Genomic DNA, 113501 nt, shown 5'->3' with positions numbered 1-113501 from the left:
CCGGCTACCCATTCGGTGACCTCATCTACGTCGCGAGCTGCACGCAGCTGCACTGCAGAAGAGCCGTAGAGCTCGCCAAAGACGCCACACCAGAACCATTGGTTGATGCGGTTCCAGGACTGCTCGGTAGAAAGCGCTCCCCCGCGCTTGGCCAGGCGGGCGATAATGACTGCCAGGGGAACAATCTGCTCATTAAACGGAACCTGATCCATGCTGAGGATGCACCGCTCCGCCAAGAACTCTGATACCTCACGGAAGGTAATGCGCAGATCATTGGCTGCCGACTTGTACTCCGCCAATGACAACTTCAAAATATCCTCGCGCTGGCCACCTGCACAGCCCTTTTCACCGGAGACCAGAAGCGATACTGCAGAGAGGAACTCGGTGCGCCCAATTCCATCCAAGGCTGGGGACTTACGCAGATCCTTTTCCACTTCTTGCCAATCAGCGGCCAAGTGAAAGCTGGGATCCTCAGAGGCAAAGACGGCAGTGAGCAGATCGAACACGTCCATCTGCAAGCCGGCCGAGTTCGCTTGGGCAAAAATCGAGCCGATGCCGGCTCGCTCCGTCTCGCGGGAAAGTCGAATCATTGGCAGGTCATAACCGGACAATGGTCGAACGATGCGATTATTAAAGGCCGCCAATTCCGCGCTGTATTCCTGCTTGGTCGCCGCAAGTTCAAAAAGCATGCCGACGCCGTCTTCACTTAGCAGAGAAGCCACGGGAATGCACATATTCTCTAGCGCATCTTCGCGCGTTAGGATATCGCTCTCAATTGCCGGTGCGAAGTGCGAGCAAATCTTGCCGTTTTGATTGACCGCGAAGATGGCATCATCCGGCATAAGATTGCCGCGTACGGCTGCGCGAATATCGATAAAGAAGCGGCGGTGAATCTTCTTCTTGCGGAAGTCAGTGGTATCTACGAAGCCCTCGCCGGTGAAGCAGTGATACAGGGTAGTCAGGCGCTGCTGCCCGTCTAAAAGGAGCAAGCCGGGGTCGACGCCAGTGTCAGGTGCGCCTGCAAGGGCACGGGGACGAAAGCGCATCTTTTCGTTTCGGGTGTCAAGAGCCATGAGCGCGCCGATGGGATAGCCGCGCAGCACGGAAACAATAAGAGATCGAATACGATCTTCATCCCAGGCATAGCTGCGCTGGAAGTCAGGTAACTGGATATCCCCGCGATCAATTCGTGCAAAGAGGTCTTTGAGATCGTAGCTTGGCGTCGTAAAACCCATGGCCCTCATCCTACTCCCCGCACCGGAGTTTTACCTGACACAAATAAGGCAAAACCCACGGTAAACATGCCTGTTCACCGTGGGTGTGCGCTACAGATGCCGCCTTTTATTCCTAGGCAGTAGCATCCAGCGGATTCTTGACCCAGCTCATCAAATCGCGCAGCTTGGTGCCAGTCTTTTCAATCTCGTGCTGCGCATATTCCTCACGCAGACTCTCCAGCTCCTTGTTGCCGCCCTCAATATTGGCCAGCAGGCGCTTGGTGAAGGTGCCATCCTGGATATCGGACAAGATATCCTTCATGCGCTGCTTCGCATCGGCATCGATAACGCGAGGGCCAGAAATGTAGCCGCCAAACTCGGCGGTATCAGATACCGAGTAGTTCATGTTGGCGATGCCGCCCTCAAACATCAGGTCCACGATGAGCTTCATCTCGTGCAGCACTTCAAAGTAGGCCAATTCTGGCTCGTATCCAGCCTCCGTCAGAACCTCGAAGCCGGTGCGAATCAGGAACTCTACGCCACCGCACAGGACAGCCTGCTCGCCGAAGAGGTCAGTAACCGTCTCTGCTTCGAAGGTCGTCGGGATAACGCCGGCACGCGCACCGCCGATGGCTGCAGCATAAGACAGAGTCAGATCATGGCCTTCGCCTTTAGGATCCTGTTCGGTAGCGATGAGGCAGGGAACGCCCTTTCCATCGACGAACTGGCGGCGAACCAGATGTCCAGGGCCCGTAGGGGCAACCATGCCGACGGTGACATTGGCCTGTGGTTCAATCAGCTTAAAGTGGATATTCAAGCCGTGCCCAAACAGCAGCGCATTGCCGTCTTCCAAGTTGGGGGCAATTTCATCTTCAAAGATCTGCTTCTGAGAGGTATCTGGTGCCAGCAGCATGATTACGTCTGCCCACTTGGCAGCTTCTGCTACGGTCTTGACTTCAAAGCCGGCTTCCTCGGCCTTGGCTGCCGACTTGGAGCCTTCACGCAGACCAATAACAACCTCGACGCCGGAATCGCGCAGGTTCTGCGAGTGCGCGTGCCCCTGGGAGCCGTAGCCAATAACGGCTACCTTGCGGCCTTGAATGATAGACAGATCCGCATCATCGTCGTAGAAGGTTTCAATAGCCATGTTGTAGTCCTCAATTCTGTAGTGATTGTAAGTTTAATGAATCAACGTCCCACCTAGCACTATACCACTACATGAGACGGAGTGACCATATAGTGAGATTTAATTTCGCGGGGGCGCCATCGCCTTGGGTCCACGCCCCAAGGCCACGTCACCAGACTGCACCAGCTCGAGCACACCGAATGGCTCCAGGACTTCGAGAAGCGCCGCCAGCTTTCCTGGGGTACCGGTAGCCTCCACCACCACTGATTCTTGCGCCACGTCTACCACGCGGGCACGGAAGATATTAACGGCATCGACCACCTGCGGCCGGTTGGCATTATTCGCAGCCACCTTGACCAGCATCAGGGCTCGCGCCACGGTCGAGTCCGCTTCGAGCTCCACCACCTTGATGACCGGCACAATCTTGTTGAGCTGCTTGGTCACCTGTTCCATAATCCTTTCGGAAGCATCGACCACGATGGTTAGTCGGTTAATCCCTGGATTTTCCGTTTGCGCAGAAACCAGCGAAATGATGCTGTACCCACGCCGGGAAAACATGCCGGTCACGCGCGACAAGATTCCCTCTACGTCTTCTACTAGGACCGACAGGGTATGCCGGGAAACGTCACTGGGGGCCATGCCTATCCCTCCTGGATAGTCTCGTCGATATCGACAGGAGCTTCTGCCGCCGATTCATTTTCATCAAACAGCGGGCGCAAGCCGCGGGCATATTGAATTTCTTCGTTAGACGCCCCACCGCCAATCATTGGCCAGACTTGAGCGTCCTCACCAACGACGAAGTCAATGACCACGGGGCGGTCATTGATTGCGCGGGCCCGTTCTATGGCCGGCACCACTTCTTCCTCACAGGTGACGCGGATAGCCTCGCATCCCAGCGCCTCTGCTAGGCGTACGAAGTCCGGGGTATAGACATCTCGTTCTCGCAGCTTGGTATTGGAGTAGTTCTCATTAAAGAACAGTGTCTGCCACTGACGGACCATGCCGAGGTTGCCGTTATTAATGACGGCAACCTTAAACGGAAAGCCCTCCAATGCCGCGGTGGTGAGCTCCTGGTTGGTCATTTGGAAGCAACCGTCACCGTCAATCGCCCACACCTCCTTATCCGGGCATGCTGCCTTGGCACCAAGGGCCGCCGGGACGGCATAGCCCATAGTTCCGGCACCACCGGAGTTGATCCAGGAGCGTGGGTGTTCAAAGTCAATGAACTGTGCCGACCACATCTGGTGCTGACCCACACCGGCACAGTAGATAGCCTCAGGACCTACGGTTTCACTGAGCTTTTCCAACACAAATTGGGGATTGAGCTGCCCATCCGGAGTGGGATCATAGCCACGGGGGAACCGTTCCTTGAGCCCATCGAGGTAATCCCGCCATGGGCCTAATTCCGGAGATTTCACCGCGGAGTTCTTGCGGTACTCCTTTAAGAGACCTGCCAACACGTTGCGCGCATCGCCCACGATTGGCACAGCAACGTCGCGGATTTTCCCAATTTCAGCCGGGTCAATATCAGCATGAATTACCTGGGCCTCAGGGGCAAAGGTGGAGGTATCGCCGGTTACTCGATCATCGAATCGCGCGCCGATAGTAATCAACAGGTCAGCTCGCTGCATGGCCGCAACTGCAGGGACGGTGCCATGCATGCCCGGCATTCCCATGTGCAGCGGATGAGACTCTGGAAAAGCGCCTAAGGCCATGAGCGTAGTCACGACAGGGATTCCGGAAAATTCCGCAAACTCGCGCAGCTCCTTGGCCGCCTCGGCCTTGATGACACCGCCACCGGCATAAATGACCGGCTTTTCTGCCTGCGAAATGAGCTCAACCGCTTGCGCGATCTGGCGATGGTGCGGCTTGGCCGTCGGTTTATATCCAGGCAGATCAAACGTAGCCGGGAAGGAATAGTCCAATTCACCGTTTTGCACGTCCTTTGGGATGTCCACCAAGACCGGCCCCGGACGGCCCGTAGCAGCCAGATGGAATGCGGCTGCAATGGCAGCTGGAATCTGGCTCGGTTCCGTCACGATGTAATTGTGCTTGGTAATCGGCATCGTCACGCCGCGGATATCGGCCTCTTGGAAGGCATCGGTTCCCAAGAGGTTGCTGCCCACCTGGCCGGTGATGGCGACGATGGGAACGGAGTCCAGGTTGGCGTCGGCAAGCGCTGTCACCAAGTTGGTCGCACCCGGTCCGGAGGTGGCAATACATACGCCTACCTTGCCGGAAGCTTGGGCGTAGCCTTCGGCTGCATGGCCGGCACCCTGTTCATGGCGGGTGAGCACATGGCGCAGCTTGGTCGAGGTGTGCAAGGCATCGTAGAGAGGAAGCACGGCACCGCCAGGAATACCGAAGACGAGATCGGTTCCCAAGTCTTCGAGAGTGCGGACAATGGCGTGGGCACCACTCATCCGCTCCGGAGCGTGGGCGCGTGAGGCTGCAGCCACCGAAGCGGGCGTGGGCGAAGTTGTCGTAACCACGGTTAATGTGCTCCTTGGAATGGTCTATTACAGGTCCTGATCATCATCGGTACCGGCCCCAGATATGAACAAAGCCCCCGCGGGCTTGTCTGTCTGCGGGGGCGAAAAGCGTCGACGTCATGAGGCGCCGCGGTCACCACCGCGTTGGTACTACCTGAAGTCGAATAATGATCATGGACATGACTATACCTTGATAGGTATTACCCTCGTGGACATTACCCCCTTTTGGGATCGCATTCCCACCTGGTGGGACACGCCTGAAAATAGGTTCGCCCTTGCCCGCCTTAGTGAATTAGGCTTGCACACTATGACTCCACCACCTAAGGACAACAAACCTCGTCAGTCCACCACCCAGGCAGAGGTTTTCAAGCCATCCCGCGACCACATCTTGGGCATCCTCATCCTGTCCGCCATTGCTCTGCTAAGCATCGGATGGGCCCCCAAATACCTCGCCTGGCTGTTCATTATCCCCATCCTCGGATTGTGGTGGGTCATAAAATCCCGCACCAAAGTCTCCGAATCTGGAATCGCTATCTCTTACGCATTCCGGAAAAATATCCAGATCGCATGGGACGATTTTGCCGGAATCGGCTTCCAACGCGCCCGCGCCTTCGCCCGCACCAAGGCCGGCGCGGAGCACAGCCTGCCCGGCGTGACCTTTAACTCGCTCCCGCGACTTTCGGAGGCCTCCCGCGGCCGCATCCCTGACGCCCTTACCCAGGGCCGTGAAGCGGCAGATGACAAGGTGGTCATTGTCCACCGTGACGGCCAACAAGTCCTCCTCAGCAAAGAAGAGTATGCGGACTACCTCGAGCGCCACCCCGAGCTCAAGCCTTCGGCCGAAAACTAAATACGCCGCCTACACTCTCCCCCACATCCTTTGAAGGAATGGTGACTGAAAACCATGTTCCCGCTGCGCTCAAAAGTAACTACCGTCGGCCGCCAAGCCTCTGGCGCCCGTGCCCTCTGGCGGGCCACCGGCACCAAGGAAAATGACTTTGGCAAACCGATTGTCGCCATCGCCAACTCCTACACCCAATTTGTCCCCGGCCACGTACACCTCAAAAACGTTGGCGATATCGTCGCCGACGCCGTGCGCGCGGCCGGCGGCGTACCCAAGGAATTCAATACCATCGCCGTCGATGATGGCATCGCCATGGGTCATAGCGGCATGCTCTACTCGCTGCCTTCACGCGAAATCATCTCCGATTCCATCGAGTACATGGCCAATGCCCACACTGCCGACGCCCTGGTATGCATCTCCAATTGCGATAAAATCACCCCGGGCATGCTCAATGCGGCGCTGCGCCTGAACATTCCCACCATTTTCGTCTCGGGCGGACCGATGGAGGCCGGCAAAGCCGTCGTGGTTGATGGCGTAGCCCACGCCCCCACCGACCTCATCACCGCCATTACCGCCTCTGCAAACGACGCGGTATCTGATGAAGGCTTGTCCCAGGTAGAGGAATCTGCCTGCCCCACCTGCGGCTCCTGTTCGGGCATGTTTACCGCCAATTCCATGAACTGCCTGACCGAGGCACTCGGCCTGGCGCTGCCCGGCAACGGCACCACCCTGGCCACCCACACGGCTCGCCGCAGCCTATTTGAAAAGGCCGGCTCCACCATCGTCGATATGTGCCGCCGCTATTACGGCGAGGAGGACAAATCCGTTCTCCCCCGCAATATCGCCACCAAGGAAGCCTTCACCAACGCCATGGCGCTTGACATGGCCATGGGCGGATCCACCAACACCATCCTGCACACGCTCGCAGCCGCACAGGAGGGCGAGGTGGATTTCACCCTCGATGACATTAATGACATCTCCTACCGCGTGCCCTGCCTGTCCAAGGTCGCACCCAATGGCACCTACCACATTGAGGATGTCCACCGCGCCGGCGGTATCCCCGCTATCTTGGGAGAGCTTCGCCGCGCCGGGCACTTGAACCTGAAGGTACATACGGCGCTCTATGACAACGCCGAGCAGTGGCTCGATGACTGGGATATCCGCAACCCCCACGCCACCGATGAGGCCCGCGAACTGTACTACGCCGCGCCGGGCGGCGTGCGCACTACCGAACCATTTTCCCAATCCAACCGCTGGGACGAGCTCGACACTGACGCCGCCAATGGCTGCATTCACGACGCCGATCACGCCTTTTCTTCCGACGGCGGCCTAGTTGTCCTGCGCGGAAACCTGGCTCCAGACGGGGCCATCGTCAAGGCAGCGGGCGTTGAAGAAGAGCTGTGGACATTCTCTGGACCTGCCCGTGTGGTCGAATCCCAGGAAGAGGCCGTATCGATAATCCTGAACAAGGAAGTTCAGCCGGGCGACGTGGTGGTCATTCGCTATGAAGGCCCGTCCGGCGGCCCGGGTATGCAGGAGATGCTCCACCCCACCTCCTTCCTGAAAGGCGCCGGTTTGGGAAAGGCATGCGCCTTGATTACCGACGGCCGCTTTTCCGGCGGCACCTCAGGCCTTTCCATCGGCCATATCTCCCCGGAGGCAGCCCACCAGGGCCTTATCGGGCTCATCGAAAATGGCGACACCATCACAATCAATATCCACGAACGCGAACTAACCCTGGATGTGGACGAGGACGTGCTGGAGCGCCGCCGCGCTGCCCAAGAACAGCGCGAGCGCCCCTGGACCCCAGTGAGCCGCAACCGACCGTTCACTAAGGCGCTGCGTGCGTATGCAGCCATGGCCACCTCTGCCGATCGCGGCGCGGTGCGCGCGGTCGATGGCCATGTGAATTAGCCAGTATTAACTGCTAAATCCCTATGAGCCTCGGTGGGGTGCACGCCCGTTTGCCTGCAGATCGCATAAAGTGTACTGCGATGAAACTCGCGCGCACCCCACTTTTTCGTTATGCCTTAGCTCTGCTGGGCCTCATTTTTGGCGCCTGCAAGATTATTCAAGACACCCGCATCACGGACTTTCCCATTGACATGGTGGTCTACCGCGAGGGCGTCAAGGCCTTCCTTGAGCATCGCTCCGTCTATAGCGAGCCCATGCTGGCCGGGGACATTGAACTTCCCTTCATTTATCCGCCCTTTGGCGCGCTCGTCATGGTTCCGATCACGGCCTTTGACGGCATTGACCACGATATGGCAGGCGACATCGTGGTCGTCCTGTCTGACCTTCTCGTGCTCCTATGCCTCTACTTTGTATTCAAGGCAGTCCTGAAAAAGCCAGAGTTCCTCCTGCCCGTCACCGCCATTACTTGGGCCATTGCCTTGCGCTTCGAACCAGTTGACCTCAACAATGGTTTTGCGCAGATCAATATCGTGGTGATGGCGCTGGTTATCCTCGACCTCGTTCCGCGCAAGCGCTTCTTGCCCCAAGGTATCTTGATTGGCTTGGCCGCCGCAATCAAAATTACCCCACTGGCTATGTTGCTGTATTTCCTCGTGCGCAAGGAGTGGAAGCAGATTGCCACAGCGCTCCTTTCCGCTGTTGCGGCCACCCTCCTTGCCGCAGCCTTCCGCTGGGACGCGTTCGTGGAGTTCTTCAGTTCCAAATTGCTCGATATGGGCTCTGGCGGCGACTTCGGCGTGGGGACTGATTACCAGTCCAATAGCTCTATCAAGGGCGCCATTCAGCGCATGTATTCTTCTTCCGAGGCCATGGACGCCAATGGGCTGGCCATCAACATCGCGTGGATCGCCGCCTCCCTCGTGGTAATTGCATTCGCCGCGTGGCTTATCAAGCGGCTGTGCGAGGAGCACCTGCTTGTCGACGCCCAATTGGTCACCGCCCTCACCCTCCTGCTCATCTCCCCGGTTTCCTGGTCGCACCACTGGGTCTGGCTCACGCTCATCATCCCGGTCTTTGTCTACCGCGCCTGGACCTGGCTGCCATCTGGATGGGCCGCGGGCAGCCTGCTGACCGTCCTCGTCGCCTGGTCAGCCATGCTGCTGACCGTCCCGCCCAAGTGGTGGTGGGGCGATCAAGTCGATGTCCACGCCATGGAGCGCTACCAGAAGTTCTGGGTGGATGACTTCGTGTGGCTAACCATACTGACCGTCGCACTTTTCGCAGCCGCTTTCTATGCCTCCCAGCGCAATAACCGGAACGCGAATACCGCTACTCCTGCCCCGCTAGCGTCTTAAGCGCTGCAAGGTGCGAATCGAATGCGGCTTTACCTTTAGCCGTGAGCATCACCCATACCGTGTCCTTGCCTCGCGAGGATCCATACTCACGAAAGCGACTGACATACCCCTCTTTTTCCAGTGCGCTTAGCTGCTTAGACAGCGTGGCATCGGATTGATTCACCTTGTCTCGAATCGCGGGAAATCGCATCTCTTTGTTGATGGCGCCTTCCACTGCCCCAGCCGCGTTGAGCACCGCACAAATCTTAAATCGGTTGAGCGGGTGGATTACTGGATCAAGCTCACTCATCGCCGCTTGCCCGCTTATTACTCTCGTGGTCTCGCGTGGACAGATCCATCGCACCGGAATTGAAAACCCAGAAGACAGCGAGTCCCCACAGCGTGGATGCTACGGCCGCAATTACCATGTGTCCTTCGAAAAAGGTCTGGAAAAACGTAGGGATAAAAATCAGAATGATTCCGAAATAGTATTTCTTATCCGGCTGGGGCTGTTCAAAAGGATTTTGTCTATAGCCTGCACGTACGTCACTCTTTTTAGCGCCAACCCAGAGTCCTACTCCCGCGCAGACCACCACTAAACCAAGGGACAACCACCACGGCATGCCATTCCCCCATTGGATCAAGACAAACCAAAGTACTGCCAGCGCTGCAGCAAACAAGGCATTAAGCGCAGTCCGCCGTCTGTCGCTTTGTTCCTTCTCCACTTCCTCGTTGAAGGCCAGTGCCTCGTGTACGCTTTCGTCCATGGTCGCCGTTCCTTTCGCCTTCGACTTTTCGTTGTTTTCCACTTTAGAAAGTATCATACTTTCCACCCAGGAAAGCAAGAGGGGAAAGAAAATCCGCCGCTATTGCGACGGACAATCTATTAGCGCCTAACTCAGCGGATTAACCCCTGCGCCGAAGAACCAGAGTGCGGCGAGAATGGCGATGCCGATGAGAACAAAGGCCCAGGAAGTACCCAGTGGGCGGCGTGCCCACGAGCGCTTGAAGTCTAGGGAGATAAAGCCTGGGCCAGTAAACTGCAGGCCCACTGCGATGACAAAGAGGACCAAGGAAAGCCATACGGATTCCGGCCAGCTAAAGACGTCCAGGCCGGCATCGGTCTGGGCTAGCTCGTGGACGGCGGTAAAGCCGGTCACTACCAAGCCAATCATGGCCGCCAGCGGCGTGATGAGGCCGAGCAGCAAGAACACACCAGCGATAAGCTGCATGGTCGGCACCGCAATGGACAGTGCGGTATCCCAGGCATAGTTAGCAAAGTCGCTCTCTAGACCGGACAAGCCCTGGCTATCACCCAGCTCGAAAAAGGTTTTTGCACCGGCAATGATCAGGTAGGCGCTCAGTGCGATGCGAATGAATAGCAGACCAAAATCGATAGTACCGCGGCGCCCGTAGCGTTGATAGCCTTCCTTTTCTTCTTGTTCCGCCTGTAGGCGCGCCTCGCGCTCCTCTGCGGTTTCGGTGCTGAGGGTGCTGTCCACGGGGGCGTCGGCAGTAGCAAGTGCCGTTTCTTGCTCTACGCTAGCCGGCGTGGTGGACTCCGGTTGCGCGAAGGCTACGGTCTCTTCGCCGGCGCCACTGTCCTGACGTGCGGCTTCATTGGCACTGGAATAGGACAGCACCTCGGTTTCAGGGTGGTCCTGCTGCGCCTGGGAAGGCTTGATCTCCTGCGGCTCAGCGCGGCCGGCGCGCTCGAAAAGGCCGGGCCTCGACTTTTTCTGGCCGGAGACAGAATCCTTACTAGCGGGCTTCGCGTTGTAGGTAGGCACGTCCATATCCTCATCAAACGGGCTGGCTTTATCCGGTTGCTGCTTATCGCTCATAGCTCCAACTTAGGGCACGTGCCTGCACTTTTGTGGTACCCACCACGGCGCGCCGCACGAGCTTGCGCGCTATGTGGCCACCAAGTCGCTCGCAGCCTCGAGAACCGAACGCGTTAGTTCGCTCAAGACCTCCGATTCCAAGCGCCAACGCTGCCAGTAGAGGTCGATATCGAGCGGGGAGTCGTCGAGAAGCACCAGCTCTTTTGCCGCCAATAGGGGCAGCGCTTGGGCCTGGGGCAGCAATCCCCACCCCAGGCCAACGCGAACGGCCTCGAGGTAGCCCTCGGACGAGGGAATCTGTGACACTCGGGCACGCACCACGGCCGAATCAATGAAGCGCTCGCGCATCGCATCATCCAGTACTTGATCGTTGGGACCATAGCCTACAAGGGGCATAGTTTCCCAAGTCAGATGGCCGCTATGGAAGCTTTCTGCAATATGTGCTGCCGCGACTGGGAAGTACCGCATCGTCCCCAAAAAGCTAGACTCGCAGCCCGAGACCGGCGTGGCTTCCCTCGTTACCGCGCCAAGCACATCGCCCCGCCGCAGCATGGCCAGAGTGCGCGCCTCATCCTCAATCCGGATGCGCAGGGCGACATCACCCCGCCGCGCGGTATCGCTAAGGACCCTACGAAACCATGTCGCTAGGGAATCCGAGTTCACAGCGACAGAGAGCGGGACCCGGGCCAAGCGGTGGCCTAGGCGGGCATCCGTCTCCGCCTGTACCAACGCCATGCGGCGTGCGGATTGAACCAGGATCTCCCCCGCTTCCGTGGCGGTTACCGGGGCAGCACGGCGAAGGAGCACGCGACCGGTGCTCGATTCTAGGGCCTTAATTCGTTGGCTTACCGCAGACGGCGATATTCCGAGTACAGCAGCGGCGACATCGAAGCTGCCTTCGTCCACGATGGCGAGCAATGTTTCTAAGTGCACCGGGTTCATGAAGCTATTCTAAACCAACTGTAGATTCATTAACTGGACTAATTCAGGGCGGGAATTCACACTGGAAGGCATGTCCATCGTGCTTGCTGGTTTCTTCCTGGGATTATCGCTCATCGTGGCCGTCGGCCCGCAAAACGCCATGCTGCTCAAGTACGGCATCCGCCGCGACCACATTGGCCTCATCATTGCCGTCTGCGCGCTTTCCGACGTCATCCTGATTACCGCAGGCACGGCCGGCGTGGGCTACTTGGTAGAAAAATTCCCCAACGCCCTGCAGGTTCTGAAATATGTTGGCGCCGCTTACCTGGCGTATTTCACCTTTACCTGCTTCCGCGATGCGCTCAAGACCAAAGGCGAGGCCATCGAGGTAGAATCCACGCAGCCAAAGGTCCCGCAGGAAGTCGCTTCCTTCGATGGCTCTCGGGCACGCAACACGACCAAGACCGCAACTCGCGTCGAGATCAAGCGATCCCCCTCCTGGGTCAAGCCACTGCTGACCGCCCTAGCCTTAACATGGCTCAACCCAGGCGCTTATGTAGATGTCGTGGTGATGCTCGGCAGCATTGCTAATCAATATGGCGAATCGGGGCGCTGGCTTTTCGCCGTGGGCGCAATCTGCGCCAGCTTCACATGGTTCCCCTTCATCGGCTTTGGCGCGGCGCGCTTTTCCCACGTGCTGTCCCGGCCCACAGTGTGGCGCTGGATTAACTTCGGCATCGGCGTCATCATGATTGGCCTAACGCTCAAGTTACTCCTGCTCTAGGGCCGGGATTCTGCCCGCCTAGTTGCCGCGCACGCGCGACGCAGTGGCGCCTGCCCAGCGGTTGATGCCGGCGTCATGGGCGGCGTCGTCAATCGCAGCCAGCTCGTCTGCGCTGAAGTCAAGGTGATCCAGCGCGCCCAGATTGTGCTCGAGCTGCTCCACGGAAGAAGCACCCAACAGCGCCGAGGTAAGCGTGCGATCCCCCTGGTCACGCAGCACCCACGAGATGGCCATCTGCGCCAGCGACTGGCCGCGCTTACCTGCAATATCGTTGAGCGAGCGGATCATGGAAAGGTTTTCCTCATTGAGCCAGTCCTTTTCCAGGGTCTTATTCTTCGCCGCACGCGAATCTGCGGGGATGCCGTCGATATAGCGGTCCGTCAGCATGCCCTGCGCTAGTGGACCAAAGCCGATGACACCCAGGCCAGTGCGCGCCGTAACATCAAGCAGCGACTCGCCGTCTTCGCCCGGGCGCTCAATCCAGCGATTCAGAATAGAATAGCTCGGCTGATGAATCAGCAACGGGCAGCCTTCATCTTCCATAAACTCCACGGCCTCTGCGGTGAGCTCCGGGCCATAGGAAGAAATGCCCACATACAGCGCCTTGCCGGAAGCTACGATATCGCGCAGCGCGTACAAGGTCTCCTCCAGCGGGGTATCCGGGTCCGGGCGGTGGTGGTAGAAGATGTCCACATAATCTAAGCCCATGCGCTTCAGGGAAGCGTCCAAGGAGCTCACCAAGTACTTGCGGGAGCCACCAAAGCCGTAGGGCGAATCATTCATCACCCAGCCGGCCTTGGAGGAAATGATCATTTCATCGCGGAAGGGGCGGAAATCGCGGGCGAAGATGCGTCCGAAGTTGTCCTCGGCGGCACCTGGTTCAGGGCCATAGTTATTGGCCAAATCGAAATGAGTAATCCCCCGGTCATACGCCGCGCGCAGGATGTCGCGCTGCGTGGCCAGGGGACGGTCGTCACCGAAGTTCTGCCATAGGCCAAGGGAAATGGCCGGCAGCTTCAGCCCAGAGTTGCCTACTCGGCGGTACTCCATCGAATCATAACGGTCAGATGCGGGTGCATAGATACTCATAGCACTCCATTGTCCGCTTAATTCTTGGAATTGTCAGCCTTTGGTAGCTCCTCATCTTCCTCAGGGTCGCCGGATGCGCCGGTTTCTTCGACCCACTTTTCAATTTCTTCCGGGGTGCGGTCAGTTTCTACCGCATCACGCTCGGTGTAGTAAGAGTGGTCGTGGCGATTTTCTTCGTACTTTTCCTTGTCAAAGTCCACGTCGTCGTCACCATCGAGCTCTTCGGTGACTTCCTCCACCAGCTCATCGTAGAGGGCCTCATTGTCCATATTGGAGTCCTCGATGTGCTGGCCAATCTCATCGTCGTAGCGCTCGGCGTCGTAGTCCTTGTCTGGGTGCAGCTTCAGGTGCATGAGGGCACGCACGCGCTCACGGCGCACGGCCTCATCCTGGATCTGGGACTGGCTGCGGAACCAAGCAAAGACCAAGATGGCCACCATCAGAATGCCCATGTAGCCGATGACTGGGTAGATGTAGTTCATCAGGGTCTTAAAGCCGGCGAAGGACACGGCGAAACCGGCCAAGCAGCCAACGATAAAGATAACCGGGAAGCGCTTCTCATGGCCGGCAGATAGGCGCTTGCCCAGCGCGTAGAACATGCCGATAGCGGTATTGAAGATCATCATGTAAATGATGACCGCCATGATGGCGCCCAGCGTCGGGTTAACGTCATCTACCAAGGACAGCATCGGAATATCGGAACCTTGTGCCTTATCCGAGTTCATCAGCAAGGAGAATCCGGCAAGGCCCATCATGATGGAGTAGATGACGCCGCCTACAACGCCGCCCCAGCCGGCCTCGCGCGGGCTGATATTGTCGCCGCCGATGACCAGGGACATGGACACGGCGAGCATCAGGGCAAGGCCGTTGTAGTTGAGTGCGGAAATGAGCCAGTTACCAATCGGGGTGTCGATCTGGCTGGAGGCATCCATAGCGGCGCCGATGTCATCCGGCATATTGAGGCCGGTGTAGATGGCCACGCCGATGACCGCAATGATGATGGTCGGCGTTACGGCACCAATAACCTTGGATACCTTGTCCACGTCGAGCATGCCGACAATCAAAACCAAGACCAGCATGAGCGTGGAGCCGATCCAAGTCTTCCAGCCAAATTGCTGCTCCATATTGGAACCCGCGCCAGCCAACATCACAAAGCCAATAGCAAAGAGGGTGATGATGACCGCGATGTCCAGCAACTTGGAGACGATCGGGTGGGTGACATTGCGGAAAACGGTGTTGTGCTCAGAAGCGTGGAAGTAACTGCCCAGCTGCAAGAACACGGTACCGGCAAGGGTCATGATGAGTGCGGCGATAATGATGCCGGGAATACCCCAGGAACCAAAGGCAGTGAAGTACTGCACCACCTCTTGGCCCGTGGCAAAGCCGGCGCCCACCAACAAGCCCACGAAGGACATGGCAATGGCGATAATGTTTTTAGAAGACACGGTTGCCTAACTTTTTGTAGCGAATATCTTTCGCATACTGGTGCGCGCGGCCCCTTGTCCCCCACTCCCCAGCACGTGGGTCACACAACACCGATATGCGTTCCTTAAGGAATGGTACGTAAGTGACCCGTTAAACACCTACTGACACATACCGATGTTGTGATAAATCACATTTGGTGATTAGGCGAAATCAACCTAACGCTTTAGTCATCGAAGGTCGCGGTATCAATCACGAAGCGGAACTTTACATCGCCTGCCACCACGCGCTCATAGGCGTCATCAACATCGTTGACGCCGATCTTTTCAATGACGGCGCCGATACCGTGCTCGGCGCAGAAGTCCAGCATCTCCTGGGTCTCTGCAATGCCGCCGATGTTATTACCCGTAAGCACCTTGCCGCCGCCAACGAGGCTACTCATATGAATCCCCAGCTCCTCCGGCGGAAGTCCCACAACGGACATGATGCCGCGCGGCTTGAGCAGCTGCAGGTAGTCATTGAGGGAGTACTGGGCAGAAATGGTGGACAAAATGACGTCGAATTCACCACGGTGGTTGGCAAAGAAGTCTTCGTCCTCACCGGTGGCCAGAATGTTCTTCGCACCCAGCTCATAGGCTTCCTTTTCTTTGCGCAGGGAGCGGGAAATTACGGTTACTTCCGCGCCCTTTGCCGCAGCGATCTGCACACCCATGTGACCCAAGCCGCCTAGGCCCACTACGGCAACCTTGTCGCCTTCCTTGACCTGCCAGCGAGCCAGCGGCGAATAGGTGGTGATTCCGGCGCACAGCAGCGGGGCTGCGACATCAAAGTCGATACCCTCCGGAATGGTGCACACAAAGTTTTCGTTGACGACTACCTTCTGGGCGTAGCCGCCTTGGGTAATGGTGCCATCTACGTCTTCGGAGTTATAGGTGCCCACATTGCCATTCAGGCAGTTCTGCTCCTGTCCGTTGCGACACTGTTCGCACTCGCCACAGGAGTTGACCAGGCAGCCAACGCCAACGCGGTCGCCGACTTTAAACTTCGTGACCTTATCGCCCACGGCTTCCACGACGCCGGCAATCTCGTGGCCCACCGTCAGCGGGAAGTGGGCTTGACCCCATTCGTTGCGGATGGTGTGAATATCGGAGTGGCAGATGCCCGCAGCCTTGATATCAATGACCACGTCGTCTTCGCGCGGATCGCGGCGCTCAATTTCTACGACCTTGAATGGAGCTTCAGGGCTTTCCTTTTGCAATACTTTGCTCTTAATTGTCATGCCCACGACCCTACGCTTAACCCCACTGACCTCGCCTAACGAAAATTATCACCAGTTCCGGCAGGGAAGGAAAACCAAAAAGCCAGCCACGTCCCTTCGGTTGAAGAGGGATAAACGCGGCTGGCTATGTGGGGGTCTTAGTTCAGCTTCTCTGCGATGAGCTTATTGACCTGGCCCGGATCGGCCTTGCCCTGGGTGGCCTTCATGACCGCACCCACGATGGCACCGGTGACCTTCTTATTGCCGGCACGGTACTTTTCCACGATGTCCGGGTTGGCGGCCAGCGCGTCATCTACGGCCTTCTCGATGGCGCCGTCATCGCGCACAACCTCCAAGCCGCGCTTCTCGACGACCTCGTCGACGTCACCCTCGCCCGCCAACACACCATCAACGGCCTTGCGTGCGAGCTTGGTGGTCAGCTTGCCCTCATTGACGAGCGCGATAACGCGCGCCACGTGCTGCGGGGTAATGGACAGACCAGCAAGATCGGTCTCCTGCTCGTTGGCCTTGCCGGCCAGGTAGGAAACCCACCAGGAGCGCGCCTCGTCCGGCTTCGCGCCGGCCTCAACGGTATCCACGATGAGGTCGAGGGCGCCGGCGTTGACCAAGTCGCGCATCTCCTCATCCTTGATGCCCCACTCTTCCTGGATGCGCGCACGGCGAACCCATGGCAGCTCCGGAAGGGTCTGGCGCAGCTCTTCTACCCACTCGCGCGGTGCGATGACCGGCGGCAGGTCCGGATCGTTGAAGTAACGGTAGTCCTCCGCCGTCTCCTTTGGACGACCCTTGGAGGTGGTGCCGTCGGTCTCTTGATAGTGGCGGGTTTCCTGATCAATGGTGCCGCCATCTTCGAGCACCTGCGCCTGGCGCTGCATTTCGAAGCGAACCGCCTGCTCCACGGAACGCAGGGAGTTAATGTTCTTGGTCTCGGTGCGGGTACCAAACTCTTCCTGGCCCACCGGGCGCAGGGATAGGTTGGAGTCCACACGCATGGAGCCTTGATCCATGCGGGCGTCGGAAACGCCCAAGGCTGCAACGAGCTCACGCAGCGCGGAAACGTAGGCCTTAGCCACCTCGGGCGCGCGCTCACCGGCGCCAATGATCGGCTTGGTAACGATCTCAATGAGAGGAATGCCCGCACGGTTGCAATCCACCAGGGACGCCGTGGCGCCGTGAATACGGCCGTCTGCACCACCGAGGTGGGTCAGCTTGCCGGTGTCTTCCTCCATGTGGGCACGCTCGATTTCCACGCGCCACTCGGTGCCGTCTTCCAGCACTACGTCCAGGTAGCCGTCATAGGCAATCGGCTCGTCGTACTGGGAAATCTGATAGTTCTTCGGCTGGTCCGGGTAAAAGTAATTCTTGCGGGCAAAGCGAGAGGACTCCGCAATGGAGCAATTAAGCGCCAGGCCAATCTTGATGGCGCCCTCCACGCCCTTGGAGTTAACTACCGGCAGCGCACCGGGCAGGCCCAGGGAGACCGGGTCAACGTTGGAGTTAGGCGCTGCGTTGAAGTTCGTAGGAGAGGTAGAAAACATCTTGGTTTCCGTATCCAGCTCTACGTGGACTTCCATGCCCATTACCGGTTCGAACTTTTCTAGGACCTCATCGAAGTCCATCAGGTCATACATCGCAGCAGTCATGCGTGCCATCTTAATACGTCGATGCGCCCGCGCGCTCACGCCCCTAAGCTGAATATTATGACTACACCACATAGCGTTGATGCCGCGCTTATCGATGCCCCTTTGATCAACATCGCAGTCTTCCGCACTGCCCCTACCCCTGAGGAGGTAAGCGAACGCCTGACCACCACTTTTGGCGATCGCCTGGGAGATATCATGCCGGGCAAGAATCCGGGAAGCATCATGGTCGAGCTTGATGATTCCTTCCTATTGCACTACCAAGCCGTCGATACCCCTCCCACTCGCGATAGCTATGGCCTCCACCCCATTTTGAGCGCGGATTCCCGCGGCCTCGATTCCGCCACCGCACAAATCCTCGTATCCGTGCTTCCCCAAGAGACCGAAGATGATCGCGCGAAGCAATTCCGCGAGGCCCGCCGCGAACACCTTGAACTGCTCTCCAAGGCCACCGCGGTGGTAGCCGAGCACCCCGACTGCCTGATAGTCCACAACCCCCGCGGAAACGTATCCATTGCGCCGAATACTTTCCTCGAGGCCGTTCGGGATAACCTTGCTCCAATGCACATCGCTCCGGTGTGGCTTACCCAAAAAGAAAACAAGATCTTGGGTTATACCGTTGGGCTGGTCCAAGCCGGACACCCCGAAATCCAGGCGGCCACCGAATCCATGGATCCCACCGATCTCTATTACAAGCTGGCCAATATCGCAGACCACGTGCTCCAAGGCGCCACCGTCAAAGACGGCGACACCCTATCTTTCGAGCAAGGCCAGCCCCCACTCACCGTGCAAAAAGAGCCCTGGTATGTAGACGAGTCCTACCCTGCGGTCACGATTAATTTTTAGCAGGTCCTCCGCCCTACTTCCGGGAATCCGAATAGCGGCAGATGGCTGCCAGCACCGCACCAGAGAGGTTGTGCCACACCGAAAAGACGGCACCTGGCAGGGCGGCCAATGGGTTCATATAGGTCGATGCCAGGGAGGTGGCCAGGCCGGAGTTTTGCATGCCCACCTCGACGGCCATGGTGCGCCGCGCGGCGATCGGCTGCCTGGTCAGCATTCCGGCCAGGTAGCCCAAGCCGTAGCCGCAGCCGTTATGGATTACCACTGCGGCAAAGACGAGTACGCCGGCGGTAGCGATGGTGTCGTGCGCGCCGCCGACCACGATGCACACAATGGCCGAAATGGCCACAACCGAGATCCACGGCAATGCCGCGTTAATCCTTGTCACCACTCGGGGAACCAGCATGCCGATGAGAATGCCGGCGATAACCGGAATGAGCACGACCTTCACAATGGACCACGCCATGGCCGAGGCGGAGACCGGCATATACTCCCCTGCCAGCAACAGTGTCAGCAACGGCGTGAGGACCGGCGCCAACAGGGTGGAAATGGACGTCATGGTCACCGACAAAGCCACATCACCGCGCGCAAGGTAAGACACCACGTTGGAACTCGTGCCGCCGGGCGCGCAGCCCACCAGGATGACACCGGCAGCTACAGCATCGGGAAGATCCATCACCGCGACCACCAGCAGCGCCACCAGCGGCATGATGACGAACTGCGCCAACACTCCGATGAGAACGGGCAGCGGACGGCGAGCCACCAAGGCAAAATCCACCGGCTTGAGGGTTAGGCCCATACCGAACATGACAATACCCAGCAGCGGGGTGACCTGCGGGGCGAAGGAAGCTGCGGTCTCTGGCGCGAGGTATCCCACCACGCCACCGATAATCACGAGCACGGGAAAGCCTAGCGCTGCAATAAGTGCTTGACGGTCTTGTGCTGAGGAGGGCGCAGCGTTCGCCTCCACCCGATTATCTGTCATACTATCGATACTCATAGGCAAAAGAATACGCTCCCACCCAGTGGGAGCGCTATCTTAATATTCGGAACGCGGAATGCCTCTAGCCAAAGAGCGCCTGGGCGTTGCGATAACGCGATTCCGGCACCGTCTTGAGCGTACCCACTGCTTCTTCCAGCGGGACGAGGTCAATATCCTCGCCATGGAGAGCAACGCACATGCCGGACTTGCCCTCGTGGATTGCGCGCGCTGCGTGCACGCCGTAGCGAGTAGCAAGTACGCGGTCATAGGCCGTCGGCGTGCCGCCGCGCTGGATATGCCCCAGCACGGTCGTACGCACGTCATACCCGGTGCGTGCCTTGATTTCATCGCCGATTACCTGGCCGATGCCGTTAAAGGTCTGGTGCCCGAACTGATCGACGCCGCCGGCCTCGAAGTCCATCGTCCCCTCCTTTGGGAGGGCGCCTTCTGCCACGCAGATAATGCCGTACTTCTCGCCCATCTGGAAGCGGCGTTCCATCGCCTTCGTAATCTCCGCGATATCGAAAGGCTCTTCCGGTACCACGGTGTAGTGCGCACCGCCGGCCATGCCCGCATGCAGGGCAATCCATCCCACGTGGCGGCCCATAACCTCCACGATCAGGATGCGATTATGGGACTCCGCGGTGGTGTGCAAACGGTCGATAGCATCGGTGGCCACAGAAACCGCGGTATCGAAACCAAAGGTGTAGTCGGTGGCATTGACGTCATTATCGATTGTCTTTGGCACACCCACTACCGGCACTCCGTTATCAGAAAGCCACTTTGCGCCCTTAAGGGTACCTTCACCACCGATGGCGACTAGAGCATCTACCCCGGCATCCGCCATGTTGGACTTAATCTGGTCGAGGCCGGCCTTGAACTTATCTGGATGCAAGCGGCCGGTGCCCAGGATGGTGCCGCCGCGCAACAGAATACGGTCGATTTCCGCATCGTCATAAAGATCGCGGCGGCGGTCTTCCATCAGGCCCACCCAGCCGTCTTCATAACCTACAACGGTATCTCCAAATTCATTGGACGCGGTACGCACTACCGCACGGATTACAGCATTGAGGCCGGGGCAATCGCCGCCGGACGTTAAAACACCTAGACGCATATCTACCAATCTAGCGCGCGATTTTTAGGCCTGCAGAGTGTCCCTAAAACCTAGGGCAGAAACCAGGCCAACCACCAGCGCAGCCACGATGACGAGCAGCGAATTAATAATTGCCGTCTCTGGGCTACCCGTTTGCATAACTGCGGATACCAGGGCAACTCCCACCACGGAACCCACCTGGCGGGAGGTGTTGTACACACCGGAGGCAGCGCCCATGAGCTCCGGCGAGATATCGCGCAAGGTGGTAGCTGCGTTGGAACCCCAAATGAAGGACTGTCCCACGCCGAGCCCGGCAATGGGTAGACCGAGGCCCCACGGAAGGGCGTCGACCTGCATGACCCACCATGCCGCAAGGAGCGAAAGTATCAGGATGGAAAATCCCAGCACCCCCAGGATCCGCGGGTTAACATAATCCGCCATGATGCCAGCGAGCGGAGATATCAGGAGAGACACCAGCGCCATAGGAGCCACGATGATGCCGGCTTCGCCCGCAGGCACCCCCTGCATGGTCTGCAGCCACAACATGATGGGCAGCATCACCGCGGCCGCCATAAACCCCATTGCGATGATGCCTACCGAGCCCGCCAGGTAATTGCGGTCACTAAATAGCGCCAGCGGCACCAGCGGACTCGACCCGCGGGCCTGGGCAGTTGCCTGCAATCGAATAAACCAGACGCTAGCGGCAACTCCGGCGAGTAAGATCAGCCAAATGGCCCATCCCCATCCAAGCACCGGGCCCTGCTGAATACCAAAGACGATTGCCGCCAAGGCGATGAGCGAAACGATGGCCGAGGGCGCATCGATAGACTGCGCGGTCGTGGGTAGCTCAGGCACCCACAGCAGCGCGAAGACAATGGCTAGCACCACGAAAGGAACGTGCACCCAAAAGGCGGCCTGCCACCCAAAGTTCCCGACTAGAAAGCCACCGGCGAGTGGACCGGCAAGTGCAGCTACCGAGCCAATGACGCCCCACACACCCAGTGCGCGCCCACGGCGCTCACGCGCAAAGATCCGATTGATAACGGACATGGTCTGTGGCATCTGGAGGGACGCACCCACGCCCTGCACCGCACGCGCCGCGATAAGCACTTCCACAGTGGGCGCCACGGCACACGCCACCGCACCGAGTCCGAAAATTCCCACACCCAAACAGAACATCCGGCGCTGGCCCAAAACATCACCCAAGCGGCCGGCAAAGAGCAGCGGCACCACCACAGCCAACAAATAGGCCGCGGATACCCACATGGTGTGGTTTACCCCCGCGTTCAGCTCGCGTTGCAGGTCAGGCAGCGCCACCGCCACCATGGATTGGTCCAGCAGGGATACAAAGAATCCGAGGGACAATGCAAACATGGCGCGCCATGCTTGGCGCTCGGGCGGCAGATGCGTCTCCACAGTCATGGCCTTAGAGTCTAGCGGTCCGAGAAATGTCGACCTAGACTGGCTGCATGTCCATGATCGATATTAAAAAGCCCCAAGACGTTTCTACCGCCACCACTGTCACCCTCGGCCTCATCGGTGGCTGGGTGACTGCCCGCGAGACCGGCATTCGCCCGCTGGGCGGCGTAATCCTCGCCGCCGCCGGTGTATGGGCGGGTCGCTCTTGGGCCAAGAAAACCACCCCGGCTACCACCGCCGGCCTGTGCGCACTCTACGTGGGCGCATTCGGCGCCTCCCACCCGCTGGCTAAGAAGATCGGTGCGTGGCCGGCGGTACTGAGCGTCACTGCAGCCTCGGCGGGCGCGGCATATGCGCTTTCCGACGCCAAATAGTCCCCACCCACACAAATGCGCACCACGTCCCTAGACATGGTGCGCATTCTTTTATCCTGTGTGCCGCTAGTTTCTACTTGGCTACCGTGAACTCAACCGCAGCATTCTCGCTACCCAAGGCGACGGTGCCGCCGGGGAGGTTATAGAAGGAGGGGTTGGATTCGAGGAGGCCCCGGAGGGCGTCGGAAAGCTGCTGCGTATGCTCGTCGCAGGCCGCGCGGGTGGAGTTGAACTCGCCCACGCTGATAGTGCCGTCCTTAGCCACCTCGTAGGTAGTGGTGTAGATATTGCAGCCATCATTGACTACCAAGGTGCGGTCCTTGGCAAAGGTGACGCTCAGCTTGCCATCTTCCTTAACGGAGTGGAGCTCGCCGGTGATGGTCTGTCCTTCAATGTGAGGCTCCAGCTTCTCTACGCCCTCCGGGAGCGGAGAAATCAGATCAGACTGAGTCGGCGCGGTCATGCTAAACCCCGGATCGATGTCGGGGACCTGCGCGGCGTTGGCGGCACCAGCGCCCATCAGTGCAGCGGCGGACAACGAAAATAGTGCGGTCTTTTTGAAATGCATGCCCAAGAATTTACCCCCGCCGAATATAAATTCAACGGGGGTAAAGAAATCCTTATGGAATCGTCAGGGACTCCACAGGCGGCGTTTTACTTATCGCGGCCGGCCTCGTAGGCAGCGCCCACCTTGTAGAGGCGGTCATCCTCGAAAGCCGGAGCCATGGTCTGCAAACCGGTGGGCAGGTTGGTATCGCTGGCCAAACCGGAGGGCACAGACATGCCACACAGGCCGGCCAGGTTCAGCGGCAGGGTGCACAGGTCAAAGTTATACATTGCCATCGGATCCTCGGCCTTCTCCCCCAGCTTGAATGCGGTAGTCGGGGTGGTCGGGGAAACGAGCACGTCAACCTGCTCGAAGGCACGGGCAAAGTCCTGCGCAATGAGGGTACGCACGCGCTGCGCCTGCAAATAGTAAGCGTCGTAGTAGCCAACGGACAGCGCATAGGTACCCAGCATGATGCGGCGCTTGACCTCGGGGCCAAAGCCCTCCGCACGGGACTGGGACATGACCTGCTCCGCGGAGTGGGAGCCGTCATCGCCGGCACGCAGGCCGTAGCGCATGCCATCGAAACGTGCCAGGTTGGACGAGACCTCACACGGCATAATCAGGTAGTACGCCGCCAGGGCGTCGTCGAAGTGCGGGCAATCAACCTCAACGATTTCGGCACCCTGCTCGCGCAGCTGCTCGACGGCGGCGTGGTAATTCTCCATTACACCTTCCTGCCAGCCATCGCGTTCAAACTGCTTGATGAGGCCCACCTTGACGCCAGAGAGGTCACCCTTGGCGCCTTCGCGTGCGGCAGCGACAACCGGTGCTACCGGCTTATCCACGGAGGTCGCATCGAAGGCATCGTGGCCGGCGATGACCTCGTGCAAGAGCGCGGTATCCAGGACCGTGCGGCCACAGGGGCCGGCCTGATCCAGGGAAGATGCCGCAGCAATAAGGCCATAGCGAGACACGGTGCCGTAGGTTGGCTTTACACCCACAGTATTGGTCAGCGCGGCCGGCTGGCGGATGGAGCCGCCGGTATCGGTACCAATACCGAGTGGCGCTTGGCCGGAAGCGAGTGCAGCTGCGGTACCGCCGCCCGAGCCGCCCGGGGTGCGCTCGGTGTCATAAGGGTTATGAGCCGGACCAAAGGCAGAGTTCTCATTAGAAGAACCCATAGCAAACTCATCCAGGTTGGTCTTGCCCAGGATGGGAATTCCGGCCTCGCGCAGACGCTTGGTCACGGTGGCGTCGTAGGGAGAAACGTAGCCTTCCAGCATCTTGGACGCTGCGGTGGTCGGCGCATCGGTGGTAACGAGCAAATCCTTCAGCGCCAGGGGCACGCCTGCCAGACCAGAAGCAGGCTCTTCGCCGGCATCGAGGGCCTTATCCACGGCGTCGGCAGCCGCGAGGGCTTCTTCCGCCCCCACGTGCAGGAAGGAATTAAGCTCCTCATTGGTCTCTGCGATGCGATCCAGGAAGGCCTGAGTAACCTCGCGGGAGGTAATTTCGCGGGAGTGAATCTTTTCCGCCAACTCGGCGGCGGTCAGGGAGATCAAGCCCTCCGCAGGAACGGTCAGGTTAGACATTTATTCTCCTCCCAAAATCTGTGGCACAACGAAGCGCTCATCTTCTACGGCCGGCGCCTGATCCAAAGCCTGTTCTGCAGTAAGGGTGCGCACAATAACGTCCTCGCGCATCGGGGCGTCCACGGAGTGCGGGTGACTCATCGGCTCCACACCCTCGGTATCCACGTTTCCTACAGCGGAAACGGAATCAACAATTTCATCAATCTGCGTTGCAAACTGGGCTAGCTCTTCCTCACTGAGGGCCAGGCGGGAAAGCTTGGCGAGGTGGGCTACCTCATCACGCGAAATCTCAGACACGCGAACTCCATCCTTTATCTGCATAATCGACATGCGGGTGAAAAATATTCACACCATGCATGTACTATGTGAATTGCTAACGACCCATGGTACTGCACCTACCGAGACGGCTGCCGCGTCACCCCAAATTTGCGTTGCTTGAAGCCCGCATTGTGACGCACGTATCATGTTTGGGACTACAAGCTACCGAAAGCGTGCGAGACCATGTCCTTTTTGATCCGTGTACTGCTCCCCGATGCCCCTGGCAGCCTGGGCCAGCTTGCCGACGCCTTTGGACTCGTCGACGGCAATATCCAATCGGTCGATATCGTAGAAAACTTCCCCGATGGTACCGTTATGGATGACATCGTCATTGAGCTACCCCAAGGCGCCATGGCCGATGTGCTTATCACCGCCGCCTCCTCCGTCGACGGTGTGGAAATTGACTCCATCCGCCCGTTTAGCGGCCGGGTAGACCGCCGCGGCCAGATCGAGCTGCTCGCGCGCGTAGCTCATGCCACCAATGTCACTGCGGCCATGGAAGAGGTCGTCGCGGCTATCCCGAAGGCACTCACCTCCACCTGGTGCATCGTCATTGACAATAACGAGCCCATCCGCCGCCTAGCCTCCTCCAACGCCGCGCCGGAAGATGACGGCACCGTTCCCCACGACATTGAGGTGGAAAGCGCCCGCGTCCTCAACCCTGAGCGTGACGAGTGGGTGCCCGAAAGCTGGTCGCTGCTTGACTCCGCACTCGCCGCCGCCCCACTCGGCGATACCGGATTGGTCATCGCCATGGGCCGAACCGGCGGCCCTGACTACCTCGCCTCCGAGGTCGAGCACCTGGGCCACATCGGCACTATCTTGGGCAGCTTCCTGAAGTAACTGAAGCGAATTAGATTTCGCCGGTTTCCAGTAATTGCTGGAATTGCGCCTCGTTGAGAATCGGGATTTCTAGCTCACGAGCTTTATCCTCCTTCGAGCCAGCATTTTCGCCGGCAACGAGGTACGAAGTTTTCTTCGACACCGAACCGGTGGCCTTGCCGCCGCGAGAGACAATCGCTTCTTTCGCGGAATCCCTAGTGAAGTTTTCCAAGCTGCCGGTAACCACAATGGTCAAGCCCTCAAGGGTCTGCTCCTTGTGGTCCTCGGCCGCTACCTCCATGGCCACGCCCGCAGCAGCCCATTTGTCCACAATCGTGCGATGCCAATCCACCTCGAACCAATCGTGGAAGGATTGCGCGATGGTCATGCCGACGCCATCGACCTCTGCAAGCTCCTCCGTCTTCGCAGCGCGCAGCCTGTCCATGGATCCATAGCGGGAAGCAAGCGCCCGAGCCGCAATCGGGCCCACGTGTCGTATGGATAGCGAGACCAAAACGCGCCAAAAGTCGCGCCCCTTGACCTCCTCCAGGTTGCTCAGCAAGTTCTGCCCGGCCGTATTGACCTTGGCGTTGCCCTCCTTCTTGGAGCGCTTGTCTTTGGTGTCCTTCTTTGCGGTATAGACATCTGAGGCCAAGAGCTTTTCCGCGGTGAGCTCAAAAAGCTCCGATTCGTCAACGAGAATGCCGTTGTCGATCAGGTCCATCGCGCCCTTCTCGCCCAAAGCCTCAATATCCAGCGCCTTGCGGGAAGCCAAATACTCCAATCGTGCCGAGAGCTGCGCGGGGCACGACTGGGTATTGGGGCAACGCCAATCGGCATCGCCGTCCTTCTGCGGGGCCAGTTTCGTGCCGCACGCAGGACAGTTCTCTGGGAAGGTCCATTCATGCTCGCTACCATCGCGCTGCTCGCGCACCGGCCCGAGGACCTCCGGAATAATTTCGCCCGCCTTGCGGATAATGACGGTATCCCCAATGAGCACGCCCTTGCGCTTGACCTCGGATTGGTTGTGCAGGGTAGCCATCTCCACCGTAGATCCGGAAACGAAGACTGGCTCCATCACTGCGTACGGGGTTACTCGCCCGGTGCGACCAACACCCACCTCAATGTTTTTGAGCTTCGTGGTCACTTCCTCCGGCGGATACTTGTAGGCAATGGCCCAGCGCGGTGCGCGGGAAGTCGCACCCAGCGCTCGCTGCGACGCCAAATCATCCACCTTGACCACGAGACCATCCATTTCAAAGATGGCGTCGTGGCGGTGTTCTGCCCAGTGCGCCACCTCGTCCTGAACCTCTTTGGCCGAGTACACCTGCTTGGTATACGGGGAAACGGGCAGTCCCCAAGCCGCAATCGCCTTATAGGCATCGTGCTGTGAGCTGGGCGAGAATCCCTCGCGCGCACCCAAGCCGTGGCACACCATTTTCAGGCGGCGTTTTTTCACCTCGGCGGGATCCTTCATGCGAAGTCCACCGGCCGCGGCATTGCGCGGATTAGCAAATTTATCCTTGCCATCAGCCGCGCGTTCCTCATTGATCTCCTCGAAGTCCTCGGGGCGCATGTATACCTCGCCACGGATCTCGATAAGCTCCGGAACTGGGTATTCATCAGTCCCCGTCAGCTCGTGCGGAATATCCTCGATTACGCGTGCATTGGCAGTGATATCCTCGCCCACCGTGCCGTCGCCACGAGTCGCAGCGGTGGTCAAGCGCCCATCACGATAAACCAAGTCGATAGACAAGCCATCGATCTTGAGCTCGGTGAGGTAGGTCTTGGCCGGGGTTCTATCCAACCATTCCTGCATCTCGCCAGCGCTAAAAACATTGTCCAAGCTCATCATGCGCTCAAGGTGCTCAATATCTTCGCCGCTGCTCGGGGCAGCACCCACCTGCCGGGTGGGCGAATCAGGCACGGCAAGCTCTGGGTGCTCTTCTTCTAGCGCAAGAAGGCGCTGAAAGAGTGCATCGAAGTCGGCGTCGGGAATAGCCGGCTCACCGTTGTAGTACAGATTGCGGTGGCGGCGCACTTCCTGCGCGAGGTCGTTCCATTCACGGTGCAGATCAACTGGATTAGTCACGCTGCCCAAGTGTAGCTATCCCTCGTGTCGGGGCTAGCTACTAAGGTATGGATCATGAATTTCGACGCCTCCCGCATGCTCGCCTTCGACCTTGAGACAACCTCGGCCAACCCTAAAGAAGCTCGCATTGTTACCTCTGCCCTAGTCCGCATTGACGGCCGCGATGTGCAAAAAGTAGAGCACCTTGCCGATCCCGGAATCGAAATTCCGCAGGAAGCGACCAATGTCCACGGAATCACTACGGAAAAGGCTCGCGCCGAGGGCCGCCCGCACGAGGAGGTGCTGAAGGATACGGTCGAAGCAATTAAAGCCGCATGGGAGGATGGCCTGACGCTGATCGTCTACAACGCAGCATTTGATCTCACCGTCTTGCGCAGCCTGACCGGAGATTTTACGGTGACCGGACCGGTCTACGACCCCTACGTGATTGACCGTGTCAGCGATAAGTGGCGTAAAGGAAAGCGCACCCTTGGCGCCGTGTGCGAGCACTACGGTGTTGAGCTTGGCAATGCTCACGAAGCTACTGCCGACGCCCTCGCGGCCGCCCGCGTGGCCTGGAAGCAGGTTCGCCAGCACTACCCCAACCTGGCACAGATGGATGATAACGAGCTCATGGAGTTCCAAGCCGTCAAGTGGTACGAGGACCGCGTCGCCTTCAAGAAGTACTTGGAAGGCAAGGGCCGCGATGCCTCGGATGTCTCGACGGCGTGGCCGCTAATTTCTTAAACTCATTGCCAAAGTTCTAGAGTTTTGGAATTCTAGAACTATGGAATCTATAGAATCCCGAGTTTTAGCCCTCGAGAAGCGCGTCGCCAAGCTCGAAAATCCCACACCAACTCAGGCGGAAGCTCCCACAGGCGAGTCCACCATGTGGCTTGCGGACGCCCTCGAGCCTTCTGAAGAGCTTCCTGAAGGGTCCGTAACCTTTGGCGGCAACCTCACTATCGGTGAGAGTTCCTATATCTACCAATGGCAGCGGCCAACTGAAGCAGTTACACATGGCGACTGGTCCGACAACCTCGACCGCCTTGCCGCTTTGGCCCACCCGATTCGTGGCGACATCCTGCGCCGGCTCCTTACCGCACCGGTCAGCGCCACAGAACTTGTCGAAGAAGAAATCGTCACGTCTACCGGCACGGCCTATCACCACCTGAGCGCCCTCACTAGCGCGGGCTGGACCACCAAAACAGGCGGAAAATACTCACTTCGCCCTGCCCGAGTGATTCCCCTCCTGACCATCATTACCGCAAGCGAGGCTCACTAATGCGCAGAATAGCCCTCGCCGCCGTCGTAGCCGTGGTATCGGCCGCCTTCTTACTCATTGTTGGGCCCCAGCGAATCTCGATAGCCGATACCGCAACCGGAGATCCAGAACTCTCCACACACCTACGGGAACACTCGGAAGCTGGTTTCAACAACCTCACTGCCTTTACACTTGATCAGGGAAAAGCCACCTTCGCCGGACTCGGCGCCAATGAACACACCGAGGTAGAAATCGGTTCTGTCACTAAGATGTTCACCGGAGAAATTGCCCACCAACTGGCAGAAGAGGGAAAGATACACCTCGACACCACGATGGGTGAAGTCCTCGAGGTCGGTGACTCACCAGTCTCCGACGTAACAGTTCGGGAGCTACTCGATCACACCTCGGGTTTACCCAGACAGGCAAAAGCCATGACTTTCTCATCTGCTGTCTCTAGCATCACCGGTTCAAACCCGTACGCAGGTGTATCCACACAAGACATCGTAGATTCAGCAACCGAATCGGATCTTGCAGATCGTGGCACAGAATCCTATTCCAATTTGGGATACGCACTGCTCGGCCACGCCTTAGAAACGGCTGCCGATACGCCATACGAACAATTACTCCACGAGAGAATCCTAAAGCCCGCCGGAATGAAGGAAACCTACCTCATGACACCAGGTTCCGTCCCCGACGAAGCCCCTCGCGGACTCACAGCTGCAGGCCGAGAAGCTGAACCTTGGGAAATGGAAGGTTGCTCCGCCGCAGCGGGAGCTCTTCGGTCCACCGCTCATGACATGGCAGCTTTCGCTACATGGTTTATGGAAAATGGCGACACTAGCTATGGATGGCAAGAGAATGATGACGGCAAGAGCTTTTGGCACAACGGCGGCACCTACGGTTACTCCACAATGCTCATCATTGACCCGAAGGAAAATCGCGCTGCCTTCGCAAATAATGACTCACCAGCAGGAACTGAAGACCTCGCAGAAGCGCTTTTCGAGAGGATTTAGGAAACCACAATGCTCCTCACATTAATCCCCGCCGCTATTACCGCATCCGAGCTCTGGTCTGCATGGAAGACCCTAAAGAAGCCAGTTTCTTCCCCTTTGCTGGTTATAGACGCAATATTCACGATCGCCATCATTACTCTTGTCGGCATTGCAATGCCGTGGTACAGAGCAGTAGATTTTGGATGGTGGTACGCGATTGTAGTCACTGGCTCTCTTCATATCGGTGCCATCGTTTGGCGCCTAGGCTCTCTCCACAGTAAGAAACCTACAAAGTCTCCCAAATCTCCACTTCGAGCCGAAAGTCTCCCAAATCTCCGGCAAAACGGGTTACACTAGCCGCATGGACAACCCATTCCGCCCGACATTCGGCGCCCCTCCCCTGTTCTGGGTCGGACGCGGCATCGTGCTCGATAGTTTCCGCACTGCCCTCGATGGCTCGGCAGGCAATGCCTCCCGTTCCATGGTGCTAAGCGGCGCTAGGGGCATCGGCAAAACGGTCCTCATCAACGAGTTGGAAGACATTGCTGAAGCGCGCGGTTGGGTAACGCTACGCGCCTCTGGGCGCTCCACCATGGTGGAGGAACTGGTCAACACCACGATTCCGAGACTTCTCGAGCGGCTTTCGCCCAGCGATAAGAAGAAGGTCAGCCGCATCGGCATCGGCGGCGTAGGATCGATTGGCTTCGACCACCAGAAGGAAGACCGCTTCACCCCCACGTTGAATACTCGCCTACGCGAGCTTTCCTCCGAGCTGAAAGGCACCGGCATCCTGCTCACCATCGACGAGGTTCAAGACGCCGACGTCGAAGAGCTCACCACCATCGCCGTGGCCTACCAAGACTTGGTGCGCGATGAAATCGATATCGCCTTGGTGGCCGCTGGCCTGCCGCAGGGGGTCAACCACTTGCTGGACCTGCCCGGGGTAACCTTCCTGCGCCGGGCCCAGAAATTCGTGCTCGGCCCCTTATCGCCGGCCAATGCCGAGCGGGCGCTCGGACATACCGCCTCGGGCTCAGGGCTGGAGTTTAGCCACGAAGCGATTACGGACGCCGCCGCACTCACCCGCGGCTACCCTTACCTCGTGCAATTGGTCGGCTCACTGGCGTGGGAGCGCAGTCGCCGCAACCAAGAAGGCGGCATTTCCCAGCAGACAATCACCTCTATCGCCCCAGATGCAATATCGATCATGGGCGCGCAGGTGCACCAGCCTGCGACGCTAGCCCTGCCGCCGGCGCAGCGGGAGTTCCTGGAAGCGATGGCCGCAGTCGAAGTCGATGGCATCGCCGCCATCGCAGACATCGCGGGCCACATGGACCGGACGGTGCGCTCCTTATCGGCCACCCGCCAGCGGCTTATCGACGCCGACCTCATCGAACCCACCGCACATGGCAAGCTGCGCTACGTCATCCCCTATATGGGCGAATACTTCACCACCACGGATAGCCGCGGTCGCGTTGATTAAAGATCGCCGGCGTCGCGGATGAGGATTCCCGCCACCTCAGCGGCAAAAGAATAGCTGTACGCGGCCTTGTCCACCGGCCACGGGAAGATATCAACCTGCCCAGGAATTCGCTCCCGCGAAAGCCCCATGCGGTCAAAGTGCTGCGCGATAGCAATAGCCTCCGCGCGAGCATCGTGCCCTGCCACACCCAATCCAACGCGACCGCCGCCATCAATCCACTGCCCCAAGCCATCGAGATGCTCTGGCGAGGCTAGACCAGCGAAATCGAGCAGCACCGTTTTCGCTGCTACTTCCCATAGTGGCTCGCGAAGCCTTAAGTAATCCGCGCCAAACTCCGCAAGTGTCGCATTGACCTGGTCCGCGGGAACAGCCCTAATCGTATCGAAGTCGGTGGTGCCTGGAAGGGTGCCTGAAAGGACGTCGGCAAGCAGGGGCTCGTCCAGCTGCACTCGCACTTCTGCCCCAAAGCGCTGTGCCACCTGCGCCGTGTGTTCCTGAATTCCGGCCAATAAAGCACCACACAAGTCCCGGAAAGCGCCCGAATCAGTTATCGCGCGGTGCCCGTTTCCTAGCTCCACGGCGGCCGCCAAACTCCACGGGCCTACCGCTTGGACCTTGATGCGCGGGACTGACTCGCCCCACACCTCCTGAATCTCATCCAGATCCCGGCTCATCTGGTCGCCAATCCGATGGGAGATGAGCTGCGGCCGATCCCTGAGTACCCACGATCGTGGTCCGCGGTCAATGGAGACTGCTTCCAACAAGCCCGCTGTTCGCCCAATGGCCCCAGCGTGAATCCCGCGGTCCGGCAACTGCGGAAGGTGCGGAAGACCACCCGTCTCCCCCATCACGATGTCTGCCGCCTCACTCATGGAATAACCCAGCATGGGCCCTAAGCCAAAAGCGTCCATAATCACCTCGGCGCTAGTATTATTTTTCAGACTTATCTATTCGATACGCGACGTATCACTTGGAAAGGAACCTTACTATGGGCGTGGAAAAATACTCCGGCTGGACCTTCTACAACGAGTGCGAAATCCCTCAGGACATTTCCACCGTCTTGGCCGAACAGGAATATCCTGTCTGCGCCTTCAAGACCGTCCGTGATGCCGCCATATTTACCAATAGGCGCCTCATCATCCGCGACGCGCAAGGCCTTACAGGCAAAAAGGTGGAGATGTACTCCCTGCCCTATTCCTCCATCACCATGTGGTCCACGGAAAACGCCGGAAAGCTCCTTGACTTCAATGCCGAACTGCAGCTGTGGACCAAGGCCGGCGAATTCAAAATCAATATTGGACCCAATATCGATGTCCGAGCGCTAGATCGGCTCATCGCCAACTGCGTGCTTAATTAGTTCCGCAGATGGTGCCGGAGCCGATGACGATGTCTCCCAGCTCGTCCGGCGAAGGCAAGTACAGCACCGCCGCTTGGCCGCGGGCAACACCAGATAGCGACTCCTTGAGTTCGAGGCGCATTTCGTCCGCCTCGCGATCAACGTGGGCGGTACAGGGCACCACGGAGCCGTGTGCGCGCACCTGAACCTCGCATTCGAAATCCCCATCCATGCCTGGGTGGAGGTACTTCAGGCGATCGGCCTGGATAGAGGTCACGGCCAGGTCCTCGCGGGCACCGACGGTAACCGTGCCGGTAACAGCATCAATATCGGTGACGTAGCGAGGGCGACCGTCGGCAGCCGGCGCCTTAATGTCCAAGCCCTTACGCTGGCCGATGGTGTAGTTCCACGCGCCATCGTGCTCCTTGAGCTCCGTACCCTCTTGGTCCACGATCATGCCGGGGCGCAGCCCAATGCGTGCGCCCAAAAAGGCCTGCGTATTGCCGTCTGGAATGAAACAGATGTCATAGGAATCCGGCTTCTTCGCGGTGGAAAAACCGTGCGCGGCAGCCTCTTCACGGATCTGCGGCTTGGGGGTATCGCCGATGGGGAAAAAGCAGTGCTCCAACTCCTCGGCCGAAATCACGCCGAGCACATAAGACTGATCCTTCTTCTCATCCAAGGAGCGGCGCATATAGCCATCCTTGTCGATGGTGGCGTAGTGGCCCGTCGCAACCGCATCGAAACCGAGTGCCATGCCCTTTTGCAGCAGCGCCCGGAACTTTATCTTCTCGTTGCAGCGCAGGCAGGGATTGGGCGTCTCGCCGCGGGCGTAGGAATCCACGAAGTCCGTGATGACCTCTTCTTTGAATTCTTCCGAAAAGTCCCAGACATAAAAGGGAATGCCCAGCTTATCGCAGATGCGGCGGGCATCGGCCGAATCCTCCAATGAGCAGCATCCGCGGGCTTTTTCCCTGGTCTGCTGCGCGTCTTTGTGCAGGGCGAGGTGAACGCCAATCACCTCGTGGCCGGCTTCTACTGCACGCGCGGCGGCAACCGATGAGTCCACGCCGCCGGACATGGCAACCAATACTCGCATTGTGCTCCCCATTTCACCTTGACTACAGGCCCGAAAGTCTACTCCCTAGCCCCAACGCGGTTTAAATCGAATCCATTCCCTAAGCTTGTGTGACATGGGCAGAAAGCGAGCTTCCACTGATCCGGGAATTACCGGCACCTACGATATTTCTACCGGCACAGCCGAGGTTGTGCCGGATGAGTTTCGCGACGGCGCCTATATTCTCAACGTTAATGGCGTGCCGAGCAGCCACATTGTGCTCGGTGAGCCGGAGGAGCTGGAGTTTGAGTATATGCGCTGGATTGCGGCAGCGGTAGAGCACCTCAATTCTCGGCCCGCGAATAAGCTTCGCGTGACCCATCTAGGCGGCGCGGGATGCTCCCTTCCGCGCTACTTCGCCAGCAAGCTTCCAGGCAGCCGCCACACGGTGGTCGAACTCGACACCAAGTTGGGCGAGTTGGTGCGTACGCTTTTCGACGTCCCCCGTTCCCCCACCGTCAAAATCCGTGCCGGCGAGGCCCGCACAGAAACCGAGGGGTTCCTTTCGTCCAGCCGCGACATCATCATCCGCGATGTCTTTGCTGGCGACAAGACACCAGCCAACCTCACCACCGTGGAATTCTTTCAAGCTGCAAAGCAGTCGCTGGCGCCGGGTGGTCTCTACGTAGCCAACTGCGGCGACCATTCCGATCTACAGCTGGCAAAGAGCGAGCTGGCGGGCCTCGATCGAGTATTTGACCACCTCGCCGTCATCGCGGACCCACCGATGCTCAAGGGGCGGCGCTACGGGAACATCATCCTGGTAGCCTCAGATACAGAAATGCCAGCCGAGGGCTCCGTCGAAGCCGCCCAGCTGGCAAAGACACTCCTTGGCGGGGCCGTGCCCGCCCATTACAAAGACGAGGCCTGGACCCGCGCGTTTTTCACCGGTGCTACTGCAGTACGCGATTAAGCAGCGTAGCCACCTGACCCGCATCAAAATCGGGTACGTCAGCGCCGGCGTTCTTGGCGGCATTCTTAGCTTCCGATACCTCCGACTCGGAGACGTTGCCTGACTTAACGTTGTTCACGTGACCGGCATTGTCCAGCAGGATAGCTAGGTCACTGACGGAGAAGTTGCCCTTGGCCATATCACCCAGGTCCTCCACTGGAAGGGCATCCTTGTCTTGCAGGGTCTTTACGAAGGCAGCCAAGCCCTCCGCTGCTTCGGGATCGAGGCCGGACTTTTCGGCGGCGTCGGCAAGCTGCGGAATCGCAATCAGCCCCGCCGCCAGGGCCAAAATAGCGCCGATGAGCGGCGTACTATCGGAGCTCAAGTCAAGCCCATCGCTCACAACCAGCTGCTCTAGCGCGCCGCCGACGTCAACGTAATTGCCGTCGCTAAAAGACCGCAGCTGCTGCTTGGAACCATTAAACAGGTTCATGTCAACATCGGTAGAAATGCCTGCTACCTTGCCAGAACCAGAACGCTGCCAGAAAGATAGCTCGTTCCATCCGCCCACCGCTTCAGGCGCCTGGTCCTGATAGGCCGCGAGCCACAGTGGCATATCCGAGAACTTCTGGGAGTTATTCATCTGCCCCATCCAGAAGTACTTGTAAGTGTAAATCATTGGCGTGCGTCCAGTAAGACGCTTGAGCTCGCTAGTAAATTCTTCAATCCACTGCTCCAGCTGTGCCGCAGACTTCCCTTCCGTCACCTCGATATCAAGTGCAGGAGGCAATGTCTGATTCGGGGCAAGGGCGATCTGCGCGGCAAAGTTCGCTGCTTGAGTCTTGGCGTCGCCAGCCGGACGTGCGTAGTGGTATGCACCGGTCTTGAGTCCAGCAGCATTAGCCGCCTGAATATCCTGTACGTAGTGGGGGTTTACCCAATCCCCGCCTTCGGTAGCCTTCACAAATGCAAAGGACTGTCCGTCGGAACGCACTTTAGACCAATCGATGGGCGTACCGCCCGGATGCTGGTGCGCCGCCACGTCAATGCCCTTAGGTGCACCAAAGCTCACCGCCTGGGCAATGGCGGTACCACTTACAGCTAGTGCAGCCACGGTGACTACCGCAGTAATGCTCTTTCGGAGTGCTTTCTTTGAAGTCATGCGCGTGAGTTTAGCAACGCCTTCACTTCTGTCACACCTTTAACACGCAACACTTGAGATATTTTTCTTTACTTCCGTTTCCCCCTTCTGGGAATACAACCTTTTAGAACACATATTTGCCCATAACCCTTGCGGGGCGGCAGGGCACGGCTTAAAATAAACACCATGAAATTACGCACACTAGTTCTACTATTCGGGGGATTTAATCTTGGACGCCTACTACATAGTCAATGACCCCAACGATCCGATAGCAGTAAAAGCCACAGAAATCAGGAAACAAGAATACCTATTCTGGAGAGAGGTCAAGCCAGATCTAGAAGACGATTTCGATATCTCCTGCCACACACTTTCTGCTCGGACGGGCTTAAGCGAGCGGCGCACGCGGGACATAACCATGGCCCTTTATCGACTCGCAGAGCTACCACTCACAAAGGCGCTCCAGGAAACCTATTACTTCCTGGATTTCTCTCGTCTTATTACTATCGACGCCGTGCTTAGCAAGCTGGGCGACATCCCGACCGAAATTCTCGAGCGGATAGATCAAGAGCTTGCGCGTTACCTGACCCCTACCAAGCCCGGCCAGGTACTGCCTTCGAATACGAATTTGCGGCGAAAACTAAATGGCCTCATCGCTGTAGAGGACCCACACCCCAATGAAGATAGAGAGCCTGATGCAGGGAACGACTCCTATTTCACCTACCACAGTTTCGGTGGGAAGGCCGGGCTAGCAGTGGAATTCGATGAAGTTACCATGCTAGCCATCGATGAACACGTTAGTAAGGCAGCCGAAGAGCATAACCTCACGAAAGCTGAAGCCCTAGCCAAGTTGATTCTGGGCGAAATTGAGTCGCGGGCCAAAGTGGTTCTTCATATGTACCGAGCCCACGACCAGGAGGCTGCTCCCGCATTTATCCGGGGATTCGGATGGGTAAGCCCTGAGACCGCTGACAGTCTGCGTCCCACCCAGACGCGGGATATGGACCTTGCAAAAAGGATGGAAAGCGAAAGCTACGTTACTCCCCCGCTCATTGGCGCCTACGTGGAAGGCCGCGATGGCGTGTGCCGCTGGCCAGGTTGTAATCGCCCGGCAGAGAACTGCCAAAAGGACCACCGAATTGACCATGCACAGGGAGGAAAAACGGCGGGAAGCAACTTGGCCTCACTGTGCCAGCACCATCACAACATCAAGACTGATGGTGGCGCCTTCTACATCATGGATCCACATACTGGAGACATAGTATGGCTCTTTGACGATGGCCGCTGGGAATACGATGAGCCCCAAGGACCGCTAGCGCCCAGGAACAAGAACTGGGCGCTAACGGTAGGCCAAGCTATCGCCGCCCGGCGAGCTGCGGCGAAAGAAAGGAATGATAGCTAGACGGAACGGGCTCGGGAAATAACCTCCGGAAGATGAGCCAAGACGTAGTCAACATCCTCTTCCGAAGTAAGCCTGCCGAGAGTAAAACGCAGGGAACCGATTCCTTCCGCCTCACTTACGCCCATTGCCTCGAGGACATGAGACATGCGGTTTACGCCAGCGCTGCAAGCACTGCCGGTAGAGGCCTCGATCTGCAAGGAATCCAGCAGCATGATGAGGCTATCGCCATCAGCACCGGGAAATGAGACGTGCAGGTGGGAAGGCAAGCACGGCTCGGCAGAGTTGACCACTACGTCGTCGATGGTGGCGAGAATTCCGTCGCGCAGCTTATTGCGGAGAGCAGCAATTCGCTCACCCTGGGAGGCGATTTCGGAGACGGATTCCTCCAACGCCGCAGCTAGACCGGAAGCGCCCGCCACGTCCACGGTGCCAGGGCGGATGCCCCGTTCTTGGCCGCCACCGTAGGCAATCGGCTGGGGCGCGGGGCTCCGCTTGGCCAAAAGCAGACCGATGCCGCGGGGGCCGCCGAACTTGTGGGCGCTGGCGGCGAGGCTGGCGATCCCTAGATCAGAAAAATTGATGGGAACTTTGCCCACGGCCTGCACCGCATCCACGTGCACGGGTGTGCCTGTCGCATTCGCTCGGGCTGCGATCTCTTCGATGGGCTGAATGGCGCCGGTTTCGTTGTTGGCCCACATGCAGGTAGCGACGTCGGCAAGCGTGTCTAGGGCCGACAGATCTGCGATGTGCCCGGAACGGTCGACGGGAAGGATATCGACGGCCGCTCCGGTTTTCTCCAGCTTAGAGACGGTATCGCGCACGGCCGGGTGCTCAATGTCGGTAGAAATAATGCGGTTTGTTTGCCCAGCCGCGTAGAGACCCTGAATGGCGATATTGTCCGCCTCGGTGCCAGAAGAGGTAAAGATGACCTCGATTGGCTCGCAGCCGAGGAGGGAAGCCGCCTTTTCACGGGCATCATCCAGCACGGACCGAGCCTTGCGGCCAGAACCATACTGCGCGCCGGAGTTGAGGGAGCCGGCCGCCGCCACCCACGCGTCAATCGCGCTCTGGCGCATCGGCTGGGTAGCGGCATAGTCAAAATAGTGCGGCATTACTGGCGCGCCTTCAGTTCCTCGGTCAGGGCTGGTGCGATTTCATGCAGGTCGCCCACGACGCCGAGATCAGCGATCTGGAAGAACGGCTCATCCTGGTCTTGGTTGACCACCACAATGGTGCCGGAAGTCTGCATGCCAGAGGTGTGCTGGATAGCGCCAGAGATACCCAAGCCGATGTAGAGGTCGGGCGAGACGGTAACACCGGTCTGGCCGATCTGATAGGCGGCGTCATAAAAGCCTTCATCGACGGCGTCGCGGGTGGCGCCGACTGCGGCTCCGAGGGCGTCGGCAAGCGGCTCGACAACGGCGCCGAACTCGTCGCCCACTCCTCGGCCGCCGGCGACGACTGCCTTGGCCTCGGTAATTTCTGGACGTGCGGACTTCTGTGCCGGGGTAAAGGAAGTTACCTTGACGTCTTTGCCCGTGGCGGCCGGCAACGGCATCGGCGCCGGCTGCGCCTCCACCTGCTGTGGTGCAGCCTCAACCGCACCCGGTCGAAGGGTGTAGATCGGGCACTGGCCAGCGGCGGTAGAGGTGGTCTCATAGGAACCACCGAAAATGCTCATCTGGGCGGAGCCATCGGCGGCGATGCCACTAACATTGACCAGTGCGCCAGAGGCGAGGCGAGCTGCAAGTCGGCCGGCAATCTCGTTATTGGCCGGAGTTGCGGCCAGCACAATGGGCGCTGGGTTCGCAGCGCCGAGAGCATGCAGGGCATCAACCTCCGGGGTAAGGAAACGCTGGTCATAATCCTCGGCCGTTGCCTGAACCACCTGTGCGGCACCGAGGGCGGCAAGGTCGGCATCGAACTTATCGGCCTGCTTGCCGACGACCACTGCGGACACCGTACCCAATTCCCGCGCGGCCGTAATCAGCTCGCCGGTAACGGGAAGGAGGTTGTCCGCGTCGTGCTCAACTAGTACGTAAACGTGCGACATATCTACTCCTAAATCAAGTTCTTTGCGGACAGGAAGTCAGCGATCTTCTTCGCTGCATCTTGCGGGTTGGGCTCCGAAATAACTTCGCCGGCGGTGCGCGGTGGGCGCTTCTCAGCGGCCGATACGGAGGTTGTCGGCGCGATGGCCTCGATGCCCAGGTCAGCCAGGGTAAAGGTGGTGATTTCCGCCTTCTTAGCTGCCATAAGACCCTTGAAGTTGGGGAATCGTGGCTTGTCGCTCTTATCGTTCACCGTAACGATCGCTGGCAGCGGCGCCTCGAGTTCCCAGGTGCCGCGCGCATCATCGCGGGTGCCCTGCAGGGTGCCGTCAGCTAGCTCTACCTTGTGCAGGCCGGTAAGGGCCGGCAGCTGGCGGTATTCGGCGAGCAGACCGGCAAGCAGGCCGGTGGAGGCGTCGGAAGCTTCGGTGCCGGCGGTGATCAGCTGGACGTCGTCAAGCTGATTGAGCGCGGCATTGAGGGTCCAAGCGGTCGATAGCGCGTCCGCTCCGGCCAGGGAATCATCGGAGACGAGCACGGCATCGTCGGCGCCCATGGCCAAAGCCTTGCGCAATGCCTCGTCGGCTTGGGCCGGCCCCATCGTCAGTGCTACGACTTTGTAGCCCGCATCGGGGTTATCGTCGCGCAGTCGCAGGGCTTGTTCCACGGAGTACTCATTAACCTCATCAATGACGTTATCCACGGAGGTGCGATCCAGGGTGTGGTCATCGTTCAAAGACTTGGTAGACCACGTATCCGGCACGTGTTTGACCAGAGCCACGATAGTTGGCATTGGGCACTCACCTTTCCGATATATTTATGTTGCGTAATTATCCTCGGACGATGATACTCGGGGTTGACACAGCAAGGCGATTCCCTGTGAGCCAATTCGCGTAATGATGACCGCAAATGGTTTCTTGCCCTTCAGCTTCATCTTCTTCCGCAGCTGGTCAGGGTCCACTTCTACCCCGCGTACAAGGATTTCTAGGCTTCCCGCATCATAGGATTTAAGTACGGATTTTAATCTCTTTAGGGGTACTTTTTCTATGAATGGAAATCCCGAAGTCCCCTCCGGAATCCTCTCCCCTGTCAGGTATGCGATGCGCGGATCGATTTGATGCAGCCCTTCCCTTGCCGCGTAGTGCTGGACCAATCCCGCTCGAACGATGGCCCCATCCGGGTCGATGAGGTAACTGCCAATGTCTCCAGCATCGGGTAGGTTGTCTGCGTGGTCATCGAGGACATCTAGCTTGCCTCCGCGAATCACCACTGCCCTTCGGCCGCTGCCAAGGCCTGGGGTATAAAGGCAGGCTTCTTTTACCCCGCCATCGACACTCGCGACGGTAACGAGGCCGTCCCACTCGCTAAAATCAAGGCCAGGCGCGCACTTGATGGCCAGCTCCTTGTCGCGATGCTTATCGACGACCTCCGGGAGCGGTGGCACCAAATCCTCCGGCCGCGTGATTCGCCTGCCACCGGCGCGGCGGGCTGGGTCTGCAAGGAGAACATCGGCAGTGGTAGTAGTCGTCAGCGCATCCGCGCGGAAAATCTTGGCGGAAGAAAGGTTATGCCTGGCCATTCTTACCCGTGATTCATCCAGGTCTGAGCCAAAATAGTCGAGCGGAGAATTATAGCCTTCGGTGCCGATGGAACAGGTGACGTCGTGGACGCTGCGCACGCCCTGCTCGGCGAGGAATTTCGTCCGATACGCCGCCACTTCGATGGGGGTTGCTTGCTGGGCGGAGTCCGCATCCATAAGCCAATCGTGCGGGAGCTTGCCGGAACTGCGGGCGGTTACCAGCTCCATGACCGCGCGGCCATACTCACCGAACTTAGCTTTGAGGATTTCGGCGTCTTTCAGCCGAGAAGCCTTGGTTAAGGTGAGGTCGAGGTGTGCTATGTCCTCTTGGCGCTCGGCAAGGAAGTCAACTTCTGCGGGGGTAAAACTCATATGCGGTCTATGGGGGTGGTGGAAAAGAATTCGCGATAACGGGGGTCCTCGCGGGGATCCCCAATGACGGGGCGCAGGTCCGAAAAGGACGCATCCTCTAGGACCTCTTGGACGGAGGAATACTTGCTCAGCCTTTGCATCTGTGCCCACGTGGGGATGGCAAGGCGCACCAGCCCGGCGCGCCAGCCGTCCAGGATGAGCTGCGGGGAGAACCATCCGGCATCGTCTGCTTCATCGGTATCCCCATCGGGTTCTTGGCCGGAGGGCAACACCCCAACGAAGAAGAAGGTGTCGAACCAATGGCTTTTTCCCTTTCCTACCCAGCGCGCCCAGGGAAGGAGCATATCGGCGTCGACACGCATGCCGTTATTGCTGAGGAATTCGGTAAAGGAAATGGTGTGGTTTTCTAGGAGTTTTCGCTCTTTGTGATAGCGCCGCGCATTGGAGACGATGCCGTCCTCGCGGATGGCGAGAAGGGTGCCGGCCTCCTCGAAGAGCTCGCGGGCAGCGGCGAAAACAAGGGCGTGGGCTTTGTACTTGGTCACGCCCATCCGACGGGCCATGGAGATGACGGACTTTCCGGCCCATAGCTCGCCCGAGTCCCAGGAACGTGGTGGAAAGTCGCGCGGATCTACGCCGCCGCCGGGAAAGACTGAATGCCCCGGGTAGTTGTGCATGGTGTGGACGCGCTCTTGTACCCACACTTCAAGACCGTCATCGCCGTCCCGCAGGAGCAGGACGGTTGCCGCCAGGCGCCCACCGTGAAAGCCGGTGGTATCGCTGGCGTCAATGGCATCGAGACGGTCATGAAAAGGATTGGTCATAGAGAAGCTCGGCGGGCGAAGTATCGCTGTCCAATGCGGTCCACCTGAATGGGCTGGTGGAAAGCGCGAGTCAGATTTTCGGAGGTGAGGACGGAATTAATCAGTCCTTTTGCCACAACTTTACCCTCATCCAATAGCATGGCGTGGGTGAAGCCATAGGGGATCTCCTCCACGTGGTGGGTGATCATGACTATCGCTGGGGCATCTGGGTCCATGGCTAGATTGCCAAGATATCCCACGAGGTCTTCGCGGCCTCCCAGGTCCATTCCCGCGGACGGCTCATCGAGGATGAGCAACTCCGGGTTAGACATGAGCGCGCGAGCGAGGACGACGCGCTTCTTTTCTCCCTCAGACAGGGTTCCCCAGGTGCGCTCTTTGAGGTGGGTGGCCCCAACTTGGGCCAAGATGTCATCCGCGCGGGAGAAATCCATGTCCTGGTATTCTTCCCGCCAGCGGCCCAGCACAGCGTAACCTGCGGAGACGACGAGATCGTCCACTCGCTCAGTATCCGGGATGCGCGATTGCACCGCCGCGGAAGAGATGCCGATAAGCGCGCGCAGATCGCGCATGTCGGTTTTGCCGATTTGCTCCCCCATCAAAAAGGCGGTGCCTTTCGAGGGGAACTCTTCGGCCGCGGCCATGCGCACCAGCGAGGTCTTGCCCGCGCCATTGGGGCCGATAATGACCCAGCGCTCATCGAGCTCTACTTGCCAGTCCACGGGTCCGACGAGGGTCTTGCCCCCGCGGCGCAGCTCGACGCCGCGAAAATCTACGAGCCAATCTTGATCAGTGGGAGTTACGTCGTTCACGCCTTCCATTGTGACTGATTTGTTCTTTGCCCGGTGAAATTGACACAGCTGCATTAGTCTTATGGACATGACTACTCGCCTTGGTATTGACGATGTCCGCCCGCTTATCTCTGCCGGTTCTGTAGCCTCCAAAGCCGTTGTAGGCGAGGTAATTCCTGTCACCGCCCTCGTCTGGCGCGAGGGCCACGACGCGGTCTCGGCAACCTTGTCCGCGTGGGCGGCACGGACCACGGCTACCTCCTCGGTCACCATGCAGGTTGATCCCGATGACCAGGATCGCGTGCACGGCGTATTTACCCCGGGCACCCAAGGCACCTGGTACTTCCGCGTCGACGCCTGGTCCGATCCCATCGCCACGTGGAAGAACGCCGTAACCAAGAAGATGGCCGCCGGGCAATCCGCCGCCGAGCTGGCCAATGACCTGCAGCATGGCGCGGAGTTGTTTTCTCGCGCGGCGCTGCAAACCCCGTCGGATGTGGTGGAACCGCTCTTTGCGGCTGCGCGGGACTTGGAGGATGAGTCCTTGGACGTCGATAAGCGCGTGCAGGTAGCACTCTCGGAGGAGGTAGCAGGCATCCTGCATTCCCATCCCCTGCGCGACCTCCTAGTAGAGGGCGCAATCCATGAGGTATTTGTGGAGCGCCCGGCCGCACTATATAGCTCGTGGTACGAGCTCTTTCCTCGCTCCACGGGAGGCTGGGATGAAGAGGGAAATCCAGTCCACGGCACGTTTGCCACCACTGCCAAGGCACTGGAGCGGGTGGCCGATATGGGCTTCGATACGGTGTACTTTCCGCCCATCCATCCCATCGGCAAGGTACACCGCAAGGGAAAGAATAACTCGGTCGTGGCCGAGCCCGGGGATGTGGGAAGCCCCTGGGCCATTCAGGACCACTCCACCACCCATCCGGATTTGGGCACGATGGAGGATTTCCAGAAACTAGTCTCCCGCGCCCAGGAACTCGGCTTGGAGGTAGCGCTCGATTTTGCGCTACAGGCATCGCCCGACCATCCGTGGGCGAAGAGCCACCCAGAATTTTTCACCGTCCTTCCAGATGGCACCATCGCCTACGCCGAGAACCCGCCGAAGAAGTATCAGGATATCTATCCGCTCAACTTCGATAACGCCCCTGATGCCATCTACCACGAAATCTATGAGACCTTGATGATTTGGGTGGAAGCCGGTGTAAGTACGTTCCGCGTGGATAACCCACACACCAAGCCGGCAAACTTTTGGGATTGGCTAATTACCCGCGTACATGCCACCCATCCGGACGTCATCTTCTTGGCCGAGGCCTTTACCCGCGCGCCTCGCCTCTTCGGTCTAGCGAAGGCAGGTTTTTCCCAGTCCTATACCTATTTCACCTGGCAAACCTCCAAGCACGAGCTCACCCAATTTGGCCAGATGCACGTCGACCAAGCAGATATCTGCCGCCCCAACCTCTTTGTTAATACCCCGGATATCCTGCACGAGTCCCTGCAGACCGGCGGGCGTGCCATGTTCGCCATTCGCGCTGTCCTTGCCGCCACCATGTCGCCTCTATGGGGCGTGTACTCCGGCTTTGAACTCTACGAGCACACCCCGGTAGCCCCAGGCTCCGAGGAATATCTCGACTCTGAGAAGTACGAACTGCGCCCGCGCGATTTTGCGGCGGCGGCTGCGTCAGGAGATTCCCTTGAGTCCTATATCCGGCTGCTTAACCAGATCCGCCGCGATAATCCCGCTTTGCAGCAACTGCGCACCCTGCGGTTCCATGACACCGACAATGAAGCCATCATTGCCTATTCGAAGGCGGATCCAGCCTCCGGCAACGTAGTCCTCATTGTGGTCAACCTGGATCCGCGCAATGCACAAGAAGCCACCGTCACGGTAGATATGCAGGCTATCGGCCGCCACCCCGGCGAGTCCTATACCGTCCAAGACACGATTACCGGCTCTGCCTACCACTGGTCCGAGCGCAACTTTGTGCGCCTAGAGCCGCTTCGCGACGTCGCCCATGTCTTCGTCCTTCCCCCTGCCGACCACGACCTCCAGGAACAGCTCACCTGGCGCGTAGTTAGCGACTATCGCCCGTAAACATTCGCCCACCGGACCGCACCCGAACTAGGTACTCTGATTGTATGACTATCCCGGCCGCTGACCTCGCTCGCCTCAATGACTGCCGCCACCATGACCCGCACGGTTTCTACGGTTGGCACGAAGGTACTATCCGTACCTGCCAACCGGGTGCTACCGCGGTACAGCTGCACACCCCCACGCAAACCCTCTCCATGGATTCGGTGGGCGATGACATCTGGGAGGCGGAAATTGGCGATAACTGCGATTACCGCTTAGAAATCTCCTATCCGGAGGCACCTACCCGCACCGTGGCAGATGGATACCACTTCCTTCCCACGGTGGGCTCCCTGGATCTGCACCTGATTGGGGAAGGCCGCCACGAGCGCCTTTGGGATGTCCTCGGCGCCAACCTGCGTTCTTATGACACCGAAATGGGTACCGTGTCCGGCGTCTCCTTTGCCGTGTGGGCTCCTAATGCCCAGGGCGTTGCCGTAGTAGGCGATTTCTGTGGCTGGAACCCCACCCAGTACCCAATGCGTTCGCTCGGTTCTACCGGCGTATGGGAAGTCTTTGTTCCGGGCATCGGTGCTGGCGAGCACTATAAGTTCGCCATCTTTAGCCACGAGGGCCGCAAGGACAAGGCCGATCCCCTAGCCAAGCGCACCGCCTGCCCGCCGGAAACGGACTCGATTGTGGATTCCACCAGCTTCGCTTGGTCCGATTCTGCTTGGATGGACAAGCGCACCGGAAGCCTCGATGTCCCGATGAGCATCTATGAGGTCCACGTCGGCTCGTGGAAGGTCGGGGCGAATTATAACCGCCTTCGCGAGGAGCTCATCCCTTATCTCAAGGAGCACGGTTTCACCCACGTCGAGCTCTTGCCCGTGGCCGAGCACCCCTTCGGCGGATCCTGGGGATACCAAGTCTCTGGCTACTACTCGCCGTCTGCGCGTTGGGGCTCGCCGGATGAATTCCGAGAGCTGGTCAATGCCCTGCACGAGAATGGCATCGGCGTCATCGTGGACTGGGTGCCAGCCCACTTCCCCAAGGATGATTGGGCCTTGGGTCGCTTTGATGGCCAAGCTCTCTACGAGCACCCCGATCCCCGCCGCGGCGAGCAGGCCGATTGGGGCACCTATGTCTTTGACTTCGGCCGCAATGAGGTCCGCAATTTCCTCGTGGCCAACGCCCTATACTGGGCCGAAGAATTCCACATCGACGGCCTGCGAGTAGACGCCGTGGCTTCCATGCTCTACCTAGACTATTCCCGCGATGAGTGGCTGCCCAACCAACATGGCGGCCGCGAGAACCTAGAGGCCGTGCAATTCCTGCAGGAAACCAACGCCACCCTCAACCGCACGCATCCAGGCGTACTCACCATTGCTGAAGAATCCACCTCCTGGCCGGGCGTTACCGCCCCCACCTCTGAAAACGGTCTAGGCTTTTCCCTGAAATGGAATATGGGCTGGATGAATGACACCTTGGAGTACTTCAAGCACGAACCCATCCACCGCTCTTATCACCATGGCGAGCTCACCTTCTCCATGGTCTATGCCTATTCTGAGCGCTACGTGTTGCCGTTTAGCCACGACGAAGTAGTCCATGGCAAAGGCTCGCTGTGGCAGCGCATGCCTGGCGACGACTGGAATAAAGCCGCCGGACTCCGCACCCTCTATGGCTACATGTTCTCCCACCCCGGCAAGAACCTGCTCTTCATGGGCCAGGAATTCGGCCAGACTACCGAGTGGGCCGAGGGGCATTCCGTGGACTGGAGCAACCTCGACGGTTGGGGCAGCGAATGGCACCAGGGCATCAAGCGCCTCGTACGAGATATCAACCTCGTCTACCGCGATACCCCGGCACTGTGGAGCCAGGATTTCAGCCAAGACGGCTTCCAATGGGTCAAGGCGGATGACTCGACCAATAACGTTCTGGGCTACGTCCGCTACGGCGCAGACGGCTCTGCCCTGCTCGCCGTGTGCAACCTTTCTGGTTCTTCCATCCCCAACTATGGCCTCTGGGTTCCACACGACGGCGAATGGCAGATGGTACTCAACACCGATGACGCCGTCTACGAAGGCGCTGGGAACCCACTTCCCCAGCACATTCACGTGGCGGAGAACTCCGCCACGCTTCACCTACCGGCTAACTCGGTGCAGTGGTACGTACTGGAGAAATAAAACGCCTATCGCTGCGCGCGTAGGAACTCCACCACGCGCGCTTCGATGTCATCGCGAAGCGCATCCATGCGCTCTTCGCCCTCCAAACCACGCAGTGAAGGATCCTCGATGTCCCACCGCTGCGCTGGCCCCTCATATTTCGCATCACCTACTACAATGACGTGGTCGACAGCGGCAGCCAGGTGAGGATCCACTAGAGCAGGGGTACCAGTCATTTCTGCGCCCACCTTCGCGAGGGAAGCTTTAGCTTCTTGATTGATGCCCTGCTGGGTGTGCTCCGGGGTAGTTTGCACCCCAGCCGAGTAAATATCCCAGTCAGGCGCATGCTTGGCGGCTAGTGCCGCAGCCATCTGCGACTTGCCGCGATTTGTATTACACAGGAAAAGCACTGAAGTCATGCTTCCCATCCTACCCAAGCTAGTACAGGGCACTCGCCAGCTTGGTGCGAGCTTCCATCACGCGCGGGTCATTGCCCTCAAAGAGCCCGAAGAGCTCCAGCAAGCGCTCGCGAACGCGTGCTTTCTCATCGCCTGCCGTTGTCTTCATCGTCTCGATGAGGCGATCAAAGGCCTTTTCTGGGGCGCCGGCTACCACTTCGGCGTCGGCAGCCCGCATTTGCTTATCGACGTCCCCCTTATCCCCTTCCGCGGCCGCAATCGGATCCTCGGTTTGGTTGGCGGGGTCGAGGCGCTTGAGCAAGACCGTGGTGTCACGCGCCTGCTTGATCTGCACATTATCGGGCTCGGATTCCAAGATGGAGTTGTAGACGTTGAGCGCCCCATCAAAGTCGCCGGCGTTCAAGAAGCTTTCTGCTTCCTGAAGGCGCGGATCCTCTTCTTCCTCCTGTGGCTGTTCCGATGCCTCATTGCCTTGCAGGCCCTTCAGCTGCGGGCCGACATTCTGCACCAGGGTATCTACCCATTGCTTTAGGGCTTCTTTGGGTTGCGCGCCCTCAAAATTCGTCAGCGGCTGTCCAGCACCCAAGGCCACCACGGTCGGCAGATTCTTAACACCAAAGGCCTGCGCAACCTGCGGAGTAGCATCCGCATCCACATAAGCAACCAAGAAGCTCAAGTTTCCTTGCGCGGCCAAATCCGCAAGGTCAGTCTTCAACTGCTCTGACTGGGTAGAGCGAGCAGTACCGATGAGGACCACGACCGGAACTTCCGTAGACCGGCGAACCACATCTTGGTCGAAGTTGGCCTCGGTTACCGCGAAGAAGGGCTGGACGCCGCCGGCACCTGGCTGCGGCGATTCCTGCGCCTTCTGCCGAGCCTCGGCTCGCGCCTTGACTTGGCTGAGGTCGAGCGCTCCTCCTACATAAGCATCATTTGGTGAAGTCATCTAGTCCTCCTTTGCAAGGCGGCGGTTAACCGCATCTACCTTGTCCGTTAGCTGATTAGTTACGCCTTCGCGGATATCGGCCTTAACTACCAAAGAGGTGCGCGGGGAAACCGCACGCACTGCATCGGTGGCCTTCTTAATCGTGTCAAAGACCTCATCCCATTCGCCTTCGAGCAAAGTGAACATGGCATTGGTCTCGTTAGGCAGGCCCGACTCGCGGACTACGCGCACGGCCTCGGACACAGCATCGGCCATTTCTTGGGAGTCATTATTGACCACCGCAGGGGCTACAGAAAATGCAACAATCATGCCCGCTAGTCTACCTACGCTCCCAGCAGTGGCGGTGCCAGTGCCGGCGATCGTCGCCCTGGCGGCCCACGTCCCGCGGCCAGGCGACGATGTGTGCCACCCCGGGCGGAATGTTTTGGTTACAGCCAGGGCACACGTAGTACTTCTGAGCGCGAGCAGAGCCGATATGCCGCATGACATAGGGCTCGCCATGAGTCCAACTTGGTCCCTCGACCGTTTGCGAGCCCAGGAAGGTTGAGCCGTCCTTAGGCAGGGATCGGACCTCTATGGGTTTGCGCCTATTTCGCCGTGGCATTAGAACAGCCGCAATTCATTCGACTCAAGTCCACGCAGCTCTTGGTAATCCAGTACGACGCACCGAATGCCGCGGTCCTCAGCCAAGGTACGAGCTTGCGGCTTGATTTCCTGGGCCGCAAATACACCGGACACAGGGGCGAGAAGCTCATCGCGGTTAAGCAGCTCTAGATACCGTGTCAACTGTTCTACGCCATCAATGCCACCGCGGCGCTTTACCTCGATGGCGACGTTATTATTGTTCTCATCCTTAGCCATAATATCCACAGGACCGATGGCCGTGGGATATTCGCGGCGCACCAGGGTGTAGCGCTCGCCCAAGGTATCAATCTGGCCTGCCAAGAGCTCTTGAAGGTGAGCCTCGACGCCATCCTTGACTAGGCCTGGATCCTCGCCCATGTCGTAGGAAATTTCTTCATGAATCTCAGCAATGGTGATGCGCAACTGCTCGCCCTTGGGGTTTTCCACCAACCACAAGACCTCGCCTGTGTCCTCACCGTCGAGGTCCTCAATCGCGGACTCCTTCAAGGTGCAAGGAGGTGTCATCCAATTGAGCGGCTTATAAGCGCGGTCGTCGGCATGCACGGACACGGAACCGTCCGCTTTGACGATGAGCAGGCGGTCTGCCATCGGCAGGTGGGCATCTAAGCGGCCCACGTAATCTACTGAGCATCGGGCGATTACTAAACGCATGTTTTCTACCCTAGCGGGTGGGCTTATCGCTTGGATTGACGGGTAGCGCGCTCGCGCAATTCCCGGAAGTCAAAGCGCTGCTGGCGCTTAGATGGGGCGGCCTCTACCCATGCGCCAAAGGCCATGATGCCATGGGCGTCGGAAGCCAGCTCATATTCTTTTCCTTTGGCCCGAAAGCGAACGACTTCGGTGGCAGCGGACATAAAAGAAGCCTCGTCATCATCAAGCGGGCGGGTGCTCACTACTTCGATGTCGAGGCGGTTGATGCGCAGATCGCAGCGCGGAGAGACAGAACGGAGCTTGAAATACTCCACGAATTCTCCTTCATAACGCAACGAACCATGGCGCCAGGAAAGGGAATTCTTAGCCGGAACTCGGCGCAGGAGGACTGAAGTACCGCGCGATCGCACGGTGAAAAAGCGAAGCGCAGCCAGAAAAATAACTAGCAGCAGGGCCACTGCAAGGGCCCACAGAAGCACTGCAACCACCGTTGAATTCATGGGCCTTTTCACGCCATCCTCGCTCTGTGGAGAAACTGATTCTTTGGATTGTAGCGCCTTGAAGGGCCTACACGCCAATAAGAAAAGGCAAAGAAAAAACGAAGAAGGCGCACCGGCTATAAACCGATGCGCCTTAAGAGAGCAGGAAGGGCGGCTATTGCTGCCCTCTCCTACCAATCCAAGGTATTAAGCCTTGGCGCGGCGAACTGCACGCTGTGCGGCCTCGCCACGGGACTTGGTGAGCTCGTGCTCAGAAGCGAAATCATTCTGAGCCTTCTCCTCATCCACCTCATCGGACCAGATGGCCCAATCAGCGAGGACGGTGATCTTGTCCTGGGTAACGGAGAGGAAACCACCCTGCACGGCGGCGACGCGGCGCTCGCCGTCCACTGGGTGGATGGTCACCACGCCATTATCGATCAGCTGACCGATCATTGGCTCGTGACCGGGAAGCACGCCGATCTCACCCTCGGTGGTCTCAGCCGTGACCATGGAGGCCTGTCCAGACCACAGCAGGCGCTCGACGGAAACCAATTCGGCGGTGATGTCAGCCATGTGCCTCTCCCTACTTCTCGTTCAACTTCTTGTATGCAGCCTCGACGTCGTCCAAGCCACCCAAGCCGTTGAAGGCCTGCTCTGGGTAGTGGTCAAACTCGCCATCGCAGATGCGCTCGAAGGCATCGATGGTCTCAGACAGCGGCACGTAAGAGCCCGGCAGGCCGGTGAACTTCTGTGCGACGAAGAAGTTCTGGCCCAAGAAGCGCTCGATACGGCGGGCACGCTGAACGGTGACCTTATCCTCCTCGGACAGCTCGTCCATACCAAGGATGGCGATGATGTCCTGGAGTTCCTTGTTCTTCTGCAGAATACCGATGACGCGCTGTGCAACCTCGTAGTGCTTCTCGCCAACGATACCCGGCTCGAGAATACGAGAGGTAGAGGTCAGCGGGTTCACTGCTGGGTAAATACCCTTGGAAGCAATAGCACGGTCCAGCTCGGTGGTGGCGTCCAGGTGAGCGAACGTCGTTGCCGGAGCCGGGTCGGTGTAGTCATCGGCAGGAACGTAAACGGCCTGCAGGGACGTAATGGAACGGCCCTTGGTCGAGGTAATGCGCTCCTGCAGGACACCCATCTCATCAGCCAGGGTTGGCTGGTAACCCACAGCGGAAGGCATACGACCCAGCAGGGTCGAAACCTCAGAGCCGGCCTGGGTGAAACGGAAGATGTTGTCGATGAACAGCAGCACGTCCTGGTTCTGCACATCGCGGAAGTACTCCGCCATGGTCAGGCCGGACAGAGCCACGCGCATACGGACTCCTGGCGGCTCATCCATCTGGCCGAAGACAAGTGCGGTATCTTGCAGCACGCCCATCTCTTCCATCTCCAGGAAGAGGTCGGTGCCCTCACGGGTACGCTCGCCGACGCCGGCGAAGACGGAGGTACCGGAGAACTCACGGGCGATACGGGTAATCATCTCCTGAATGAGAACGGTCTTACCCACACCTGCGCCGCCGAAGAGGCCAATCTTGCCGCCCTTAACGTACGGGGTCAGCAAATCAATGACCTTAATGCCGGTCTCCAGAATCTCGGTCTTACCCTCGAGCTGGTCGAACGCTGGCGGCTCGCGGTGGATGCCCCACTGCTCACCATCGCGGCCGAGCCCCGGCTCGTCGAGGCAGTCACCGAGGGCGTTGAAGACGTGGCCCTTGACGACGTCGCCGACCGGCACGGAAATTGGCTTTCCGGAGTCGATGACCTCGGCACCGCGGACGAGGCCGTCGGTCGGTGCCATGGACACGGTACGGACAAGGTTGTCACCGAGGTGCTGAGCGACCTCGAGGGTGACGGTCTTTGCAACAGCTTCGAGCTTAATGTCGACGTGCAGTGCGTTGTACAGGGCCGGCAGTGCCTCACGTGGGAACTCCACGTCCACAACCGGACCGATGACGCGCACGACACGACCGGCGACTGCCGAAGACTGTGCATTCTGCTCTTGCAGAGCTGTAGTCATAATCTAGTCACTTTCTGCGCTGTCAGATAGCGCGCCAGCGCCACCGACGATCTCTGAAATTTCCTGGGTAATCTGTGCCTGACGAGCCTGGTTAGCCACGCGGGAGAGGTCTTCGACCATCTCGGTTGCGTTGTCAGTAGCAGACTTCATAGCTGTACGGCGTGCAGCGGACTCGGAAGCAGAAGCTTCCAAGAACATAGCAAACAGGATACGCGAGACGTACTGCGGAAGCAGCGCTTCCATCAGCGTATCTGCGTCTGGCTCAAACTCGAATCCTGAGGCGACATCATCCGCAGACTCGGAGTCAGTCAGAGCGGATTCACCGAGGTGATACTCCTCATCCTGAATAACCGGCTCAACCGGCAACAGCTGCTGCGCACGCGCGGTCTGGGTCAGCATGGATTCAAACTCGGTGTAGACAACGTGCACCTGGTCAAAGCCGCGTACACCTTTGCCCTCACCCTGCGAATGCAGGCCGTCACGGTCCTTGGTAGTGCCGTGAGAACCAGCAATGAAGCCATCAATCAAGTGACGGCGCACATCGTGGGTAGTCTCCCAAGTTGGATCCTGAGAGAAACCGCCCCAGCTGCCAACTACCTCATCCTCACGGAACTTGTAGTGGCCGATGCCCTTGTTGCCGGTGACGTAGCGAACTACCTCGTAGCCTTTGCTTTCCAGGAGAGCTTGCAGCTGTGCGGCCTTCTTGAAGACGTTGTTGTTGTAGCCGCCACACATACCGCGGTCAGAAGTGACCACGAGGATGGCGGCGACGTTTCCGTCTTCACGCTCACGCAGCATGTCATGCTCCAACGTAGAAGCCGCAGCCAGCTTGTTCATTATGCTGGTCATCTCAGCCGCGTACGGCTGTGAGGCCTCTACCCTAGCCTGCGCCTTGGTAATGCGCGAGGTAGCAATGAGCTCCTGGGCCTTGGTGATCTTCTTAGTCGAATTGACGGACCGGATGCGGTCACGTAGCTCGCGAAGATTAGCCATCGTTTCTCCTCCCTTCTTTAATCTAGACGGTTAGTTATGAGTTCTGAACTCTACTTAGCCGTCTTGCGGGAGACGTTGAGCTCGGTGTTCTTTACGTCGCTTTCATCCAAAGGCTCTACCGGTGCCTCAGAGCCCAAGTTGTGGCCCTCGGAGGTACGGAAGGTCGGCTGGAAATCCTTAGCTGCCGCAACCAATGCGTCCTTGGACTCATCGGTCAGCGGCTTGCCGCCGGAAATCTGCTCAAAGACCTCTGGGGTGTTGGCGTTGAGGTACTCGTGTACCTCGTCCTCGAAGCGGCGGACGTCTTCAACGGGAACGACGTCGAAGATGCCAGCCTCGGCGAGGTAGATGGATACCATCTGGTACTCCACCGGCTGCGGGGAGGACTCGGACTGCTTCAGCAGCTCAACCAGACGGGAACCGCGCTCCAGCTGAGCCTTGGAAGCAGCATCCAGGTCAGATGCGAATGCCGCGAAGGCCTGCAGATCACGGTAGGACGCCAAGTCCAGACGCAGGTTACCGGCAACCTTCTTCATGCCCTTGGTCTGTGCAGCGCCACCGACACGGGAGACGGAAACACCGACGTTAATAGCCGGGCGAACGCCCTGGTTGAACAGGTCGGACTCCAGGAAGACCTGGCCGTCAGTAATGGAAATGACGTTGGTCGGAATGAAGGCGCCGACGTCGTTTGCCTTGGTCTCAATGATCGGCAGGGCGGTCATGGAGCCAGCACCCATGTCGTCGGAAAGCTTTGCAGCGCGCTCCAACAGGCGGGAGTGCAGGTAGAAGACATCGCCCGGGTATGCCTCGCGTCCCGGCGGACGGCGCAGCAGCAGGGAAATGGCACGGTAGGCCTCAGCCTGCTTGGTCAGATCATCGTAGATAACCAGGACGTGGTTGCCCTGGTACATCCAGTGCTGACCCAGCGCTGCACCGGAGAACGGTGCCAGCCACTTGAAGCCGGCGGAATCGGAAGCCGGTGCGGCCACGATGGTGGTGTAATCCAGTGCGCCGTGCTCCTCAAGGGTGCGGCGCACGCCAGCGATGGTCGAGCCCTTCTGGCCGATTGCGACGTAGATGCAGCGTACCTGCTTATCCTTGTCGCCGGACTCCCAGTTAGCCTTCTGGTTCAAAATGGTATCGATGCAGACCGCGGTCTTACCGGTCTTACGGTCACCGATGACCAGCTGACGCTGGCCGCGGCCGATCGGGGTCATTGCGTCGATAGCCTTGATGCCGGTCTGCATTGGCTCTTCAACCGGCTGGCGCTGCAGCACGGATGGTGCCTGCAGCTCGAGGACGCGCTCCTCTTCAGCGTTGATTGGGCCCATGCCGTCGATCGGCTGACCCAATGGGTTAATTACGCGGCCGAGGAATTCCTCGCCCACTGGGATGGAGAGAACCTCGCCGGTCCTCTTAACCTCGTCGCCCTCCTTGAGGGACTCGAAGTTGCCCAGGACCACGACACCGATGGAGTTAGTGTCAAGGTTCTGTGCGACGCCAATCACGCCGCCTGGGAACTCGAGCAGCTCATTCGCCATAACGGACGGCAGGCCAGAAACCTGCGCAATACCGTCAGCTGCCGAAATGACCACGCCGACCTCCTCACGGGAGGCCTCCGCGGAGTAGCTCGAGGTGTAGTTCGCAATCGCACTACGGATCTCGTCGGAGGAGATCGTCAGCTCCGCCATGTTCTTCCTGCTCTCGGTAGTATCTTCCAGCACTTACTTAAATCGTTTCTGTCGTTTCGGCTATGCCATCTGGGCACGCAGGCGGGCAATTTTGCCTGCCGTAGAACCGTCAATGACTTCATCGCCGACGCGGATGCGCATGCCACCGAGGAGGCTGGTGTCAACCTCAGAGTGAATGGACATCGCACGACCATAAATTTTGCCCAGCTTCTCAGCGAGTACTGCTTGCTGGCCTTCGTTTAGTTCACCCGCAGCGGTAACGCGCGCAATAGTGCGACCCTGCAGATCAGCTGCAGAATCAGCCAGTGCGGCTACGTCATCGATCGGGTTCTGCTCTGGGCGGGAGATGGCCTGAAGCACCAGTGCCTCAGTAAACATCGTGACCTTGCCGTAGAGCACGTTTGCCAGCAATCCGCGCTTGCGGGCGGAATCAGCAGTTCGGTCGGAAAGCAGCTGGGTGAACTCGCCCTCACGGTCAAGGATCTGGGACAGGCGGAAGAGCTCGTCTTCTACCTGGCCCAGCTGCCCCTGCGCCTCAGCACCGCGCAGCAGTGCGCGGCGGCCCAGGGACACCAAGCCCTTGACAAAGTCCTTCGGGGTGGACCACTGTGCAGCCGCAGCTTCCTGGATGATGCGCAATGCGCCACCGGAAATCTTGGAGCCAAACAGGGTCTCGGCCAGGGACTTGCGTGCCTCGCTCGGGGCGGCGATATCGGTGAATGCGACGCGCAATTCGCGGTCTGCATCCAAGACATCGACAACCTCAAAGATATCCAGGCCCGCCTGCGCGGCGGTGGCGACATTGTTGTCGCCTCCCAGGATCTCATCCAAGCGGGTTTGCGAGGTTGCGAGTGCTTCGCGGCTAGCTGCCTTCATAGTTGCCTACTTTCCGGCCGGTGCCACAGAGTCGAGCTCGGACAAGAAGCCATCAATGGTGGAGGACTTCTTAGAGGCGTCGGAAAGCTCGCCGCCCAGAATCTTCTCCGCCAGGTTGATGGAGTTCTGGCCCATTTCGGAACGCAGCTCAGTAACAACCTGCGAGCGGGAAGCCTCCAGCTGCTTCTCGCCATTGGCGACGATGCGGCGGGACTCTTCTTCCGCGTTGGTCTTAGCCTCGGCCTCAATCTGCTTGCCGCGCTCGCGCGCCTGCTCGCGGATCTCGGCTGCCTCTGCACGGGCATCGGCCAGCTGAGCATTGTACTTTTCCAGAGCGGCCTTAGCCTCGGCCTGCTGAGCCTTGGCGCGCTTCAAGCCACCCTCGATCCGGTCTTCACGCTCCTGCAGCATCTTGGTGTACTTCGGAAGCACAAGCTTCCAGAACAACAAGAGAATTACAATGAAGCACAGCAAAGACCAGAAAATGTCATAATTCTTGGGCAGAAGCACGGAGAAGCTACCCGATCCCGGGTTCTCCCCTCCTTCTGCAGCAAGCATATAAACGACGTTATTCATAGGTCTCCCGTCTTAAAAGTTTCGGTTTGGAAAACTCGAGCTTTTAGAACAGGAAGCCGGCAACGAGGCCAATAAGTGCCAGGGCCTCAGTGAAGGCGATACCCAGGAACATGGTGGTACGAAGCTGACCGGCCATCTCCGGCTGGCGAGCCATAGCCTCAACGGTCTTGCCGGCGACGATGCCGATACCGATACCAGGACCAATAGCTGCTAGGCCGTAGCCAATAGTACCGAAGCCTTCAAACTTAGAAGCGGCGTCCGCTGCCAGAATGATCTCGTTCATGGTGAAAGTCGTTCCCTTTCGTAAATGTGTCAGCCCACAATCGGACTGAATGTCAATGTTGTGAAGTTAGGTGGTTTACTCGGTCGCGCTCGTCGACCTCGTCCTTAGTGCGAATCTGCGTGCAGGGACAGCTCAATGTACACCGCCGTCAACAGAGCGAAGATGTACGCCTGCAGGAAAATAACCAGAATCTCGAACAGGCTCATAGCCAAGCCCAAGACAACGGTTAATCCAGACAGGGCGGTCCACCCATTCAGCTGCCAGAAGAAGAAATTCGTAGCAGAGAAGAGAAGAACCAGGATGATGTGTCCAGCAAGGAAGTTCGCCATGAGACGAATAGCAAGGGTAACCGGTCGCAGAATGAACGTAGAGAAAAATTCAATCGGTACCACCAGCAAGTGCAGTAGCGGAGGCAAGTTCGGAATCACTACAGAGGAGCGAATGAACTTTCCCAAGCCGTAACGCTTAGCACCGGCGTAAATCATGGCGATATACGCAACGGCAGCCAAGACAATTGGCATACCAATACGACCGTTTGGCGAGACGTTTAGCCCCGGGATAACGGTCGCAACGTTCATAAACAAAACCGCGAAGAAGATGCTAGCGATAATTGGCAGAAATCGCTTTCCCTCCTTCTTACCCAAGATGTCCTCAGCGATATGTACACGGACAAAGTCGACCGCGTTTTCGCCCACATTCTGAAGGCCGGAAGGAACCAGCTTGGGGTTCTTAAAGGCGGCCCAGAATAGGATCACCACAATCAGCGTCATCAATATACGAATCAGCATCAGGCGATCAAGCGCGAACCATCCGCCGGCAAAGTCGCCGAAAAACAGATGGTCAGCATTCATTTGCCCCGGGAAGAATTCTTCACCTAGATCGGGCGTATGGAAGTGCCCTTTCATAGCCAATGTTGTAACGCTCAGCGTTCTCTCCCGTGTTCGGGCCACACAGCTTGTGAAAGCTTCTGTGGTGCGATGGACGTCTCAAACTCTCCGCCTTGAACACGGACTCCGTCGCACATCAGCGTGATCAAGGCAGGGATTTACCAGGACGGAAAGCAGGCTGGTGCCAACTACCGCGGTAACCCGAGGGAAATAGTATCAGCTAGATCAAGAGTTTTTGCACGTGGGGGCCCCAGTTTGCGAGTTGATCTTTCCCACAGCAGCGATCAAAGGATCAAAACCGCTATTTTCCGGCCAAATTCAAGAACGTGGAGTTCATCACACTGTTCTCTTTCACCTCCTCCTCGGGGGTGCCCATTTCCACTTCTGGCCGGTAGTGCACATAAAAAAAGAGCTGTCCTCCGCCACGACATGCAAAGAACAGCACATCCCAAATTGAGGTCGCTAGAGTAACCGTATGGGACTTAGGATACGTAGGTAACCCTAGAGGTAACGACTCCCCAAACCTCGGTGCCTAATGTCACAACGAGAGCTAAAACCACCGTTATAAACAACGCCCAAGTGTCGTAGAAATCCAGATCGCGGATCAAGGCAAGCACACCAATAAGGACAATTAGCTTGATTAGCCACCCTCCTAGAACTAAGGCAATCGTTGTGGGCGGGGTAGATTTCGCGGTAAGGAGGACAGACCCAGCTGTAAAAAGCACGAAACCACCGCCAAAGGCAGCACCAATAGCAACTCCCCATACCCCCGGCATACCCTTCATACCGCCCCACACAGCGAGGGAAACGATTGTAATGGCAAGGAGAGCCTTTGCACCTAGGCTTACAGCTCGCTGTATTGGAAGTCGCGGGTCATCAAAGTCAGGATTCACTATTTGGTCACTCACGGCTACACACCCTACCTCACGAGGGCTCGGATTCCTTCACCACGACGGACTTTCGCGCAGCTGGACCAATCTTTCCTTGCCGCAAAGGTACGAGGGTTGCCGCGAACGCCAAGAGCAAGGCAACGATGGTGACGCCAATGGCCACCGGCGCGGGCACGATGGAAAAGGACACCGCGCCGAAGGCCACGGCGGAGACCCACAGGTAAAGAACCAGCACAGTCCGGCGGTGAGTATGGCCGAGCGAGAGTAGGCGGTGATGGATGTGCGCCTTATCTGCAGAAAACGGCGAGCGTCCTTGAGACAGGCGGCGAATCACAGCCCAGACAAGGTCCAGGACTGGAATAAACACCGCTGCGACCACCACAATGATGGGCGACATCAAGGCGACAATGTCCACCGTGCCGTAAAGCGACATGTTGATCTTGCCAGACGCGGAAGTCGAGGCCGCAGCGAGCAAGAGTCCAATCAGCATCGAGCCAGAATCGCCCATGAAGATGCGAGACGGTTCGAAGTTATGCGGCAAGAATCCGGCGCACATTCCCACCAGGGCAGCGCTAATGATGGCCGGTGGGTAGGCCGAGACTGCACCGCCTTGGTCGTGGAGAACCGTCAAAGAAAACACCAGAATTGCCCCGCCCGCAATCATGCCAAGGCCTGCCGCTAGGCCATCGAGGCCGTCCACAAAGTTGATGGCATTGATGAGCAGAACGGTAAAGAACGCGGTGAGCAGGGTGCTTTGCAATTGGTCGAGGACGACCGTGGTGCCGCCTCCAAAAGGGATGAAAAGCAGCGTCCAGGTAAGGCCCAGCCCGCTCATCAAGGTGGCCGCAAAGAGCTGGCCAAAAAGCTTCACTATGGCACTCAGCTCGACCAAGTCATCAACCACTCCGACAAGCACGAGCGCCAAGGCCGCCCACAGCACCGCATTCATCTCCGGAGTGACGGGCATAAAGCCCCGAGTCAAGGCTGGAAGCTGGGCTGCGAGGAATATCGCCGCCACGAAGCCGGTAAACATGGCCACCCCACCCATGCGCGGGGTGGGCTGTGTGTGGGCGTCGCGCAGCCGAATCTCCGCCACGCGGCCGGTGCGCACCAAAAAGGAGCGCACCACACCGGTGGTGAGATACGTAAATGCTGCTGCGACGAGAATGACGAGGGCCAGCTCGCGCAGCGGGACACCACTGCCGCTCACGCGAATTCCCCCTTAAGCCTGTGGACGGGTGCGCAGGGTCTGCGCGTCGACGCCGATAACCTCGCCGATTTCCTCGGCCGAGAGCGCTCCTTCGCGCAGCAGGTACGGGCACTCGCCGGAGAGGTCAATGATCGTCGAGGGCTTGCCGACGGCCGTCTCTCCCCCATCCAAGTAAACCGTCACGGCTTTACCAAGCTGCTGCTTGGCCATGAGCGCCGTGGTCGGCGGCTGGTGGCCAGAAATATTGGCGGAGGAGACTGCCATGGGGCCAACCTCGCGCAGCAACTCGATGGCAATGGGATGCAATGGCATGCGCAGCATCACGGTGCCGCGGGTATCGCCGAGGTTCCACGGCAGGGACGGCGCTTGCGGAACGACGATGGACAGTCCACCGGGCCAAAAGGCCTCCACCAAGTCACGCGCGGTATCGGTATAGGAAGCGACCAGACCGCGAACGGTATCCCAGGAACCTACCAAAACCGGCACCGGCATATCCGGGCCACGCTGTTTAGTGGCCAAGAGGTTGGCTACGGCATCGTTATCAAAGGCATCGCAGCCGAGGCCGTAGAGCGTATCGGTGGGCATAACCACGAGGCGACCGGATTGGGCAGCCTTGACCGCAATGTTCATACCCTCTTCGCGCTCGGCATCGTTGGCGCAGTTAAAAATCTTTCCTTGCATCATCTTCTCCCCTTCTTGCCCTCACTGGTGTCTTAGTCTACCCCGCGCACCGCAGTGACAAACCGGGACGTTCCCGTCAGGTCTTGCAGCGCGGCGATCTGTTTAAAGCCGCCGTGTCGGGCCACTGCGGCTTGTACGGCCTCGCTCGTGGAATCGTCGTGTTCGATGGCCACCTTGCCTCCCGGGCGCACAAGGCGCGCAATGGTCGGGATAAGGCCGGTGATGACCCCCATCCCATCCGCCCCGGCGAAGACCGCGTTATGCGGGTCGTGATATACCTCCGGTTCAAGATCCGGGGTCTCTGGCACGTAGGGCGGGTTAGTCACGAGGAGGTCCACGGTCCCATTCCAGTCCGCCAAAGTGTCGTCGGCAGTGGCGTCAGCCTGGATGACCTCTACCCCGGTGTTATGGGTATTGGCGTGGGTATAGGCCAGTGCGGCGTCGGCAAGCTCAACTGCCCTCACCTGCGCTTTGGGTAGATAGTGGGCCAGGTAGAGCGCTAATGCGCCCGTGCCGGTGCACAAATCAACCAGCCGCGGACCGTCCACATTGCGCACCGCCCAGTCCGCCATAACCTCGGTTTCCGGCCGCGGGATAAACACGCCCGGGCCTACCTTGAGCTCCAGCGGGCCGAACCAGGCGCTGCCTAGTACGTACTGCAACGGCTCGCGGGCCTCCCGGCGACGAAGCAGCGCATCAAAGGCCACGTCGAAACCAGGCATAGGTGACTGATCGAGCGGGATATCCATGTGGCCGCAGTGCATTAGGTGCGCGGCCATAATGCGTGCATCCCATTCAGGGCTGGCCACCCCGGCAGCACGAAGGCGCTGCACCCCGCGGCGCAGCGCCCGTCCATACGTGTTATTCACGCTGGTTTACCCCTCGGCCTCGAGGCGCTCAGCGCGCTCTTGGTCCTGCAGGGCCTTAATAAGGTCATTCATGTCACCGTTCAACACGGAGTCCAGGTTATTGGCCTTGTAACCAATGCGGTGATCCGTGATGCGGTTTTCCGGCCAGTTATAGGTGCGGATACGCTCGGAACGGTCCATGGTGCGCACCTGGGATGCGCGCTGCTCGCCGGCCTCAGCCTCGCGGGCCTCGCGCTCCATTTGATCCAGACGGGCCTGCAGAACCTGCAGCGCACGCGCCTTATTCTGGATCTGGGAACGCTCCTTCTGACAGGTCACGATGAGCCCGGTGGGCAGGTGGGTAATACGCACCGCGGAGTCGGTGGTGTTCACGCCCTGACCGCCCTTGCCGGAAGAACGGTAGACGTCGACGCGAATATCCTTGTCATCGATATTGACGGACTCGACCTCTTCCGGCTCCGGGTAGACCAGCACGCCGGCGGCAGAGGTCTGAATGCGACCCTGGGACTCAGTGACCGGAACGCGCTGCACGCGGTGCACGCCGCCCTCAAACTTGAATACGGACCATGCACCATCGCGCGACGGGGACTTGGAGCGGAAGGAAATGGTCATATCCTTCACGCCGCCTAGATCGGACTCATTGAGGCCCAAGACCTCCCAGTTAAAGCCCGTCTTATCCGCATAGCGCTCATACATGCGGGCCAAGTCGCCGGCAAAGAGGGCTGCCTCTTCGCCGCCCGCGCCGGCCTTGATTTCCATAATGATGTCCTCGGAATCCTGCTCATCGCGCGGCGCGAGCAGGTCAGCGAGCTTTTCTTCCAAGCTCTCCACGGACTTTTCTAGGCGGTCCGCTTCCTCCTGGAAGTCATGGTCCTCATAGGCCATCTCCTTGGCATCGGCGAGATCCTCGCGCGCCTGGGTCAGCTCATCATTGACCATGATGATGGGGCGCAGCTCCGCGTAGCGCTTGGAGAGCTTGCGGAATTGCTTCTGGTCGCCGGCTACTTCCGGATCGGCCATCTGCATCTCAATGCCCTGGTACTCGGACACGATGTCATCAACGAGCGAAACCTGATTAGACATAATCTTCTTCATCCTTATCCGCAGCCATCGGGGCCGAGGAGGCCACCTGCATCAAGAACTCGCCATTGGAGCGGGTCTTCTTCAGCTGCTTAATGAGCAGGTCAATGGCCTGGTGGGAGTCCAGGGCGGAGAGGATGCGACGCAGCTTGGTCATGATGCGTGCCTCCTCTGGAACGAGCAGCAGCTCGTCCTTACGGGTGCCGGATGGGTTGACGTCCACGGCCGGGAAGACGCGGCGTTCAGAGATGCCACGGTCCAGCTTCAGCTCGGCGTTGCCCGTGCCCTTGAATTCCTCGAAGATGACGGTATCGCCGGTAGAGCCGGTCTCCACCATGGCGGTGGCGATAATCGTCAGCGAACCGCCTTCTTCGATATTGCGGGCGGCGCCCAGGAAGCGCTTTGGCGGGTAGAGCGCATTAGAGTCAACACCGCCGGAGAGGATGCGGCCAGAAGCCGGGGAGGAGTTGTTATAAGCGCGGCCCAGGCGGGTAATGGAATCCAGCAGGACCACGACGTCCTTGCCCTGCTCCACCAGGCGCTTGGCGCGCTCGATAGCCAGCTCCGCCACGGAGGTGTGCTCTGATGGCGGGCGGTCAAAGGTGGAAGCAATAACCTCACCGTTGACGGAACGCTGCATGTCCGTGACTTCCTCAGGGCGCTCGTCTACGAGGACGACCATGAGGTAGCACTCCGGGTTATTGGTAGAAATCGCGTTGGCGATATTCTGCAGAATCGTCGTCTTACCGGCCTTTGGCGGGGAGACGATAAGCGCGCGCTGGCCCTTACCGATAGGCATGATGAGGTCAATGACGCGGGTGGTGAGGATCTTCGGATCCGTTTCCAAACGCAAGCGCTTATTCGGATACAGCGGGGTGAGCTTATTAAAGTGCGGGCGCTGCTTTGCGCCTTCCGGATCAATGCCGTTGACGGTATCGACCTGTACCAGCTGGTTGTACTTGCGGCGGTTGCGGCCATTGCCGTGCGTGTGCGTCGGGCCGGAGACCTTGACCTGGCCGGTGATGGCGTCACCAGAGCGCAGGCCCAGGCGGCGGACGATGCCGTTGTTGACAAAGACGTCGGAAGCCGCGGCGCGATAACCGGTGGTGCGCAGGAAGGCGACATTATTGTCTACGACGTCCAAGATGCCGCCGACGGCTTGCAGCTCATCGCCCTCGCGGACCTGCAAATCGTTGCCGCCGTTATTGTCATTGTTATTTCCGCGGCCGCGGCGGTTGCGGCGGTTGCGGCGCCCACGGCGGTTGCCGCGCTCGTGATTATTGTTGTCCTCGTGGCGATTGCCGCGCTGCTTATTATCGCCGCGGTCATTCTTCTCGCCCTGGTTATCGGAGCCGTCCTGGGAGTTATTGTCGCGGTTGTCTTTAGCGCCGCCCTGCTCCTCGTTGCGGTTGCGCTCCTCACGCTCTTGACGTTCCTGGCGCTCCTGACGCTCTTGGCGGCGGGCGCGGTTGCGGCGAGCGCGGCGGGCCTGGGAGCGCGACTCATAGCGCTGCTCCTCACCAGAGCCCTGCTGACGGTTACCCTGCTTTTCGCTGGATTCTTCCTGCTTTTCCGCCTTGTGCGGCGCTTCATCCTGCGCCTTAGTGCGCGGCTTATCTGCTTTCTCAGGCTTTTCTGCCTTCTCCGCCTTTTCTACCTGAGCGGCCTTTTCCACCTTAGCCTTGGCCTTAGGCGGAACCTGTCCGGTCTTGATGGCGGTGATGAGATCCCCCTTGCGCAGGGCAGAGACACCACGTAGGCCGCGCTCTGCGGCCATTTTGCGCAATTCCGGCAGCTTCAGGGATGCAAGATCCTGTGCTGCGGTGTTGTCCGTTTCGCTCACGGATATCCTTTCGTTGCTTGACCAGGTCTGATTATGCGGGAGCCGCCGCAGCCTATGCTCGCGGCGTTGCACTGGAAGCCAATGTGTATTTTTCTAGGACTTCTCGCCCTCGTGCCAAGGCGCATGCGCGTCCTGCCGGGCAATAAGTATGAGGCCTCTTCCGTGTCCTCGAGGAGACTTCGCACAACGAGTGCGCGAACCGGAAGAAATCAAGAAACGACTGCGGGCAAACTACTTCTCTGGGCCCGAATGCATAGGAAAGGGGAGCTAAAACTTTCCGGTTTCCTACCAGTCGTGAACAAGTATAACGCATAGGGCGCAACGCCCGCACCATGACACCGCTACAGTAGAGGCATGCTTTCCACGATGATGGATATCCCCCTCTCCCTGACCCGCATTTTGGAATACGGTGCCTCGGTTCACGGGGACACCACGGTTACCACCTGGCACGGTGAGGGCACCGGCTCGGAATTCGATCCAGCCGAGGAAGTTACCTTCCGCGATATCGCTGCCCGCGCCGCCGCGTTCGCCCACGCCATTCACGATGAATTGGGTATTACCAGCGATGAGCGCGTGGGCAGCTTTATGTGGAATTGCGCCGAGCACTTGGAAGTAATGTTCGGCACCGCCTGCAAGGGCGCGGTTTTCGCCCCGCTGAATAAGCAGCTGATGAATGACCAGATCCGCCACATTATTAACCATGCGGAAATCTCCGCCATCGTGTGCGATCCCCGCTTGGCGCAGCAGCTAGGCAAGGTGCTCGTGGGCACCGACTCCGTGGGAAGCGTCATCATCACCGGCGCCCAACCAGCGCAGCAGTTTGCTCACCTTTTCCCCCGCGGGGTTGAGGTGTATTCCTATGAGGCTCTTATCGACGGCCGCTCTACCGTCTATGACTGGCCCGAACTAGATGAGCGCACGGCCGCGGCGCTGTGCTATTCCACGGGCACCACGGGTGCGCCCAAGGGAGTGCTGTATTCACACCGGTCTCTCTATTTGGAGGCCATGCAGCTGCGTTCCTCGGACTCGCTGTGCATTACCCACGGCGAGACCTTCCTGTGCTGCATTCCTATCTGCCACGTGCTCAGCTGGGGCGTTCCCTTCACCTGTTTCATGACGGGCACCCCGCTGGTGCTTCCCGACGCCGACGTGTCCGCCCCCACCCTAGCCAAAGCCATCGCCGCTACTTCTCCGCGCGTGGCACACGGCGTGCCCACCATCTGGATTCAGCTCTTTGTCCACTACATGCACCATCCACCAGAGCGCATGACGCTCACCGAGATCTACGCCGGCGGCTCCCCCGTCCCGCCGACGCTGATCAAGATGTGGGAGGAGCGCTACGGCGTCGATGTGGTCCACGTGTGGGGCATGGTGGAAACCTCCACCGTGGGCAGCGTTGCGCGCCCGCCCCAGGGCGCCTCCGGCGATACCCGTTGGGCCTACCGCGTATCCCAAGGCCGCATCCCCGCCTCACTGGAATACCGCGTGGTCAACGACGGGCAAGTCGTCGCTCGCACCGACCGCAATGCCGGCGAGCTGCAGGTGCGCGGCAACCTGGTCACCGGTTCCTACTACCACTCGCCCACCGCTGAACCGGGCGAAATCGCTTCCGAATTCCGCGGCAATCAAGTCGAGGCCGCGGAGGATAAGTTCACCGCCGATGGCTGGCTGCGCACTGGCGACGTCGGCTCTGTGACCAAGGATGGCTTCCTTACCGTGGAGGACCGCGCCCGCGATGTCATTCGCTCCGGCGGCGAATGGATCTATTCCGTGCAGCTAGAAAACCTCATCATGTCCGACGAGCTTGTCGTCGAGGCCGCCGTCATCGGCTACCCCGATAAGCAATGGGTCGAGCGCCCACTCGCCGTCACAGTATTGGCCGAGGGTGCCTCGCCCACCATCGAGACCGCAGAGCGCCTGCGCGCCAGCATGCGCAAGGAACTGCCGAGCTGGATGCTGCCGGAGTATTGGACCTTTGTGAAGTCCATCGATAAGACATCCGTGGGCAAGTTCGATAAGAAAGATTTGCGCGCCCACCTGGCAGAGGGCGAATACAACATCATCCGCCTCAAGGGCCCGGGTGAATCCCAGCGGCTCGACGTCACCGAAACCGCCGATTTAAGCCGGGAAAACTAGGAATAAATTCGCCGTTGCAGCTTGGTGTACCTCGTCCCCTCTCTTAGACTGGCACCAATGACCCCTTCCTCCCAGCAGCCCGTGGTTTCCCTGCCCCTGCCTACCGTGGGCCGAGCGAAACCGCCGGCGGATCTGCCTGCACCGGCCGCTGATGGCACGCGCGCACTGGTGGATCGCTATGGACGCCAAGCCCGTGACCTGCGCGTCTCCCTCACGGATCGCTGCAACCTGCGTTGCACCTATTGCATGCCGGCCGAAGGTTTGGAGTGGATGCCCACAGAGCAAACCTTGAGCGATGAGGAAACCATCCGGCTGATCCGGATAGGCGTCGGCAAGCTGGGCATCCGCCAAGTGCGCTTTACCGGCGGCGAGCCCCTGCTACGCAAGTCGCTGGAGAAAATTATTGCCGCGACCAAACAGCTGCGCACCGACCAGGGCCGCTCCCCGTCCACCGCGCTGACCACCAACGGGCTTGGCCTAGAAAAGCGCGCCGGCGCCCTCGCCGCGGCCGGGCTCGACCGCATCAATATCTCGCTCGACACCATCGACCGCGAGCGCTACGCCGCGCTCACCCGCCGCGACCGGCTCGACCACGTGTTGCAGGCCATCGCCGCCGCAGATGCCGCGGGCCTGCACCCCATCAAGATCAACGCCGTGGTCATGCCCGGGGTCAACGAAGAAGACATCGTTCCGCTGGCGGACTATGCCGTCCACCACGGCGCCCAGCTCCGCTTCATCGAGCAGATGCCGCTCGGGCCCCGCGAGCAGTGGCGCCGCGAGGACATGGTCACGGCCGAAGATATCCTCGCCCGACTGCGCACCCACTTTTCCATGACGCCGGCGCGCGAACCACGCGGTTCCGCCCCCGCCGCCCTGTGGGAGGTCAGCGCTCCGGATGGCACGCACGGCACGCTGGGCATCATTGCCTCGGTCACCCACCCCTTCTGCGGCGATTGCGACCGCACCCGCCTTACTACCGACGGCGCCATTCGCAATTGCCTCTTTGGCAATTCCGAAACCCCGCTGCGAGACCTGCTGCGCTCCGGCGCGAGCGATGCAGAGATCATGGAGGCTTGGGCCGGGGAAATGTGGACCAAAAAGCCCGGTCACGGCATTGATGACGAGGGCTTTCTCCAACCAGACCGTCCGATGTCCGCCATTGGCGGCTAACCTGAGTCTTATGTCCACGCCCCGCAGCATCTCCGCGCACCTCGATGCCGTACTCGCGCTGGCTTCCACTCCGCCGGCCGAGTCCGCGCCTGTCGACGCCTCCCTCATCGGCCGCGTCCTCGCCGCCGATGCCACCGCGCGCTTCCCCGTGCCGCCCCATGCCAATTCGGCGATGGATGGCTTCCTCGTCCATGCCGCAGATCTTTCCTCCACCGCGCCATGGACCCTCCCCGTCGCCGGCGATGTACCCGCCGGCGCGGCTCCCATCGATGTGCCCGCCGGCCACGCCGTGCGCATCATGACCGGTGCCCCCGTGGCCGATACCGCAGGAATGCTCGTCGTTCCCGTGGAGAACACCACCACCCCGGCCGGCCCGGTAGCACTTCCGGACGAGGTCACCATCACGGAGGCCCCCACCAAGTCGCATATCCGTCCCGCCGGCGAGGACATCCAGCCCGGCGCGCCAGTAGCCACGGCCGGCACGCTTATCGATGCCGCCGTCATCGCCGCCCTCACCTCTGCCGGCGTATATTCCGTCTCGATCTTCCGCCGCCCGCGCATCGCGGTCATTTCTTCCGGCGAAGAACTCGTCTCTTCCCCAGCGCAGCTCGCCCCCGGCCAGCTGCCGGATTCCAATGGCCCGATGCTCGCTGCCCTTGCAGGTGCAGACGCACACGTCCACGTGGGTGATGCCCCTGCGGACCTCGCCTCCGCGTTGGATGAGCTTGCCTCCTCCCACGACCTCATCATCACCTCCGGTGGCGTGTCAGCCGGCGCCTTCGATGTGGTCCACACTGTGCTGGGGCGCGCGGATTCCGCGTGGTTCGGTCACGTCGATCAGCGCCCGGGTGCCCCGCAGGGCTACTCCCTGTGGAATGACACCCCGGTGCTGTGCTTGCCCGGCAACCCCGTAGCAGCCTTCGTCGACTTCCAGCTCTATGCCCGGCCACTTATCGCCGCACTGTCCGGACACCCCGCGCCACGCCAGCGGGTCAACCTGCGCGCCCGGGTGGATTCGCCCCTTCCCGCCTCCCGCGGACGGCCGACCATTGTTCCCGTCACCGTAGACTTTCAGGCAGCGCCCGCCATCACCTCGCACCTGCCCCACGGCAGTCACCGCATCGTGTCGCTGGCCGGCACCAATGGCTTTTGCCTCATTGACTCCGAGCCGCCGGCCATGGGCGAGGACATCACCGTTTATCTGTATTAAGGAGCAACCATGGAATTTACCCACCTGAACTCTGACGGCGCCGCCTACATGGTCGACGTCACCGAGAAGCAGCCCACCGTGCGCACCGCCACCGCCGAAGGCGAGGTCGCCTGCTCACCCGAGGTCATGGCCGCCCTGCGCGATGGCACCGTGCCCAAGGGCGATGTCCTCGCGGTCGCTCGCATTGCTGGAATTTCGGCCGCCAAGAAGGTCCCCGAGCTGCTTCCACTGGCACATACCATCGGCGTGCACGGCTGCGCAGTGGAGCTCACGCTTGCCGACGACCACGTGTCCATCTCCGCCACTGTCCGCACCGCCGACCGCACCGGCGTGGAAATGGAGGCACTGACGGCTGTGAACGTTTCCGCGCTCGCCATCATCGACATGGTCAAGGGCGTGGACCGTTCCGCGTATATCCGCCGCTGCGGAATCGTGGCGAAATCCGGCGGCCGCTCCGGGGACTGGTCCCGCACCCTCCCGGAGTCCTAATGCTCGGCGCGGTCATCCTCGCCGGCGGCCACGGCAGGCGTATGGGCGGCGCCGATAAGGCCTCCCTTTTTGTCCACGGCACGCGCTTTATCGACCGCCTGCTCGCCCAGCTTCCCTACGGCACCCCGACCGTGGCTGTCTCCCCGCATCGCCTCGGCGTGCCCCAGGTGTGCGAGTCACCGCTCTACGGTGGTCCTGTCGCCGGCATCGCGGCCGGCGCCCAGGCGTTATCCCACTGCTCCGAGCTCGCCCTCTTCGCCGTGGATGCCCCCGATTCACCGCTACTGCTTCCCCGTCTGCGCTCGACCCTCGCTTCCTCCACGGCCGATGCCGTGCTCACCCGCGCCGCCGACGGCTACCTCCAGCCGCTGTGTTCCCTCTGGCGCACCTCCGCCCTCCGCGCTCAGCTCGAGTCCCTTCCCACGACTCGAAACGTCTCCGTCCGCCGCCTCATCCGTGGTGCCAACTTCATCGAGATTCCCGGCACCGGCGCTGAACGCGACTACGACACCCGTGCGGAGCTGCGCGAGCTCCCTGCGTTCACTGCCCACACCGCCCTTCGCGCTCATCGGCAGCCGCTGACCTAGCCCACCGCCTCCGCCCGTGAGCGCCAAGGGAAGAAGTCTCCGCCTCCCCGCCCTTCGCGCTCACTGGGAGCCGCAGCAAGCGCGAAATCGCCGCCCCAGTGAGCGCGAGGGGTGGACGAACACAGAAGCCGGCCCTTCGCGCTCACGGTGGACATGAAATGTGACCACGAACGGTCGCTGGTGAGCGCGAAGGGCGGGAGGAGCGGGAGGGGCCGTACCGCTGGAGGGCTACTCGGTAACGATGAACTTGCCGTGCTGGCCCTTCTCGGCGTTAGTCATGATGTGATTGACAAAGGAATAGGTACCGGGCTCGTTGAAGGTCATCTCGACGAATCCGCCTTGCGCCGGGAGGAGGTCCAGGGCTTGCGAGCCGGTCGAGTCCTCATTCTTGATGAGGTAGGCGCCTTCCTTGTAGGCGGTATCGAATTGCTCGCCCACAACGTGGAAGCTCAGCGGCTGGTCGGGGCCTAAATTGGTCAGCCACAGGCGGACGGTATCGCCTACCTTGGCCTTGATGGGCTCTGCGTCATACTGGCCCGGGTAGTAATTGAAGGCCATGAGGTCGAAGCGGCCGTCGGCAACGCGCTGGGCGTCGGCGCCGGTGGATTCCGCGCCCAGGAAGACGTCGGTGGCCATGAAGTTGTACTCCGCGTCCACGGGCTTGAGGTCCGGCGGATCGATGATGACATTGCCAGCCATGCCGTTGGCGATGTGAAGGGACATGGGCATCGTGGAGCAATGATACATCCAGATGCCGGAGCGGTTCGCGGTGAACTTGTAGGTCAATTCCTCGCCCGGCTGGATGGATTTCATGGTCTTATCTGGGTTGACCTCGCCGGCGTGGAAGTCAATGGAGTGGGCCATGGAGCCCTCGTTCTTGATGGTGATTTCGAACTTATCGCCTACCTTGCCGCGCAGGGTGGGCCCAGGGGCTTGGCCGTTGAAGAGCCAGCGCATCTGCTTGATGCCGGGGGCAACCTCCACGACTTCCTCGGTCATCGTCCAGGTCTCTTTGTGCGTCTTCGTCTCAGCGGCCGGCTGCAAGGTGGCGTCGAAGGCAGAAAAGTCGTCGCGCTGTGCGCCGAGCTCGGCGGCGGTTGGCACGTTGACGTGCGGGTTGCTAGCTGAGGACACCGCATGGTCATGTCCTGCAGCGGCGCCGTCTCCCACGTTGACTTTGAAGGTCATGCCCTGCATCTTGTGGCCGGCGATGGTGCAGTAGCCTTCCACGGAGGAGTCGATGACTCCGGCATCGAGTTGGACGGTCTCGCCGGGGTCAACGCGGCCGGTCTCGACGTCGCCAATCTTGAGGTCGTGGACTTGGTCGCCGGAGTTGGTGAAGTTGACCACCAGGTGGGTGCCGGGCTCGATATCGATGGACGAGGGGGTAAAGGCCATGCCGTCTACGCCCACGTCGATGGTCTGCGTTTCGCCGGAGGATACCGGTGCCGCGGACTCCGTGCCCTTGCCGGTGGAATTGACCACCGCGAGCGCGATGACCGCTGCCAGCGCGATGCCGATGAGCAGCCACGAGGCCCAGGAGGAATCCTTCGGCGCGGGTTTGTCCGCAGGTTGTGAGGAAGAAACGCTCAGCATTTAGTTCTCCAGTCTTTTCTTAAGGTAGATGGCTCGGCCGACGGCGATAACGTTGGCGGCAAGGCCTATCCCCATCATGATAAGCCCGGCCACGGTAGCGCCTAGCAATGTCAGCAGTCCGCCCAGGTTGATAAGCAGCAGGCGGGCGTAGCCGGTGCGCTCGGTGGTATCAGGGCGTGCGCCGGTAAGGATGGGCAGCAAGTGGTGAAGGACACCAGTGACCAACTGCAAGAGGCCGGCACCGAGGAAGGCGGGCAGCAGAATCAGGGTAATGGTGCGCGGGTAGGCGCCCACCGCTGCGGAAATGGCGTCACCGGCACATAGCGTCAACATCCACAGCAGTCCGGCGATAACAGCCACGGTGGCGGTGGTCAGCCGCGGCGAGCGCCCCATAACGGTGGCAAGCACCGGCTGGATGATGAGTACCGCCGCCAGGACCACGAGCAGTTGAGCCACGCCTGCGGCGCGGGTAAGGCCCACCGCGTACAGCGCCATCGCCAAGGCCAGGCCAACACAGTGCACGATGAGCGCGCGAGTACACCGCGCGCGAGCGGTGGGCGAAATCGCGGTGGCCGATAGCGTGGGGAGCAACGTGACCACCGTGCCGATGACGGTAAGCCACGCGAAGCCCCAGATCATGCCGCGCGAGTGGGCGCCGACAAGGAGGGAATACTCGCCTACCCCATTTCCGCTCAGGATGACCAGCACCACGGAGACAATCATGAACACGGCCGCCGCGATATAAAAGGGCACGGTCACGGCAAAAGAACCAGACAATGAGCCGCGCAGGCGCCGCGCGATGAACCACAGGTGCCAGGTGAGGGCGGCGATGATGAGGGCAGAGGCGGCGTCGGCAAGCGGGCCCCAGTCATACCCCGCCCTATCAATGAACAGCAAGATAAGCCCGAGCTGCACTAGGCCCACGCGACTGCCGACGCCCCGATAGTCCCCGCCCGCAGTCCGGGTCAAGGCCTCGGTGAAATGAGTGGAAAAGACGATGATTGCCGTGGTCAGCGCGCCAATGGTGAAGGGATGGATGATATCCCACCACACCACAGGAGCGCCCAAAGAGCCAGCGATGAGTAGGCCGAGGCCAATGAGGATCCACAAACCAATAACGGCGGCGCTCAGGGTATGCCAGCGGCCGCGCGCGGCCAGGGACACGTCATGAATGCGCACGGCGCGCCTCCTTTCCGGTCAGGGCGATGCCGCAGGCGAGAAAAACTAACACTGCGATTATCGTAACCACCCCGCCGGTGCGGAGGGCAGTGGTGTGCTCGGCGCAATCGGCAAGGATGCGCAACGCGAGGCCGCCATGCAAGAGCGCCACCGGGACATAGAGCACCGGGTGGTACGGCAATCGGCGGCGGATAACGGAGGTGAAGATGATGGGTGCGTGGGCAAAAATCATGGACATGACAAAGCCCAAGAAGATGGCGTGTACTGAGGCATCATAGGCAAAGCCAGTGGACTGCCCGTGCAGCAGCCAGAGGTAACCGCCGAGGGCGAGCCAGCCGTAGCCGGCCAACATGCACGCCGCCGAGTAGCGCGGCAGGCCGTGAGAGCGCACCAGATTCTTGGCCACGTCTACCCGCGCGGTGGCCGCAGCGATGGCGATGAGCACCAAGCCCATCGCGCGATAGCCCACCGATGGGGCAAGCATGTAGATGACGCTGGCCGCCGCCAGCCCCAGAACCAGAAGGGTGAGGTGGTTTTCGGCGCGGGTTCCGGCCATGGTGACGCGCGCTAGTTCCATGCGCTCGCCGATGATGGTGGCCACCGCGTAGAGGACACACAACGGCATCGCCGCAGCGAACCCCGGGCCCATGGCCCACAGGGCGGCGGCTGCTACTCCCCCGATAACGCCAGCTGCCTGCACCAGGATCGCAAGGCTCGCCTGGCGGCGATAGATGGTGGCGTAAATGAAGCCAAGGACAAGGAAGCTGGCGGCAAAACACACTGCGGGGATCGCACGCGGCAGGCCGGCGAGAATGCCCAGCACGCCGGCGACGTGGCACGCGGGCCCGGCCCATGCCCACGACGTGCGCACAGCAACGGTGCGCTCCAGTCCAATGGCTCCACCCACGAAGCCGAAGACCATGAGCGGTCCGTGGTCGGCGGCAAAGGACGCGCCAGGGGTGGCGGTCAACCCCAATAGGGTGGCGCCCGCAGCCAGGCCTACCAGCAGCGATAGGCCTGCGAAGGCGAGGAAGATGAGGCGAAGCGCCACGCTATTATTTTGCACGGGTTTTATCGTACTAATATTGGTAGCAGAGCGAAACTCGCATCCCTTAAGAAAGGACCACTCGCTATGCAACTGCCCATCTCCGATGCCAATAAGCCACATTCCATCCCGACCCTTAACGCCTCCGAAATTCCGCACGCCGTTCGCCACGGCGCCATCCACGGCGCACTGGGCACCCTTAACGTGGGCGAGTCCATGATCCTCATCGCTCCACATAATCCGGTTCCCCTGCTCAAGGAGGTCGAGGCCCGCGAGGAGAGCTTCGAGCTGGACTATCTCAAGGAAGAAGAAAACGACTTCCACATCAAGTTCACCCGCGTGAGCTAAACCCGCGCGGGGCGGAGGGCTATCCTGGATAGGTCACACTCTCCGCTGTAGAAGGAGCCCTCCGCAGATGAAGAAGCGCGCCGCCGCACTCCTCGCCGCCCTCGCATTCGCCCTTACATCCTGCGCTCCCCCAACGTCAACGACCTCCGCCCAGAACGCGGATGCTGCCACGCTCAATGTCTTGGCTGCATCCTCCACCCGCGTCATCAATTACGAACTCACTTCGCGCGCCGGCCAGCTCGCGCCGCCGGTAAATCTGAACTTTGAAAATGGCGGCTCCTCCGATCTGGTGAGCAAGCTGCGCGAGGGCGCCCCGGCCGATCTTCTCCTCACAGCATCGAAAAAGACCATGGATAAGGCGGTACAGGATGGCACGGTTGCCACGCCTGAGGTGCTTGCCACCAATGTCATGGTCATGGTTGTACCCAAGGGCAACCCGGCGAGAATCCATTCCGTGGAGGATCTCCCCCACTCCGACCACTTCGTACTGTGCGATCCCCAAGTTCCCTGCGGCGATATCTCCTCCCAGATCATCTCTGATAAGCGCCTGGACGTCCATCCATCCTCCCAAGAACGCCAGGTAGCCGACGTTTTAGGAAAGGTCGCCTCGGGCGAGGCGGATGCTGGGTGGGTCTATTCCACCGATGCCGCCGCGGCCGGCGATGATGTCGAGGTGATTGACATTCCTGGGGCAGAGAAATTCACTAACCAGATTGTGGGCGCCGTTACCGCAGAAGCATCCCACCCCGACCAGGCTCGCGCGGTGCTCGATATCCTGAGCGGCGACTTTGCGTCCACCTGGCGCGAGCGCGGCTTCACGCCAGCGGAGTAAGCTATGTCCGCCCCACAGCCTATTCGCCCCAAAGCCCCGCTTCTTATCGGCCTTATTGGCCTCATTGCGGTAGCTACCATCATCGTCCCCGTCGCCGCCCTTGGCCTGCGCGTGCCCTGGGCGCGCATTAGCGACTATCTCGCGCGCGACGAGATCCGAGACATGCTGCTCATCTCAGTGGCAGCCGCCTTCCAATCCATGATCCTTGCGCTCGTACTGGGCTTGGGGCTGGCCCTGTGGGTGCAGCAACTCGGCCGCGGCAGCGCCGTAGTGCGCCTCTTGGTCTACCTGCCCTTGGCCATGCCACCGGTGGTGGGCGGCTTGGCCCTTACCGCAGCTTTCGGCCGCAAGGGATACCTGGCCCCGCTTCTCGACGCCCTCGGCATCCACTTCGCCTTCGCCTTTCCCGGGGTCGTTATGGCGCAGACCTTTGTGGCGCTGCCCTTTGTGGTGGTCGCGGTCGATTCGGCGCTGCGCCAGTTGGACCAGGAAATCCTCGCCTCTGCCCGCGGCGTGGGCTTGGGCCGGTGGGAGGTCCTGGGCAAAATTACCCTGCCGTCCATCGCCCCGGCCTTGGCCACGGGCGCGGGGTTGGCCTTCGCGCGCTCGCTGGGCGAATTCGGCACGACCCTGACCTTTGCCGGCTCGCAGCCGGGCGTCACCCGCACCATGCCCCTGGGTATTTATTTGGAGCGCGAGGTCGATGCGGATGGCGCGTACGTGCTCTCCGCACTGCTTATCGGGTTGGCCTTAGCCTGCCTGGCGCTGGCGGGCTTGCCTGTGCTGCGGCGGCGAAGCTACCAGCCGCAGGCCAGGCGGTTGCATGAGATGGACGTCGATAAGCTTCGCGACCTTACCCGGCCCACCGATGCGCCGGCGCTGTCTGTGACCGTCGACGGTGTGCGCACGGATTTTTCCCCGCGTGCCATTACGGCCGTGGTGGGCCCGAATGGTTCCGGCAAGACGACCTTGATGGGGCGCATTGCCGGACGCCTGAGCGGCGGGGAGGTCTCGCCGGAGGGCGCCGACGTCGTCTTGCTCACCCAGCGGCCGGGGTTGCCGCCGCGCTCGACGGCCGTGGAGGCGGTGGCCATGGTCACCCGCGATAAGACCCGTGCGCAGGCGCTCCTGGCTGCGGCGGGATTGCACGAGCTTGCCGACGTCCCCGTACCCGCCCTTTCCGGCGGCCAGGCCGCCCACGTAGCGCTGGTGCGCGCGCTAGCCGCACGGCCGGCGGTCTTGATTGTGGACGAGCCCCTAGCCGCAGTCGACGTGAAATCGGCCGAGAGGTGGCGCCGCTTCTTGCACGCGGCACGCGCGGACCGTACCACGCTGCTTGTTACCCATGACGCGCTCGATATTGTGCACCTAGCGCAGGACATGCTGGTCATGGAATCCGGCCAGGTGCGGGCGCACGGCGCAACCGCGCGTCTGCTTGAGGCACCGCCGACAGGCTTCGTTGCGGCGCTAGCGGGTCTCAACCGCCTCGAAGGAACCGTGACCGAAACCGGCGCCTCCACCGTCAAGGTCGCGTGTGGCGAAATTTCCGTTCTGGCAGCCACGGAGCATTCGTCTCTTGCGCCCGGACAGGAGGTGGCGGTGACCTTTGACCCACATGCGGCCACAATTGGCGCGGCGCCAGAGGCCAGCAATCAATGGGCAGCGCGCGTCTTGGCCGTCGAGGCCACCAGCCTCGCAGCGGCACAGCTGCGCGTTGATCTGGGAGGCCACGAGGCTACAGTACCGGTAGACCGCGAGTTCGCTTTAGGCGTCGCGGTGGGTAACGTCGTATCCTTAACAGTGTCTAAAGCAAACGTTTTTGTCCACCCCAACTAAGATTTCTGTTTTCGCAGACCCCAAGGCGGATTCCCACCATGCCTGATTCACTTCCCCGGTCCACCACCGAACTTTTTCCGGAGGCCCTCAACCTCTCGCCCAAGCAGCGCGAGGTGCTCACCGCTGTGCAGCGCCACCCCGAAGGCGCCAAGGCCGGCACCGTCGCCGAGGAACTAGGCATGCACGTCAACACTGCCCGCGGACACATCGATGAACTGGTCAACGCTGGGGCCGTCAACGTGGTGTCCGCGCCGAGTAAGGGCCGCGGGCGCCCCTCCCTCATCTTTCGGGCCCGCGTACCGGATAATAAAGCGGTAGCCGAGGAATACATCACCTTGGTGGAAGTGCTGACCACGATGCTGGCGGATAAGGAAGAGCTCGATGACGCCGCCTCGGCCAGGGCCCTCGAGATCGGGCGACGCTGGGCGCGCGCCGCGGGTGCCGACGCCTCCGATGGCGCGCTCGATACGCTCTTTGCCACCCTGCGCGATATGGGCTTTGATCCTGCCACCAAGCCGGACTCGACCGACATCGAGCTCCATGCCTGCCCGTTTGTCTCTTCGGGGATTGAGCCTTCGCCGTTCCTGTGCGCGGTACACGCTGGCTTCCTGCAAGAAACCAGCGATGATGCCACCTCGATCACCTTGGTGCCGCGCCAGCACCCCAACGTGTGCCGGCTAAAGATTAAGCCTGCGTAAGCTCCACTCTGACGGGGCCGGCGACGGTGAGGTCGATGACGCGGAGGTTTTGCTCGCGGGCGTCGGCAAGAATGCTCTCTTCAATATCCTCGGTGTGCAGCACCATGACGGTGGGGCCGGCGCCGGATAGGTAGGCCGCATAGCCGCGATTGCGCAGGCGGTTCACCCACTCCGCGGTCACTGGAAGCACATCCGCGCGGTACGGCTGATGCAGGCGATCGCGGGTTCCCTCCCACAGGAGATCCGGGTAGTTTTGCAACGCCGCCACCTGGACCGCGGTGCGCGAGACGTTGAACGCCGCATCCGAATGCGTCACGTGCGACGGCAAGACGCGGCGCACCGCCTGGGTGGAGGCGTGGAAATCTGGCACGAGCGCGGTGGCGCGGATATCTTCGTGCACCTTGATGGATGCGGCGCGGTAGTCCGGCAAAGAATGGCCGTCGACGGGGACATTTGTCCACGACACCACGGCGTCGCCCAGCACGGAGGCGGCGGCATTATCGGGATGGCCCTCAAAGGCGGAAGAAAGCTGCACCACTTGCTCTTGGGTCAGCGGGCTTCCCGCCAGCGCATTGCCGGCGGCCACGCCCGCCACTGCGGCGGAGGCGGAAGAGCCCAGGCCGCGCGACTGCGGGATATTATTATGCGAGACCACGCGCAGGCCCGGCACGGTGGCGTCGGCTGCCGAAAGCGCGGAGCGAATCGCCTTGACCACCAGGTGGGAGCCATCGCGCGGCAGGTCTTCTGCACCCTCGCCGAAAATTTCCACCACAAGGCCCGAGGTGGTGACCTCTACCTCGACGGTGTCATACAGACTCAGCGCCATGCCCAAGGTGTCATATCCCGGGCCAAGGTTCGCCGTGGAGGCAGGAACGGTCACGATGGCTTTCGTGCCGACTTCAACTTCGATGCTCATAGCTATCCAGTCTATTGCTCCGGGCTAGCTGCCGAGGCGAATTACGGAATGAACGGCCTTGACCTCTTCGAGCTCGCCCAAGGCAGCCACAATGGTGTCCAAGGTGGCCTCCTTCGCCGCATGGGTGACCACGATGAGGCGGGCGGTGTCCGCGCCGTCTTCCTGGCGCACGGTGCGCAGGGAAACGTCATTGTCAGCAAAGACGGCGGAGATGGCGGCCAGCACGCCGGTGCGGTCCTGGACTTCCATATCGATGTGGTAGCGGGTTTCTACCTCACCGAAGTCTGCGATAGGCAGGTTGGCATAGGTATTCTCGCCCGGTGCTCGGCCGCCGTGGACGATATTGCGGGCTGCCCCGACGACGTCGCCAAGCACGGCAGACGCCGTAGGATTGCCGCCCGCACCATTGCCGTAGAACATCAGGGAACCTGCGGCCTCTGCCTCAACGAAGATGGCATTATAAGACTCGCTCACGGAAGCCAACGGGTGCTCCTTAGGCACCAAGGTGGGGTGCACTCGGGCATTGACCGCCTCGGAGCCATCGGCACGCTGGAGGCGCTCGCAAATGGCCAGCAGCTTGATGGAATAGCCGGCATCATTGGCCGCGGCGATATCCGCGGCGGTGACCTGGGTGATGCCCTCGCAGTGGACGTCCTCGAACTTTACGCGAGTGTGAAAGCCCAAAGACGCCATGATGGCGGCCTTGGAGGCGGCGTCATGTCCCTCCACATCCGCGGTGGGATCGGCCTCGGCATAGCCTAGGCGGGTAGCCTCCGCCAGCGCCTCGTCATAGGAAGCGCCCGTGGACTCCATCGCGTCCAGGATAAAGTTGGTGGTGCCATTGACGATGCCGGAGATGCGCTCTACCTGATCGCCGGCCAAGGAGCGCCGCAGCATGCCTACAACCGGAATCGCGGCGGCTACGGCAGCCTCGAAGTAGAGATCTACGCCGGCGCGGTCGGCGGCCTCCGCCAGCTCGTCTGCGTGCGCGGCAACTAGGGCCTTGTTGGCGGTCACCACGGACTTTCCCGAATTAAGTGCGGCGAGCACCAGCTCGCGGGGGAAGTCGATACCGCCGATAACCTCAACCACGAGGTCGATATCATCGCGGGCGACGAGCGCTTTGGCGTCATCGGTCAACAGCTCCTGGGGCACGCCTGGGCGCAGCTTATTCTTATTTTGGATGGCTATGCCGCGAATCTCGGCTGGACCACCGATGCGATGAGCAAAGGCATCAGCATTTTCTCCCAGCAGACGGAAGACCTCGGCACCAACAGTGCCAAAGCCCAGCAGCGCGATACCGACGGTCTCGCCCTCGCCCTTGCCGGAATGCTTGTGTGCCTGAAGCTCGCTAGTAGATGCAGCCATAATCCGTCTCCATTGTGCGGTTGGGGTAAAGGTGTCGTGCCCGCTAATTGCGGATACAGGACACTATACAGAACAAGCTGTCTACTTTCGCCGTAAATGGGTCTATAAATAGAAAAGTCCCCGTCACAGGGCCTGAATTAAATTAGGTCTTGTGACGGGGACCGAGTGCCTAGGCTAGTCCACTTCGAGGGAAAGAAGATCCTCGATGGTCTCTCGGCGCAGCATAGGCTTGGTCTCGCCTACGCGCGTGGCGACGACCGCAGGGCGCACCGCACCGTTATAGCGCGAGGACATCATGTACTGGTAGCCGCCAGTCGCTGCAAAGGCGATCAAGTCTCCCGACTGGATATCATTGGGCAGCTCGCCGTCTTCAAGGAGAATATCGCCGGACTCGCAATGGAAGCCCACCACGCGGGAGGACACCTCTTCCCCATCGCTAAAACGGTTGACCACGCGCACGTCATAGGCCGAACCGTAGAGCGCTGGCCGGATATTATCTGACATTCCCCCATCGACGGAGATATAGCGGCGCAGCGGCAGATCCGACTTGCCAGTTTCTACATCTTTGACGGTACCCACGCGGTAGACGGTCACCGCTGAGCCAGCGACCAAGGAGCGACCGGGCTCAACCAAGAGGAAGGGCGCCTCGATGCCCAACTCCTCTGCGGTGTACTTGACCGCGCCGAGCATATCGCCGGCCACGCGCTCGATATCCAGCGCCTCCTCATAAGGCATGTAGGGAATACCAAAGCCGCCGCCCAGGTCGAGCTCTTCCAGCGTCACGCCCAGCTCGGTACAAATCTGGCGGTACAGCCCCATGACGCGCTCCGCGGCAAGTTTGAAGCCCTCCGCATTAAAGACCTGGGATCCCACGTGGCAGTGCAGGCCGCTCAGGTGCAGGTTGTCCGCCTCCAAGCAACGCTTGGCCGCAGCAAAGGCTGCACCCGTGGCGAGCGAAATGCCGAACTTTTGATCCTCATGCGCCGTGGCGATGAATTCGTGCGTATGCGCATCAACACCCGGCTTGACGCGGATCATCACCGGCTGGACCTTGCCAGCCTCGCCCGCAATGCGATTGAGCTCTTCCAGCTCGAGCTCGTTATCAATGACCACGTGGCCCACGCCGGCGTCTACACACAAACGCAGGTACTCATCGTCCTTATTGTTGCCGTGCGTGGTGATGCGCTCGGCCGGGAACTCCGCGGCCAAGGCAATCTTGAGCTCATTGAGAGAGGCTGCGTCCAAGCACAGGCCTTCCTCATTGACCCAGTTCACGATTTTCTTTGAGATGAATGCCTTGGAGGCGTAGTGCACGTGCTCGGGTCCACCGAAAGCGCGGGCCATGTCCTGGCAGCGGGACCGGAAGTCATCTTCATCGAAAACATACAGTGGGGTCTGGAATTCCTCCGCCAAATCCGGCAGCGGAACACCAGCAATGGTTACTACGCCGTCTTCCTCGCGCTTGGCATTGCGCGGCCAGACGTGGGCCGGCAGCTCATTGAAATCCGCCACTTACATCTTCTCCGGGGTGCTTACGCCCACCATGGTCAAGGCATTGGCCAAGACCACGCGGGAGGCTTGCGCCAACGCGAGGCGGGCGCCGTGAATAGGAGCTTCATCCTCGCCCGCCTTGGGCAGGACCTGGCAGGAGTCATAGAAACGGTGGAAGACCGCAGCGAGGTCCTCGGCATAGCGGGCGATGCGGTGCGGCTCGCGCAGCTGCGCGGCTTCCTCCACCACGGCCGGGAACTCACCCAAGGTGCGGATGAGGTCGCCCTCGCGATCGTGGGTGAGCAAGGAGAGGTCTGCACCGTCCGAATCGATGCCCAGCTCGGCTGCCTTACGGCCGATGGAGCACAGGCGGGCGTGGCCGTACTGTACGTAGTAGACGGGGTTATCGGAGGACTGGGATTCCCACAGGCCTAAGTCAATATCGATGCTCTGGTCCACAGAGGAACGCACCAGGGAATAACGGGAGGCGTCCACACCGATGGCAGCCACGAGATCCTCCATGGTGATGACCGTGCCCGCACGCTTGGACATGCGCACTGGCTTGCCATCACGCATGAGGTTAACCAGCTGGCCGATGAGCACCTCGACGGCGTCTGCGTTGTACCCCAAGGCCGCTGCGGCAGCCTTCAGGCGCGGCACGTAGCCGTGGTGGTCAGCACCCAGCATGTAGATATTCAAATCGTGGCCGCGGTCGAACTTATCGGCCACGTAGGCAATGTCACCGGCAATATAGGCTGCATTGCCATCGGACTTGACCACCACGCGATCCTTGGAATCGCCGTAATCGGTGGACTTGAGCCACCATGCGTTCTCAGCCTCGTACATATGGCCTTCAGCCTTGAGCTTTTCCAGCGCCGCATCGACTGCGCCGGATTCGAAGAGGGAGTTCTCGTGGAAGTAGACATCAAAGTCCACGCCGAACTCGTGCAGGGACTGCTTGATCTGCGCAAACATCATCTCCACGCCGTCTGCGCGGAAAGCTTCTTGTACCTCTTCCTCGCTGCCCTCTAGCGCGGATGGGTTCTTTTCCACCACGGCCTTAGCGATGTCCTGGATATAGGCTCCGCCGTAGCCATCCTCCGGAGTAGGCTCGCCCTTCGCGGCAGCCACGAGGGAACGGGAGAAACGGTCAATTTGGCCGCCATGGTCATTGAAATAATACTCGCGGGTCACCTCCGCGCCAGACGCCTCCAACACGCGGCCCAGGGAATCGCCCACGGCCGCCCAGCGGGTGCCGCCAAGGTGGATCGGGCCGGTGGGGTTAGCAGAGACAAACTCCAGGTTAACCTTCTTACCCGCAAACGAATCGTTAGAGCCGTACTTCGTGCCGGCGCGAAGGATCTGCGCGACGATCTCGCCTTGGGCGTCGGCAGCAAGGCGGATATTAATGAAACCAGGCCCGGCAATGTCGGCCTCTGCAACAGCATCATTGTCTGCCAGGGCTTCTGCCAACCAGCCGCCCAGCTCGCGCGGGTTTGCACCGGCCTTCTTGGCCACTTGCAGCGCCACGTTGGTGGCGTAATCGCCGTGCTCAGGATTGCGTGGGCGCTCTACAGTTACCGTTTCCGGCAAAACGGAGGAATCAAGCTCATGGCTTTCCATGACCTTAACGGCAGTTTCTTTAATCAATGTGGCCAAATCAGCTGGTGTCATGTCGCACGATTCTAGTGGACTGAAAAGTCAAGTGTGAAAAGGGCCGGGCCAGAAAACTCCTCTTTGCAGGACAAACGTTTGATAAGAGCTTTTTGCAACATTGATATTGCGAAATAATTGCTGGTCAACAAAGGGACGCATTACGCACGTACTGCTTAAAAGGAGTAGGGTTGTGCCTACCCCCATGTCAAGAATCAACGAGGAGCACCGTATGCGCATTGCGCTATTTTCCACTTGCATTGGTGACGCCCTTTTCCCGGACGTACAAAAGGCAACGGCACTGGTTCTCTCCCGCTTGGGCCACGAGGTGGTCTTCCCGGAGGAGCAGACCTGCTGCGGCCAGATGCACATCAATACCGGCTACCAGAAGGAAACCCTGGGTATGATCCGCTCCTATGCGGATGCCTTCGCAGATCCCTCCATTGACTACGTTGTTGCTGCCTCTGGTTCCTGCGTGGGTGCCGTTCGTGAGCAGCACGAGCGCATCGCCGACCGTTACGGCAGCTCCGCCGACGTCGACGGCGCTCGCAAGACCACCCAGAAGACCCTGGACCTGCCGGAATTCCTGGTAGACGTCGAGGGCGTTACTAACGTGGGCGCATTCTTCCCGCACCGCGTGACCTACCACTCTTCCTGCCACGGCCTGCGCTTCCTGAAGCTGGGCGATCGCCCGATGCAGCTGCTGCAAGAAGTCGAAGGCATCGAACTGGTCACCCTTCCGAATAAGGAAGAATGCTGTGGCTTCGGCGGCACCTTCGCCATCAAGAACGCAGAGGTATCCCGCGCGATGGTCACCGATAAGACTCGCCACATCAAGGAGACCGAGGCAGAATTCGTCACCGGCGGTGACTCTTCCTGCCTGATGAACATCGGTGGCGCCCTGAGCCGCCAGCGTTCCGGCGTCCGCGCCGTTCACATGGCTGAGATCTTGGCTTCCACCAAGGAGCACCCATGGACTCCGACCTCCGCCGCTTACTCCAAGGAGACGATGCTCTAATGACCTCTTTCCTCGATACCACCCCACCGCGCGCGCCGGAAGGCTACGGCAACCTGCGCGGCAGCAAGGCCTTTGTTCCTCTGGCACACGTTGGCCTGAATAACGCCACCCAGCGCCACAACCTGCAGCACGCCACCACTTCCATTCGTGAGAAGCGCTCCAACGCTGTGGAGGAGCTGGACGATTGGCAGGAGCTGCGCGCTGCAGGTTCCGCCATCAAGGAAGACGTTGCCGCCCGCATGCCGGAGCTGCTCGAGCAGTTCGAAGAGGCAGTTAAGGCTCGCGGCGGCGTCGTCCACTGGGCACGCGACGCCAAGGAAGCTAACCAGATCATTGAGGGTCTGGTTCGCGCTACCGGCGAGACCGACGTGGTCAAGGTTAAGTCCATGGCCACCCAGGAAATCGGCATGAACGAGCACCTGGAGGCCGCGGGCATCAACGCTCGCGAGACCGACCTGGCCGAGCTCATCGTGCAGCTGGGCGAGGATAAGCCGTCCCACATTCTGGTTCCGGCTATCCACCGCAACCGCGCGGAGATTCGCGATATCTTCGTCAACAAGATGCCAAATACCGATGACACCCTGCAGGCTAATCCAGCAGAGTTGGCCGAGGCATCCCGACAGTTCCTGCGCGAGCAGTTCATGCAGGCCAAGGTTGCCATCTCCGGCGCCAACTTCGGCGTGGCAGAAACCGGCACCATCAACATCGTGGAGTCCGAGGGCAATGGCCGTATGTGCCTGACCCTGCCGGAGACCCTCATTACCGTGATGGGCATCGAAAAGCTGGTTCCTACCTTCCAGGATCTGGAGGTCTTCCTCCAGCTGCTGCCGCGTTCTTCCACCGCGGAGCGTATGAACCCGTACACCTCCATGTGGTCCGGCGTTACTGAGGGCGATGGCCCGCAGAACTTCCACTTGGTACTGCTGGATAACGGCCGTACCGCGGCCCTGTCCTCCCCGATCGGCCACCAGGCTCTCAAGTGCATCCGTTGCTCGGCTTGCCTGAATGTTTGCCCAGTCTACGAGCGCGCCGGCGGCCACGCCTACGGCTCTGTCTACCCTGGCCCGATCGGTATTTCCCTGACGCCGCAGCTGACCGGCATGAAGGATCACAACGATCCTTCCGCCAGCCTGCCTTATGCGTGCTCGCTGTGCGGCCGCTGCGACGAGGTGTGCCCGGTGAAGATTCCGCTTTCCGACGTCATTTTGGAAAACCGCCACCAGAAGGTCACCCACGCCACCCCACCGATCGAGCCGAAGCTCTTCAAGACCATTCAGCTGCTGTGGAGCAACCCGAAGCTGTGGAACAAGGCAACCCACATGGTCGCCTTGGGCCGCATCTTGGGTGGCACCAACAAGACCATCGAATCCCTGCCACTGTTTATGTCCGGTTGGTCCGAGGGCCGCGACACCGCGGTTCCGCCAAAGAAGTCCTTCCGCCAGTGGTTCGAGTCCGAAGAAGGCAAGGAGCTTCTTGCCGAGGCCCGTGAGGAGTCCAAAAAGTGAACGCAAAGCAGGAAATCCTAAGCCGCATCCGCTCCGCTCAGAAGCAGGCTGGTCTCCCCGACCACGTTGATGCCCCACGCGACTACCACCACGAGGGCACCCTGAACGCGGACGAGCTGCGCGATATGCTCATTGACCGACTCGAGGATTACAAGGCCGAGGTGCACGTCACCGAGGAAGGCGAGCTCAAGCAGACCATCGCCACGATCCTCAAGGACCGCAAGTGCAACGACATTCGTTACGCCGAAGGCATGGACGCCACCCTCTTCGAGGGCTTCGACGCCAAGCCGGACGATAAGACCGTCGATCCGCGCACGCTGAACGAGACTGACGCTGTGGTTACTTATTCCCACGTCACCTCGGCGCAGACCGGCACCATCGTGCTCGAGTCTGACGAGCGTTGCGGCCGTCGCGCACTGACCCTGGTTCCGGACCGCCACCTGTGCATCGTCCACCAGAACGAGATCGTCTACGGCATCCCCGAGGTCATCTCCCGCATGAACCCGGAGAAGCCAGCGACCTGGATCTCTGGCCCGTCCGCTACCTCCGATATCGAGCTCACTCGTGTCGAGGGCGTACACGGTCCGCGTGACCTCATCGTTGTCATCGTCAAGTAGTACTGCGTAGCCCCTCTCCTGCCCCGGCCGGTGAGGGCACCCACCTACTGTGAATATGATGCCAAAGGCATCAAAAAAGCATAGGCTAGGTCTACCAATCATTTTTATTCTGGAGACCTAACCTATGCTTTCTTTTTCTTCTAAGCTTGCGGCCACGCTTGGTGCTGCCGCACTGACCATGGGCATCACTGCACCGATTGCCACGGCCGCGCCTGCACCTGCACCGCTGGAAACCAAGCCCGCTATTTCCTGGGAAGACTGCCCCGAGCAGGTAGATATCGACTCGGCTGAATGCGGACGCATCGAAGTCCCTACCTACTATGACAATCCGAAGGCCGGCACCATCAGCGTCGGCTTCGTGCGGGTGCCCGCAGCCAACCCAAGCGCCCGCCGTGGCGCATTGTTTACCAACCCTGGTGGCCCAAATGCCGATGCTTATGGATGGGCCGGCAATAGCGCTTTTCCGTGGCCACAGGCCGTGCGGGACGAGTGGGACACTATCGGTGTGCAGCCACGCGGTCTTCCAGGCTCCACCCCAGTCAAGTGCGATGCTTCGGCCACCAGTGATCCCCTCCAGGAAAGCTTCCAGGTGGGAAAGCTCACGCGCGATGCCTGCGAAAAGCACACCCCTGGCTATACCAATTCGCTGACCACCGCGAATACCCTGCAGGATTGGGAAATGGTGCGCCGCGCCTTGGGTGAGGAAAAAATTGACATCGCCGGCACCTCTTATGGCACGTACCTCGGCTCTGCCTACGCCACCAAGTATCCGGAGCACACCGGCAAAGTCTTATTGGATTCCGGTATGAGCCCCAAGCTGGCGTGGAATGGGATCTTTGCTTCGCAACAGCGCGGCTATGAAAAGGGACTGCACGAGCTCTTCGGCTTCATTGCCAAAAATGATGCGAAGTACCACCTCGGTACCACCCCGCTGCAGGTCTACGAAAAGTGGTCTCAAAAGGTAGCTCGCGAGGCAGGTGTACGCCCTACTGTCCTGCCACCGAACGCCAAGATTGGTGACCTGCCTCCAGGCCTCGAATTTGCCGGTCAGCCCGGCGCGGACATTATGACCGCCACCGGCCCACTGCGCGTGCAGGCGGAGTTCCTCAGCCAGAAGATTCAAAACCCCAACGCCGTGCAGGTAGCCTCCCCGCTATTGAACATGACGCGAATCCTCGTTCCGGTCCCTGCGCAGTGGGATGCCTTTGCCAAGCACTTGAATGGCAGCGAGCCCATGGACACCGAGCAGCCTGACCCAGAGACACTGCGCAAAGAGCAAGAGTCCCTAGCCCAGGCAATCAATATGCAAAACCTCATTGTCTGCAATGAAAACACCGTGCCCGGAAATCCGCTGCTCTACCCGAGCTACCTGTGGGCCAAATTCGTCAGCGCTGATCCCTTCACCTCCTTCAATTCCCTCTACGGCTCCGGCGCGGGCTGCGGTGGCCGCGCACCGGTCACGGGCCAGGCGCCTCTCGACGGTTCCAAGCTCGCCACCAAGCCCCTCCAAGTTCAGGCGACGGGCGATCCACAAACGCCGTACCAGTACCACACGAGCCTCTCCAAGCCGATGCAGTCCCGCGTGGTCACAGTCCATGGTCCCGGTCATGGGCACTTTGCCTCTGGGAATAAGGTTGTCGACGACATCGGCGTGCACTACTTGCGCACCGGTGAAGTCACTACCACCGACGCCCCAGGGTTGATTTAGTCCCCCACTACCCCATGCGCTAAAATCACATCGTTGGGAATTTTCCCAGCGATGTCTCCGTAGCTCAGCGGATTAGAGCATCGGTTTCCGGTACCGAAGGTCGCAGGTTCGATCCCTGTCGGGGACACAGACGCCGCTGACCACCAGGACTTTCTGGTGGTCAGCGGCTTATTTATCTTCCGGCCCGCTAATTATTTCCACTCCGGGTTTGCGGTATCCACTCCTTGCGCCTTAGCCGCATGCTCAATCGCGTCTGCCAGCCACTGCGCCAACCCCTCCTGCTGCGCCTCATAATGGGCACGGAAGCGTTCATCAGCCACATAGCCGCGCGAGATTAAGAAGTGCTTTGCCGGCGTGACGGGAAAGAAGGCACTGAGTGCTGCGCGGTGCTTGTCGACGAGCCCCTGGGCCTCCTCCGACCCCGCAGCCACACCGCCCGCTACGGCTTGGGCCAGCTCCTTTTCCACCTCAGCGACGCCGGTTTGAGCATCACTCCAGTCATCCTTCGACCAACCGGCCGTGCGCTGCTGATAGATAGACCAGTCCTCGCTCGATCCATAGGCTTCTTCGGCTTCTTGTTGATGCGCGGCGAAGTTGGCATCGCCGACAATCTGTCCTATTTCTTCGGTGGTGAGCTTTCGGTTATTCATTGCATCCTCCATCAAGGTGTCAATTGCTGCCAGCATGTCTGTAAGACTGTCTCGCTGCGCGAGCAGGCTTTCTCTTTGCCTCCGCAAATGCTCCAGATCGGAAGCATCGCCATCTAGCAGCTGTTTAATATCGGTCAATTTCATCCCGGTAGCGCGGTAGATCAGAATCTTCTGCACGCGGGCGCAGTCTTCCTCGGTATACAGCCGGTAATTGGACCAGCTGCGCCACGTGGGAGATAGCAAGCCTTGTGCCTCCCAGTGGTGCAAGGTGCGCACCGTAATGCGGAAGAGCGCTGCTACCTCGCCAACGGTATAGAGAACTTCATCGATGTCGTCCATGGCTTCATTGTCGCGCCTTACGCTGCGTCAGGGTCAACCTCAAAGAAAAATCTGCAGAAACTGTTGCCGGAGTGTTGGGTTTATGCAACACTTGAATGTATGACAGCAAACGACGCCCCTGTTTCAACAACGATCCGCGCCGAACGGTTCCGCAGGCCCGGCCCCACCCGGGGATTAATCGCGTCAATGTATGGCTGCGTAGCTGTATCCGCGATTTTCCTCATCGTCGCCCTGGCGATTTCTTCTTACTGGGCACTGTTAGGAATGTCTATCGCAATGGTGCTTTCTTGCATTCCCTGGACCATTCTGCGGGTGTCCATTGATTCCAAAGACCGCAAGCCGCTGTCCTCTCTTGATGAGTATGAGGCCCAGGTTCTCGACCAGTGGCGCCGGAAGGCTTTGCAGCTGTCTAACGCGTTTCTTTTTGCCGGCGGTCTTGTCACCCTTCTCGTAGGCAATTGGTTCCTAGGCGGAGGAATTACCGGCACTATTGGCACCAAATATTTGCTTGGAGCTGGCTACTTCTTGCTCTTTAGTTACTTCATCTCTGCCACGTTGCCCGCTGTCGGCTATGCACTAACCTTCAACCAGAACTCGGAGGACTAACACATGCCCACCTTGACCATTGACCACCTCAATAAGTCCTTCGGGGAGACTCAAGCCCTGCGGGATATGACCTTTAGCGTTGGTGACGGCGAAATCTTCGGTTTCGTCGGATCCAACGGCGCCGGAAAATCCACCACCATGCGCATTGCACTTGGTGTGCTGGCCAAAGACTCTGGCGAGGTCTACTTCGATGACGCCCCAATCAATGACGATAACCGCCGCCGCATTGGTTATATGCCAGAAGAGCGCGGGCTCTACGGCAAAGAGCCTCTGCTTAGCCAGCTGGTCTTCCTCGGTACACTGCACGGCATGGATAAGCCCGCCGCCAAGCGCGCCGGCACTGAGCTCCTAGAACAGCTGGGGCTGGGCGAGCGCATGGACGATAAGCTCGATGACCTCTCCTTGGGCAATCAGCAACGAGTACAGCTCGCGGCCTCCCTCATCCACGACCCCGACATGCTGATTCTGGACGAGCCTTTCTCCGGGCTGGACCCGGTTGCGGTCAACGTCATGTCAGACATGCTGCGCGAGCGCGCCAGCCGCGGTGTGCCCGTTATTTTCTCCTCACACCAGTTGGACCTGGTGCAGCGCTTGTGTGACCGCGTGGGCATTGTGACGAAGGGGCATATGGTGGCTGAAGGGGGCGTCGATAAGCTGCGCAGCCAAGGCCCTCCCCGCTTTGAGGTCGCTACCCCAGCGCGCGGCTGGTATCCGGAAGGCACGGAGCTGGTGGCAGAAACTGCCGACGCCGTCGTGCTCGAGGCCGATGAAACCATCGATGACCAGGCAATCCTGCAGGCAGCCCTAGCCGCAGGCCCGGTGCATTCCTTCGGCCGCAAGATCCCAGACCTGACCGAGCTTTTCCAGGACGTCGTCACCAGCAACCAGAACGAGGAGGCCTAGGCCATGCAGTATTCCGCAATGAAGACCATCGGGGTTGTAGCCAAGCGTGAGATGGCGGTCGCGCTGAAGTCGAAGATGGTGGTGGGCACCATGCTGCTACTCATCCTCGGTGCCATTATCGGCCCTATCGCTATCAATTTCTTCAGCGGCGATGACGAACCAGATTCCGTAGCCGTCGTGGGGATGGAAGCGTCTGCTTTTGATGATTCCGGCATCGATGCCACCGCGGCGAAAGACCGCGCGGAAGCCCAGCAGATGGTAGAGAATGAAGACGCCGATGCCGCCTTAGTGCCGGCCGAGAACGACGGCTGGGAACTCGTGAGCAAGGGGGATGCCCCAGCGTCCGTGACCACCACCGTCAACCAAATCGTTGCTTCTCAAGCACAAGCAACTGCGCTGGATACGCTCAATATTGACCCACAAGAGTTAGAAAAGGCTACCCCCTCGACCACGGTCAATCAGGTGAACTTAGAAGAAGAGGACGGCACGGAACAAAAGATGGCCGGCGTAGCCACGGTCCTCATTGGCGCAATGGTGGTCGTCTTTTCCGTGATGACCTTCGCCGGCCTCATTGGCGGCCGTGTCACGGAGGAAAAGTCGTCCCGAGTGGTGGAAATTATCTTGTCTTCCGTGCGTCCGGTGGACTTTTTGGCCGGCAAGATTCTGGGCAATACCATCGTTGGATTCCTAGCCACGCTGCTCATTTTGGGCGGCGGTGCTATCTCTCTTGCTACGACTGGATTGGCTAGTGACATCGAGCTGGACTACGGCTTGGTAGCCGTCCTCCTTGTTGGCGAGATTCTCGGCCTGCTCTTCTTTGGCAGCCTCTACGCTGCAGCCGGCTCGATGGTGCAGCGCACCGAGGATCTCCAATCCACGCAGGCACCTATCCTGTTCCTCGTCTTTGCCACCATGTATGTACCGATGTTCGGCTGGATGCACCTAGATGCCACATGGATGCAGGTCATGACCTGGCTGCCGCCGGTATCCATGCTGGTCGCCCCTATGCAGGTGGCCGGGGGCAACCTCAGCTGGCTGGGACTTGCCGCAAGCTACCTGCTCATGGCCTTGGTCACGGCACTTATTATCGTCATTGTTGGCCGCATCTACCGCCGCGCCATTTTGAATAATGGCAGGAAGATGACCTGGCGTCAGGCGCTGGGCAAGTAAAAAATAATCCGGCTTCCCGCCGTGGTGCGGGAGCCGGATTCTTCTATGTGCCGAAGCTACTGAGTAATGAACTCGTTGGTGATCGGCTGAGTGATGTCCAAGGTGCCGTGCTCGATGTAGTACATACCGAAGAACATGGCAGCAACCATTACCAGTGCCAGCAGCATGTTCGGGATCCACTGGACGAAGACGGAAACCCAGCCCTTGCTCTTATCCCTGGCTGCTGCTTCGCGCTGTTCCTGAGCCTCACGCTCGTTCATAATGATAAAACCTTTCGATCCACCGAGGATTAACTACGGATATCTTAACAGTTAAGCGCCCAGAAGGCCGCATTCCTCGCACTTTTGATTGACACCGAAAATCGGCGATTAAATTCCTGGGTCCTCATCATTGAGCAGCGCCTCTACGAAGGACTCGCGGTCACCGAGCATCCGCTCAATGTCCTCTTCCGCGCCGACGATCCACAGCTCGGTGTCTTGGTCATAGGTGAGAGCGGAATCTGGATAGGCCTCTAGTGCCTCCTCCATGGCGGCAACCTGGTCCTCGCTGGCGACGTCGTCCAAGTGCACCTCTGGATCGCCGATTCGCGGGCTAAGCTCCTCCAACGCGGTGATCCCGTAGGTCTTATATTGCTTCTTCGGGTGCTCAAAGAGCTCTTGTCCCATCATGGAGCTTGATCCTTTCCGTATAGTAGCGAATCTGGCACGTACCCTTCATAGCCCGGGATGTTTTTGACCTGTAGTACTCCGGCAAAAAAGCGCCGAAGGGCGGGCACGTCCTCGGGTTGCAGGTGGTCAAAGACCATGCGGCGCACGGATTCCACGTGTTCAGGAGCGGCACGCCGCAAGTGTTCTAGGCCAACATGAGTCACGCACACGTTGATGCCGCGAGCATCGTCCTCGTCCGGTTCTTTGGTGAGCAGGCCGCGCTTTTCCATCCTGGTTACTTGGTGGGAGGCGCGGGAGCGGTCCCACTCCAGCTGAGTGCACAGCTCGTGCAAGCGCAGGCGTTGTTCCGGTGCCTCGGACAGGGCAACGAGGACGGCGAACTCGGAGGCAGATACCTCGCCGCCGGCCTTGAGCGTTTCCTCCATTCCCCTATCGATCTTGCGCACGGCGCCAAGGAGCAGGCGCCATAGCTCCTGCTCTTCGTCGTCTAACCAGCGAGTTTGATAAGGCATGGCACTAGATTACCCCTTTGAGCGCGGCTATGTCGCGCTCACTGCGTCCCGGCACGCGGGAGTAGCGCTCCGGCATGCAGGTAAAGACCAATACCTGGTTGTCTCGGCCCACGTGGGAAAAGAGCGTGGCCATAAGTTGCAGGCGGTGTGCATCGGTAGAGCCCAACGCGTCATCCACAATAACGGGAACCGACTCCGGCCCCACCAATTGCGCGATGGCAAAGCGGGTGAGGATGGCCAGCTGCTCGCGGGCGCCACCGGACAAGCTCGCTAGGCTCACCGTCTCATTGTCCTGGGTGCGGGTGGTCACGCGGAGGTCGTCATCGAGATCGAAGGTGATGTCGCCGCCGTACACGGTGCGGGCTAGCTGTGAGAGAGCAGCCACGAAGGGTGCGGCGTAGCGCTGGCGGGCGGCGTCGCGGTGCTTGAGCAAAAGTTCGCGCAGGTAGCGTGCGGCTTGCGCACGCTTGTCCACACTCTCATATACCGCCCGAGCCATCTCCACCGCCGCGGTGGCCTGTTGGGCGCGCTCGGCGGCACCGGAGTGGAAATTCACCTCGCTAAATAGCCGGCCGAGGTCTACCTCGCAGCGTTGGATGCGTTCGGTGAGGTAATCCAGGTGGGACTGCGCGCCTTCCACCAAGGAGTTGGCGGTGTTAAGGTCTACGGCTTCCATCTGATCCAGCTGCCCGCGCAGGTCCGCCACTACGGATTCCAGGCGAACGACCTCGGCACGCAGGTCCTCGTCGGCCGCGCGTTCGCGCGCGGAGGAAAGGTCTCGAGTCACGCGCTGCGCGTTTTCGCGGGCCGCGGCAAGTTCGGCATCGAGGCGCACAGCCTCATGGGCCAGCCTGCTTTCGCGGTACGGCACGAGTTCGCGGTCGAGCGCATCGACCTTTTCGCTAGCTTCTTCCTCCGCGGCTTCGGCGGCGGCGACATCTACCTCTTCCACGTCCGCAAGGTCCGCGATCTTCTCAGCCAGCGCAGTATGCTGGGCGCGCAGCTCGCCTAAATCATCCGGACCCAGTTCCGCAGCTAGGGCGCGGGTGGCGGCGGCGAGGGCGTCGTTCTGCGCACGGTGCGTCTCATGAGCTTCTTCGGCCGCAGCTACAGATTCTACGCCGAGGGTATCGAGCAGATCCCGCAGCCGCATGCGCGCCTGTTCCACATCGCGCTGGGTATCTTGCGCGGAATAGGAACCGGCCGAGAAGCGGGCGGTGATATCGCCGATGGTGATTACGCGGGAATCGACAAGCTCGACGGCGGTGTCCTCCCCCACCTCGATGTCCTCGCCATCGACGCGGATGGTGGAGCCAGCAGGTCCGGAAAAATGGACCTTGGCGGCGGCAGCCTCGTGCAGGCGCTCGGCCACCGACAGAGCCGAATCTGCCTTGTGCAGGCCGGTGATATCGGCCGCGGTGACCTCGCGGCCGCGCTGAGCGATGGCTGCACGGGCCTGGTCTACCTCGGCGGCTAGACCGTCAAGTGATTCCAGTCGGGCGCTGAGCTGCTCAAACTTCTGCTTGTCCTGCAGTCGGCGTGCCTGTTTAAGAGTAGTGCGGGCCGCGGCGTAGTCCTCTTTGGCCTCCGCTAGTTGCTTCTCCAGCGATTCTTTGGCCGCGGTTTCTTCTTTTGCCTTGTCTTGTGCGGCGGTGAGTTTGTGCTGGGCGGCCTCCGTGGCCGAGGCAGCTTCCTCGGCCGCGGTGACGAGCCCGGCGCGCTCGGTGACAGCGGCTTGCGCACGGGCAAGGTCTTCTGAAGCACGGGCGAGGGCGGCCTTATGGGAATCCAGGGTGGCCTGCGCGGTAGCGGCTTCCTCGGCCCGCGCCTGCTTGTCGGTGAGGTCGGCGCGGGCAGCGGGGAGCTCTGCTTCAGCGGCGGCTTGGTCGCGCTCGAGTTGCTCGTAGCGTTCAACCACGGAGTCGAGCTCACGCAGCACGCGAGTGGCCTCAGTGTATTCTTCTTCGGCGCGCGCTAGGGCTGCGGCGGATTCCTTGTACTCGCCTGCCGGATTCCCCTTCGCCGCGGTGAAGTAGCGCTGATACTCCTTGTCCACGCGGGCAAGCAGCGCGGAATCGTCGCCGGAAACCTCGTCCTCGGCCAGGCCGGATTCGCGCTCGAGCGCGCGGGTCAGGCTGGGAATGCCTACGGCAGAGATGGCCTCGCCGGTGTCGTCTTGGCGCATAAAGAGGGCGTCGACAAGCGAGCGATCCAAGTGCTCTGAAAGGATACGCTCCAGTTCATCGTCGGCCTGGCTGCCGGTAAATTGCGCTGGCCGTGGTGCGGTGATATTAAGCTCGCACGACTTCTTAGATAGCCAACGCTTGGCAATGCGGAAGCGGTACTCCCCTACGCTCAGCTCGGCCGTAACTTCCGGGGCAACGTCCTTGCCCACCGGCTGCAGGGAGCGAATGCGCTTGGAGCGGCCGCTGTGCTTTTCGGTGAGCACCACGTCGAGCGCCTCCACGATGGTGGACTTGCCGGCCTCGTTCTCGCCATGGATGACCACGACGCCGGTCTCGGGAAGCTCATCGAGGACCAGGTGCTCAATGCCGCGGACGTTGGTGAGTTCCAGGCGGTGTATACGCATTAGGACTGTCCCTCCAGGCGGAATAGCAGGTTGGCGGCGTCGCGGGCGACGGGATCCTCGCGGTTATCTAGCAGTTCATGCAGGGCCTCGGCCGCGTAGCCGGAGATATCGAGGCTGGCTAATTCCTCCTCGCTGGGTTCCAGGTAAAGGTCCATGGTGCGCTCGCGCGGGCGCAGGGAGGCAAATACGGCTTCGTACTCGTCCAGGCCACGCTGCAGACGGGCGTGGGCCTCGACGCCGAGCGTGCCGCGCAGGCTATATTTCACGGCCGTGCGCACCTTATCGGGATACTCGCCTAAGCGCGCGAGGAAGCGCTCCACGTCCTCGGCAGAATCCACGGCGGCATCGAGGGCTTCAAAGGTCCAGCGGCCGATGCAGCGCTTGTCGACGTCCACCTTATCCCCCACGCGCACCACCAACGCATTGCCGGAATCCGATTCGCCGCCGCCGGTGCTCGTTTCCTTATAGTCCGTGGTCTCCGGGCTACCGGAGAACCACACCCGTCCGGTCGTTCCAAGGCTCGCGGTGGAGTGGGTATCACCGAGGGCGAGGTAGTCGATGACCCCGCGGTCCAGGCAGTCCTCGACGAAGGCAAGGTCGATGGTATCGGCGTCATCTTCGCCGGAGCGGGAGTCCACCTGGCCGTGGCCGACGGCGATGCGGATGCCCGCGGCCGGCTCTAACGGCTCGAGTGCTTGGCGGACCAAGTCATGGTTCGCGCGCTTGGAAAGGTACGGCGCGCCAACCAGTTCCACGCCGGGTGCGACCTCGATGGGCTCCGAGTCTGCTATGACGTGGACATTGTCCGCGCTGGCCTTATAAAAGACCGAATCCGCCACCAGCGGGTCGTGGTTGCCGGGCAGGACATAGACCGGCACCGGAAGGCGCTTGAACATCTCCGTGGCGCGGGCGAGGATGTCGCGCGAGAGGGCATTATGCTCGAAGACGTCGCCGGCCACGACTATGAAGTCCGCGCCTGTGTCCTGAGCCAGCTCTCCCAGCCGGACGATGGCGGCCTCGCGGTCATCATTAAAGCGGCCTTGGGCCTCGCCCTTCAAGAACCACCGGGTCATGCCCAGCTGAAAATCGGAGGTATGGATAAACGTGGTAGCAGTCATTAGTGCGAGAGGTGATAGTAGAGGTCTTCAATATCGGATACCGCGCGCAGGAGATCCAGATTGGTGTGTGAAACCGAGCGCATGGCCTTGCGCAACAGGTCCGGATCGGAGTCATCGATGGCTGGGGCTACCTTGGGCTGCGGCAGCTTCGGCAGCTCGCGGCCGTTCCAGAAGATCTCATTCTTTTCTTCCTCGGACAGGTCGCTCGGGGTAAAGCTTTCGCGGCTGACCGTCTTGGCCTGCTCTAAGACCATGCGCTCCAGCCGGGCAAAGTCCAGACCACGCATATTAAAAATGACGGCCGGGTCCGCATCAGCGCGGGTGGCGAGCTTATCGCCTACCGCCACGATGTGCTTGCACACGTACTCGCCATCTGGGCAGTCGCAGGTCAGGCGGAGGTCTTCGGCCTCGGGGGCGAAGAGGGTGTCTAGGGCGGCGTCGGAAAGCAGGCCCTTGCGCGCATTGGCCACGGAATTGGGGGTGCGGGCGAACTCGGTGGCCAGCTGGGCAATATCGTCGTTATTGCGGTACGGCAGCTGGATGAGCACCGCAAAGGGCTCGTTCTGGGAGCCGGCCACGCGCCCGTGGATGGCGCCGTTGCGCACCTCGAGGCCCACGACGTGGCCGCCCTCGGCATACTGGCGGCCCCGGGTAATCCTGCCGCGGTCCGCACCATGCGAGGTAAAGGCCGCAATCCGCGAGGCCGTAGTGGACAGGATGCGCCCGCTGCGGTCTACGTGATTGACCTCGGCCGGGGTGCTTACTCGTTTGCGGGTGCCAAAGTTGGCATAGATGACGTTGTCGTCGCCTTTGACGGCCATGGATTACTCCCTCCCCCGGTAGCTCATGAGTGCGGCCAGCTGATCAGGGTCTAGCTCCGTGAGCCAGCCCTCGCCTTCGCCTACCACGGCGCCGGCCAGCTGCGTCTTACCGTCCAAGATATCCTGGATGGATTCCTCCAGCGTACCTGCGGTGATCATCTTATACACCTGCACATTGCGGCGCTGGCCAATGCGGAAGGCACGGTCCGTCGCCTGGTTTTCCACGGCGGGGTTCCACCAGCGGTCCATGTGCACGACGATAGATGCGGCCGTCAGGTTCAGACCGGTGCCGCCGGCTTTGAGCGAAAGGATCATCGCCGGCGGTCCGTCCTCGGACTGGAAATCTTCCACCATCTGGTCGCGCTTATTCTTGCTTACCCCGCCGTGGAGGAAGGGGATATCGCGGCCCAGCTGGTCACTCAGATAGGGCTGCAGGATATCTCCAAAGGCCTTGTACTGGGTAAAGACGAGGAGTCGCTCGCCGGATTCGGTGGCCTCGTCCACGATGCGCATGAGCTCTTTGACCTTGCCGGAGCGATGCTTGCCCTTCAGCGTCACCGGCGAGTTATCGCCCAGGTAGTGCGCGGGGTGATTACAAATCTGCTTAATGCGGGTCAGGGAAGCCAGGACCAAACCGCGCTTATTAATGCCCGTCGCCTCCTGCAGGTCCTTTTTCACCTGGTTGACCAGTGCCTTATATAGGGCGGCCTGCTCGGTGGTCATGGACACGGTAAGGATTTGCTCGGACTTCTCTGGCAGATCATCGATAATATTCGGGTCCGTCTTCACGCGGCGGAGGATAAACGGCGCGGTGAGCTGGCGCAGGCGCTCGGACATTTCCTCGTCATTATTGCGCTCGATGGCCTTGGCAAAGTGATTGCGGAAGAACGAGGCGGTGCCCAGCACGCCGGGGTTGCAGAAATCCAGGATGGAGCGCATCTCAGAGAGGCGATTTTCCACCGGGGTACCGGTCAGCGCCACGCGGTGTTCCGAGGGCAGCGAGCGCACGGCCTTGGACGAGCGCGTCGCGGAATTCTTAATCGCCTGGGCCTCGTCGAGGACGACGCGCTGCCAGCCGACTTCGCCCATGTCCTTAAAATCGCGGCCCACGGTGCCGTAGGTGGTGATGACGAGGTCACACTCGCTGGCCTCCTTTAAAAAGTCCTCCCCGCGCGGGCGGCTGGGGCCGTGCTGCACCATGACTTTGAAGTCTGGGACGAAGCGCTGGGCCTCGCGGGCCCAGTTGCCCACCACAGACGTTGGTGCCACCACGAGGGTGGGGCCGGTCTGCTCCCCGCGGTCCTTCTCCACCGCGAGGAGGGACAGTAGTTGGAGGGTTTTGCCGAGCCCCATGTCGTCGGCAAGCACTGCTCCAATGCCACTGCGCGACATCCAATACAGCCAGTCGACGCCGCGGCGCTGGTACTCGCGCAGCTCCGCATGGACGGAGGCGGGAATCTCCACGCGCTCTGGGGCAACCTTGTCCACCCCGCCGAGTAGCGCCGTGTGCCAGGTGCTGCCGGTGAACTCGATGGGCTCTTGGGTCATGGACTCTAGCGCCAGCTCGCGCAGCTCGGCCACGGTGACCTGTTCGTGCTCCTCGCCGCCCTCGTTGAATTCTTGGCGGCGGCGCTCCACGTCCGCCATCAGGGCTTGCCAACCCGGCTCGTCGAGCTGCTTGGCCATCTCCGCGGAGGCTGCTAGCTGCTCGATCTCCTTCTTCTTGCGCGCTATAGCCTTATCCCGCAGCGCGTCCATGTAGCCGGAAACTTGGGAGACGACCTGCTTATCGGCCATGACCCACTTGCCGCGCAGCTGGATAAGGCCGGACTTGGAATTGACCAGGTCCTCCATCTCTTCCTCGGTCAGCTCCACATCGCCCACGGACATGCGCCAGTTATAGTCCACCAGCTTATTCATGCCGATGTGCTTCTTCGTGGCGGCCTCGGCCGGATCGCGAGCCTCGTGGGTTTCCAACTTGGCCTTGGTCTCCATCTGCGCCCACGCCTTGGGCAACATGACGGTCACGCCGCTGGCCTTGAGCTTATCCACCTCGTGGGTAATAAAATGCGTAAGCTGGTGGGTCTCCAGGTAGACGTCCCAGTCGCCGTCGCCAGGCTGCGGCAGCTGCGCGCTCTCCCCCAGCGTGGGTGCGATGCGCACGGCTTTGCGGTGAGCCTCGCGCAGCTTTTCCACACTCGCCCTATCCAAACTCTGCGCCGACACCGGCCGCGGAGAATCCGTACCGGAGCGCACCCGCACGCGCACTGGCCACTTGGCCGCATCCGGGTCTTCGTCTAGCGGTTCCTCCACGATGTAGACCAGCTGGAGCTCTACCTCGTAGATGGAGTTCTTCCACTCATTGAGCCCGCGCAGCAGCTGCGAGCGCCCTCGCCGGATCGGCCGCGTATCGAGAAGGGCGCGGGCAAACTCGTGCCATGGCATCGGCCGCGGCGCCTCCGCCACGGGCCGCAGCTCGCGGAAGGCAATCCAGTGGGTGAGCTCATCGGCCATGTCATCTGAGAGTGCCCGGTTATTCACGTGCAAGATGCCCGGCGCGGCCGCCATCATCTCCGCGAGCCAGCCGCGCTCGCCCAAGCCGGAGGCCAGCTGCCACATGGGGAACCACTCATTGGCCTGGTAAGCCAGCCGGAAGGTCACGCGGCCGGCGCGCACGAACTTGCACAGCCCGCTGTAGGCATGGATCAGCCACTGGAGGTCGGGCGCAATGGTGGCCGGCGGCTTGTGGTTCAGGTGCTCCATTTGGGCAAGCGCCGCCACGGCCTCTTCGGGTCCGAACATCGCCATGGGCACCATTAGGGAGACATCCTTGCCCTTGGGCGTGCGCAGCGATACCCGCGCTCGGTTGCGGAAGGATTTCTTCGCCAGGATGGACTCCACCGCTGGCGGGAAGGTGCCCTCAGGAACGGCATTGGGCATGACGATCTTGTGCCCTTCTACCTGTTCAATCCATAGACCTAGTCCCGTAACGGGGAGCCACAGTCCATGCACGAGGTAAGAAGCCATAGCCGCCAGCATAGCAGCCCCTTTTGGTTTTGTTACAGGCTCGTTATGTTCCACCCTTTTCCCAGTTGAACGACAGAAAATCGAAACGGAGATCTGCGCCACACCTGTATTTTCGCTTGGGTTAACCTTGTGACCCCGTTAACGTGAGAATGTCATCACACACCTACAAGGAGTAAAACGTGCAAGATTCAACCTGGTACGTCATTGCGATGATCGTGTATCTCCTCGCAATGGCAGCCATTGGCTATTGGAGCTACAAACAAACCGATCAATATGACGATTATGTTTTGGGCGGCCGTGGCCTGCACCCATTCGTAGCGGCACTGTCCGCAGGCGCTTCCGATATGTCCGGCTGGCTGCTCATGGGCCTGCCTGGCGCGCTCTTCCTCTCCGGCATGTCCGAGCTATGGATGGCCATCGGCCTGCTCGTCGGCTGCTGGGCAAACTGGAAGTGGGTCGCACCGCGCCTGCGCTCTTACTCAGAGATCGCGGCCAACTCCATTACCGTGCCGTCCTTCTTTGAAAACCGTCTGCACGATAAGTCCCGCCTGCTGCGCATCATCTCCGCAGCCATCATTATTTTCTTCTTTACCTTCTACGTCTCCTCGGGCATGGTCTCCGGTGGTCGCTACTTCGAGTCCACCTTCGGTGGTGACTACCTCACCGGCATGCTCGTCATCGCCGCGGTGACCATCTTCTACACCTTCGTCGGCGGCTTCTTAGCGGTGTCCTACACGGACGTCGTCCAGGGCGTGCTTATGTTCGTCGCCCTGATGATCGTGCCAATTATGGCAATCGTCTCTCTCAGCGATCCTGCCTCCATCTTCTCTTTCGCCAGCGATAATGCCTACGGCACCGATGGCATAGTGGAAAATGACAGCTACTTCTCCATGTTCGCCGGTGTTTCCGCTGGCGTCATCATCGGCAACCTGGCCTGGGGCCTGGGCTACTTTGGCCAGCCACACATCGTGGTCCGCTTCATGGCGCTGCGTAAGCCTTCCGACGCCCGCCAGGGCCGCTTTTACGGCGTCACCTGGATGGGCCTGTCCGTCATCGGCGCCATCTTCGTCGCGCTCGTTGGCACCGTTTACTTCACCCAGACCGGCCACAGCATCACCGACCAGGACAACTTCGAAACCATCTTCCTGGATATGGCTCAGGCCATGATGCACCCACTGCCCGCAGGCTTCGTCCTGACCGCAGTTCTGGCCGCCATCATGTCCACCATGTCGTCCCAGATGCTCGTCGTCTCTACTTCCCTCATCGAGGACCTCTTCCTCATCTTTGCTAAGAAGAAGCCCAGCGAGCAGGTCCTCATCAACCTCTCCCGCACCGCCATCGTGGCCATCGCGGTCATCGCCGCTCTGCTGGCTATCAACCCGTCCGATTCCATCCTCGGCCTGGTTGGCTTCGCCTGGGCTGGCTTCGGTTCCGCCTTCGGCCCCATCGTTCTGCTGTCCCTGTACTGGAAGCGCTTCAACTCCACCGGCGCAATTGCTGGCATGGTAACCGGCGCCGTCGTGGCCATTGGCTGGGGCATGTCCCCGCTTTCCGACGTCCTCTATGAGATGGTCCCAGGCTTCTTCCTGGCCCTCCTCGTGGCCGTCGTAGTCACCAAACTCACCAAGGAACCAAAGCCGGAGGTTGTTACCGAGTTCGAAGAGGCCACCAAGCTGGCCAAGCTCGTGGAAAATAACTCCAATCTCGACTTTGAGGAAGCCGCAGAAAAGGTCACCGATAAGTAATCGGAACCAACGCGGGCCCCTCGCAGTCCAATAGGACATGAAGTCCTATTACCTGGCCGCGCTATCATGCATCACCATCCTCATCGGCGCATGGTATGCGTGGCCTTTTCCGCGTTTTGACGTCACCACGCTCCCCTCCCGCCCCGAAGCCGCCGGCTACAACCGTGAAGACTTCGGCATCTGGCAGCCCCACGGCGCCTGCACCACCCGCGAGGTCATTCTAGAAAGCCAATCCAGCGAACCCCTCCACGCCTGCCACGCCCGCAGCGGGACTCTTTATGACCCCTATAGTGGCACCACCATTCCCGCTACCTCTCCCATTGAGATCGACCACATCTTTCCCCTCTCCGCGGCCTATGACCTTGGCGCTTCCGAGTGGGACCGCGAAACCAAGGTCCGCTTTGGCAACGACCCGCTCAATCTCGTAGCTACCAGCCGTGAGCTCAACCAAGAAAAGTCAGACGCCCTCCCCGCGGAATGGCTACCTCCCGCCAACCGCTGCGACTACTCCCGCCGCCTCGCCGACATCGCCCGAAAGTACTCCCTTCCCCTGCCTTCCAAGGACGTGCGGGTGATGCAAAGGCAATGTCGGTTAGCCGTACTCACCGGAAGTTGATTAGGGTTGACGTGGCAACTTTCCGCGATTGAAGGGTTCTTTCAATGACTTCTTTCCTTGTATTCCTCCACGTGGCCGCAGCCATTCTCTTGATCGGCCCAGTATGCGTATCCACCTCCAGCTTCCAGACCCAAATGGCCAAGGCAGCACAGGGTGACCACGCGGCGCTCGGCTCCGCTCGCGTCCTGCACAACATCACCAATACCTACGGCTACATCTCTGCCATCGTGCCTATCCTCGGCCTCGGCGTATTCCTTTCCGATATCAGCGCTTACAAGTCCGAAGTGAATTTCCACATCGCCATCTTGGTTGCCATCGTCGCATGGTGCCTGCTCTTCTTCGTCATTCTGCCAAAGCAAAAGAAGGCAATGGCCGCCCTCGAATCGACTGAATCCTTCGACTACGCGGCAGCCAAGAAGCCGCTGTCCGCATTCGGCGGCGTATTCAACCTCCTGTGGATCATCTGCCTCATCCTGATGTACGTCAACTTCTAAGTGGCCTTCTAAATAGCCATTTACTCCTCTGGGACAGTGTCTTCACTGTCCCTTTTCTCGTTTTCTAGCTCTTCCTTCAGCTTTTGCGCATCTTCGTGCGCATTTTCTCGACGCCGCCGCGTCGCCTGCGCCACAGTCTGCGCCCACCTCCGATTCTTCGGCGCGAGCGGACCGCTGGCTTCGTCATAGACCCAAGTCGAATCTTCAAAGAGCCAGACGACGTCCCCGCTAATTGGATCCTTGATATAAAACGCCCGTCCATCAGTCTTGATGTTGTGGTGATGTTGACACAGGCAGCTCAAGTTCGCCGCCGAAGTAGGTCCCCCGTCAGCGAAGTCATGCCTATGGTCCATCTGGGAAGCCATCGCCGGCCGCGTACATCCGGGCCACCGGCAAGTGCCGTCCAGCCCTTCCACAAAGGCACGGATATGCGGCGGCGTGACGTAGTTTCCGCTTTCATCATCTGCCGCCTTCTCCATGTCGCGCACGGTCGTGGCCCGCGATTGCATTTCATCGGCCACCTCAGGCGAAACCCAACCCAAGCTTTGGACGAAGGCGGGAGCATCCGGCAGATCGCAGCGGTACATATTGAGCACCACCTTCGCCTTGGCTTCGGCCTCACCGGTGAGCAACTCGACCGCAGCCTGAGCCAAGGAGATGTCCTTCTCCGTGGCCACACCGCGAATATTTCGGTCGATGATTTCGGCAGTCTCTAAGCCCACGTCGAGGCACACGGCGGCCCACTCCCCGCCCGTAGGCTCGAGGTGATAGGACTCCTTGCGCCGCGGATCGCGTGCGGCGATGGTGGGATCAAGACGGACAATGAGCTCCCGCAGCTTTCGCCGCAGGTTGCGATGGGACGGCAATTTTTGGTTGGGGCGTTTGGGGGTGAGGTAGGTGGTTAATTCGGCGTCGATAAGCACGCATTGTTCGGTCTCAATCTCGCCCAACTTGGACAGCGTCTGGTCGATGGTAATTAAGCGGTCTAAATCTAAGTGATAGTGCTCTTCCTGCCGGGCTTTAAGGCGCGGCAGCTCCTGCAATCGCTCAAAGGCGAAAATGATATTTCTAATTCGGGACTGCCGTGTTCCGGTGAGATCCGACAGTGATTGGCTAATTATTTCGATATCGTCATCCGGGTCTGGATGTAGGCGCTTCCAGAGGAGGTATTCGGCCTTGCGAATGTCTGTTGCTGCTTGTGAGGTGGAATTTGCTGGATTGGTATTGGCAAAGTAGGGCGCATTCATGGACTTCCCCCGCAGAAGTTTCTCTAGAACATGTTTTCGCTTTCAGTATACAAACCCCTTCCGACACACTACCCCCGTTTATAGTAAAACTGCAGGTCAAAGGGCACGAAAAAATGGGCCTCCGAAGAGGCCCATTGAGTCGAAAATGCTAATCGCGCCAGCGTCCACCGCGCTTGCGTCCGCCGCCGTGATCACGGCGTGGCGGGCGGCCGGTGTCCTTTTGAATCTTGATCAGCTGGCCGGAAATGCGGGTATCCTTCAGGCGGTCCAGCACTGCCGGGTCGAGGTTCTTTGGCAGGTCAACCAGGGTGTGGCCCACCGCGATGGTGATGCGGCCGAAGTCCTTGGCAGACAGGCCACCCTCGTTGGCAATAGCACCGACGATGGCTCCTGGTCGCACATTTTGCCGCTTGCCGACGTCCAGTCGGTACGTCTCAAAGTCTCCGTCCGGCCGCTTGGGGCCACGGCCCTTGCCGCCGCCCTTGAAATCGCGCTTGCGATCGTCGCGGCGGTCGCGGTCACGCTTCGGCTTAGGAAGCGGCTTGTCTTCCATCAGGAAGTTCTTGCCACCCTGCAGCATGACGGCGAGGGCTGCAGCGATGTCATCCATGGCCGCGTTATTGTCCTCGGAGTACTTGCGCACCAAGGTGCGGAAGAAGTCCGCCTGCTTATTGTCCATGGAGTTGGTAATGGACTGCGCGAACTTTTCCTTGCGCTTTTCATTGACCTCATCGACGGACGGCAGGTCCATCTCTTCCAGACGGGCGTTGGTCACGCGCTCGATGGAGCGCAGCATGCGGCGCTCGCGCGGGGTGACGAACAGGATGGCTTCGCCGGAGCGGCCCGCGCGGCCGGTGCGGCCGATGCGGTGCACGTAGGACTCGGTATCGTTCGGGATATCGAAGTTGACCACGTGCGTGATGCGCTCGACGTCGAGGCCACGGGCGGCAACGTCGGTAGCCACGAGGATGTCTAGGCGGCCATCCTTGAGCTGATCGACGGTGCGCTCGCGCTGAGCCTGCGCAATATCGCCGTTGATGGCGGCGGCGCTGAAACCGCGGTCACGCAGGGTCTCGGCCACCTCTTCGGTCTCGTGCTTGGTACGGCAGAAGACGATGATGGCGTCGTAATTGATGACCTCGAGGATGCGGGTGAAGGCATCCATCTTTGCGCGGTGCGGAATGAGGAGGAAGCGCTGCGTGATGTTGTCATTGGTGCGGCGCTCGGACTTCACCGTGACCTCGGCGGGGTTGTCGAGGTACTGCTTAGAAAGGCGCCGGATAGCGTTCGGCATGGTGGCCGAGAAAAGCGCCACCTGCTTGCGGTCCGGGGTGTCCTCCAGGATGCGCTCGACGTCTTCTTGGAAGCCCATGTTCAGCATCTCATCGGCCTCATCGAGGACGAGGAACTGCAGCTGGGACAGGTCCAGCGAGCCCTTCTCCAGGTGGTCGATGACGCGACCCGGGGTGCCCACGATAACCTGCGCACCGCGGCGCAGACCGGAAAGCTGAATGCCATAGGCTTGGCCACCGTAGATAGGCAGCACCTCGACGCCCTTGAGGGACTCGGCGAAGGATTGGAAGGAGTCCGCCACCTGCAGGGCCAGCTCGCGGGTGGGAGCGAGCACAAGGGCCTGCGGATGGCGGGCCTTGGTGTCAATCTGCGACAGAACCGGCAGCGCAAAGGCTGCGGTCTTGCCGGTACCGGTCTGGGCAAGGCCGACAACGTCGCGGCCTTCCATCAAGATCGGGATGGTTTCTTCCTGAATGGGGGACGGCTTGGTGAAGCCTACTTTCGCAACGGCCTCCAGAATTTTCTCTGGCAGGCCAAGATGCGCGAACCCCTGGGAGTTGTCGTTGGCTGAATCCTGGGACTCAGCGCCGGTGTCCTCAGAAGTATTCGCAGCCCTGGTGTCCTTGGTGACACCTTGCGAGTTGTCCTGAGATTCCGACTTATTAAAATCTTCCGGCTCGTTGACGCCGCCGGTGGCGTTATCGGTAATGCTCATTGCTTCACCAACCCTACGCGATTGCCGCCCCAAACTCCATATCCTAAGCGCCCGCGACGAAAGTGCGGTAGCTCAGTGGCATGCCTGGGCGGTAGGCCAAGTGCACGGCGCTGGGTGCGTCGAGCACGTGCAGGTCCGCGGCGGCGCCCTCCACGATGGTGCCCTTCGCGGGGCGGCCCTGCGGGTCGAGGCCGTTGCCAACGTTGTGGCGGCGCAGGGCGGTCGCTCCGCCGGTGGTGGCGGCGTGGATGGCCTCATCGACGGAGAGGTGTTGCTGCAGGACCGCGGTGGTCACGCAGTAGTTCATCGAGGAGGTATAGGACGTGCCGGGGTTGAGGTTGGAGGCGATGGCGAGGGTGGCGCCGGCGTCGAGAAGCGCGCGGCCTGGGGCGAGCGGCTCGCGAGTCGACAGGTCACAGGCCGGCAGCATGGTGGCCACGGTATCGGAATTGGCCAGCAGCTCGACGTCCTCGTCGCTCAAGTGGTTGACGTGGTCTACCGAGGCGGCGCCCAGTTCGACGGCAAGGGCAACGCCTGGGCCCTCGCCCAGCTGGTTGCCGTGCACGCGCAGGCCAAGGCCCCACTTCTTACCGGCCTCCAGCACGCGGCGGGATTGTTCCTCGTTGAAGGCACCGCGCTCACAGAAGACGTCGATCCACTGCACGTAGGGAGCAACGCCCTCGAGCATGGGGCCAACGACCTCGTCAAGGTACTCCTCCGCGTCCGCTCCCGGCGGGACCAGGTGCGCGCCCAAGAAGGTCACGTCATCGACGTGGCGGGAGGCGACCTTGGCGGCCTCCACCTCGGACTCGGTATTTAGGCCGTAGCCCGTCTTGGTCTCGAAGGTGGTGGTGCCACCGCGGCGGCCGGCGGCCACGCGGTCCGCCACCAGCTTGTCCAGGCGGTCGGTGCCGGCCTGGCGGGTAGCGTCCATGGTCACGGCGATGCCGCCTGCCTCATAGGAACCGCCGGAGATGCGGGCCTCGAATTCGGCGGAGCGGTCACCGTCAAAGACCATGTGGGTGTGCGAATCTACCCAGCCGGGCAGGACGGCGCGGCCGCCCAGGTCCACCTTCTCGTCGGCGGCCGGCGCCTCGGAGGCTGGGCCGACCCAGGCGATGGTGCCGGATTGGGCGATAATGGCGGCGTCGTTAAGCGTGCCACGCTCGCTGACCGTACGGAGTTCTGAAATGCCGGTAAAAAGTGTGCTCATCTAGTCCCTTGCCTTGAATTCCATCGGAATGCGGACGCCGCGCTCGTCGGCGACCTCCTTCGCGCGAGTGTAGCCGGAATCGACGTGGCGGATAACGCCCATGCCCGGGTCATTGGTCAGCACCGCGCGCAGCTTGGCCGCGGCGAGCTCGGTGCCGTCTGCAACGGTGACCTGGCCTGCGTGGATGGAGCGGCCCATGCCCACGCCTCCGCCGTGGTGGAGGGAAACCCAGGTAGCGCCGGAAGATACGGCGGTCATCGCGTTGAGCAGCGGCCAGTCAGCCACGGCATCGGTGCCATCGAGCATGGCCTCGGTCTCGCGGTACGGGGAGGCCACGGAACCGGAATCCAGGTGGTCACGGCCGATGACGATCGGCGCCTTGATCTTGCCCTCGCGGACCAGATCATTAAAGAGCAAGCCGGCCTTGTGGCGCTCGTTGTAGCCCAGCCAGCAAATGCGTGCCGGCAGGCCCTCAAACTCGACGTATTCTTCGGCGGCGTCGAGCCAGTTGTGCAGGTGCTCGTTGTCCGGGAAGAGTTCCTTGAGGGCTTGGTCGGTGACCTTGATGTCCTCTGGGTCGCCGGAAAGCGCGGCCCAGCGGAAGGGGCCCAGGCCCTCGCAGAAGAGCGGGCGGATATAGGCCGGAACGAAGCCCGGGAACTCGAAGGCGCGCTGGTAGCCGGCCTTGCGGGCCTCATCGCGGATGGAGTTGCCGTAGTCGAAGACCTCGGCGCCCTCATCCTGGAACTCGACCATGGCCTGGACCTGGGCGGCCATGGACTCGCGAGCCTTCTTGGTAAAGGTGGTCGGGTCTGCCTTGGCCTCGTTGTGCCAGTCTTCCATGGTGATTTCAGAAGGCAGGTAGGACAGCGGGTCATGTGCGGAGGTCTGGTCTGTGACGATGTCTACGGTAAATTCCCCGGCGCGCTGGCGGCGCAGGATCTCCGGGAAGACCTCGGCGGCATTGCCCACGAGGCCGACGGACAGGGGCTTCTTGTTTTCCTTGGCATCCAAGACCAGCTTGAGGGCCTCGTCGAGGTCGGTGACAACCTCATCCAGGTAGCGCTTGTGCTGGCGGCGCTTCAGGCGGGTCTCGTCCACGTCCACGATGAGGCAGGCACCGCCGTTGAGGGTGACGGACAGCGGCTGTGCGCCGCCCATGCCGCCGCAGCCACCGGTCAGGGTGAAGGTGCCGGCCAGGCTGCCGCCAAAACGCTTCTTCGCCACGGCCGCAAAGGTCTCGAAGGTGCCCTGCAGGATGCCCTGGGTGGCGATGTAGATCCAGGAGCCGGCCGTCATCTGGCCGTACATCATCAGGCCCTCGTCCTCGAGCTTGCGGAAGTGCTCCCAGTTAGCCCAGTCTCCCACGAGGTTGGAGTTAGCGATGAGCACGCGAGGTGCCCACTCGTTGGTCTTCCAGATGCCCACTGGCTTGCCGGACTGCACCAGCAGGGTCTCATCGGACTCGAGGTCCTTGAGGGATTCAACGATGGCGTCGAAGGCTTCCCAGCTGCGTGCTGCGCGGCCGGTGCCGCCATAGACCACGAGGTCCTCGGGGCGCTCGGCAACCTCGGGGTCGAGGTTATTCATGAGCATGCGCAGGGGCGCTTCGGTCTGCCAGGACTTGGCGGACAGTTCGGTTCCGCGCGGCGCGCGTACTTCGCGTGGTTCAGACATGGGCTTCCTTTCGTCGTGCTTGTTCGACGCCTTCCCAAGCCCCCTAGGCCGGTGTCCCGGGGCTGTCCCCGAGGACTTGTTCAGCGTCACATGTCACAAGGTACTGTGACCCAGCTCTGTGCACCATGCCACACAAACCCGAACTGTCTCGTATATGAGACACCCGCGGAATGATCTACGATGGCCTGCATGCGTCGGTTCATCCCCCTCTTTTCCGTGGCCCTCCTCGCCGCTTGTTCCACCCCCGCCGAGGAACCGCAGCCGCCCCACTATGTGGCGCTGGGGGATTCCTATGCGGCCATGGGCTCGACCACGCTGCCGCTCGATCCGCCCAATACCTGCGTGCGCGCTCAGGATTCCTACCCCGAGCTTGCAGCCAAGGAAATGGACGCGAAGCTCACCAATGTAGCCTGCCAGGGCGCTAGCACCCTCGACGTACTTTCCTCGGCCGGCGAGCACCCCGCCCAGGTGGACGCCCTACGCGAGGACACCGACCTGGTGAGCCTATCCATCGGCGGCAATGACGCCAGCTTCGTGCGCCTTACCCAGTGCGCCACGGACGATATCTGCCAGGCGGAATCCGGCGCGCAGATTGACCTGGAAATCCGCGATCTACCCCGCCGGCTCGACAAGGTTTACGAGGAGATTCGCCGCCGCTCCCCTAATGCGAAAATCCTCGCCACCGGCTACCTTCCACTGATAAAGCGCGGGGAGACCTGCCCCTACATAGAAAAAATCCCGGCCAGTGACCGGGAATGGTTGGCTCGCTCCATCGAGCGCATCAACCAGGCGGTGCGCGAGGCCGCCGAGCGCAATGGGGCTACCTACGTGCTTGCCGACGCCGCCCCTGACCACACCGCCTGCTCCCCCTCACCGTGGGTGGATTTTACGGGCAAGGACACTAATTCCTTCCCCATGCACCCCACCCACGCCGGACAGGTGGCCATGGCCCAAGCCCTTAGCCGCGCAGCTTTCCAGTAGCGTCCTCGACGGCGTCGATAAGAGCGCCCTCCTTGACTAGGCGTACAGTCTCCTCGATTTCCGGGGACAGGTAGCGGTCCACGCCCGGGCCCTCCACAGTCTCACGCAGCTTCTCAATCACCGCGCCGGTTCCCTTGGCCGGGGTGCCCTCTCGCATGTCGATGGCGCGGGCGGCGGTGAGGATCTCTACGGCGAGCACGCGCTGCAGGCCGTCGACAGCCTTGCGCAGCTTGCGGGCTGCGGACCAGCCCATGGAGACATGGTCTTCCTGCATGGCCGAAGACGGAATGGAATCGGCCGAGGATGGGTTAGCCAGGCGCTTCATCTCACTGACGATGCCAGCCTGGGCGTACTGCGCGATCATGTGGCCGGAGTCGACACCGGGGTCATCTGCAAGGAAAGCATTCAACCCGCGGTTGCGCGCCGGATCCAGGAAGCGGTCGGTGCGGCGCTCGGAAATGGACGCCAAGTCCGCGGTGACGATGGCGAGGAAATCAAGCGCATAGGCCACCGGCGCGCCGTGGAAATTGCCATTGGAGACTACCCGGCCGTCCTTGGTCACCACCGGGTTATCCACGGCGGCGGCCAGTTCGCGCTCGGCCACCTGGGCGGTGTGGGCCAAGGTATCGCGGAACCCGCCGGCAACCTGCGGTGCGCAGCGCACGGAGTACGCATCCTGCACCTGGTTCTTCTTGAACTCCTCGAGCGCGGCCTCCAGGATCTCCGAGCCTTCTGCCACCTGGAGGATATTCGCCGCGGCATCGGCCTGGCCTGGGTGCGGGCGCAGCTGCTGCAGGTCATCCGCGAAGACCACGAGGGTACCCAGCAGGCCTTCCACGGTCATGGCGGTGGCAATATCGGCGGTCTTTGCGGCCGCGCGCAGATCAGTAATGGCCAAGCAGAGCTGCCCCAGCATGCCATCGGTGCCGTTAATAAGCGCGAGTCCCTCCTTCTCACGCAGCTGCAGCGGCTCGATGCCGGCCGCGGCCAGGGCGTCGCCTGCGTCCTTGAGCTCGCCGTTGACGCGCACCTCGCCCTCACCCAGCAGCGCCAGCGCGCAGTGAGCCAGCGGCGCCAAGTCACCGGAGCAGCCCAGCGAGCCATACTCGCGCACCACCGGAACGATGCCAGCGTTCAGCGCCTTGGCATAGGTTTCTACCACCACGGGGCGCACGCCGGTGCGGCCAGTGCACAAGGTGGACAGGCGCAGCAGCATCAGTGCGCGGATGACTTCTTCTTCCACTTCCGGGCCGGTACCCGCAGCGTGCGAACGCACCAGGGAAAGCTGCAGCTGGGCGCGCATCTCCTCTGGGATATGGCGGCGAGCAAGCGCGCCAAAGCCGGTGGAAATGCCGTAGACCGGGGTGGGATCTTGCGCTAGTTCTTCCACGCGCTCGCGGGTAGCGGCTACCTCTTCTAGGGCTTCAGGCGCAATCTCCACCTGCGCGCCATAGCGGGCAACGGCAACAACATCCTCGATGCTCAGCGCGCCGACGTTTACGGTCACGGTGGTTGGGTAGGCGTTAGGCATGGCAAATACTCCTCTAAATAAGGGATCAACAATTGTGATGTGTCGCGCGACAGCCTAACGCGATGAATGTATGCTACCTCACTTTTTGCGATTGCGGTACATTTTGGCCGCGACCTTGTCCGATACCTCTAGCAAGGCCCGAATAGCGGCGTCCACCTTCACATCCGGCGTCCCAACCGGATACGTCACCGCCACCGCCGCTGCAGGGCGGTCCAAGTGATCCAGGATGGGCGCCGCTACAGAGGACTGACCGCGAGTAATCTCTTCGATCTCTTGATCCCACCCGCGTGCAGCCACCAAACTCAAGCGCTTTTTCAATGCAGCAAAGCCGCTACCTCCCGCAGTATCAAAGGCGGCGCGCACCTCCGCATCAGGCAGATGCGCCAGCATCACGCGCCCGGACGCCGTTTTATGTGCCTGCAGGCGCACACCCACCTCAGTGACCAAGGAGGTAGCACCCACCGCACGCACCTCTTGCAAATACAAGATTTCCGAGCCTGCCATACGTGACAGGTGCCCCGATCCACCCACCAGCGCCGCACACTGTTCCAAATCCCGAGTGGACATGCGCACCAAGGGCTGCTGCGTTACATAGGCCGAAGCCATGGAATACGCCGCCAGGCCCAGTCCATACGTCTTGTGTTCCGGCAAATGGGCTACAAAACCAGCATCAACCATCTCCGCCAGCAGGTGGTACGTAGATGAGCGCGGCAGGTTGAGCTCACCTTGGATGCGGGCGGCGGATATAGGGACGTCGATGGTGGATAACAGCTTGAGAATCTCCATCGCATGACGCGCCGCAGGGACTCTGTTGGTACTCACGGAGGGCAATTTTAAACACCATGGCGGCGGTTATCAGTGCAGCACACGACCCCAAGTCTGAAATTCCAGACAAGTAAATATGCTGCAGACCACACTTTTAACAAATGGAGACTTAGACTACATAAAACCTTTCATACGCTAGGAGATGCCATGTCCCAACACGGCCTTAAACACAGGCACCTGCACTTCATCGCCCTCGGATCCGCGATCGGCACCGGACTGTTTTATGGTTCAGCCGGCGCCATCCAAGCCGCCGGCCCCTCTGTCCTCGTCGTCTATCTCCTCGCCGGCGCGGTGGTGTATTTCATGCTCCGCGCCCTAGGCGAAATGGCCGTTCGCCACCCCATCACCGGCTCCTTCGCCGGCTACGCCCGCATGTTCATGGGCGGATGGGCCGGATACATCACCGGCTGGATGTTCGCCTTTGAGATGGTCATCGTAGCGCTTGCGGACCTCACCGCCATCGGCGTTTATATGCGCTTTTGGTTCCCAGACGTCTCGCAGTGGGTTTGGGTTGCAGCCACCTTGCTCATCGTGGGCGGCGCAAACCTCGCCACCGTCAAGGCCTTCGGTGAACTAGAATTTGCCTTTACCATCATCAAGGTCGGCGCCGTACTCGCCATGATTGCCGGCGGCCTTGCGGTATTAGCCTTTGGGCTTTCTGATGCCCACACCACCGGCCCCGTCAACCTCGTCAACGACGGCGGCTTCTTCCCCAACGGCCCCACGGGCATGATCGCTTCTTTCATCCTCGTCCTCTTTGCCTTTGGCGGCACCGAAATCATCGGTGTTGCCGGCAGCGCCGCCCAGCACCCAGAAAAATCCGTCCCCAAAGCAATCAATACGGTGCCCATGCGCATCCTGCT

The 113501-nt window shown here is 60.3% G+C and carries 106 protein-coding genes and 1 tRNA gene (2 of these 107 cut by a window edge); 38 read left to right on the top strand and 69 right to left on the bottom strand.

The genetic code is table 11. The features are described from left to right. The 4 genes from ACKFRX_RS05980 to ACKFRX_RS05965 form a co-directional block, all read right to left on the bottom strand. Window positions 1–1235 carry the 5' portion of a DUF262 domain-containing protein gene (locus ACKFRX_RS05980; RefSeq protein WP_408918923.1) on the bottom strand. 556 nt of this gene lie to the left of the window's left edge, so only the first 1235 of its 1791 coding nucleotides appear in the window; its start codon is at window positions 1233–1235; its stop codon lies beyond the left edge, outside the window. Between the two features lie 112 nt (window positions 1236–1347). Next, window positions 1348–2361, bottom strand: a complete 1014-nt coding sequence (gene ilvC / locus ACKFRX_RS05975; protein ID WP_408918924.1) for a ketol-acid reductoisomerase — start codon at window positions 2359–2361, stop codon at window positions 1348–1350. Window positions 2362–2460: 99 nt separating this feature from the next. Beyond that, window positions 2461–2979, bottom strand: coding sequence for an acetolactate synthase small subunit (ilvN, locus tag ACKFRX_RS05970; RefSeq protein ID WP_200435214.1), 519 nt, complete (start codon window positions 2977–2979; stop codon window positions 2461–2463). A gap of 2 nt (window positions 2980–2981) precedes the next feature. Next, a complete protein-coding gene (locus tag ACKFRX_RS05965) occupies window positions 2982–4832 on the bottom strand; it encodes an acetolactate synthase large subunit (protein ID WP_408918926.1) in 1851 nt (616 codons plus the stop codon). Between the two features lie 307 nt (window positions 4833–5139). Here ACKFRX_RS05965 and ACKFRX_RS05960 point away from each other — a divergent pair, with 307 nt between their 5' ends. From ACKFRX_RS05960 to ACKFRX_RS05950, 3 genes are all read left to right on the top strand, one after another. Further along, window positions 5140–5682, top strand: coding sequence for a PH domain-containing protein (locus tag ACKFRX_RS05960; RefSeq protein ID WP_150850269.1), 543 nt, complete (start codon window positions 5140–5142; stop codon window positions 5680–5682). A gap of 54 nt (window positions 5683–5736) precedes the next feature. Then, window positions 5737–7590: a dihydroxy-acid dehydratase gene (ilvD, locus tag ACKFRX_RS05955; RefSeq protein ID WP_150850270.1), complete on the top strand. Its 1854-nt coding sequence runs from the start codon at window positions 5737–5739 to the stop codon at window positions 7588–7590. An 80-nt stretch (window positions 7591–7670) separates the two neighbouring features. Continuing rightward, window positions 7671–8945, top strand: coding sequence for a glycosyltransferase family 87 protein (locus ACKFRX_RS05950; RefSeq protein ID WP_200435213.1), 1275 nt, complete (start codon window positions 7671–7673; stop codon window positions 8943–8945). Here ACKFRX_RS05950 and ACKFRX_RS05945 read toward each other — a convergent pair. The 4 genes from ACKFRX_RS05945 to ACKFRX_RS05930 all read right to left on the bottom strand — a co-directional run bounded on the left by ACKFRX_RS05945 (window position 8920) and on the right by ACKFRX_RS05930 (window position 11710). Continuing rightward, the gene (locus ACKFRX_RS05945; protein WP_200435212.1) at window positions 8920–9234 is read right to left on the bottom strand and encodes a transcriptional regulator; all 315 of its coding nucleotides are present in this window, start codon (window positions 9232–9234) and stop codon (window positions 8920–8922) included. The two genes, ACKFRX_RS05950 and ACKFRX_RS05945, sit on opposite strands and share 26 nt — an antisense overlap. Then, entirely contained in the window at window positions 9227–9733 is a 507-nt protein-coding gene (locus tag ACKFRX_RS05940) for a hypothetical protein (RefSeq protein ID WP_408918927.1), read from the bottom strand. The genes ACKFRX_RS05945 and ACKFRX_RS05940 overlap by 8 nt, the downstream gene beginning before the upstream one ends. An 84-nt stretch (window positions 9734–9817) precedes the next feature. Beyond that, window positions 9818–10768 carry a DoxX family protein gene (locus tag ACKFRX_RS05935; protein WP_150851237.1) on the bottom strand — a complete coding sequence of 317 codons (951 nt, stop codon included), beginning with the start codon at window positions 10766–10768 and terminating at the stop codon, window positions 9818–9820. Window positions 10769–10837: 69 nt separating this feature from the next. Beyond that, on the bottom strand, window positions 10838–11710 hold the full coding sequence (locus ACKFRX_RS05930) for a LysR family transcriptional regulator ArgP (RefSeq protein WP_150851236.1): 873 nt from the start codon (window positions 11708–11710) through the stop codon (window positions 10838–10840). A 70-nt stretch (window positions 11711–11780) separates the two neighbouring features. Between ACKFRX_RS05930 and ACKFRX_RS05925 the strand changes: the two genes are divergently transcribed. Beyond that, on the top strand, window positions 11781–12473 hold the full coding sequence (locus tag ACKFRX_RS05925; protein WP_408918928.1) for a LysE/ArgO family amino acid transporter: 693 nt from the start codon (window positions 11781–11783) through the stop codon (window positions 12471–12473). 18 nt (window positions 12474–12491) lie between these two features. Here the strand turns inward: ACKFRX_RS05925 and ACKFRX_RS05920 are convergent, their stop codons facing one another. The 4 genes from ACKFRX_RS05920 to gatB all read right to left on the bottom strand — a co-directional run bounded on the left by ACKFRX_RS05920 (window position 12492) and on the right by gatB (window position 17906). Further along, window positions 12492–13562, bottom strand: a complete 1071-nt coding sequence (locus ACKFRX_RS05920; RefSeq protein WP_408918929.1) for an aldo/keto reductase — start codon at window positions 13560–13562, stop codon at window positions 12492–12494. A 17-nt stretch (window positions 13563–13579) separates the two neighbouring features. Continuing rightward, window positions 13580–15007 carry a hypothetical protein gene (locus tag ACKFRX_RS05915; RefSeq protein ID WP_005323337.1) on the bottom strand — a complete coding sequence of 476 codons (1428 nt, stop codon included), beginning with the start codon at window positions 15005–15007 and terminating at the stop codon, window positions 13580–13582. Window positions 15008–15210: 203 nt separating this feature from the next. Further along, a complete protein-coding gene (locus ACKFRX_RS05910) occupies window positions 15211–16263 on the bottom strand; it encodes an NAD(P)-dependent alcohol dehydrogenase (protein ID WP_408918930.1) in 1053 nt (350 codons plus the stop codon). A 137-nt stretch (window positions 16264–16400) separates the two neighbouring features. After that, window positions 16401–17906 (bottom strand): Asp-tRNA(Asn)/Glu-tRNA(Gln) amidotransferase subunit GatB, encoded by a 1506-nt coding sequence (gene gatB, locus ACKFRX_RS05905; RefSeq protein WP_040425024.1) that lies wholly within the window; start codon window positions 17904–17906, stop codon window positions 16401–16403. 57 nt (window positions 17907–17963) lie between these two features. Between gatB and ACKFRX_RS05900 the strand changes: the two genes are divergently transcribed. Next, a complete protein-coding gene (locus ACKFRX_RS05900) occupies window positions 17964–18749 on the top strand; it encodes a DUF4261 domain-containing protein (protein ID WP_408918931.1) in 786 nt (261 codons plus the stop codon). Between the two features lie 13 nt (window positions 18750–18762). On the opposite strand, the gene ACKFRX_RS05895 is transcribed toward ACKFRX_RS05900, so the two are convergent. From ACKFRX_RS05895 to ACKFRX_RS05885, 3 genes are all read right to left on the bottom strand, one after another. Continuing rightward, entirely contained in the window at window positions 18763–19731 is a 969-nt protein-coding gene (locus ACKFRX_RS05895) for a bile acid:sodium symporter family protein (protein WP_408920066.1), read from the bottom strand. A gap of 79 nt (window positions 19732–19810) precedes the next feature. Continuing rightward, window positions 19811–20842: an ATP-dependent 6-phosphofructokinase gene (locus tag ACKFRX_RS05890; protein WP_200435210.1), complete on the bottom strand. Its 1032-nt coding sequence runs from the start codon at window positions 20840–20842 to the stop codon at window positions 19811–19813. Between the two features lie 24 nt (window positions 20843–20866). Continuing rightward, window positions 20867–22243: an MFS transporter gene (locus ACKFRX_RS05885; protein ID WP_408918932.1), complete on the bottom strand. Its 1377-nt coding sequence runs from the start codon at window positions 22241–22243 to the stop codon at window positions 20867–20869. Window positions 22244–22290: 47 nt separating this feature from the next. On the opposite strand from ACKFRX_RS05885, the gene ACKFRX_RS05880 reads away from it, so the two are divergent. Then, window positions 22291–22614, top strand: a complete 324-nt coding sequence (locus tag ACKFRX_RS05880; RefSeq protein ID WP_005323344.1) for a hypothetical protein — start codon at window positions 22291–22293, stop codon at window positions 22612–22614. Between the two features lie 73 nt (window positions 22615–22687). Here ACKFRX_RS05880 and ACKFRX_RS05875 read toward each other — a convergent pair whose 3' ends face one another. The 3 genes from ACKFRX_RS05875 to gatC form a co-directional block, all read right to left on the bottom strand. Further along, the gene (locus tag ACKFRX_RS05875) at window positions 22688–23182 is read right to left on the bottom strand and encodes an META domain-containing protein (RefSeq protein ID WP_150851468.1); all 495 of its coding nucleotides are present in this window, start codon (window positions 23180–23182) and stop codon (window positions 22688–22690) included. 86 nt (window positions 23183–23268) lie between these two features. Further along, on the bottom strand, window positions 23269–24756 hold the full coding sequence (gatA, locus tag ACKFRX_RS05870; protein ID WP_408918933.1) for an Asp-tRNA(Asn)/Glu-tRNA(Gln) amidotransferase subunit GatA: 1488 nt from the start codon (window positions 24754–24756) through the stop codon (window positions 23269–23271). Then, the gene (gene gatC, locus ACKFRX_RS05865; RefSeq protein ID WP_218840749.1) at window positions 24757–25077 is read right to left on the bottom strand and encodes an Asp-tRNA(Asn)/Glu-tRNA(Gln) amidotransferase subunit GatC; all 321 of its coding nucleotides are present in this window, start codon (window positions 25075–25077) and stop codon (window positions 24757–24759) included. A gap of 180 nt (window positions 25078–25257) precedes the next feature. Between gatC and ACKFRX_RS05860 the strand changes: the two genes are divergently transcribed. After that, window positions 25258–25917 carry an amino acid-binding ACT domain protein gene (locus tag ACKFRX_RS05860; protein ID WP_408918934.1) on the top strand — a complete coding sequence of 220 codons (660 nt, stop codon included), beginning with the start codon at window positions 25258–25260 and terminating at the stop codon, window positions 25915–25917. A gap of 10 nt (window positions 25918–25927) precedes the next feature. Here ACKFRX_RS05860 and ligA read toward each other — a convergent pair whose 3' ends face one another. Next, window positions 25928–27997, bottom strand: a complete 2070-nt coding sequence (gene ligA, locus ACKFRX_RS05855; protein ID WP_408918935.1) for an NAD-dependent DNA ligase LigA — start codon at window positions 27995–27997, stop codon at window positions 25928–25930. 45 nt (window positions 27998–28042) lie between these two features. Between ligA and ACKFRX_RS05850 the strand changes: the two genes are divergently transcribed. The 4 genes from ACKFRX_RS05850 (at window position 28043) to ACKFRX_RS05835 (ending at window position 31706) form a co-directional block, all read left to right on the top strand. Further along, window positions 28043–28714, top strand: coding sequence for a 3'-5' exonuclease (locus ACKFRX_RS05850; RefSeq protein WP_005327677.1), 672 nt, complete (start codon window positions 28043–28045; stop codon window positions 28712–28714). 40 nt (window positions 28715–28754) lie between these two features. Then, window positions 28755–29252: an ArsR/SmtB family transcription factor gene (locus ACKFRX_RS05845; RefSeq protein ID WP_408918936.1), complete on the top strand. Its 498-nt coding sequence runs from the start codon at window positions 28755–28757 to the stop codon at window positions 29250–29252. Then, window positions 29252–30244, top strand: a complete 993-nt coding sequence (locus ACKFRX_RS05840; protein ID WP_408918937.1) for a serine hydrolase domain-containing protein — start codon at window positions 29252–29254, stop codon at window positions 30242–30244. The genes ACKFRX_RS05845 and ACKFRX_RS05840 overlap by 1 nt, the downstream gene beginning before the upstream one ends. Window positions 30245–30584: 340 nt before the next feature. After that, on the top strand, window positions 30585–31706 hold the full coding sequence (locus ACKFRX_RS05835) for an AAA family ATPase (RefSeq protein WP_408928257.1): 1122 nt from the start codon (window positions 30585–30587) through the stop codon (window positions 31704–31706). On the opposite strand, the gene ACKFRX_RS05830 is transcribed toward ACKFRX_RS05835, so the two are convergent. Beyond that, complete coding sequence (locus ACKFRX_RS05830) at window positions 31703–32617, bottom strand: methionine synthase (RefSeq protein WP_408918939.1); 915 nt, start codon at window positions 32615–32617, stop codon at window positions 31703–31705. The two genes, ACKFRX_RS05835 and ACKFRX_RS05830, sit on opposite strands and share 4 nt — an antisense overlap. 77 nt (window positions 32618–32694) lie before the next feature. Here ACKFRX_RS05830 and ACKFRX_RS05825 point away from each other — a divergent pair, with 77 nt between their 5' ends. Continuing rightward, window positions 32695–33063: a PH domain-containing protein gene (locus ACKFRX_RS05825; RefSeq protein ID WP_408918940.1), complete on the top strand. Its 369-nt coding sequence runs from the start codon at window positions 32695–32697 to the stop codon at window positions 33061–33063. On the opposite strand, the gene mnmA is transcribed toward ACKFRX_RS05825, so the two are convergent. Beyond that, a complete protein-coding gene (mnmA, locus tag ACKFRX_RS05820) occupies window positions 33056–34141 on the bottom strand; it encodes a tRNA 2-thiouridine(34) synthase MnmA (RefSeq protein WP_040425032.1) in 1086 nt (361 codons plus the stop codon). The two genes, ACKFRX_RS05825 and mnmA, sit on opposite strands and share 8 nt — an antisense overlap. 94 nt (window positions 34142–34235) lie before the next feature. Here mnmA and ACKFRX_RS05815 point away from each other — a divergent pair, with 94 nt between their 5' ends. Further along, window positions 34236–35072 (top strand): spermidine synthase, encoded by an 837-nt coding sequence (locus ACKFRX_RS05815; RefSeq protein WP_179386397.1) that lies wholly within the window; start codon window positions 34236–34238, stop codon window positions 35070–35072. Here the strand turns inward: ACKFRX_RS05815 and ACKFRX_RS05810 are convergent. Next, window positions 35053–36213, bottom strand: a complete 1161-nt coding sequence (locus ACKFRX_RS05810) for a glycoside hydrolase family 25 protein (RefSeq protein WP_179386396.1) — start codon at window positions 36211–36213, stop codon at window positions 35053–35055. The two genes, ACKFRX_RS05815 and ACKFRX_RS05810, sit on opposite strands and share 20 nt — an antisense overlap. 208 nt (window positions 36214–36421) lie before the next feature. Here ACKFRX_RS05810 and ACKFRX_RS05805 point away from each other — a divergent pair, with 208 nt between their 5' ends. Next, complete coding sequence (locus ACKFRX_RS05805) at window positions 36422–37591, top strand: HNH endonuclease signature motif containing protein (RefSeq protein ID WP_316127458.1); 1170 nt, start codon at window positions 36422–36424, stop codon at window positions 37589–37591. Here the strand turns inward: ACKFRX_RS05805 and ACKFRX_RS05800 are convergent. The 6 genes from ACKFRX_RS05800 to ACKFRX_RS05775 are packed head-to-tail and all read right to left on the bottom strand — an operon-like array spanning window position 37588 to window position 43235. Continuing rightward, window positions 37588–38703, bottom strand: coding sequence for a cysteine desulfurase family protein (locus ACKFRX_RS05800; RefSeq protein WP_408928256.1), 1116 nt, complete (start codon window positions 38701–38703; stop codon window positions 37588–37590). The two genes, ACKFRX_RS05805 and ACKFRX_RS05800, sit on opposite strands and share 4 nt — an antisense overlap. Beyond that, window positions 38703–39644, bottom strand: a complete 942-nt coding sequence (locus tag ACKFRX_RS05795) for an electron transfer flavoprotein subunit alpha/FixB family protein (RefSeq protein WP_408928255.1) — start codon at window positions 39642–39644, stop codon at window positions 38703–38705. The genes ACKFRX_RS05800 and ACKFRX_RS05795 overlap by 1 nt, the downstream gene beginning before the upstream one ends. Window positions 39645–39652: 8 nt before the next feature. Continuing rightward, the gene (locus ACKFRX_RS05790) at window positions 39653–40435 is read right to left on the bottom strand and encodes an electron transfer flavoprotein subunit beta/FixA family protein (RefSeq protein ID WP_049378391.1); all 783 of its coding nucleotides are present in this window, start codon (window positions 40433–40435) and stop codon (window positions 39653–39655) included. Window positions 40436–40459: 24 nt separating this feature from the next. Next, window positions 40460–41593: a THUMP-like domain-containing protein gene (locus ACKFRX_RS05785; RefSeq protein ID WP_408922734.1), complete on the bottom strand. Its 1134-nt coding sequence runs from the start codon at window positions 41591–41593 to the stop codon at window positions 40460–40462. Then, window positions 41590–42417, bottom strand: coding sequence for an NUDIX domain-containing protein (locus ACKFRX_RS05780; protein ID WP_150851146.1), 828 nt, complete (start codon window positions 42415–42417; stop codon window positions 41590–41592). The genes ACKFRX_RS05785 and ACKFRX_RS05780 overlap by 4 nt, the downstream gene beginning before the upstream one ends. Next, complete coding sequence (locus ACKFRX_RS05775; RefSeq protein ID WP_005327654.1) at window positions 42414–43235, bottom strand: ABC transporter ATP-binding protein; 822 nt, start codon at window positions 43233–43235, stop codon at window positions 42414–42416. The genes ACKFRX_RS05780 and ACKFRX_RS05775 overlap by 4 nt, the downstream gene beginning before the upstream one ends. Before the next feature lie 58 nt (window positions 43236–43293). Here ACKFRX_RS05775 and ACKFRX_RS05770 point away from each other — a divergent pair, with 58 nt between their 5' ends. Together ACKFRX_RS05770 and glgB are read left to right on the top strand one after the other, a co-directional pair. Then, entirely contained in the window at window positions 43294–45303 is a 2010-nt protein-coding gene (locus ACKFRX_RS05770; RefSeq protein WP_408928254.1) for a maltotransferase domain-containing protein, read from the top strand. 44 nt (window positions 45304–45347) lie between these two features. After that, window positions 45348–47465, top strand: coding sequence for a 1,4-alpha-glucan branching protein GlgB (glgB, locus tag ACKFRX_RS05765; RefSeq protein ID WP_408928253.1), 2118 nt, complete (start codon window positions 45348–45350; stop codon window positions 47463–47465). A gap of 5 nt (window positions 47466–47470) precedes the next feature. On the opposite strand, the gene ACKFRX_RS05760 is transcribed toward glgB, so the two are convergent. The 20 genes from ACKFRX_RS05760 to rho form a co-directional block, all read right to left on the bottom strand. Next, the gene (locus tag ACKFRX_RS05760) at window positions 47471–47863 is read right to left on the bottom strand and encodes a low molecular weight phosphatase family protein (RefSeq protein WP_179386387.1); all 393 of its coding nucleotides are present in this window, start codon (window positions 47861–47863) and stop codon (window positions 47471–47473) included. 19 nt (window positions 47864–47882) lie between these two features. Beyond that, window positions 47883–48809: a co-chaperone YbbN gene (locus tag ACKFRX_RS05755; protein ID WP_408928252.1), complete on the bottom strand. Its 927-nt coding sequence runs from the start codon at window positions 48807–48809 to the stop codon at window positions 47883–47885. Beyond that, entirely contained in the window at window positions 48810–49118 is a 309-nt protein-coding gene (locus ACKFRX_RS05750) for a thiamine-binding protein (RefSeq protein WP_005323373.1), read from the bottom strand. It lies immediately after the preceding gene. Window positions 49119–49128: 10 nt separating this feature from the next. Beyond that, window positions 49129–49413, bottom strand: a complete 285-nt coding sequence (locus tag ACKFRX_RS05745; RefSeq protein WP_408928251.1) for a hypothetical protein — start codon at window positions 49411–49413, stop codon at window positions 49129–49131. Beyond that, complete coding sequence (gene nucS / locus ACKFRX_RS05740; RefSeq protein ID WP_408928250.1) at window positions 49413–50105, bottom strand: endonuclease NucS; 693 nt, start codon at window positions 50103–50105, stop codon at window positions 49413–49415. The genes ACKFRX_RS05745 and nucS overlap by 1 nt, the downstream gene beginning before the upstream one ends. Before the next feature lie 23 nt (window positions 50106–50128). Next, on the bottom strand, window positions 50129–50605 hold the full coding sequence (locus ACKFRX_RS05735) for a DUF2550 domain-containing protein (protein WP_005323376.1): 477 nt from the start codon (window positions 50603–50605) through the stop codon (window positions 50129–50131). Window positions 50606–50791: 186 nt separating this feature from the next. Further along, a complete protein-coding gene (locus tag ACKFRX_RS05730; protein WP_049361376.1) occupies window positions 50792–51160 on the bottom strand; it encodes a F0F1 ATP synthase subunit epsilon in 369 nt (122 codons plus the stop codon). A 10-nt stretch (window positions 51161–51170) separates the two neighbouring features. After that, entirely contained in the window at window positions 51171–52616 is a 1446-nt protein-coding gene (atpD, locus tag ACKFRX_RS05725) for a F0F1 ATP synthase subunit beta (RefSeq protein ID WP_049361377.1), read from the bottom strand. Between the two features lie 3 nt (window positions 52617–52619). Continuing rightward, window positions 52620–53609, bottom strand: coding sequence for a F0F1 ATP synthase subunit gamma (locus ACKFRX_RS05720; RefSeq protein WP_408928249.1), 990 nt, complete (start codon window positions 53607–53609; stop codon window positions 52620–52622). A 50-nt stretch (window positions 53610–53659) separates the two neighbouring features. Then, window positions 53660–55300 carry a F0F1 ATP synthase subunit alpha gene (gene atpA, locus ACKFRX_RS05715; protein WP_023021750.1) on the bottom strand — a complete coding sequence of 547 codons (1641 nt, stop codon included), beginning with the start codon at window positions 55298–55300 and terminating at the stop codon, window positions 53660–53662. Between the two features lie 60 nt (window positions 55301–55360). Further along, window positions 55361–56176 carry a F0F1 ATP synthase subunit delta gene (locus ACKFRX_RS05710; RefSeq protein ID WP_408928248.1) on the bottom strand — a complete coding sequence of 272 codons (816 nt, stop codon included), beginning with the start codon at window positions 56174–56176 and terminating at the stop codon, window positions 55361–55363. A gap of 6 nt (window positions 56177–56182) precedes the next feature. Then, window positions 56183–56752, bottom strand: a complete 570-nt coding sequence (locus tag ACKFRX_RS05705) for a F0F1 ATP synthase subunit B (RefSeq protein WP_005323382.1) — start codon at window positions 56750–56752, stop codon at window positions 56183–56185. Between the two features lie 43 nt (window positions 56753–56795). Beyond that, window positions 56796–57035 carry an ATP synthase F0 subunit C gene (locus tag ACKFRX_RS05700; protein WP_005323383.1) on the bottom strand — a complete coding sequence of 80 codons (240 nt, stop codon included), beginning with the start codon at window positions 57033–57035 and terminating at the stop codon, window positions 56796–56798. A 104-nt stretch (window positions 57036–57139) separates the two neighbouring features. Further along, window positions 57140–57940, bottom strand: a complete 801-nt coding sequence (gene atpB / locus ACKFRX_RS05695) for a F0F1 ATP synthase subunit A (RefSeq protein ID WP_005323384.1) — start codon at window positions 57938–57940, stop codon at window positions 57140–57142. Window positions 57941–58404: 464 nt separating this feature from the next. Further along, on the bottom strand, window positions 58405–58830 hold the full coding sequence (locus ACKFRX_RS05690; RefSeq protein WP_034668137.1) for a hypothetical protein: 426 nt from the start codon (window positions 58828–58830) through the stop codon (window positions 58405–58407). Window positions 58831–58846: 16 nt separating this feature from the next. Beyond that, on the bottom strand, window positions 58847–60022 hold the full coding sequence (locus ACKFRX_RS05685; RefSeq protein WP_250412348.1) for an undecaprenyl/decaprenyl-phosphate alpha-N-acetylglucosaminyl 1-phosphate transferase: 1176 nt from the start codon (window positions 60020–60022) through the stop codon (window positions 58847–58849). Window positions 60023–60034: 12 nt separating this feature from the next. Continuing rightward, window positions 60035–60703 carry an L-threonylcarbamoyladenylate synthase gene (locus tag ACKFRX_RS05680; protein ID WP_040425114.1) on the bottom strand — a complete coding sequence of 223 codons (669 nt, stop codon included), beginning with the start codon at window positions 60701–60703 and terminating at the stop codon, window positions 60035–60037. A gap of 32 nt (window positions 60704–60735) precedes the next feature. Continuing rightward, the gene (gene prmC, locus ACKFRX_RS05675; protein ID WP_005323389.1) at window positions 60736–61572 is read right to left on the bottom strand and encodes a peptide chain release factor N(5)-glutamine methyltransferase; all 837 of its coding nucleotides are present in this window, start codon (window positions 61570–61572) and stop codon (window positions 60736–60738) included. A gap of 6 nt (window positions 61573–61578) precedes the next feature. Continuing rightward, window positions 61579–62655: a peptide chain release factor 1 gene (gene prfA, locus ACKFRX_RS05670; protein ID WP_040425038.1), complete on the bottom strand. Its 1077-nt coding sequence runs from the start codon at window positions 62653–62655 to the stop codon at window positions 61579–61581. Next, entirely contained in the window at window positions 62648–64495 is a 1848-nt protein-coding gene (gene rho / locus ACKFRX_RS05665) for a transcription termination factor Rho (protein ID WP_408918956.1), read from the bottom strand. Before rho ends, prfA begins: the two co-directional genes overlap by 8 nt. 354 nt (window positions 64496–64849) lie before the next feature. Between rho and ACKFRX_RS05660 the strand changes: the two genes are divergently transcribed. The 5 genes from ACKFRX_RS05660 to ACKFRX_RS05640 are packed head-to-tail and all read left to right on the top strand — an operon-like array spanning window position 64850 to window position 70087. Beyond that, a complete protein-coding gene (locus ACKFRX_RS05660; RefSeq protein WP_408928247.1) occupies window positions 64850–66631 on the top strand; it encodes a long-chain fatty-acid--CoA ligase in 1782 nt (593 codons plus the stop codon). 57 nt (window positions 66632–66688) lie between these two features. Beyond that, a complete protein-coding gene (moaA, locus tag ACKFRX_RS05655) occupies window positions 66689–67801 on the top strand; it encodes a GTP 3',8-cyclase MoaA (protein ID WP_250412350.1) in 1113 nt (370 codons plus the stop codon). A 10-nt stretch (window positions 67802–67811) separates the two neighbouring features. After that, window positions 67812–69011, top strand: coding sequence for a molybdopterin molybdotransferase MoeA (locus ACKFRX_RS05650; RefSeq protein ID WP_408928246.1), 1200 nt, complete (start codon window positions 67812–67814; stop codon window positions 69009–69011). A 9-nt stretch (window positions 69012–69020) separates the two neighbouring features. Next, complete coding sequence (gene moaC, locus ACKFRX_RS05645) at window positions 69021–69500, top strand: cyclic pyranopterin monophosphate synthase MoaC (RefSeq protein WP_005323396.1); 480 nt, start codon at window positions 69021–69023, stop codon at window positions 69498–69500. Further along, a complete protein-coding gene (locus ACKFRX_RS05640; protein WP_408928245.1) occupies window positions 69500–70087 on the top strand; it encodes a molybdenum cofactor guanylyltransferase in 588 nt (195 codons plus the stop codon). The genes moaC and ACKFRX_RS05640 overlap by 1 nt, the downstream gene beginning before the upstream one ends. 228 nt (window positions 70088–70315) lie before the next feature. Here ACKFRX_RS05640 and ACKFRX_RS05635 read toward each other — a convergent pair whose 3' ends face one another. Genes ACKFRX_RS05635 through ACKFRX_RS05625 form a run of 3 tightly spaced genes read right to left on the bottom strand, consistent with a single transcriptional unit; the run spans window position 70316 to window position 73928 of the window. Then, window positions 70316–71683, bottom strand: coding sequence for a multicopper oxidase domain-containing protein (locus ACKFRX_RS05635; RefSeq protein WP_408928244.1), 1368 nt, complete (start codon window positions 71681–71683; stop codon window positions 70316–70318). Further along, window positions 71684–72862, bottom strand: a complete 1179-nt coding sequence (locus tag ACKFRX_RS05630; protein ID WP_005323399.1) for a hypothetical protein — start codon at window positions 72860–72862, stop codon at window positions 71684–71686. After that, window positions 72849–73928, bottom strand: coding sequence for a hypothetical protein (locus ACKFRX_RS05625; protein ID WP_408928243.1), 1080 nt, complete (start codon window positions 73926–73928; stop codon window positions 72849–72851). Before ACKFRX_RS05625 ends, ACKFRX_RS05630 begins: the two co-directional genes overlap by 14 nt. A gap of 66 nt (window positions 73929–73994) precedes the next feature. Between ACKFRX_RS05625 and ACKFRX_RS05620 the strand changes: the two genes are divergently transcribed. From ACKFRX_RS05620 to ACKFRX_RS05605, 4 genes are all read left to right on the top strand, one after another. Then, window positions 73995–74255 carry a DUF2249 domain-containing protein gene (locus ACKFRX_RS05620; protein WP_040425040.1) on the top strand — a complete coding sequence of 87 codons (261 nt, stop codon included), beginning with the start codon at window positions 73995–73997 and terminating at the stop codon, window positions 74253–74255. A 67-nt stretch (window positions 74256–74322) separates the two neighbouring features. Then, window positions 74323–75087, top strand: a complete 765-nt coding sequence (gene modA / locus ACKFRX_RS05615) for a molybdate ABC transporter substrate-binding protein (RefSeq protein WP_408928242.1) — start codon at window positions 74323–74325, stop codon at window positions 75085–75087. A gap of 3 nt (window positions 75088–75090) precedes the next feature. After that, entirely contained in the window at window positions 75091–76923 is a 1833-nt protein-coding gene (locus ACKFRX_RS05610) for an ATP-binding cassette domain-containing protein (RefSeq protein WP_408928241.1), read from the top strand. A 38-nt stretch (window positions 76924–76961) separates the two neighbouring features. Next, a complete protein-coding gene (locus ACKFRX_RS05605) occupies window positions 76962–77621 on the top strand; it encodes a helix-turn-helix transcriptional regulator (RefSeq protein WP_408918966.1) in 660 nt (219 codons plus the stop codon). Here the strand turns inward: ACKFRX_RS05605 and thrB are convergent. From thrB to argS, 4 genes are all read right to left on the bottom strand, one after another. After that, window positions 77608–78537: a homoserine kinase gene (gene thrB, locus ACKFRX_RS05600; RefSeq protein WP_408918967.1), complete on the bottom strand. Its 930-nt coding sequence runs from the start codon at window positions 78535–78537 to the stop codon at window positions 77608–77610. The genes ACKFRX_RS05605 and thrB overlap by 14 nt on opposite strands. A gap of 24 nt (window positions 78538–78561) precedes the next feature. Continuing rightward, entirely contained in the window at window positions 78562–79905 is a 1344-nt protein-coding gene (locus ACKFRX_RS05595) for a homoserine dehydrogenase (protein WP_408918968.1), read from the bottom strand. Window positions 79906–80079: 174 nt separating this feature from the next. Then, the gene (gene lysA, locus ACKFRX_RS05590; RefSeq protein WP_408918969.1) at window positions 80080–81417 is read right to left on the bottom strand and encodes a diaminopimelate decarboxylase; all 1338 of its coding nucleotides are present in this window, start codon (window positions 81415–81417) and stop codon (window positions 80080–80082) included. Further along, a complete protein-coding gene (gene argS / locus ACKFRX_RS05585) occupies window positions 81418–83070 on the bottom strand; it encodes an arginine--tRNA ligase (protein ID WP_250412367.1) in 1653 nt (550 codons plus the stop codon). A 211-nt stretch (window positions 83071–83281) separates the two neighbouring features. Here argS and ACKFRX_RS05580 point away from each other — a divergent pair, with 211 nt between their 5' ends. From ACKFRX_RS05580 to ACKFRX_RS05560, 5 genes are all read left to right on the top strand, one after another. Then, on the top strand, window positions 83282–84067 hold the full coding sequence (locus ACKFRX_RS05580) for a (Fe-S)-binding protein (protein ID WP_150851124.1): 786 nt from the start codon (window positions 83282–83284) through the stop codon (window positions 84065–84067). Next, a complete protein-coding gene (locus ACKFRX_RS05575) occupies window positions 84067–85572 on the top strand; it encodes a lactate utilization protein B (protein WP_179386362.1) in 1506 nt (501 codons plus the stop codon). The genes ACKFRX_RS05580 and ACKFRX_RS05575 overlap by 1 nt, the downstream gene beginning before the upstream one ends. Continuing rightward, window positions 85569–86189: a lactate utilization protein C gene (locus ACKFRX_RS05570; protein ID WP_408918970.1), complete on the top strand. Its 621-nt coding sequence runs from the start codon at window positions 85569–85571 to the stop codon at window positions 86187–86189. The genes ACKFRX_RS05575 and ACKFRX_RS05570 overlap by 4 nt, the downstream gene beginning before the upstream one ends. Before the next feature lie 124 nt (window positions 86190–86313). Beyond that, on the top strand, window positions 86314–87897 hold the full coding sequence (locus ACKFRX_RS05565; protein ID WP_316981035.1) for an alpha/beta hydrolase: 1584 nt from the start codon (window positions 86314–86316) through the stop codon (window positions 87895–87897). A gap of 53 nt (window positions 87898–87950) precedes the next feature. Beyond that, window positions 87951–88024 (top strand) — tRNA-Arg (locus ACKFRX_RS05560). A 64-nt stretch (window positions 88025–88088) separates the two neighbouring features. Here ACKFRX_RS05560 and ACKFRX_RS05555 read toward each other — a convergent pair. Continuing rightward, window positions 88089–88886 (bottom strand): MerR family transcriptional regulator, encoded by a 798-nt coding sequence (locus ACKFRX_RS05555; protein WP_250409350.1) that lies wholly within the window; start codon window positions 88884–88886, stop codon window positions 88089–88091. A 99-nt stretch (window positions 88887–88985) separates the two neighbouring features. On the opposite strand from ACKFRX_RS05555, the gene ACKFRX_RS05550 reads away from it, so the two are divergent. From ACKFRX_RS05550 to ACKFRX_RS05540, 3 genes are read left to right on the top strand one after another with little or no spacing between them, the layout of a single operon-like run. Next, window positions 88986–89492 (top strand): hypothetical protein, encoded by a 507-nt coding sequence (locus ACKFRX_RS05550; RefSeq protein WP_302259674.1) that lies wholly within the window; start codon window positions 88986–88988, stop codon window positions 89490–89492. A 3-nt stretch (window positions 89493–89495) separates the two neighbouring features. After that, window positions 89496–90395 carry an ABC transporter ATP-binding protein gene (locus ACKFRX_RS05545; RefSeq protein WP_284820407.1) on the top strand — a complete coding sequence of 300 codons (900 nt, stop codon included), beginning with the start codon at window positions 89496–89498 and terminating at the stop codon, window positions 90393–90395. A 3-nt stretch (window positions 90396–90398) separates the two neighbouring features. Continuing rightward, window positions 90399–91565 (top strand): ABC transporter permease, encoded by a 1167-nt coding sequence (locus ACKFRX_RS05540; RefSeq protein ID WP_408928240.1) that lies wholly within the window; start codon window positions 90399–90401, stop codon window positions 91563–91565. Between the two features lie 56 nt (window positions 91566–91621). Here the strand turns inward: ACKFRX_RS05540 and ACKFRX_RS05535 are convergent, their stop codons facing one another. From ACKFRX_RS05535 to ACKFRX_RS05505, 7 genes are all read right to left on the bottom strand, one after another. Further along, the gene (locus ACKFRX_RS05535) at window positions 91622–91825 is read right to left on the bottom strand and encodes a hypothetical protein (RefSeq protein WP_005323426.1); all 204 of its coding nucleotides are present in this window, start codon (window positions 91823–91825) and stop codon (window positions 91622–91624) included. Between the two features lie 108 nt (window positions 91826–91933). Then, entirely contained in the window at window positions 91934–92233 is a 300-nt protein-coding gene (locus ACKFRX_RS05530; RefSeq protein WP_316981031.1) for a molecular chaperone GrpE, read from the bottom strand. After that, complete coding sequence (locus ACKFRX_RS05525) at window positions 92230–92745, bottom strand: MarR family winged helix-turn-helix transcriptional regulator (protein ID WP_408928239.1); 516 nt, start codon at window positions 92743–92745, stop codon at window positions 92230–92232. Before ACKFRX_RS05525 ends, ACKFRX_RS05530 begins: the two co-directional genes overlap by 4 nt. A 4-nt stretch (window positions 92746–92749) precedes the next feature. Continuing rightward, the gene (locus ACKFRX_RS05520) at window positions 92750–95335 is read right to left on the bottom strand and encodes an AAA family ATPase (RefSeq protein ID WP_408928238.1); all 2586 of its coding nucleotides are present in this window, start codon (window positions 95333–95335) and stop codon (window positions 92750–92752) included. Further along, a complete protein-coding gene (locus ACKFRX_RS05515) occupies window positions 95335–96453 on the bottom strand; it encodes an exonuclease SbcCD subunit D (protein WP_408918974.1) in 1119 nt (372 codons plus the stop codon). Before ACKFRX_RS05515 ends, ACKFRX_RS05520 begins: the two co-directional genes overlap by 1 nt. Then, the gene (locus tag ACKFRX_RS05510) at window positions 96453–97274 is read right to left on the bottom strand and encodes an SWIM zinc finger family protein (RefSeq protein ID WP_408918975.1); all 822 of its coding nucleotides are present in this window, start codon (window positions 97272–97274) and stop codon (window positions 96453–96455) included. Before ACKFRX_RS05510 ends, ACKFRX_RS05515 begins: the two co-directional genes overlap by 1 nt. Before the next feature lie 3 nt (window positions 97275–97277). Then, the gene (locus tag ACKFRX_RS05505) at window positions 97278–100313 is read right to left on the bottom strand and encodes a DEAD/DEAH box helicase (protein WP_408928237.1); all 3036 of its coding nucleotides are present in this window, start codon (window positions 100311–100313) and stop codon (window positions 97278–97280) included. Between the two features lie 167 nt (window positions 100314–100480). On the opposite strand from ACKFRX_RS05505, the gene putP reads away from it, so the two are divergent. The 3 genes from putP to ACKFRX_RS05490 are packed head-to-tail and all read left to right on the top strand — an operon-like array spanning window position 100481 to window position 103156. Next, window positions 100481–102046 carry a sodium/proline symporter PutP gene (putP, locus tag ACKFRX_RS05500; protein WP_408918977.1) on the top strand — a complete coding sequence of 522 codons (1566 nt, stop codon included), beginning with the start codon at window positions 100481–100483 and terminating at the stop codon, window positions 102044–102046. Window positions 102047–102083: 37 nt separating this feature from the next. Beyond that, window positions 102084–102662: an HNH endonuclease family protein gene (locus tag ACKFRX_RS05495; protein WP_408918978.1), complete on the top strand. Its 579-nt coding sequence runs from the start codon at window positions 102084–102086 to the stop codon at window positions 102660–102662. Window positions 102663–102706: 44 nt separating this feature from the next. Further along, window positions 102707–103156, top strand: coding sequence for a DUF2269 domain-containing protein (locus ACKFRX_RS05490; protein WP_179386348.1), 450 nt, complete (start codon window positions 102707–102709; stop codon window positions 103154–103156). 20 nt (window positions 103157–103176) lie between these two features. On the opposite strand, the gene ACKFRX_RS05485 is transcribed toward ACKFRX_RS05490, so the two are convergent. The 4 genes from ACKFRX_RS05485 to hutU all read right to left on the bottom strand — a co-directional run bounded on the left by ACKFRX_RS05485 (window position 103177) and on the right by hutU (window position 109301). Beyond that, a complete protein-coding gene (locus ACKFRX_RS05485) occupies window positions 103177–104403 on the bottom strand; it encodes an HNH endonuclease signature motif containing protein (RefSeq protein WP_408918979.1) in 1227 nt (408 codons plus the stop codon). A gap of 148 nt (window positions 104404–104551) precedes the next feature. Beyond that, window positions 104552–106411 carry a DEAD/DEAH box helicase gene (locus tag ACKFRX_RS05480; RefSeq protein WP_250409338.1) on the bottom strand — a complete coding sequence of 620 codons (1860 nt, stop codon included), beginning with the start codon at window positions 106409–106411 and terminating at the stop codon, window positions 104552–104554. A gap of 43 nt (window positions 106412–106454) precedes the next feature. Continuing rightward, entirely contained in the window at window positions 106455–107624 is a 1170-nt protein-coding gene (gene hutI, locus ACKFRX_RS05475; protein WP_316981023.1) for an imidazolonepropionase, read from the bottom strand. Further along, entirely contained in the window at window positions 107625–109301 is a 1677-nt protein-coding gene (gene hutU / locus ACKFRX_RS05470) for a urocanate hydratase (protein ID WP_408918980.1), read from the bottom strand. A 189-nt stretch (window positions 109302–109490) separates the two neighbouring features. On the opposite strand from hutU, the gene ACKFRX_RS05465 reads away from it, so the two are divergent. Continuing rightward, window positions 109491–110282, top strand: a complete 792-nt coding sequence (locus tag ACKFRX_RS05465; protein WP_408918981.1) for an SGNH/GDSL hydrolase family protein — start codon at window positions 109491–109493, stop codon at window positions 110280–110282. Here the strand turns inward: ACKFRX_RS05465 and hutH are convergent. Both hutH and ACKFRX_RS05455 read right to left on the bottom strand, forming a co-directional pair. Beyond that, complete coding sequence (gene hutH / locus ACKFRX_RS05460) at window positions 110260–111813, bottom strand: histidine ammonia-lyase (protein WP_250410295.1); 1554 nt, start codon at window positions 111811–111813, stop codon at window positions 110260–110262. The two genes, ACKFRX_RS05465 and hutH, sit on opposite strands and share 23 nt — an antisense overlap. Before the next feature lie 78 nt (window positions 111814–111891). After that, window positions 111892–112599, bottom strand: a complete 708-nt coding sequence (locus ACKFRX_RS05455) for an IclR family transcriptional regulator (protein WP_408928270.1) — start codon at window positions 112597–112599, stop codon at window positions 111892–111894. Window positions 112600–112785: 186 nt separating this feature from the next. Between ACKFRX_RS05455 and ACKFRX_RS05450 the strand changes: the two genes are divergently transcribed. Beyond that, on the top strand, window positions 112786–113501 hold the 5' portion of the coding sequence (locus tag ACKFRX_RS05450) for an amino acid permease (RefSeq protein ID WP_005323465.1). The gene runs 670 nt beyond the window's last position; 716 of the gene's 1386 nt are visible here — the first part of the coding sequence; it begins with the start codon at window positions 112786–112788; its stop codon lies beyond the right edge, outside the window.

The organism is Corynebacterium tuberculostearicum, assembly GCF_046097465.1.
In the GTDB taxonomy this organism is placed as follows: Bacteria; Actinomycetota; Actinomycetes; order Mycobacteriales; family Mycobacteriaceae; genus Corynebacterium; species Corynebacterium tuberculostearicum_I.
This window is presented reverse-complemented; position numbering and strand designations above follow the sequence as displayed.

Excerpts from the sequence above, each read along its gene's own strand:
- ACKFRX_RS05480 (WP_250409338.1), bottom strand. The coding sequence starts at position 106,411 with ATGAGCATTACCGATAACGCCACCGGCGGCGTCAACGAGCCGGAAGAT.
- ACKFRX_RS05845 (WP_408918936.1), top strand. The coding sequence starts at position 28,755 with ATGGAATCTATAGAATCCCGAGTTTTAGCCCTCGAGAAGCGCGTCGCC.
- ACKFRX_RS05720 (WP_408928249.1), bottom strand. The coding sequence starts at position 53,609 with ATGGCTAATCTTCGCGAGCTACGTGACCGCATCCGGTCCGTCAATTCG.
- ACKFRX_RS05530 (WP_316981031.1), bottom strand. The coding sequence starts at position 92,233 with ATGATGGGACAAGAGCTCTTTGAGCACCCGAAGAAGCAATATAAGACC.
- ACKFRX_RS05810 (WP_179386396.1), bottom strand. The coding sequence starts at position 36,213 with ATGACTTCAAAGAAAGCACTCCGAAAGAGCATTACTGCGGTAGTCACC.
- ACKFRX_RS05745 (WP_408928251.1), bottom strand. The coding sequence starts at position 49,413 with ATGCCACGGCGAAATAGGCGCAAACCCATAGAGGTCCGATCCCTGCCT.
- nucS (WP_408928250.1), bottom strand. The coding sequence starts at position 50,105 with ATGCGTTTAGTAATCGCCCGATGCTCAGTAGATTACGTGGGCCGCTTA.
- ACKFRX_RS05620 (WP_040425040.1), top strand. The coding sequence starts at position 73,995 with ATGCAACTGCCCATCTCCGATGCCAATAAGCCACATTCCATCCCGACC.
- ACKFRX_RS05770 (WP_408928254.1), top strand. The coding sequence starts at position 43,294 with ATGACTACTCGCCTTGGTATTGACGATGTCCGCCCGCTTATCTCTGCC.
- ACKFRX_RS05755 (WP_408928252.1), bottom strand. The coding sequence starts at position 48,809 with ATGACTTCACCAAATGATGCTTATGTAGGAGGAGCGCTCGACCTCAGC.
- glgB (WP_408928253.1), top strand. The coding sequence starts at position 45,348 with ATGACTATCCCGGCCGCTGACCTCGCTCGCCTCAATGACTGCCGCCAC.
- gatB (WP_040425024.1), bottom strand. The coding sequence starts at position 17,906 with ATGACTGCTGCGATGTATGACCTGATGGACTTCGATGAGGTCCTAGAA.
- ACKFRX_RS05515 (WP_408918974.1), bottom strand. The coding sequence starts at position 96,453 with ATGACTGCTACCACGTTTATCCATACCTCCGATTTTCAGCTGGGCATG.
- ACKFRX_RS05565 (WP_316981035.1), top strand. The coding sequence starts at position 86,314 with ATGCTTTCTTTTTCTTCTAAGCTTGCGGCCACGCTTGGTGCTGCCGCA.
- ilvN (WP_200435214.1), bottom strand. The coding sequence starts at position 2,979 with ATGGCCCCCAGTGACGTTTCCCGGCATACCCTGTCGGTCCTAGTAGAA.
- ACKFRX_RS05640 (WP_408928245.1), top strand. The coding sequence starts at position 69,500 with ATGCTCGGCGCGGTCATCCTCGCCGGCGGCCACGGCAGGCGTATGGGC.
- ACKFRX_RS05550 (WP_302259674.1), top strand. The coding sequence starts at position 88,986 with ATGACAGCAAACGACGCCCCTGTTTCAACAACGATCCGCGCCGAACGG.
- ACKFRX_RS05465 (WP_408918981.1), top strand. The coding sequence starts at position 109,491 with ATGCGTCGGTTCATCCCCCTCTTTTCCGTGGCCCTCCTCGCCGCTTGT.
- moaA (WP_250412350.1), top strand. The coding sequence starts at position 66,689 with ATGACCCCTTCCTCCCAGCAGCCCGTGGTTTCCCTGCCCCTGCCTACC.
- ACKFRX_RS05780 (WP_150851146.1), bottom strand. The coding sequence starts at position 42,417 with ATGACCAATCCTTTTCATGACCGTCTCGATGCCATTGACGCCAGCGAT.
- ACKFRX_RS05860 (WP_408918934.1), top strand. The coding sequence starts at position 25,258 with ATGTCCTTTTTGATCCGTGTACTGCTCCCCGATGCCCCTGGCAGCCTG.
- ACKFRX_RS05680 (WP_040425114.1), bottom strand. The coding sequence starts at position 60,703 with ATGCAAGGAAAGATTTTTAACTGCGCCAACGATGCCGAGCGCGAAGAG.
- ACKFRX_RS05520 (WP_408928238.1), bottom strand. The coding sequence starts at position 95,335 with ATGCGTATACACCGCCTGGAACTCACCAACGTCCGCGGCATTGAGCAC.
- ACKFRX_RS05830 (WP_408918939.1), bottom strand. The coding sequence starts at position 32,617 with ATGGACGCTTTTGGCTTAGGGCCCATGCTGGGTTATTCCATGAGTGAG.
- ACKFRX_RS05795 (WP_408928255.1), bottom strand. The coding sequence starts at position 39,644 with ATGTCGCACGTTTACGTACTAGTTGAGCACGACGCGGACAACCTCCTT.
- ACKFRX_RS05945 (WP_200435212.1), bottom strand. The coding sequence starts at position 9,234 with ATGAGTGAGCTTGATCCAGTAATCCACCCGCTCAACCGATTTAAGATT.
- ACKFRX_RS05535 (WP_005323426.1), bottom strand. The coding sequence starts at position 91,825 with ATGAACGAGCGTGAGGCTCAGGAACAGCGCGAAGCAGCAGCCAGGGAT.
- atpB (WP_005323384.1), bottom strand. The coding sequence starts at position 57,940 with ATGAAAGGGCACTTCCATACGCCCGATCTAGGTGAAGAATTCTTCCCG.
- ACKFRX_RS05875 (WP_150851468.1), bottom strand. The coding sequence starts at position 23,182 with ATGCATTTCAAAAAGACCGCACTATTTTCGTTGTCCGCCGCTGCACTG.
- ACKFRX_RS05555 (WP_250409350.1), bottom strand. The coding sequence starts at position 88,886 with ATGGACGACATCGATGAAGTTCTCTATACCGTTGGCGAGGTAGCAGCG.
- ACKFRX_RS05525 (WP_408928239.1), bottom strand. The coding sequence starts at position 92,745 with ATGCCTTATCAAACTCGCTGGTTAGACGACGAAGAGCAGGAGCTATGG.
- prfA (WP_040425038.1), bottom strand. The coding sequence starts at position 62,655 with ATGTCTAATCAGGTTTCGCTCGTTGATGACATCGTGTCCGAGTACCAG.
- ACKFRX_RS05815 (WP_179386397.1), top strand. The coding sequence starts at position 34,236 with ATGGGCAGAAAGCGAGCTTCCACTGATCCGGGAATTACCGGCACCTAC.
- atpD (WP_049361377.1), bottom strand. The coding sequence starts at position 52,616 with ATGACTACAGCTCTGCAAGAGCAGAATGCACAGTCTTCGGCAGTCGCC.
- ACKFRX_RS05455 (WP_408928270.1), bottom strand. The coding sequence starts at position 112,599 with ATGGAGATTCTCAAGCTGTTATCCACCATCGACGTCCCTATATCCGCC.
- ACKFRX_RS05595 (WP_408918968.1), bottom strand. The coding sequence starts at position 79,905 with ATGGCTGCATCTACTAGCGAGCTTCAGGCACACAAGCATTCCGGCAAG.
- ACKFRX_RS05790 (WP_049378391.1), bottom strand. The coding sequence starts at position 40,435 with ATGCCAACTATCGTGGCTCTGGTCAAACACGTGCCGGATACGTGGTCT.
- ilvC (WP_408918924.1), bottom strand. The coding sequence starts at position 2,361 with ATGGCTATTGAAACCTTCTACGACGATGATGCGGATCTGTCTATCATT.
- ACKFRX_RS05545 (WP_284820407.1), top strand. The coding sequence starts at position 89,496 with ATGCCCACCTTGACCATTGACCACCTCAATAAGTCCTTCGGGGAGACT.
- argS (WP_250412367.1), bottom strand. The coding sequence starts at position 83,070 with ATGACACCAGCTGATTTGGCCACATTGATTAAAGAAACTGCCGTTAAG.
- hutI (WP_316981023.1), bottom strand. The coding sequence starts at position 107,624 with ATGAGCACACTTTTTACCGGCATTTCAGAACTCCGTACGGTCAGCGAG.
- thrB (WP_408918967.1), bottom strand. The coding sequence starts at position 78,537 with ATGAGCATCGAAGTTGAAGTCGGCACGAAAGCCATCGTGACCGTTCCT.
- ACKFRX_RS05575 (WP_179386362.1), top strand. The coding sequence starts at position 84,067 with ATGACCTCTTTCCTCGATACCACCCCACCGCGCGCGCCGGAAGGCTAC.
- ACKFRX_RS05960 (WP_150850269.1), top strand. The coding sequence starts at position 5,140 with ATGACTCCACCACCTAAGGACAACAAACCTCGTCAGTCCACCACCCAG.
- ACKFRX_RS05910 (WP_408918930.1), bottom strand. The coding sequence starts at position 16,263 with ATGACAATTAAGAGCAAAGTATTGCAAAAGGAAAGCCCTGAAGCTCCA.
- ACKFRX_RS05800 (WP_408928256.1), bottom strand. The coding sequence starts at position 38,703 with ATGCCGCACTATTTTGACTATGCCGCTACCCAGCCGATGCGCCAGAGC.
- ACKFRX_RS05775 (WP_005327654.1), bottom strand. The coding sequence starts at position 43,235 with ATGGAAGGCGTGAACGACGTAACTCCCACTGATCAAGATTGGCTCGTA.
- ACKFRX_RS05925 (WP_408918928.1), top strand. The coding sequence starts at position 11,781 with ATGTCCATCGTGCTTGCTGGTTTCTTCCTGGGATTATCGCTCATCGTG.
- ACKFRX_RS05730 (WP_049361376.1), bottom strand. The coding sequence starts at position 51,160 with ATGGCTGACATCACCGCCGAATTGGTTTCCGTCGAGCGCCTGCTGTGG.
- ACKFRX_RS05840 (WP_408918937.1), top strand. The coding sequence starts at position 29,252 with ATGCGCAGAATAGCCCTCGCCGCCGTCGTAGCCGTGGTATCGGCCGCC.
- ACKFRX_RS05510 (WP_408918975.1), bottom strand. The coding sequence starts at position 97,274 with ATGGCCGTCAAAGGCGACGACAACGTCATCTATGCCAACTTTGGCACC.
- ACKFRX_RS05920 (WP_408918929.1), bottom strand. The coding sequence starts at position 13,562 with ATGAGTATCTATGCACCCGCATCTGACCGTTATGATTCGATGGAGTAC.
- ACKFRX_RS05750 (WP_005323373.1), bottom strand. The coding sequence starts at position 49,118 with ATGATTGTTGCATTTTCTGTAGCCCCTGCGGTGGTCAATAATGACTCC.
- ACKFRX_RS05885 (WP_408918932.1), bottom strand. The coding sequence starts at position 22,243 with ATGACTGTGGAGACGCATCTGCCGCCCGAGCGCCAAGCATGGCGCGCC.
- ACKFRX_RS05540 (WP_408928240.1), top strand. The coding sequence starts at position 90,399 with ATGCAGTATTCCGCAATGAAGACCATCGGGGTTGTAGCCAAGCGTGAG.
- ACKFRX_RS05900 (WP_408918931.1), top strand. The coding sequence starts at position 17,964 with ATGACTACACCACATAGCGTTGATGCCGCGCTTATCGATGCCCCTTTG.
- ACKFRX_RS05850 (WP_005327677.1), top strand. The coding sequence starts at position 28,043 with ATGAATTTCGACGCCTCCCGCATGCTCGCCTTCGACCTTGAGACAACC.
- ACKFRX_RS05605 (WP_408918966.1), top strand. The coding sequence starts at position 76,962 with ATGCCTGATTCACTTCCCCGGTCCACCACCGAACTTTTTCCGGAGGCC.
- ACKFRX_RS05785 (WP_408922734.1), bottom strand. The coding sequence starts at position 41,593 with ATGAGTTTTACCCCCGCAGAAGTTGACTTCCTTGCCGAGCGCCAAGAG.
- ACKFRX_RS05610 (WP_408928241.1), top strand. The coding sequence starts at position 75,091 with ATGTCCGCCCCACAGCCTATTCGCCCCAAAGCCCCGCTTCTTATCGGC.
- ACKFRX_RS05880 (WP_005323344.1), top strand. The coding sequence starts at position 22,291 with ATGTCCATGATCGATATTAAAAAGCCCCAAGACGTTTCTACCGCCACC.
- ACKFRX_RS05580 (WP_150851124.1), top strand. The coding sequence starts at position 83,282 with ATGCGCATTGCGCTATTTTCCACTTGCATTGGTGACGCCCTTTTCCCG.
- ACKFRX_RS05660 (WP_408928247.1), top strand. The coding sequence starts at position 64,850 with ATGCTTTCCACGATGATGGATATCCCCCTCTCCCTGACCCGCATTTTG.
- ACKFRX_RS05935 (WP_150851237.1), bottom strand. The coding sequence starts at position 10,768 with ATGAGCGATAAGCAGCAACCGGATAAAGCCAGCCCGTTTGATGAGGAT.
- ACKFRX_RS05495 (WP_408918978.1), top strand. The coding sequence starts at position 102,084 with ATGAAGTCCTATTACCTGGCCGCGCTATCATGCATCACCATCCTCATC.
- ACKFRX_RS05930 (WP_150851236.1), bottom strand. The coding sequence starts at position 11,710 with ATGAACCCGGTGCACTTAGAAACATTGCTCGCCATCGTGGACGAAGGC.
- ACKFRX_RS05735 (WP_005323376.1), bottom strand. The coding sequence starts at position 50,605 with ATGAATTCAACGGTGGTTGCAGTGCTTCTGTGGGCCCTTGCAGTGGCC.
- ACKFRX_RS05835 (WP_408928257.1), top strand. The coding sequence starts at position 30,585 with ATGGACAACCCATTCCGCCCGACATTCGGCGCCCCTCCCCTGTTCTGG.
- hutU (WP_408918980.1), bottom strand. The coding sequence starts at position 109,301 with ATGTCTGAACCACGCGAAGTACGCGCGCCGCGCGGAACCGAACTGTCC.
- ACKFRX_RS05700 (WP_005323383.1), bottom strand. The coding sequence starts at position 57,035 with ATGAACGAGATCATTCTGGCAGCGGACGCCGCTTCTAAGTTTGAAGGC.
- ACKFRX_RS05705 (WP_005323382.1), bottom strand. The coding sequence starts at position 56,752 with ATGAATAACGTCGTTTATATGCTTGCTGCAGAAGGAGGGGAGAACCCG.
- ACKFRX_RS05485 (WP_408918979.1), bottom strand. The coding sequence starts at position 104,403 with ATGAATGCGCCCTACTTTGCCAATACCAATCCAGCAAATTCCACCTCA.
- gatC (WP_218840749.1), bottom strand. The coding sequence starts at position 25,077 with ATGCAGATAAAGGATGGAGTTCGCGTGTCTGAGATTTCGCGTGATGAG.
- ACKFRX_RS05635 (WP_408928244.1), bottom strand. The coding sequence starts at position 71,683 with ATGCTGAGCGTTTCTTCCTCACAACCTGCGGACAAACCCGCGCCGAAG.
- gatA (WP_408918933.1), bottom strand. The coding sequence starts at position 24,756 with ATGTCTAACCTGACCGTTCCTGCGGAGGGCTTGATCTCCCTGACCGCC.
- mnmA (WP_040425032.1), bottom strand. The coding sequence starts at position 34,141 with ATGCGAGTATTGGTTGCCATGTCCGGCGGCGTGGACTCATCGGTTGCC.
- ACKFRX_RS05505 (WP_408928237.1), bottom strand. The coding sequence starts at position 100,313 with ATGCTGGCGGCTATGGCTTCTTACCTCGTGCATGGACTGTGGCTCCCC.
- ACKFRX_RS05760 (WP_179386387.1), bottom strand. The coding sequence starts at position 47,863 with ATGACTTCAGTGCTTTTCCTGTGTAATACAAATCGCGGCAAGTCGCAG.
- ACKFRX_RS05950 (WP_200435213.1), top strand. The coding sequence starts at position 7,671 with ATGAAACTCGCGCGCACCCCACTTTTTCGTTATGCCTTAGCTCTGCTG.
- ACKFRX_RS05825 (WP_408918940.1), top strand. The coding sequence starts at position 32,695 with ATGGGCGTGGAAAAATACTCCGGCTGGACCTTCTACAACGAGTGCGAA.
- ACKFRX_RS05890 (WP_200435210.1), bottom strand. The coding sequence starts at position 20,842 with ATGCGTCTAGGTGTTTTAACGTCCGGCGGCGATTGCCCCGGCCTCAAT.
- atpA (WP_023021750.1), bottom strand. The coding sequence starts at position 55,300 with ATGGCGGAGCTGACGATCTCCTCCGACGAGATCCGTAGTGCGATTGCG.
- moaC (WP_005323396.1), top strand. The coding sequence starts at position 69,021 with ATGGAATTTACCCACCTGAACTCTGACGGCGCCGCCTACATGGTCGAC.
- hutH (WP_250410295.1), bottom strand. The coding sequence starts at position 111,813 with ATGCCTAACGCCTACCCAACCACCGTGACCGTAAACGTCGGCGCGCTG.
- modA (WP_408928242.1), top strand. The coding sequence starts at position 74,323 with ATGAAGAAGCGCGCCGCCGCACTCCTCGCCGCCCTCGCATTCGCCCTT.
- ACKFRX_RS05895 (WP_408920066.1), bottom strand. The coding sequence starts at position 19,731 with ATGACAGATAATCGGGTGGAGGCGAACGCTGCGCCCTCCTCAGCACAA.
- ilvD (WP_150850270.1), top strand. The coding sequence starts at position 5,737 with ATGTTCCCGCTGCGCTCAAAAGTAACTACCGTCGGCCGCCAAGCCTCT.
- ACKFRX_RS05650 (WP_408928246.1), top strand. The coding sequence starts at position 67,812 with ATGTCCACGCCCCGCAGCATCTCCGCGCACCTCGATGCCGTACTCGCG.
- ACKFRX_RS05490 (WP_179386348.1), top strand. The coding sequence starts at position 102,707 with ATGACTTCTTTCCTTGTATTCCTCCACGTGGCCGCAGCCATTCTCTTG.
- ACKFRX_RS05710 (WP_408928248.1), bottom strand. The coding sequence starts at position 56,176 with ATGAAGGCAGCTAGCCGCGAAGCACTCGCAACCTCGCAAACCCGCTTG.